The sequence below is a fragment of the Psychrobacter sp. ANT_H59 genome (assembly GCF_008369225.1).
GTDB lineage: Bacteria > Pseudomonadota > Gammaproteobacteria > Pseudomonadales > Moraxellaceae > Psychrobacter > Psychrobacter cryohalolentis.
In genome coordinates this window covers 173,014-288,356 of record NZ_VOBE01000001.1, presented here as the reverse complement: position 1 = coordinate 288,356, position 115,343 = coordinate 173,014, and the positions used below count along the sequence as shown (strand labels likewise).

Below are 115,343 nucleotides of genomic sequence, written 5' to 3'. Positions count from 1 at the left end.
CAATCCAGCGAATGAAGGCAGTCTAGTCCTGATGGCAGTAGGTGCAGTACTACTTGGCTTTTCATCAGCGACACAAGACATCGTTATTGATGCCTATCGCATCGAATTGGCACCACCAAGCCTACAGGCGGTCTTGTCTGCCATGTATGTGACCGGTTACCGTATCGGGATGATTGTTGCTGGTGCTGGGGCATTATATTTAGCCGATTACTTTGGTTCTACCGAGAGCTTTTATAGCTATGAGGCGTGGCGCAATACCTACTGGATTATGGCAGCGGTAATGGGTATTGGGGTTATTACCACCTTGGTGATTCATGAGCCGATTAGACAACAAGTGGTTGTTGAACGTAAAACGTCAGAATATACCCGTCTAGTATTAGTATTCGCTATATCAGTCATAGGTTTTGTACTGGTATTTGCTAATGCGGGCTTGGTCTTACCTGAGACAGAAAGTGTGTTTGCAGGCTTCTTAATCGAAGTAGTGCGTATGGTATCGAGTTTGGCAGCGGCTTTGATTATCGGTTACGGCTTAGTAAAAGCCAATCTTGTGGAGCAAGAGTTTGCTAAGACCACATGGATTGAGCCTATTGCTGACTTTTTCCGCCGTTACGGTAAAAAGGCGTTATTGTTATTGGCGCTGATTGGTCTTTATCGTATCTCCGATATTGTTGCCGGGGTTATCTCTAACGTCTTCTATCAAGACATGGCATTCACTAAAGTCGATATTGCCAACGCCGTTAAATTGGTTGGTGTTGTCATGGCGATTGCTGGTGGTTTCTTAGGTGGTTTATTAGCACAAAAAATGCGTATCATGCGCGCAATGATGGTTGGAGCAGTCCTTGCCTGCGTGACAAACTTGTTATTTATTCTGCTGACATACCATCCTGGGAGCTTGCCGTATATGTATTTGGCAGTAATCCTTGATAACCTTGCAGCTGGTCTTGCTAGTGCTGTATTTATTGCCTTTTTATCTGCATTAACATCTATTCGATTTACTGCCGTCCAGTATTCAATATTTTCATCACTAATGACATTATTACCAAAAGTGGTGGGTGGTTATTCAGGGACTATCGTTGATAGCACCAGTTATCCCTTCTTCTTTATGTTTACTTTTCTAATTGGTATTCCTATTTTAGCGCTGATTTATTATGTTGATAAATATATCGTCATTGGTGACAATGATGATATTTACGGCGATGGCAGTGACGATAGTAATAGTGGCAGTAATAAAGGTGTTGAGTTAACCAAAGCCAATCCTAATTTAACCAATACCAATGAGCCACCGCGCGCATCAGAGTAGGTTAGAGGTTATAAAAATAAAGCAGATATAATTATTAAGAGTCATTTATGACAGCGCAAAAAGCAGCAGACGTAACAGTATGGCAAATCAAGCAGCAAGCGATACAAATGGCGGAAGAATTATCTGTTCCGCCATTTTGGATAACAGATTGGCTGTTATATATCATTGATAAACCTGCGCTATTTTTAATAACGGATGATAGCTATCAGCTAAGTGATGTTGAGGTTGAGCGATTTAATGTTGGTGTGACCAAAATGCAGCAAGGTACACCATTGGCTTATTTAACGGGTATACAGGCATTTTGGTCGCTTGATTTTGCCGTTAATGAACATACTTTAATTCCCAGACCCGATACTGAAGTTTTGGTTGAGCAAGTACTACATTGGATAAATACTGCCAATGAAGAGTTTGTACCTAATGCTGCTAGCAATAAGCGTCTGCTTGATCTGGGCACGGGTTCTGGTTGTATTGCCATCAGTCTTGCTCACGAGTTAAAGCTGGCTTGCAAATTGGAACCAGTAAGCTGGCAAGTCGTTGCCGTTGATTTCTCGCTAGAGGCGCTAAAAATTGCTCAGCATAATGCGGTTAGTAATGCTGTAGATATCGAGTTTGTCCATAGTAGCTGGTATGATGCACTCTCTACTCAGGACGAACATTTATTCGATGTGATTGTCTCAAATCCGCCCTATATTGATGAGGCGGATGAGCATTTAGCAGGTTTATTAGCAGAGCCAATTAGTGCTTTGAGCGCCCCTAATCATGGTTTGGCTGATATCGAACATATTGTCCATCATGCGCTGCAGTACCTAAAAGTAGGCGGGCTACTAGCGATTGAGCATGGCTTTGATCAAGGGCATGCTGCACGCCAGTTATTTGCGGACAATCACTTCGATAATATACAAACGATTAAAGATTTTGGTAGGAACGATAGAGTGACGCTTGGGCAGTTTAATAAAAATAAGCGGCAATATTGAGTACTGGTAATCCATATGAGTAATGTAGAAACAGAAATATTGTTAGATGATGAGCTGCTGCGTTATGCGCGTCAAATATTGCTTGATGGCTGGGATATTGATGCTCAGCTACGACTAAAATCATCAAGTGTCGTCATGATAGGCGCAGGTGGGCTAGGTTGCCCAGCTTCTGAAACCTTAGTACGTGCAGGACTTGGGCATATTCGCCTAATTGATGACGATGACATTGAAGCCAGTAATTTACAGCGTCAAACATTGTTTTTACCGGAGGATATTGGTAAACCTAAAGCTCTAACTGCTGCGCAAATGTTGATGCGTATCAATCCTTTAATCACAGCTCGCGGTACGATAGCGCGTTTGAGTGAAGACAATGCTTATGAGTTACTTGATATGGCGTCCGGTACGCCAGACCTATTGTTAGACTGTACAGATAATTTTGCTACCCGTGACATCATAAATCGTATTAGTGTGCGCTATCAGATTCCATTATTATCGGCATCTGCTATTGCGATGCAAGGGCAACTGGCACTATTTGAGCCACATCTAAATACCGGCTGCTATCACTGTGTGTTTGGTTCGGTAGTACTGGATGCCGAGGCGGATGAACGTACGTGTGCCAATTCAGGGGTGCTTGCCAGCACTACAGCTGTCATGGGTAACTTGCAAGCCAATGCTGCTTTGCAATATTTGGGATTAACCAAAAATCCACTGACAAACAAGCTGCTCATATGGGATGGTAGTCAGATGCAGCAACGGCTGATGGGGTATCGAAAAGAGTCAGAATGTCCTGTCTGTAATAGCCTTTCCTAATTTCAATTAATGATTTTTTACCAATTATAATCGCCGATTCTCAAATATCCTTCTTATGACCATAGTTGTCTTTTATGAAAATTCATCGTCCGCATTTATTAAAACATACCTTTAATGTCGTTAACCGTGTTCGTCAAACAGCAAGTGTCGCTGGCTTGTCAGCGCTTAGAGTGGCGAAGGGCGAAAAGCCTGATGCCATGCTGTTAAAAGAAACTTTTGAGCAACTGGGTACGACTTATATCAAAATAGGGCAGTTTATTGCTAGTACGCCGTCATTATTTCCGCGCGAATATGTGCAAGCCTTTCAAAGCTGTTTGGATCAAACCGCACCATTGTCTTATGCTTATATCGAGCAAGTATTAACAGAAGAGCTAGCTGTTAATGGACTCACACTTGAAGAGACGTTTGCCTACATTGACTCAAAACCACTGGCTTCTGCTTCTATCGCCCAAGTCCACGCAGCGCGTTTGCATAATGGTGATGAAGTTGTCTTAAAGGTGCAAAAACCTGGCGTCGAAACCATTATGCAGACGGATTTGGGTGTATTACATGGCGTGACAAAGCTGGTTGAATTGTTGATGCCTTCAATGAGATTTGCCAGCATTGCGCCGATTATTGATGAGATTCGTTTGCGTATGCTTGCGGAGACAGACTTTATCGCTGAGGCACAAAATATTCGTGACTTTCAGCAGTTTTTGGCAGTATCAGGCAATACACGCGTGGTGGCACCAAAAGTCTATGAGGCGTACACTACCAAGCGTGTGTTGACCATGAGCCGCTTATACGGTGTCTCTATGGTAGATGAAACTTTGATGCGTCAATATTGTACTGATCCTGCCCAAGTGATGGCAGATACGCTCAATACTTGGTTTGCAAGCCTGATGCTGTGTAATAGTTTCCATGCGGATTTGCATGCGGGTAATTTAATGCTATTAACTGATGGACGTATCGGATTTTTAGATTTTGGTATTGTCGGTAAATTGAAGGCTGAAAGCTGGCGCGCTTGCATGGGAATGATGCAAGCCATGCAGGATAATGATTATTATGCGATGGCACGCCATATGATAGATATGGAGATGACACATGGTGGTAGTCAGGTTGATGTGGTGGCATTGGGTGATGATTTGCAGCGTATGATGAAGACCATTATGGCAGAGGACAAAGCCTTTACCAGTGGTGTGCCTTTTAATACGAAAGAGCAGGCGGATGAGCTGAATACAATGATGCTGGAGATAGTTGAGGTCGGTAAGCGTCATGGTATTCATTTTCCGCGTGATTTTGCTTTATTGACCAAGCAGATGCTCTATTTTGACCGCTTTATGCGTACGCTTGCACCTGATATGGATATGTTTAGTGATCAGCGCGTGCAGATGTTGGGACAAGCAGAGAAAAATGAGCAAGAAAATCGTCCAACAATCAATGTTTCGTAGGATTAAATACTATATTTAATGCTGTTCTAATACTCGTTCATAATTGTTGTTTACTACTTTAACACAAAGGATTGTGTGCTTTTTGCCACAAAATGGCCCTGTCATGATGACTGCTCTCAAAAGCCGTGCTGTTATTACTATCACCAATGAAACAGCTGTTGCGTTGATTGGTATGTACTGTATGGCAGTGGTGATGGGGTTTGGACGCTTTTTATTTACAGCCACTTTACCTGATATTATGCTGCAATTGTCGCTATCCACGACCATTGCGGGTTGGCTCGCTTCAATCAACTATATTGGCTACTTTATTGGCGCGCTTATCGCGATGTTTGTACCGCAGCGTTTAACATGGCACATGCTAATATTATGGACAATAGTTAGTGTCATTACTACCATGCTGTTGGTTGTGCCAAATATGTCATTAAATCTATGGTATGGCATTCGGCTGATATCAGGTATCGCAAGTGGTGTGGCGATGATTTTAAGCTCATCTTTGGTCATTCAAAGCTTCAGTCTTGAGCGCCGTTCAGTGCTATCGGCAGTACACTATGCAGGTATCGGCGTCGGTATCAGTGCCTCCGCAATACTGACGTGGTGGTTACTGACGCTTGGCTACCATTTCGACGTGATTTGGCTGATCGCTGGAATGATTAGCTTACCTGTTTTATGGTTGCTTTATGGCATACGTCCGTCTGCTATGATTACTTTATCTGGTTCAACATCATCAAATCCAACATCAGTAAGCTCAGAAACACCCCAGAGTAATCATTATTCCTCGCTATATCAAACCTATATTAATTTTAAGCGTTCTTTATACGAGGCGCTAGCAGGTCATAGCAAGCCCCTTGCGTTATTGTTGACCAGTTATGTGCTGGCAGGCTTTGGTTATATTACATCGGCGACTTTTTTGCCGGTAATGGCAGCTCAGCGCTTGACCACTCAAAATTCTGCTGGACTGTCTATTTGGTTGGTGGTAGGTATCTTTGCCATGCTCTCAAACCCGATTTGGGGTGCTCTTGCCAAGCGTATTGGTGAAGTCAAAACCTTAATGGGCTTGACGTTATTGCAAGCGTTTGGCATGTATTTGCCAATAGGGTTTGATGGCGCTATTGGTTTATATGCTAATGCCATGATTTTAGGATTAACCTTTGTGGGTATGGTTTCTATGACCTTGACGATTATTAAAAACATAAATCCCATCTATTCAAATCTGCTGATAGGACTGGCGACATTAGCCTATGCAATAGGGCAGTTCATCGGACCATTGGTAACGGTAGCGCTGGCGGGAGAGAATGATAACTTTAATGCAGGGTTGTTGGTAGCGGCTATAGGACTGCTGATAGGACTGGTTTTGGTATTCTTTTTCTGGCGTCAAACGAACCGACTGCAAAAAATAATCATTTAAGCGAATCACTTTAATATGATTAAACCATACTGCGGCTGAATACTTCTCGCAGCTCAAAGCTGGTATGGACTTGTGCCACGCCTTCGATACGATTTAACCGATGCAATAAAAATTCCTCATAGTGAGCCATATCGCGTACGCGTACTTTAATCAGGTAGTCCTCAGAGCGACCAGTGACGATACTACAGCTGATGACTTCATCGAAGCTTTTAACCTTGCGCTCAAACTGCTCAAAACGGTCAGCTGTGTGACGATCCATACTGATAGCAATGAAAACTGCCAAGGGATAGCCAAGTTTTTGGGCATCGGTTTGAGTATGATAACCGGTGATAACGCCACTGTCTTCTAAGCGCTTAATACGGCGCGCACAAGGGGTTGCCGAGAGATTAACGCGCTCGGCAAGCTCAGTAATGCTCATACGTGCATCGGTCTGTAATAAGCGCAATAAGCGTTTATCTGTGTCATCAATATCTGCAATTAAAAGCTGATTAGAATGAGTATATTGCATAATAAGTATTTTTATTAGTGGATTATGCCAATTATAGAGATTTATTTATCGTATTTCACTAATATAAGGTAAATATACTTATTATAAAGCCGATATTCACCTTATAAACTTTGTTATTATAATGGCGTAAGTTAGTATTATCTCGTATGATAAAGCAGGATCTTGGCATTGATTGCCTCACTAAAAATACCAACCTAATGCCATCTAAGGATTGATTATGTCTGACCAAGCAACACGCCCTGTAGCGCCTGCCGCTGCAAAGAGCACACCAAAAAAAGCCGCTTTCGATTTCCGTAAATATCGCCCTTTTGCATTTGCGCCACTGTTGCCAGATCGTACATGGCCGAGCAAAACGCTAGAGAAATCACCGATATGGGCAAGTGTGGATCTGCGTGATGGCAATCAGGCATTGATTGATCCGATGACTATTGAACAAAAAATGCGTTTTTTTGAAACCTTGATAGATGTGGGTTTTAAAGAGATTGAAATAGGTTTTCCCTCAGCGGCACAAGTCGAGTTTGATTTTGCTCGTAAATTGATTGAAGAAAATCATGTGCCTGATGACGTGACTTTGCAGGTATTGGTGCAGGCACGTGAGCATTTGATTGCTCGAACTTTTGAATCCTTAAAAGGCGCAAAGCGTGCCATCGTTCATGTTTATAACTCAACTTGCCGTATTCAGCGCGAAAAAGTATATGCTAAAGATAAAGCTGAAATCAAAGAGATAGCTGTCACTGGTGCTAAATTATTGGTTGAATATGCTGCTAAATATCCAGAAACAGAATGGGTATTCCAGTATTCACCTGAGAGCTTTAGCCAAACTGAGACTGAATATGCAGTTGAAGTCTGTGATGCCGTTTGTGATATTTGGCAGCCCGAGAATGGTCAAGAGGTAATCTTAAACTTACCTGCGACGGTTGAGGCGTCAATGCCCAATGTATTCGCTGATCAAGTCGAGTATTTTTGTCGTAATCTTGCCAAGCGTGAGCATGTAACTATTAGCTTGCATACGCATAATGACCGAGGCTGTGCGGTGGCGGCGGCTGAGCTTGGTGTGCTTGCTGGCGCAGATCGTATCGAAGGCACCTTGCTTGGTAATGGCGAGCGTACTGGCAATATGGATATCATGGTCATGGCGATGAATCTGTTTAGCCAAGGTATCGATCCTGAGCTTGATTTTAGTAACATGAGTGAGATTGTACAAGTCGTTAGCGAATGCAATAACTTGCCTCTGCATCCACGTCATCCTTATGTGGGTGAGCTTGTATTTACTGCCTTTAGCGGCTCGCACCAAGACGCGATCAAGAAGTGCCTCGACTATAATGAGAAGCATGTGGAGAAGACAGAAAACGTCTGGGATGTGGCATATTTACCAATTGATCCTGCACATATTGGTCGCAGCTATCAGGATGTGGTTCGTATCAATAGCCAATCTGGTAAAGGCGGTGTGGCTTATATCTTGCAGCGCAACTATGGCTTTAATTTACCACGTTGGATGCAAATTGACTTTAGTGGTGTGGTACAAAAACAAGCTGAAACCACGGCTCGTGAATTACAGAATGATGAAATCTTACAGACCTTTGAAGACACTTATTTACAGCAAGGCAGTTTTGAGCTGTTAGATTATACGGTCAATAATAAAGGCGGCGAAGTCTACTTTAACGGTCAAGTTCAGATGAATGGCGATACCATCACTATAGATGGTGATGGTAATGGGCCGTTATCTTCGTTTATCGATGGATTGGCGCAGCATACAGGCAAATCAATCCATGTCATTAATTACGCTGAGCATGCAATCAATCCGCAGCATAATAGCGGTGATGGTATCAATGATGATAACAATAGAGACAATAAGACCAATGCCAATGCTGCTGCTTATATACAGCTAAATGTAGATGGTGAAGTTTATTCAGGTATCGGCACTTGTAGCAGCACGGTATCAGCCATGCTAAAGGGCGCATTGTCAGCCTTTGCTCAAGCAGTTAGTATCGCTGCTGTTTAATAACTAAGTACTTAAGAATTTAAATATTTAGGTATATAAGTTTACATTTCTATAAGTATAACGTCATGGCTCATTGCGATAAGCAAATCAGAGCCATGGCGTTATTTTTTATGTTTGAACCTATGTCTGAACCTCAGTAATTAGAGATCTTATTGAAGTGCTTACCACTGAGAGGTTAAAGCCTAATAGCATAATGTTACTTGTGTTTTCAGTGACTAAGACTTACGCTAATGTACATAGCATTCATTATTATAATAGTATAAATAACAAGGTTAATTATGGAACCTCTCTCATTTGCTTCATTTTCATTAGCCGCTATTTTGGCATCATTGCCAGTAAATGGCGAAGCAGTTAGTAAGCCGACCATTACCACACATATTAGTCCTGCAATTGCTGGACAGTGGGAGATTGATCTAAACAGTAGTATCATGATGACCAAAGAAGCTGAGGCGCGGCAAGCAGCGTTAAAAGATAAGAGTCAGATTAAAAGTAACGAACCTAAAGTTGACGCCGGTGCAGGACTATTGACACAAAACGAAAAACGCCTCATTAATATTCAAGCAGATACCAGCAAAAAACTCATTGCATCAGCAAAGAAATCTGCTCAGTGCCGTGAGCTTTACAACTTTGCTGCTGATAATGAAATGTGGTCAGTCAGTGGCAAAGAGTGGACTTATGGACGTTATTTGATTACGCACCGTGAGGAGGGGCTACCTATCATTGCTATTAAAACCGTTTATGATAACAATGAAGTAGATTGCTCCGGCAGCCAGATAGATCAGAGCAATGAGGCGTTGATTGCATTTTTAAATCATGATGGTAATCAAATGCAATGGTGTGCTGATCCTGATGGCAAAGAGTGCTTTATGAACTTTAATAGAATTCTGCCATAGTAATGGTTTTTCGGTGACTTTGCTTTAGCTTTAATTACAATCATCATTAAAAAACCGCTATCCATGCAGATAGCGGTTTTTTTATTGAGAACAAATCTTTACGATAACAATATGTGATATCAATATTTAATTAGTTCACAAGTTGGCTTTTTCTTTATTAGCAGTTAACAATTCTCTTTCAAGATAATGAATATTCTGTGCTTCATGAACAAAATTATCATCTGATAAGATTACATCACGATGCATCGGGATATTTGTTTTGATACCTTCGATAACCAACTCATCAAGTGCCTGTAGCGTTTTAGAAATCGCTTGCTGACGGGTTTGACCATGACAAATAAGCTTACCAATCAAAGAATCATAGTAACTTGGAATCTCATAACCAGGATATAGATGTGAGTCAAAGCGGATACCAGCCCCACTAGGTGAATACAGCTGAGTAACCGTACCAGGTGATGGCATAAAGGTCACTGGATCTTCAGCATTGATGCGACATTCAATCGCATGACCTTGAATTTCAATCTCACTTTGGCGATACGATAAACCGTAGCCAGCTGCGATTTTTAACTGTTCAACGACCACATCAATGCCTGTAATCATCTCAGTAATAGTATGCTCAACTTGTACGCGAGTGTTCATCTCAATAAAGAAATATTCATTATTTTCAAATAAAAACTCAAAAGTACCAGCACCGCGGTATTTGACCAGCTTACATGCTTTTACGCAAGCATCTAAGATAGGCTGACGTACATCATCAGGAATATCAGGGGCAGGGGCTTCTTCTAAAACTTTTTGATGACGACGCTGCAATGAGCAATCTCTGTCATATAAATGGATGGCATTACCATTACCATCGCCAAGTACTTGTATCTCTACATGTCGCGGGTTTTGGAGATAACGTTCCATATAAACCGTATCATCACCAAACCATAGCTCAGCTTCTTGCTTAGCCGCTTGCACTTGACCGATAATTTCTTCAAAGCGCTCAACCACACGCATACCACGACCACCGCCACCCGCTGCCGCTTTAATCAACAAGGGAAAACCAATATTGCGCGCTTGCTCTTCAGCATTGTGTAGCGTCACAGCACCTACTGAACCAGGTACTGTCGGCACACCCGCTTTTTTCATGGCATTGATCGCGGAAACCTTGTTTCCCATCAGACGAATATGATCTGCAGTAGGGCCTACAAAGGTTAATCCAGCTTCTTCAATACGTTCAGCAAATTCAGCATTTTCAGCCAAAAAACCATAACCGGGGTGAATGGCATCAGCGCCAGTAATCTCAGCAGCAGTCAAGATAGTATTGATATTTAGATAGCTTTGATTGGCATTGGGCTTGCCGATACAAATGGCTTCATCAACAAAGCGTAAGTGCATTAAATTGGCATCAGCCGTAGAGTAAACACCAACGGTTTGAATACCAAGGGCTTTACAAGCGCGAACGATACGTAGAGCAATCTCACCTCTATTGGCGATGAGCAGTTTTTTTATCATGGGGTCATCCTTATTGAAGCGGCGTTTTTTAATGGAGTCACTATATTCAGCAATATCAAAACTTATTATTAAGCATAATGATTATCTAACTTTAAAATCTTTAAGCTTAGATATGATTAAGCTAAAATAGCCTAAGCATAAGTTGATATTGCCTGATAAATAGCACGCTCTCCATCAGAACGAGGTAAAGGTTGGCAAATCTGGTTACGCTTTATAGCGTACGATAGGCTGACCAAACTGTACCACTTCAGAATTAGTGACCAAGATCTCATCAATAACACCACTTTGAGTCGCCTCAAGAGGATTCATAATTTTCATCGCTTCAATGATGCCGAGCGTATCACCAGCTTGCACTTTTTGTCCAACCTTTATAAATGGTGGATCATTAGGGCTAGGGGCTGAGTAATACACGCCAACCATAGGTGATGTCTCAACACTACCTGCTTTCATCGCAGGCTGCGATTCAGGAGTATGAGGTGTAGCAGCACCAGCAGTAGGTGCGGCCATCATCGTTGGCGCCGGCGCATCATAGTGACGAGTCAAACTGATATGCTCGTCATCTGAGCTGATTTCCAAATTAACCAGTTCGCTTTCTTCCATGAGTGCAATGAGGGTGCGTATTTTTTCAATATCCATAATTGTATTTTTGCCTTGTAACAAATTCGAGAAAAATAGTGTAACTAAATATTGTGTAGATAATTGCTAATGATACCTATATTCACGGCAATGAGCAATCGATGTACAGTTGTTAACTGAGTTTTTTTACATATTATGACGTAAGCGCTCGTTTGAGTAAGAAATGCTAAAGAATTTATCATAGTCTATGTGACTTGCGAGCGCCAGTGATGATTATTACAGATAACATTTAGATAAACTTGTGTAAACCTAGTCTTATTATTATCCCCACATTGCCAGCAATCTCTTCTGTTGGTAGCGCAAACGTATGGTAAGTAAAATAGACGATAAAAATAACCCTGTAATTAAAGCCATCCAAAAACCTTGCGCCCCAATATCAGTGAAGCGTACTAGATAAATACCAAGCGGCAGTGCCACTATCCAGTAGCAAAATAGGGTAACCCACATCGGGATTGTAGTATCTTGCATGCCCCGTAATATGCCCGCGACATTGACTTGCCAGCCATCAAATAGCTGATAAGCAAGCGCAAAGATGAGCAAATGCATGGCTTGAGCTCGTACTACAGGATTGTCAGTGAATGCCGCTGCCAATTGTGGTCTAAATAGCCAAACACCAATCATACAAGCAAATGCAATAAGTACCGTCCATATAAGACCGGTTGCTTGTACTTGACGCAGTGCCATTAGGTTTTTTTCACCAAAGCGGTTGGATACCATAATGGTCAGTGCCATCGCGACCGAAATGGGGATCATAAACAACTGCGAGGTCACTGATAGGGCGACTTGGTGCGACGCGGTTGCCAGCTCACCCAATGGACTAATCACCAGTGCGCCTAAGCTAAATAGACTGGCTTCAAAAAAGATAGAGACGCCAATCGGAATACCAAGCTTGAGAAGTTTTTTTATCTGTGCCCGATTTGGGCTGGCAAAGGCATAAAAAAAGCGCGTACTGGCAAATTGCTGACGCTTAGTAAAGCTGGTATAAGCGGCTAATAATAAGACGTTAATCCACAAAACGATAGCAGTTGCTACCCCGCAACCAGCGCCACCCATCTCAGGCATGCCAAACAAGCCATGGATAAAAATATAGTTAAGCGGGATATCTGCAAGCAGCCCTATGATACTAATAACTGTCACTGGCTCAGGTCGACCAAGCGCTTCACAGTAACTACGCAGCACCGCATAAACGGCAATTGCAGGGAAGCCAAATGATACGCCATGCAAATACTGAGTTGCTATCGGTTGTATATTTTCAGGAACACCCATGAGGGCAAGTACATTGGGTGCTAGGTTGACAATGATAAAACCAAGGATACCAATGACACCAGCCGTCCATAATGACTGCTGCGTGATATGTGGTACTTTATCGAGTTGGTTTTGACCAATGGCTTCACCGATCAGAGGCGTAGTCGCAATCAAAATACCTGTTGCTAATAAAAATAATGGTAGCCAAATACCTGAGCCGACAGCGACAGCAGCCAAATCAAGTGCCGAAACTTGACCTGCCATAATGGCATCGACAACACCAAGCGCTGCTTGACAAAATTGGGTGATTAAGATGGGCAGCGCGAGTATACCTAAGCGTAAACTGTAACTTTTAAAATCTACAAAAGACAACGGGAAAACCATAATGAGCAACTTTTATTCTTTACAATAATTATTTTTAATAAACAAATTTTACTAATGAACAAACACAGCCATCAATAAATCAATAGCGAGACAGTAAAATAGGAGGTGTGCGACGATAATACTCCGATAAATAATATGAGCAAGTCCATTTTTAATAAGACTAGGCATGCAGAGTTAAAAAAGAATCACTGATGCTAAAATAAAAATAACCCGTCAATTCAAGTGATGAAGTGACAGGTCATAAGTTAATAGAATGGTAAAGAAGTCAGGCTATAATGTAAATATTTTAGAACAGTTTGATGAAGGTCGTATTTATAGGTGTATTAAGCCCCTAATAGAAGAGTTAAACATCAATTTTGGTGCTTGTAAGCCAGAATTATTCATTCAATAGAGTCGGTATCTTCTGACAGTAAATTAAGATTTCCTGCAATATCCATGATTGCATACCAGTGTTTAGGCTCCAGTGGTATGATGGTCAATTGCTCACAGCCTTTTCTCAGTAATAATGAGTCCTCGAGCGCGGGCAGAAACTTTAGCTCTGACAGTGGTAATATTTTGTTAAAAGCTTGATTGAAAGTCACATCCACCATATACCATCGCGGATTCTCTGCGGTGGCTTTCGGGTCGTAATGCCGGTGTTCAGGATGAAATTGAGTAATATCAGGATAGCCAGCTTGACTAATAGTCACGATACCAGCAACGCCTGAGGGTTTAGCACTAGAGTGGTAAAAAAACGCCTTGTCACCTACTTGCATATCATCACGCATAAAATTGCGGGCTCGGTAGTTACGCACGCCATCCCACATCTCTGTTCCTGCACCTTCTAAGTCTTTTATACTAAAACAGCTTGGATTAGATTTTATAAGCCAATATGCCATGGTTTTTATCCTTTTTATATAGTCGGTTATTTATAATTATTTTATATAATAATGGTGATTCTTAGTTATTTTGCCTATAACTAAGAATTTTTAACATGAGCCTTTGTCATTGGTTTTGTTATCGATAGAATTTTCTTGAAGTTAGGCTTTTTTTTACTGTGCTTAGCCGTTATCCTAGCGGTATTTTCTGCTATTGATGGCAGTTACCTATTTATAGATAAGTCCGCTTATGTCAAATATCAAACCTAATCAACTGTCTCAGCAAGCAAAGCCTTTTCATGATGGTCATTCGAATGCAGTAGAAGTGACAGACATTCCATTGGCGTTATACATCCATATCCCGTGGTGTGTCAAAAAATGCCCATACTGTGATTTTAATTCACATGAGCTACCAGTTGATAGTCAGCTGTCTATGTATGATGAATATGTCGATGCATTATTGCAAGATGCTGCTATGCAGCAGATATTGACCCAAGGACGTGAGATTAGCTCCATATTTATCGGCGGTGGTACGCCGTCGTTGTTGCCCATTGCTCAATACCAGCGCTTGTTTGATGGTTTACGGAAATATTATCAATTTTCTAGCGACATCGAAATCACCATGGAGGCAAATCCAGGCACCCTTGAGCATGCGCCATTTGCTGAGTATTTAGGGGTGGGTATTAATCGCCTATCGATAGGTGTGCAGAGCTTTTCTGCTGAACAATTAACCACGCTTGGACGCATTCATAATCCTACTCAAGCGCTATCTGCAATTAAAGCAGCTCGAAAAGCTGGATTTGAGCGCGTAAACGTGGATTTGATGCATGGACTGCCAGAGCAAACCATGAGCGAGGCATTAGACGATATTCAAATGGCACACGATGCTGGTGCGACCCATATCTCATGGTATCAGCTGACCATTGAGCCAAATACCGTATTCTATCGCAGTCAGCCAATTTTACCCAATGAGGATCGCTTGGCAGATATAGAAGAATCTGGTCAGACATTATTACAGAATTTAGGCTATTGCAATTATGAGGTATCTGCATGGTCTGGGGCAGCGGATAAGCCTTGTCAACATAACGTCAATTACTGGCAGTTTGGTGACTATTTGGCAATCGGGGCGGGTGCTCATGGAAAAGTCACTATTGGACAAGATATCGGCAATGAGATGGCGACTGATTTCTGGACTATTGATAATGAAACCAACCAAGCAGGTATCTATCGCTTTAGTAAATCCCGTATGCCAAAAAGTTATATAGAATATGAAGAAGCTCATGGCCAAGATGGGGCATCAATATCAGCGCCAAAAATGGTTGGCTGGCAAGCGATTGATGAAGAGGAGTTGGTTAGTGAGTTTATGCTTAACGCCTTACGTTTGCATGGTGGCGTAGCATGGTCGTTATTTGAAGCACGTACGGGGCTAAGTTATGACAGCATTGCAATACAAGTTGCTACATTAATCGAGCAAGGTCTATTGATAGATCATCCGGAACAGTTGCAACCGACAGAACTTGGTAAAAGGTATCTCAATCAAATATTAAGAGCATTTTTATAGCGAAGTATGCTTGTTAAATATTCAGAACTTAAGCTTCATAAAAAAGGGCTTATCACATAGATGATAAGCCCTTTAAACAACCTAAATATTTAAAGCTTAGATTTTGTTTTGTACTTCTTGTGCAGTACCGCTTACAGCACTACCAGCGCTTGATACGTCTTGGCCTAGACCTTTAAAAGTGTTACAACCAGTTAATACAAACATAGCAGCCAAAGATGCGATAACTAATTTTTTCATGGTATATTCCTCAAAAAAGACAGATACAGATAAGTAGTGTAGTAACAGTGAAACCTGATGTTGATCCTAAGTTACACTGCAAGATGATAACAGACGATGACAATATTTTTATATTATCCCCTTGTCCGTTACAGCCATCATAATCAAAGTTAAAATACGTGCCCAGTATCAAAATGTAATTATTGGCAGTAAACTGTAACTTTTAATTACCTTTGCCATATAAGTCAGAAAAATAACCCTAATGCTAATGACGGAGAGAGTATGACCATTCATATCGTGCTGGTAGCGCCAAAAATGCCCAGTAACACGGGCAATATCATTCGTCTGTGTGCCAATAGTGGGGCGCAGCTGCATTTAGTCAAACCATTAGGGTTTGAGCTGGATGATAAAAAATTGCGCCGTGCAGGATTAGATTATCATGAGTATGCCCATCTGCAAGTACACGACAATTGGTCAATAGCAAAGCAAGCATTGCAGGATGCTGACTGTCATACCATTACGGCATTGACCACCAAGTTAAGTAAGCCTTTTTATGATTATGATTTTGGTGGACAAGAGACTGCAGAGTCGGGCAGTGATTTTTCTGGAAATAATGTGGCCATGGTTTTTGGCTCAGAAACAGCGGGACTGGCAGATGATATACGTGAAGATATTGGCGCTGATAACTGGCTACGATTGCCGATGCTAGCAGATTCACGCAGTTTGAATCTGTCGAACAGCGTGGCAATATGTTTATATGAGGTATGGCGACAACAAGGATTTGGCGGTGATGAAGGTCGTAGTATCGGCTATGAGACACTCATCGTCTACGACCCAAAGTAGTACTTTTATTATAAATGCTCATAAAAAAGGCAGATAAATAAAGAATTTATCTGTCTTTTTTATGAGCATTTATAAGCAATTCGGCGGTTTGGGTAGCCCAGCGAGGCGATTGACATGGCGGGCGACCAGACCTGTGTTAAATAGCTGCTGTAGCTTTTGATTGCTGATGTCATTATCGGGCAAAGTCTGTTGCAGCCATTTGATCAACGGGCGGGTAGCGGGGGCGTGATTAAATTTTATAAAAAACGCTCGTACTTGCTGCAATATGGCCAAGTGCTCAGCATTTAAATGTACGTCCAAGGTATCGGCTAGCTGCTGTGCAATAATTGGCGTCCAGACAGTGTGGTCGCATAAATGTCCATCTTGGTCTAATGCCACATCGTCTAATGCTAAATCGATTGAGCTCAGAGAGGATGTAGACGAGTTAGTAGACATACTCATAAGGCAATCGTCACGACTTTATCAAAGCGGCTGTCTTGGGTCATCGCTACCCATTCTGCATCGCTTAAAATATCAGTGAGCTTTGCCGCTAGATTAAGCTTCGCTGCGGTATTTTCATGCAACTGTGCCACATCGTCGGCAAGCGCGTAAATACCAGCAATGGTTTCTATTTCCATATTCTCGATATCGCCCAAATATGCATTGAACCAATCTATAAATGCGACGGTTGTACCCAACAAAAGGATGCTATCGCCCGCCTGCCATGACAACGCCATTTGTTCCGTAGTGCGTCTGAGCGTATCCATACTGCTATGTAATTGATATAAAGTTGCCATACTCGTGTCCGATTGCTTGCTATAGGTTTGAAACAATAAAATTTTACATCAGCTTTGCTATTTATAGCTTTAAGATTAAAAAGTGAGAATTTGCTCAAATACTTGTAAATTTACTTCTTCTGGAATCAAGACTAACTGCGTTGCCAAGTCCGTCGGTAGCATGCCAGCTATCCAGCCACTAAAAACATCGTCAGGTAGCCACGCTGGCGGCATATCATAAAGCTCAAGCGCTTGAATCATACCTTGCAAGCGTGAGTTTGGCTGCATTAAAAATCCAAAGACGGGCGCATCCAAATACAGCTGCACTTCGTGCCCAAAGGTTGCCAACGTCAAGGCCAGCGCACAGCCTTCATAGCTTGCCATTTCAGTGGGCGTATGCAGCCGAATGAGTAATTTCATGAGGTTTTCCTAATCTTATTTGTCGCTATCTATTGGTATCAAACTGAATTTTTATTTCCATCATCTTTATTAGAATTGTAGTAAGCGACAGTCGCCTTGCATCATCATAGCAAGCTCACTCAGACCTACCAGCTTAAAACCTGTCGCTAGATTTTCTGTCTCTAACTGATGGCGGCTGCTGTTGTCCGTATCACTAATACCGCGACTGAGTGCCGTACTGACGCATACTGGCAGCACAAGATTATATTGTTCTGCCAGTACCTGCCACTCTTGGGTAATATTTGATTGATCAGCGGATTGCCACCTTAAACGATTGGCAGTATGTGCTGCATCTGCATAAAAGAAGATGTTTAATACAGAGTTTTCATGATCCGCGCTATTAGGCGCATTATCGGCTAAAGAGGCGTTTTGTAGATAAGCGCGCGCATAGCGTAATGCCAGATAGGCAAGTGGATGGCTTGGGTCAGCGGTAATCAAAAGTAGAGGTGTTGAGAGTGTCATAATGGCGGTATCACATAGTATTAATAAGCATTGAATAAATGAGTATTGAAAAAGAACTGAGACCTTGTGTGGCTGTATATTGTATCATCATTCAGCGCTTTTTCATTTTTTGCAAGTATAGTCAATTCTAAATAAAACAGATACGTTATTTTCCAACGCAGTACTGGTATAAATTTTTCTGGCGTGCTGTGCCTACGCCGACAGAGGCTGCGTAAAATTCATCCCAGTCCTACTGTAGCGCTTTAATACTGAATTCGCTATATGCTTGCTCTTGGCAGCGCATTACTTTATTTATGTTACTATAAAAGCATAGTGTTTAACTGATCCATAGCAGTTGTGACCGTTCCGTAAGAAAAAACAATAAACTTATTCGCCCAGTTCACGTAGGCTTATGGCTCTATGCTGCAATGAGGTATCATCATTATGCTATCTACCACTCCAAATGGTAACGGCTATCAGCCCACATCAGAACAGCTACAAGTATTGCAAACTGCCAGTGAGTTTGCTTATCAAATTTGGCAAAGTCGCACGGGCGCCTGCCAGACGTTTTTACGCAGTTATCCTTTAGACACGACCTTAACGCGCCAACAGATTGATGACCTGATACAAGATTATACCTTGGACGAAAATTATCAGCTTGGCCATGAAAACAAAGTGATGAGTGGTTTACGCAATTTGCGTATGCTACTGATGATGCGTTGGGTATGGCAAGACGCATTGGCAGTGATTGAGCTTGAGCAATTGACCGACGAGCTGTCCGAATTCGCTGATGGTTGTATTTTATTTGCGAAAAACTATACCTATCAGCAGTTGGTGACTCAATATGGTCAGCCTACCTTTATTAATGAGAAAGGCAATGTACAAGTCGATGATATGGCTATTATGGCAATGGGCAAGCTTGGCGCTCATGAGCTGAATTTATCAAGTGACATTGATCTGATTTTTATCCATCAAGCGCGCGGTGAAACTGATGGGGATAAAGCTAAAGGCACGCGTAGTATAGATAATAAGCGTTTTATGACTCGGCTCGGTCAAGGTATTATTAAGTTGCTCGACAATAATACCGCTGATGGTTTTGTGTTTCGAGTAGATATGCGCCTGCGCCCATGGGGTGATGGTAGTGATTTGGCGATTCATCTGTCAGCATTACAGAAGTATTTTTCTCAGCATGGGCGGGCATGGGAGCGGTTTGCTTGGCTAAAAGCCCGCGTGGTTGGGCACATAGAGCGACCGTTCTATGATGACATTCAAGCACTTATTAAGCCGTTTGTCTTTCGATATTACGTCGATTATAGTGCTTTTTCGGCATTACGAGAGATGAAGTCTCTGATTCAGAATCAAGTCGCCCAGCGTGAGGATTTGGACAATATCAAACTCGGTGCTGGTGGTATTCGAGATATCGAGTTTATCGTTCAAGCTTTCCAGTTGATTTATGGCGGACGGCATCCGCAGCTACAGGTCAAATCTTGTTTGAAGGCAATGCAGGCGCTGTATGAGCTTAAGTATTTAGAAGAAACCACTTATCAGGAACTGCAAAGTGCTTATCGGTTTTTACGCCGGCTTGAGCACGGTATTCAAGCAATCAATGACCAGCAAACCCAGCGTCTTCCTCATGATGTGCATTGGCAGCACAATCTTGCGCTCACGCTTGGGTTTGAAGACTGGGCTGCATTATTAAATACGCTTAATTATCATCGATATCATGTCAATGTGCCGTTTGAGCGTATGGTTACTGAAAGGCAAGTACCGGATCACGATGATGAGCTAGAACCTGCTAACTTGGATGAGCAAGTGGCTCGTTTAAATGACGTGTTGACGGAAGAGAATCATAGCCAATTGCAAAATTTTTGGCAGTCAAAAATGGTGGCCAATTTAAGCGATGAGGCTCGTGAACGCTTGGACGGAGCGTATCCAGTAATTGTGCATGCGCTACTTGCTCATCAAGATCAGCAGCAATTGGCGAATACTGCATTGCCGCGCTTGATTGCCTTGCTGGAAGCGATTTGTCGTCGTTCTATCTACTTGGTTATGATTGCAGAGAACCCAAACGCCACGGTTGAGTTGATTCCGATGCTGTCTGCTAGCCCTTGGATTGCCAAAGAGCTGGCACAGTATCCAGTGTTATTAGATACATTTTTACAGCAACGCTATCGGCATTTGCCAGACAAACTTGAGCTGCGTGATATCTTGCGTCAGCAGTTATTGAGAGTAGAGCCTAATGACGAAGAAAAGCTGCTTAGCGTATTACGATTATTTAAAAAGAATCAAGTATTAGCGGTTGCCGCCAGTGATGTGTTGGCTGAACGTCCAATCATGAAGGTGTCGGATTCTCTAACTTATATTGCTGAAGTGGTATTAGAAGCGGCGCTTGAACGTGCTTTTGCTGAAATTGTGAAACGTTATGGTTATCCTATTGGCCAAGATGGCGATCCGGTCACCGAAGCAGATTGCGGCTTTGCTATTATCGGCTATGGCAAGCTTGGCGGTCTTGAGTTGTCTTATTCATCAGATTTAGATTTGGTGTTTTTGCATAAAATAAAAGAGCAGGGTATGACCACGGGTGAAAATTCGGTCAGTGGCATGAAGTTTGCGGCACGCTTGGCGCAAAAGCTCATGACCTATCTTAATACCCAAACCCGTGATGGCCGTGCTTATGAGGTAGATATGCGCCTGCGTCCCTCCGGCAATGCTGGCATGATGGTGGTGTCTTGTCATGCGTTTGAAACCTATCAGCTTGAGAAAGCTTGGTCATGGGAGCATCAAGCGCTGGTACGGGCGCGTGCAATCTGCGGTGATAAACGCGTCACAGCCCGTTTTTGTGATATTCGCCGTACTGTCTTAGCATTACCGCGCACAATTGAGGAAGTACGTATCGAAGTGACAAGTATGCGTATCAAAATGCAAAAGCATCTGGGTACGAGCCAATGGCAACAGCAAGCGGGTAAGTTTCATCTTAAACAAGATGCAGGCGGTGTCATTGATATCGAGTTTTTGGCACAATTTGCCGTACTGGCCTATTCGCATGAACATCCAACCTTGACCAAATGGAGCGATAACGTCCGTATCTTTGAGGAGATGGCGACACTAGGTATTTGGGAGCGTGAGATCTGTCAAGATTTGACGGAGGCTTATTTGCGCATAAGGGCTGCAACGCATCAATTGGCACTATCCGAGCAGTCATTACTGGTCGATGAGTCGCTTTGGACTGAAACCCGTGCACTCGTACAGGCGCAGTGGCAGCATTTGATGGGTGTGGAATCGACAGAATAGCGGTATTAAAACGGCTGTGCTGAATGAAAGGACAGTGTTAAGACAGTCTTGGCACTGATATTTAACGCCATATAAATAAAGGCACTGCAGTAATGAACTAAAATATTTCATTTGCTTGGCGTGCTGGTGATATAATCATTTGCGCATTAAATTTGCACATGATAGTGGTGCATTAAAACAGACACTCAGTGTCACTATAAAATTTTAATTAAAACATTTACTTAACACTCAACAAAAAAAGTTAGACGTTAGCGCTAGCATAAGGATTATTAGATGAATATGGCAACAAAGGAAGGCAAGCTTTGGATGAATGGCACGATGATTGAACAGCCAGACGCCAAAATTCATGTGCTTACGCACAGCATGCATTATGGTATCGCAGTCTTTGAAGGTGTCCGTGCTTATCAAACTGCTGATAACCGTACCGCGATTTTCCGCTTAAAAGAACATACTGAGCGTCTGCTAGGTTCGGCAAAGATTTTCCAAATGGACGTGCCTTTTGATGCAGCAACACTTGAGCAAGCACACAAAGATGTGGTCAAGCAGAATAACTTAGCAGAAGCTTATATTCGCCCGCTAATTTGGTTCGGTGCCGAAAAACTGGGTCTATCATCACGTGATAATAGCGTTAATGCCATGGTAGCCGCTTGGCATTGGGGCGCGTACCTTGGTGAAGAAGGTATCAAAAACGGTATTCGTGTAAAAACGTCATCATATACTCATCATTTGCCAAACGTGACCATGTGTAAAGCAAAAGCCTCAAGCAACTACCCAGTATCTATCATGGCGAACCAAGAAGTGACCCGTAATGGCTATGACGAAGCCATCTTGATGGATCCACAAGGCTATGTCTGCCAAGGCGCTGGTGAGAACTTATTTTTAGTTAAAGATGGTGTGCTACATACTCCTGATTTAGCAGGCGGGGCACTTGACGGTATCACGCGTCGAACTATTGTCCAATTCGCTGAAGATTTGGGCATTAAAGTTGTTGAGCGCCGTATCACTCGTGATGAGTTTTACTTAGCGGATGAAATATTTATGACTGGTACCGCTGCTGAAGTGACGCCTATTCGTGAATACGATGATCGTACTATTGGCAATGGTGGTCGCGGACCCTTGACTGAGAAGCTGCAAACCTTATACTTTGATGTGGTTCATGGTCGCAATGAGCAGTATATGGATTGGTTAAGCTTTATTGACTGATTGTGTTACTTTATTTTTTTAAAAAAGCTGGACGTCACTGTCCAGCTTTTTTATGATTAAATGATTCTTTTTAAATAGAGCTATTAAATAACTATATTCATAAATAGTCTACAATAACTGCTTTTTGAAGTATTTTTCTAATCTGGTTTGAACGTACATTATATCGAGGTAGCTGTGAAAATCCTTCATGTTCTGCTTACTAGGATGCCTATACCGCCTTTAAAATATGGAGGCACTGAACGTGTTGTTTGGGCATTATATAAAGGGCAAAAAGAGTTGGGGCATGACGTTAAGTTTATGACCAAGCATCAGAACCAACATCCTGATTCAATTTTATACAATCCTGCTCAGGGAATTGAAGATCAAGTAGAAGGCTGGGCCGATGTTATTCATTTCCATTTCTTATTTCAAGGGACATTAAAAACCCCTTTTGTTTGTACAACGCATAACCAACAGATTACCCCTGCTATATTTCCTAAAAATACTATATTTTTGGGGAAATTACATGCCGAACGTAGTGGGGGAGAAGCGTATGTTTATAATGGCTTATACTGGGAGGATTATGAGCAACCTAATATAAAGCAGCCAGAAAACTATGTACATTTTTTAGCGAATGCAAAATATAAAGACAAAAATTTAAAAGACAGTGTGGATATTGCAAGACAAGCAAATAAAAAATTGCATGTTATTGGTAGTAAACGTTACTGCTTAAAATGGCGTAAAGACGGAAAATATCAACCTTATATTTATCCGGGTAATGATCTTAAGTTTTATGGCATGATTGGCGGTGACAAGAAGAATCAGGTTATTCGCAACTCGCAAGCGTTGATTTTTCCTGTACTAACAAATGAAGCTTTTGGCTTAGCTATGATTGAAAGCCTATATTTAGGCTGCCCTGTTATTGGTAGTCGATGTGGTTCTCTGCCAGAGCTCATCAATCAAGATGTCGGTGTTAGTACCGATAGTAAAAGTGTGATGATAGACACTCTAAGAAATATTGGACAATTTAGTCGTCAGCGCTGTCATGATTATGCACGAGACACATTCAATCACCTTGTGATGAGTAAGAACTACTTATATTTTTATGAAAAAGTCTTAAATGGTCATACTTTACATGAGACAGCACCTGAGGTGACTCAAAATCTCCCATATAATTTTGTCTTAAAAGATTAAAAGGTTAAATGATGAAAATATTACATGTACTTTTGACTCAGTTAAGTATTCCACCCAAAGATTATGGTGGTACTGAACGAGTGTTATGGGGATTGTATCAAGGACAAAAATCACTAGGGCATGAAGTCAGGTTTTTAACCAAGCACAAAAGCTCACATAAAGATGCGGTCTATTTTGATGAGCAACTGCCTTTAGAAAAGCAAATAGAAGGGTGGGCAGATATCATTCACTTTCATTTTCGCTATGATAATGATATCGATACTCCATTTGTGTGTACTGAACACAGTAACAGCGAGATTGAACAAGAATACCCTGTCAATACGATCTATTTATCAAAGAAGCATGCGGAAAACTATAATGCCAATTGCTATGTGCACAATGGTTTGTATTGGAATGATTATGGCGAGCCAGACTTTAATCCTAAAAACTATGTCCATTTTTTAGCAAAAGCTTCTTGGCGAATTAAGAACCTGCAAGGAACTGTGAAAATAGCGCAGCAAGCGGATATTCCGCTACATGTATTAGGCGGCGATCGTTTTAACATCCGTCGGAACCCTTATTTTTATACGTCCTCAAAACTGACCTTCCATGGAATGGTCGGTGGTGAGCAAAAAAATCAGTTACTCCGTCACTCCAAAGGATTGCTCTTTCCCGTGTTATGGCATGAGCCTTTTGGATTGGCAGTCATTGAAAGCCTATATCTGGGTTGTCCTGTGCTGGCAACACCTTTTGGGTCTCTACCAGATATCATCACGCAAGAGGATGTTGGCGTTTTATCTGACAGTTATGCCGAGCTTGTTGAGGCGACTAAAAATATTGATAGATTTGATAGACGTGCTTGTCATCATCATGCGCAGACGTATTTTAGTCATGTTGCCATGGCAAAAGGCTATATGGAATGCTATGAAAAAGTGCTTGCAGGCGAAGTACTTAATGCAACTAAACCAAGAGCCAAAGCAAATATTAAAGAAAGATTGAAAATGAGAGACTGATTTAGTGAATTAGTCGAAAGGGACGATAGTATAAAACATACGTTTACCGATACTACGTTTAATCTTTTTGAAATAATGTTTTAGGTCTCGTGGATCTTTCGATCTGATTTTTCTATGCTCTATGCTCTATGCTCTATGCTCTATGCTCTATGCTCTATGCGTCCAGCTTCCAAATCGCTTGCTAAAGTAGGATTATCTGCTTCTAAAAAGTTGATTGTATGCTTAAAGCAGGAGAGATTTGGTAGACTGATATTCGAGGTAAGAATTTATCAAAAATCATTTCGTCTATTGGCACGTAGTCGTTTTCATTGAGAGATCTGATCTGATGAAGTAGTGTTTTTGCGCCTTTATTTGAAATAATATAAGCCGCTGCTCCGGTATGCCAGTTTTCTAACTTTAAAAAACATCTCTCCCCATAATTAATTTCTTTTTCACTACAATGTGTTTTCTCTAATGCTGTTTCTAATTTGATAATATCCATGTCAATTAAGTTATCTAATATCCATTGATCATCAGTGAGAAAATTATTAGCATTTTCTCCTAAGTATATATCGTCCTCAAATATTGACATATATTCGAGATTGTCGTCTATTATTTTTTTGCCATAAGCAAACATGGATCAAAAAACAAGCTTTTTCTATAGGTGATAAACGCTCACTTTCTGCCAAGCGTAAACCCAATGCTTTAGACACTTCCGTCAATTGAGAGGCTGTTATCGCATCATAGAATTCAGAAGGGATGTTTTGCTTTGTAAATTCTTGAATGATGTGCTGACGACGATCAGTCGCGGTTGTTAGGCTGATTATATGGTTCTGCATTCAATCTTTTCCTTGGTTAAGCTGCCAAAGCATTATATATTTATCCATTGTGTAGCCTAATGAGGCAAAAGCCAAAATATAGCCATAAGCCCCGCCTAATATGTCAGCACGCATGATGTATTCACGAAAGAAAGAAAACCAAGAACGTAATAACATGCCTAAAAGCGTTACCTTTTTACCTTTATGATGTTTTTCTCTTGCCCAATCATGACTGTAGCGCACATTTTTCATCAAAAAATGGTGTAAATTATCATTGGTAATATGCAATAGATAACCTTGCAATACCTCACTTGGAACGCCTTTTTGATCTAACGATTCATGAACGTCTAAATTAGAGTATTTAAATAAGCTATTGGCATATAATCGTGCCAGTTTATCTGTATACCATATTCGTTTCTGTACTTCGACGCCGCAAAACTGATTGACTCGAGCCACACTAAATACTCTATCAGTCTGTAGCGGCTCATCTAACAACCTAGCAATAGAGTGTCTTAAATTATTCTCTAGACGTTCGTCTGCATCTAGTACTAAGACATAATCACAAGTAGCATAAGATTGTGCCAACTGTCGCTGTCTTCCGAAGCCTTGCCACTGCTCATTGACGTACCATTTAGCACCATACTGTAGGGCAATGTCTTTAGTATCATCTGTGCTACCAGAATCCAAAATAATGATTTCATCTACAATATCTTGTACCGTTTTTAAACATGCTTGTAAATGCTTGCCTTCATTTTTTACAATCATTACTAAAGACAAGCTGCTTTGTTTTTTCGATACGTCTACTGGCTGTAAGTTTTCAGCTATTTCCAACGATTTTATAAATGCTTGCTCTGTTTTATTGTATGTTAGGTCATATAAAATAGCGTATTTATTAAAGGTATACTGCATAAATAGCAGCGAATATATGAGTCCGTATTTGCCTTTTAAGAAGCGTCCATCTATTAGGTACTGCTTAATAAATGCCCAAATTGGATTGAAAATAACTTTATAAAAGCTAATTTTTCTACCTTTTTTATGGCGATCCTCAGCCCACGCCTTAGCATAATCTAAACGTTTTTGTAGCCAAAATAGTGGCGTTTCGGCTGTATGATGGCGCATAAACCCATCTAATGTCTTGGTAATAGCATTATGTAGGACGACAGATTCATGGACTAGATTTTCATTATAATAAAAGTGACAGGGATATAAACGCCAGTGTGCTTTTATTGCCCAATAGCTAGGGTCAATTTCGTGCCCAAAAATACAATCAATACGCTTAATACCATAGACTGTATTATCAGGTTTTTGTGTGATGATCTTTAGTATACTTTCTTTAAGCTGAGGAGTAACTTCTTCATCAGCATCTAATGCAAAAATCCAATCACCGGTCGCATATGACTGTGCCAATTGACGTTGTTTGCCAAATCCCTGCCAATCTGTATTGACATACCATGTTCCGCCATATTGCTCTACGAGCTGACGGCTATTATCGGTGCTGCCTGAGTCTAATACGATGATTTCATCAGCCAATCCTTGCAGAGAAGGTAAAGTAATAGCAAGGTTTTTGGCTTCATTTTTAACTATCATTACTACTGATAAGCGGTATGACCTAATATTTTTTACATGATTCACACCATATGCTCCTGTAGATAGTGATTTAGATTTGCATCAAAATAAGGGCTAATACCCTAAAAAATAGTAGCCTACAGTTTAATTAGACAATAACAAATGTATTAGCGAATGAATAAAAAAATGTTTTAATAGATGCTTGTTCGTAATATAAAAATAGAGGAGACTAGCATACAAATGCAGAGCGCTGCAATATTAAACAATTATTTTACGGCTATTTATTATACCAAGATAGGCATCACAAGTATGAAAGACGGGTTACTATGATAACTAGCAATAAACCAACTATTTTACTAATATTAAAAGCGTTAGAAGGGCGCGGTGCAGAACGTATGGTCACGACATTGGCGCGTGCCTATATAGATATGGATTATGATGTCCATGTGCTTTGCCTAGAAGATACGACAGATATGTGCTTAGATGCTCACGTGCATTACCACATCGTCCCTTATAATCAGCCGCTTTTTAATATAGAAACTGAGCAAGCCACCGCTTATAAACAGGTTGCAGCGCGCATTGATGAATATGTACTAAAAAATATCGGAACACCTAAATTAATCTTGGCCAATATTTACAAGGTTAATTGGATTATGGCATATAGTAAGCTACCAAATATAGTGAACGTATTGCACACCGCAGTGTCCAAACAGTTTCAAGAAAAGCTAGCAACTATACCTGCTCAAACCATAAGTCATTTAAAAGTGGTTTATGGTGCTCATCCGTGCAGTTGTGTCAGTGAAGGCGCATGCCAAGATTTATTGGCATTAATAGGTAACTTAAATAGAACCACGACAATTTATAACCCATGCGATGTCAGTCAAATTCAGCAATTGGCCAGTGAACATTTTCATATTGAAGAGTTTGGCTTGACTGATAAAGGTTATATTATTCATGTCGCTTCGTTTGACGCTATGAAAGGTCATCGTGATTTACTGCAGGCCTATGCCAAAACAGAGCGCAGACTACCATTGGTTTTGGTAGGTAAAGGTCGACTTGAAGATGAAATAAAACAATTAGCGATTGAGTTAAAAATTGAGGATAAAGTATATTTTTTAGGCTTTCATGCCAATCCTTATCCGTTGATTGCGGGAGCCGCACTGCTCGTCATGACCTCTAAGTATGAGGGCTTTGGTTATGTTATCGTCGAAGCGCAAGCCTTAAATATACCTGTTATCAGTACGGATTGCCCCTTTGGTCCAAGAGAGCTGTTACCACAGAAAAACTTAGTTGCTATTGATGATATCGAAGGGTTGGCAGCGCTAATAAGTCAGGCATTAGATAATGCGAATCAATTTATAACGCCGTTAAATCAGCAGCTATTACCAAAACATATTGCACAGCAGTATTTAGATTTTTCGCTATCAATAGTAAATGATATTAACTAAAGTCGAAAAGTGATTTAGAGATAGGAGAGTGATTGGTAACACGCGTGCCATATTGTTGATAGGTTTTGGCTAATAAATTAAATGACGGTACAATAGTATTGCTGATGACATTATTTAGCGTCGTGGGCGCACTACGCTCTCTATCTTCATAAAAACGCGGCTCGTTACTATTAAGTAGATCAACACCATATAAATGCAGTGCGTTTGCACCACGGGAGAAAGCCAGCTGCGTTGCTACATAAGCCACTGTTCCAGCTTCTACAAAGCCGTAGGTGATGTCTAAGGACAACCCGATAGGTGATGGCTGATGATAGCTATCGATAACAAATTTAGCATGCTTAGCAAATGCTGATAGTGGCGTTTTTCTATTGAGCGCTTGGTATCGTGACTCCTTACCTAACAGCAAAAGACTAAATTCTGAATCATTTCCTTTAACACCCCACGGTCTGTCAACAAGATAGATAATACGCATCTTATGATGATATTTTTTTATGATTTCAGGGTGGGCGCTGACCAATGCTTCTAATACTGCCAAGGTGGCATATAAGGGCTGACCGGTGTAGTATTTATTTAATATATCGGGCTGATGGAGGATAAAACGTGCATCACTAATGACATAACCGACGACTTTGGTAAAGCTATACTGAGCGGTGAGACTAATACTACCATTAATAAAAATCGTGGCTGTATCTAGTAAAGGTATAAAATCTACCTCAGCAATAGAAGGACCTGAAGCAATGATATTGACAGCTTGTCGGTCAAGGTTTTGTTGATTTTCTTTTGCGTTAAATGCGTGAATAGGGAACGGCTGATTACCAACCTCAAACTCAATCATAGGAGGTAATCCCAATTTCAGCTCCAGATATTTTAAAGTAATGATGGTTTGATGATTAAATTATATCCAATATTCTTTGAGCCAAGGGCTCGGCTTCACATGACGATACCATTTACCGCCACCCCCTGCTATCGCGTCTGGCGGATTAATCTCACCATGGAAAATAACGATTTTAGCATCATTTGGCAGAGTAGGTGCCCGTACTAGATTAAAAGGAATAGGTGCAATACACTGATATTTAAAACTCACGCACCAGTCTTTGTTCCAATACTCTAAATGATGATGCTCACGTAAATAATTGGACAGATACGCTTGCTCATGGCGAACTTGCTGACGAATGCTGTCGAAGTTGCGCTCAAAATTTGCGAGCAAATCAGGATAAGTATTCATACCGATATTGAAGCGGTATACCGAGCTATTGCCAATCATACGCCACGGTTTTTTCCAGTCACGAATGATGACGACGCTGTCTTCATGCTCAGCTTTATAAGTGAAAAAGCCGTCGATATTATCAACGATAACGATATCAATATCTAAAAATAATGCAACGCCTTTTAAATCGTAAAGCTCGGGCTTAAAAGTCGTGAGCTTTTTCCAGCCACGCTCAGGTCCTGCAGGTAGATTGAGCTCAGGGATAGGGTGGCAGATAACAGCAGGATCGATACCAGTACTGTCATCGGTTAAGCAAACCATCTGAAAATCTAAAGTTAGGTTACGATGCACCATGTTATAAAGACGGTTGACATATTCAGCACCATATTTATCACCCCATTTCATACAAATAATATAACGCTGATCAGAGTTTTTACTGTCTGTTGGCGTTTGATTGGTTGGTAAATTTTGATTCATGTCAGTTGCCATAGTGCACTCATATTTATATAAATAAGGGGCTAACTTTTAAAAAATTGATAAAAAACACTAAAATTGAGAGTCTATCAGTAGCGTACGGATTTCACTGTATCGATTTTATTTATTATCGACACTAGGATGATGTGCGCGAATAAATGCGGCTAGATTGGCTTCATCAGTGTTATAAGGGTTGTCTATCATAGGGATATGCTTAAAGCGTCGATAACCCCACATATAATGACTGTAATTGTCTTCAATCATACGTTGCATTGCTAGATTGAGTGCATAAGCTGCCGTTTCAGTATTGCGATCATATAATGCTGGGTCATCGAGTTTATAGCAATAAATATCAAAGCCATGCCCGTCGTCGCGGCGAATACATGCCAATCCGACCAGTGCGCATTTGGTTTTACTAGCAAGTTTGGAGGCGAGGGTACTGGTCAACGTTTCAATGCCAAAAAAAGGCACGATGATACCGCCTGATGGGTCAGGAACGTGGTCAGGTAAGACAATACTAAAACCACCTTGTTTGAGTGTTTTAAATACTGCTTTTACACCGCTACCATCCGTCGGTACTAATGTCGCATTGAGGCGGGCACGACCTTGCAATATAAAATTGTTGGTAATGTCACCTTTTACGGGCTTATACATGATGGTTGGCGAGCCAAATTGATTGAGCCAAGCATTCATCATCTCCCACGTACCCAAATGCGGTACGATCGCGAGCATGCCGTTAGGACTAGCAAGTCCATCAAGTAAGATGTCTTTATTATGAACGTCACGAATTTGAGCAATACTCCAATCAGGTGGCATCGCCCAGCTTTTGATTGACTCAATGCTGGTTAAACATTGATGATAGATAATCTCTTTGGTTAAGGCTTGTTTTTGCAGGTGAGATAACATAGGGGCAATCAGTGCCATGTTGATTTTAACCGTGCGCATGATACTAGCGCTTGGCATCCTTAAGATTATCCACGCAACAAAACGTGCCAGCATCTGCAAGACAGACAGTGGCACGATTTTGAAAATATGATACGGATTCATGACCATTCACACAGTAATGAATCACGTAACAGGCACTGTAAAAAATAGCTTCGCATGATCAGACTATTTATTCAGCAGACTTACTGGTGTCAGCTTGTACTTTTTCACGGACACGGATACCAAGCTCACGTAGCTGCTTGGTATTTACCTCAGCCGGTGCTTGGGTCAATGGACATTCAGCAGTTTTGGTTTTTGGGAAGGCAATCACGTCACGGATAGAGCTTGCGCCTACCATAAGCATGATTAAGCGATCCAAACCAAATGCCAAGCCACCATGTGGCGGCGCGCCAAATTTTAACGCATCAAGCAAGAAGCCAAATTTGTCTTCTGCTTCCTGATCATCAATACCCAATGCTTCAAATACGGCTGTTTGCATCTCAAGCGTGTTGATACGTAAACTACCACCACCCACTTCAGTACCGTTTAATACCATATCATAAGCGATAGAAAGGGCAGATTCAGGATTGGTTTTTAATTCTTCAACCGAACCTTTTGGCTTAGTAAATGGATGATGCATTGAGGTCCAGCGACCATCTTCAGTTTCTTCAAACATCGGGAAGTCAGTTACCCAAAGTGGGGCCCACTCACAAGTGGTCATTTCTAAATCTAAACCAATCTTTTGACGTAGGGCGCCGATGGCATCATTGACTACACTGGCTTTATCCGCACCAAAGAAGATAATATCGTTGCTTTCTGCACCAGTACGCTCAATCAGGCTTACCAATACATCATCAGTCATATTCTTAATGATAGGAGACTGTAGACCAGATTCTTTATCCACGCCGTTATTGATGTTGCTGGCATCGTTGACTTTAATATAAGCCAGACCACGTGCACCATAGATACCAACGAACTTGGTATAAGCATCGATTTGTTTACGGCTTAATGAAGCACCGCCTGGTATACGTAGGGCAGCAACACGACCTTTAGGATCGTTAGCAGGACCGGCAAACACTTTAAAATCAACGTCTTTCATTAAGTCTGCAACGTCAATCAATTTAAGCGGAATACGTAGGTCAGGCTTGTCTGAGGCATAATCACGCATGGCTTCAGCATAAGTCATACGTGGGAACTGTTCAAATTCAACGTCCATCATCGTCTTAAAGACATGCTTAATCAGACCTTCGTTGATATTCATGATTTCTTCTTCATTTAAGAAAGAAGTCTCAATATCGACTTGGGTAAATTCAGGCTGACGATCCGCACGTAAATCTTCATCACGGAAGCACTTAGCGATTTGATAATAGCGGTCAAAACCTGCGACCATCAATAACTGTTTAAACAGCTGTGGCGACTGCGGTAAGGCAAAGAAGTTACCCGGACGCGTACGTGAAGGCACAAGATAATCACGAGCACCTTCTGGCGTTGCACGAGTCAAGATAGGGGTTTCTACGTCTAAAAAGCCATGATCATCCAAATAACGACGAATCGCTGAGGTGGCTTTCGCACGGAATACCATACGATCTTGCATTTGTGGACGGCGCATATCAAGATAGCGATATTTGAGACGCAAATCTTCTGATACCGTACTTTTCTCATCATTCAATGGGAATGGCGGGGTTTCAGATTTTGCCAGCACTTCAATTTCTTTGGCCAACAGCTCGATATGACCACTGGTCATATTTGCGTTTTCAGTGCCCGCGTAGCGTTGACGGACACGACCTGTAATTTTTATTACATATTCAGGACGTACCGCATCAGCAATAGCGAACGCTTCTGGGGTATCAGGATCGACAACGACCTGCAAGATACCAGCGCGGTCACGCATGTCTAAGAAAATCACGCCACCGTGATCGCGACGACGATGTACCCAGCCTACGACACTAATGGTTTGCTCAATTAAGCTTTCGGTTACGGCTCCGCAATATTCGTCTCGGTATTCGCTATGCGTCATAATATAATTATCCAGTTGTCAGCCCAATTCGAAATACAATAATGCAGCCATCGTTACGCTTCTTTTAGATAATAACTAGTTTAGTTAAAAGAAGCGCAAACAACGCGATTAAGACAAATAGTCATCACGTTGGCTACAGAAAATTTGGTGTAAACGTATATTATGCCTAATCTGCCTTTGTTATACAACCGAATCAGCCCAATCAAAGCTCAGTAAAGATGGCTATAAGCCGTATTTATGCCGTAACAATTGCATTAGGTTAAATATTGTTCCTCTGCTTGAAAAGATAAGCGCGCGTGCGCATATCAGCCTAACTTATAAAATTACACTAAGACCGTCTTAATCATTTAAGGAATCGCACTCATGCTTTTTAATCCCTCTAAAAACCCTGTTGAGCTAAGAGTTATCCATCTGAATAAAAACCAAGAGCAACGCCGTGAAGACCTGATGGAGGCGACTCAAGGTAAAGCTGCCCTCAAACAATTCAAAAAAACACTGGCTAAAAAAGCAAAACAAGCCCTAAAAGCGAAAACCAAAAATAAGAAAAAAAATAGTGATAGCAAGCAACAAGTTTTTGTACTCGACTTTGATGGCGATATCAAAGCCACTGCTGTTAAACACCTGCGTGAAGAGATTAGCACACTTATCAGCACGGCGAATAAAGGCGATGAAGTGGTGGTGCGTCTAGAGTCTGGTGGGGGCGTAGTACACGGTTATGGTTTAGCCGCCGCACAATTGGCTCGTCTGAAAGATGCCGGTTTGAAACTCACCGTCTGCGTTGATAAGGTTGCAGCTAGTGGTGGCTATATGATGGCCTGCGTAGCGGACAATATTGTGGCGGCGCCATTTGCCATTATTGGCTCTATCGGTGTGGTATCACAACTGCCCAATTTTCATAAATGGCTCAAAAACCATGATGTCGATTATGAGATGTTTACGGCTGGTGATTACAAACGTACCGTGACTGTATTTGGTGAAAATGACGACGAAGATCGTGCCAAATATCAAGAAGAGCTAGAGCAAACCCATGAGTTATTTAAGCACTTTGTCAATCGTTATCGCGGTATGCTTGATGTAGATAAAGTTGCAACAGGCGAGCATTGGTATGGTGAAGATGCGCTGCATTTGAACTTGGTAGATAAATTACAGACATCAGACAGTTATCTATTAGAGCGTATGGAAAACAACGAAGTGTACGCGCTGCATTCACGTCAAAAGCCAACACTGGCAGAAAAGCTAGGGCTATCACAAGCTGCAGAAGCGACCATCAGCATGGCGGTTGATAAGCTGCCAGAGGCACTAGCACGATTTGACCTTAATAGTCGTTTAAATATCTTAAAGTAGTTTTAAGTATTAAGAGGCTAGTGCATAGCTGATCTTTAAAGTTCTAACCTTAATTTGTGCATTGTTTGTATTTTGTAAAAGGCGTGTCCTAACGGGTCGCGCCTTTTTGCTGTTTAAAAATAATTGCTGTGTTATAAATGGTAAATACGATACAGAGTTTACGTACGTACACTATGAAGTTTTTTATAAAAATGTGATTGAGATAATTAATAAGGATAGGGAAATCATTATGTCTAGCAATGCCTTAATGTTTACAGCAACAGAACATGGTCAAGCCATGCATGCCCAAGTACAAGCATTTATCGAAACCCTTATTGAGCCCATTGAAGCGCAATTTTGGGCAGACTGTCATCAGCAAAATCCTGATGGTAATTGGAAAAATTGGCAGTGGCCAGAAAAGTATGAGAGCTTACGTAAGCAAGCACGTGAAGCTGGCCTGTGGAATTTATTTTTGCCGGATGACATCCTAGGTGCTGGCCTTTCGGTTACCGATTATGCACCGATTGCAGAGTTGACAGGTCGCAGTTTATTAGCGCCTTACGTGTTTAACTGCAATGCCCCTGATAGTGGCAATATGGAGCTGTTGTGGCGTTATGGTACACAAGAGCAGCAAGATAAGTGGCTGACGCCAATCTTGGAAGGTAAAACGCGTTCGGTATTTTGTATGACTGAGCCTGAGGTGGCATCCAGTGATGCGACCAACATGCAGGCGACTGCGGTTGTCGATGGCGATGAGATTATTATCAATGGTAGTAAATGGTGGTCGTCCGGTCTTGGCGACCCAGCAGTTGATATTTTGATTGTGATGGCATACACCCCTGATGAAACTAAAGACCGTCATCATCAGCATTCGATGGTATTGGTTCCAGCAAAAACTGCAGGCTTCAATATCGAGCGCATGCTAAAAGTATTTGGCGATTATGATGCGCCGCATGGTCATGGTGAAGTCAGCTTTAATGATGTACGTGTACCCGTTAGCCACTTTATCGGTGGCCCAGGTATGGGCTTTGAGATTGCGCAAGGTCGCCTAGGACCAGGTCGCATTCATCATTGCATGCGTTGTATTGGGGCCGCTGAAAAGTCGCTAGAGCTGGCCGTAAAACGCGGTATGGAGCGTACGGCTTTTGGTAAGCCATTACTACAACTAGGTGGTAACTTTGAGCGTATTGCTGAAGCACGTATTAAGATTGACCAAGCCCGTTTGCTGACTCTATACGCCGCGCAGAAAATGGACGGCCAAGGTACCAAAGCAGCACTCACAGAAATCTCTGCCATTAAAGTCGTTGCACCAACCGTGCTACAAGAAGTGGTTGATATGGCGATTCAAATCTATGGTGGTATGGGCGTTTGCCAAGATACGATGCTGCCGAGTTTCTTTGCTCAAGCACGAGCGCTGCGCTTAGCCGATGGTCCTGATGAAGTGCATAAAACCATGATTGCTAAGTTAGAATTAAAGCGTCAAGGTTTTAGCCGTTCGTCGAAACCTGCTAAATCTTAAGGTAACTTAGATTTGTATCTATAACTAATACAAAACAAGCTCAATGGCGACCATAACTATAAATCATTTGATAGTGGATTCTTCACCCCTAAATAATCAATAAAAATAACTGACCACACGATAAGGAACATCTTATGGCAACTGCTAATCAGAGCAATACTACGGATAAAGAAGTAGCTAATAAAATATTAGATAAAGGTGGCGAGGTTCGTGAGGGCGAAGAGCTTGACGCCAAAGCGGTTAGTAACTGGCTACGCGCCCAAGGAATCGATGTAGCAGGCGAGCCAATGGTTACTCAATTCTCGGGTGGTGCATCAAACTGGACTTACCGTTTGCAATATGAAGGCGAAGGTAACGCTGAAAGTAAAAGCCAAGATTTAATATTACGCCGTCCGCCAAAAGGCACTAAAGCCAAATCAGCACATGATATGGTGCGCGAATACACTGTCCAAAAATCCTTAAAGGATGCTTATCCTTACGTACCTAAAATGGTCGCGCTATGTACGGATGAGTCCGTCATCGGTGCCGATTTCTATGTCATGGAGCGTATGGAAGGTATCATTCCTCGTGCTAATTTGCCAAAAGGGATTGATTTAAACGAAGAGCAAACGCGTGCATTATGTACCAATGTTATCGATGCTTTAGTTGAGCTGCACCAAGTAGATTATAAAGCGCATCCTGATTTAGTGAATCTTGGGCGTGGCGAAGGTTATTGCGAGCGCCAAGTAACAGGTTGGGATAAGCGTTATGTCAAAGCCAAAACACCTAATGTCCCAAGTTTTGCATTGGTACGTCAATGGCTTGGTAAGCATACGCCTGCTGATAGTAAGACTTGCTTGATTCACAATGATTGGCGTTTTGACAACGTCATTTTAGATGCCGCAGATCCAACTAAGGTTATCGGTGTACTTGATTGGGAAATGGCGACCTTGGGTGATCCTTTGATGGATTTGGGTAGCGCCTTGGCTTACTGGATTGAAGAAGATGACAACATCATTATGCAGCAGTCACGCCGTCAGCCCACGCATTTAAAAGGCATGATGACCCGTGATGAAGTGGTGGATTACTATCTTAAACAATCAGGTTTAGAGATAGATAATTGGACGTTTTATGAGGTGTTTGGTTTATTCCGTCTAGCGGGTATCGTGCAGCAAATTTACTATCGCTATTATAATAAACAAACAACCAATCCGGCGTTTAAGAATTTTTGGCTTATCGTTCATGTATTGCATGCAAAATCTCTGAAGTCGATAGCACAGTATGAAGGTGAGGCGTTATTTAACACTCATGTGCAGCCGCATTTGCAAGATATGGGCGTCGATGCTGCCACCATTGAGCAATTACCAGCGCCTGTACAAAAAGTTATTAAAGGTATTTTACCGAAAGGCTATTTTGCTAAGTCGCCGCAATCAACAGCTGAGTAATTTTTTAGCAAGTAAAATGTTTGAAATCAGCATATTGAAACTATGATAAAAGGCAGTATTTTATGACAACCATTCTTCTGGCACGTCATGGCCAGGCATCCTTTGGACAAGAAAATTACGATCAGCTGTCAGAGCTAGGTGGTATCCAAGCGCAAATGCTCGGCCAGCATTATGCAACGACCCAGCGCCGAATCGATGCTATTTTTACGGGGAGTTTGGTCAGGCAACAAGATTCTGCACATCATTTTTGGCAGCGTTATCAGTCATTTGCTGATACCGATAGCTCTAACAAGCCTGCAATCGATATGAGTGCGCCGGATAGCTATGTACTGCCACAATTTGATGAATTTAATCATAAAGATGTTTTTGTTAAATCAGATCCAGCATTCAGCACTCGAGCATCAATTGCAGCTGAGATTGCTAAAGCGGATGTACCGATGACACGTTTGGCTGAGTTATTCGATAACGCGATGCGGCGCTGGCATGGCAGTGATTATGATCAAGATTATATAGAAAGCTGGTCGCAGTTTAATGAGCGAGCTAAGCAAGCGCTTGAGCAAATACGTATACAGATGACAACGCTAAATTTAAATCGTGATAGTACGGTATTGGTATTTACTTCAGGCGGCATTATTGCGGCTATTACCGCGCAGTTATTACAACAAGGCAGTCAGACTGCGTATCAAATCAATAAAAGCTTGGTTAATACGGGCGTGACATCTATTACTTTAAAAGAGCAGAATTCACGTTTACTATCATTAAATGAGTATAGTCATTTATTCGCTGATGGTAAGCGTTTTGTGACATGGCGATAATTCATGATTGGTTGCTAAAACCTTGTTATAGAAAGTCTGTAGTGGCTGGCTACTAGCGCAGATAACACCAAAGCCACATAGACAGTTGGAAGTGTTTACGTTATCTTGAAGTTATCATTGATACATAAGAGAATGTCCATGCAAAATAAATTACTGAGCCTAGTGGCAAAAAAAGCCACCAAAAGTAAAAATCAATTATTTGGCGCGGTTCAACCAGCACGTTATTTAAAAGGTTTAAATAAACAGCAGATTGGTCGTGGCAAAACGGTTTTAATCACGGGTGCCAGCTCAGGGTTGGGCGAGGGCATGGCGAGATTGTTTGCTAAGCTTGGATACAACCTTGCTATTTGTGCGCGTCGTACGGATCGTTTAGAGAGTCTACAAATAGAGCTGATGGCACAATATCCTGATATTCGTATCGAGTATCGAGTGCTAGACGTTAGTGATTATGATGCGATTTTTGAAGTGTTTGATGCCTTCACGGCTGACTTTGGTCATATTGATCGTGTCGTGGTCAATGCAGGCATTGGCGAGAGCCGCCGTATTGGTAAAGGACGCTTTGATACCAACCGCCGTACGGTTGAGGTTAACTTTATTTCGGCGCTCGCACAGTGTGAAGCAGCGATGAGTATCTTTCGCGCACAAAATAGCGGCCATTTGGTCGTGATATCTAGTATGTCAGCGATGCGTGGATTACCTAAGCACTTGACTGCCTATGGTGCGAGTAAGGCAGGCTTGGCACATTTGGCAGAGGGCATCCGTGCTGATATGCTATTGACCAAACTGCCGATCAAAGTCTCTACTATTTATCCAGGCTATATCCGTACTGAAATCAATGAAAATGCCAAGCCATTACCGTTTGAAGTAGATGCAGATACGGGCACCAAATCCATCGTTGCAGCGATTGAAGCTGAGGTTGATGAAGCTTGTGTACCCAGTCTACCATGGTCTATCGTCGGTCAAGCAATGAAGCACTTGCCATTGCAGGTGGTCAATAAAGTCAGTTAGTACAAGCGACATTAATAATATCAAGACCAATAAAAGAATCCCTCTATATGCTGATATAGAGGGATTCTTTTATTGGTCTTGATGTGTACAGATTTTAGAAGTTATAACATTTGAGGGTTATCTGCCATGTGTTTTTCACGCAGTTTTTGACGCAATATTTTACCCACATTACTCTTTGGCAACTCACTCACAAATTCAATATGACGCGGGCATTTGTAGCCAGTCAAATTGTCCAAGGCAAATTCTTTAATATCACTTTTGGTAACATTGTTATCAGCAGGAACGATATAAATTTTGACCGCTTCGCCTTGATGCTCATCAGAAATGCCAATCACTGCGCAATCAATAATACCTTTGCAATCTAGCATAACTGACTCAATCTCATTCGGAAAGACGTTAAATCCTGATACCAAAATCATGTCTTTTTTGCGATCAAGTAAAGTGATATAGCCTTTTTCGTCCATACTAATGATATCACCAGTACGGAAATAACCCTCTTTAGTAAAGTCGTTGGTGTTGTCTTTATTAAAATAGCCTGAGGTGATATTTGGTCCCTTAATGCACATTTCACCAGACTGATTAAAACCTACGGTCTCGCCATTATCATCGACCACAATTACATCGACACTAGGTACAGGAATGCCAATAGTGCCATTGAACTTGCGATCAGTAATGACGTTAGCAGTACCTGCTGCAACCCCTTCAGTCATACCCCAACCCTCAACCATCGGGCAACCAGTGACTTCTAACCAGCGCGCTGCCGTCTGCTCAGTCGCTGCCATACCGCCTGCTTGTGAGATACGTAATGCGCTAAAATCTAGATTTTTAAAGGTTGGTTGATCAAGTAGCCCTTTAAACAAGGTATTGACGGCAGGAAAAATATGGAAGGGCTGTTTTGATAAGGTTTTGACAAATCCAGGCATGTCTCGTGGATTAGGTATTAATATAAAAGTATAACCCGAACGCATACCTAGCAAGCTCAGCATAAAGGCAAATATATGATATAGCGGCAATGCCATGACCATATTGATATATACCTCATTGATTTCAGAAGTAACAGGGCGATACCATGCTTCTGATTGCATGGCAGCAGCGACAACGTTACGCTGGGTTAAAATAGCGCCTTTAGATAGGCCTGTTGTACCGCCGGTATATTGTAAAATAGCTTTTTGTTGCAGTGAGGTTTTTGGTGTTTGAAAAGGCAGGTTTTTGCCTTTTTTAAGCACATCAGGGAATTTGGTAACATTATACTTAGGGTCATTCAGGTTGTACTTAGGCACTAAGCGTTTGACCTGACGAATAACAGTATTGACCAAAATACCCTTTAGCCCCATCATATCGCCCATTTTCGATAGGACAATACGTTTGATGTTCGTCTCTTCAATGACTTGCTCAAGTGCTTGAGCAAAGTTATCGACGACAAAAATAACCTGAGCGCCTGAATCATTGAGTTGATGACGTAGCTCACGACCAGTATATAGTGGGTTGATAGGGGTGCAAACATAGCCGGCGCGCAATATACCGATCATGGTTGGCAAGTATTGCGGCACGTTTGGCATCATGACTGCCACTACGCTACCTTTGGGGATATCTTGTGCTTGCAACCAAGCAGCGACAGCAAGAGACGCTTTGTCCACGTCTCCATAAGTATGAGAAACGCCCATACAGATGGTCATAGGATGCATACGGAAGCGGTCAAAACACTCTTCATACAACTCGATGAGACTTTCATACTGATCAGGATTAATAGTCTTGGGTACGTTTGCTGGATATTGAGCAAGCCAAGGTTTATCTGTTGTCATACTAAGCGTCCTTAAATTTGCGATCAGTTAAGGCTCTATACAAAAGTAGTCACATCCATGTCAACAATACGAGTCATCGCCAGTTAGGCAGTGGATTGTCGAGTGCTATCCCATTTATTCACAAACTGCTAAAATACGGCGGCCTTTATACAAGGTGATTGAACTAAAAATTCATTTAACCACACAGAAAACTCATCTGAATGGATTAAATGGCTGGTTTGTAATTATTTTTGAAAAATGTACTGCTGTTTAAGGTCAATTAATTGACCTCAGTTAAATATATTACTGACTCAATGTTATAAACAATAGCGTAACATATTTTGGCAATACATTAACATAAGTGTAATTGAGTAAGTTATTGCTATAAAAGAACTTGAGAGTTTGTCGTTATACTTGATATATTGAAAAATATATGTTGCAACTAAGAATAGTGAAGCGATTGCAGAGATAAGATAGTATATTAAAAATGCTAATAAAGTTTAAAATTGATCGATGGTATGGTTAATAAAAAAGCGCCTTGCATCTAATGCAAGGCGCTCTTGACAATTAAAAGACCGCTTTAATTATAGTTGAGGATTGTCTATCAGATGCTTCTCGCGAAGTTTTTGACGTAATACTTTACCGACGTTACTTTTTGGTAGCTCAGTAACAAACTCGATATGACGTGGACATTTATAACCAGTCATATTGTCTAAAGCGAACTCTTTAATAGAGTTTTTGGTGACATTATTATCAGCAGGGACAACATAGATTTTGACCGCTTCACCTTGATTCTCATCAGGGATACCGATGACAGCACAATCGATAATGCCGTCACAATCAAGCATGACCGACTCGATCTCATTTGGAAATACATTAAATCCTGACACCAAAATCATGTCTTTTTTACGGTCTAATAGTCTAAAGTAGCCTTTCTCGTCCATGCTGACGATATCGCCAGTGCGGAAGTAGCCATCTTTGGTAAAGTCATCACTACTGTCTCTATTTAGGTAACCTGAGGTAACGTTAGGTCCTTTGACACACATCTCGCCTGCTTGATTGGCACCGACAGGGTTGCCCTCGTCATCGATAATAATGACATCAACACTAGGGACAGGGACGCCAATCGTACCATTAAACTTGCGATCAGTGATGACGTTGGCAGTACCAACAGCAACCCCTTCCGTCATTCCCCAACCCTCAATCATAGCGCAGCCTGTCGTCTCAAGCCAGCGTCTTGCTGTTTGCTCAGTCGCTGCCATACCGCCTGCTTGTGAGATGCGTAGTGAGCTAAAATCTAGGTTTTTAAAGTTCGGATTGTCGAGTAAGCCTTTAAATAAGGTATTGACCGCAGGGAAAATATGGAAGGGCTGTTTTGATAACGTCTTAATAAAGCCTGGTATATCACGCGGGTTAGGAACCAATATAAAAGTGTAACCTGCACGCATACCCAGTGAGCTCAGCATAAAGGCAAAAATATGATACAGCGGCAGTGCCATCACCATATTGATATATACCTCATTAATCTCTGAGGTAATAGGGCGAGTCCAAGCTTCTGACTGCATCGCGCCTGCGACAATATTACGCTGAGATAAAATAGCGCCTTTAGACAGCCCTGTTGTGCCACCTGTATATTGCAAAAAGGCGGTTTGACTCAAAGACAGTTTTGGCTTTTGGAACGGCAGGTTTTTGCCTTTCTTGAGCACATCAGGGAACTTAGTGACGTCGTATTTTGGGTCATTCAGATTATACTTGGGTACCAAGCGTTTGACCTGACGGATAATGGTGTTGACCAAAATACCTTTTAGACCCATCATATCGCCCATTTTTGATAGGACAATGTGTTTGATATGGGTTTCTTCAATAACCTGCTCAAGTGCTTGAGCAAAGTTATCGACGACAAAAATAACCTGAGCGCCAGAGTCATTCAATTGATGGCGTAGCTCGCGGCCAGTATACAGAGGATTTACGGGTGTACAGATATAACCAGCCCGCAAAATACCAATCATCGTTGGCAAGTATTGCGGCACGTTTGGCATCATAAGCGCGACTACGCTACCTTGAGGCAGACCTTTTGCCTGTAACCATGCAGCAACCGCGATAGAAGCTTTATCGACATCGTCGTAGGTATGAGTAACGCCCATACAGATGGTCATAGGATGCATGCGAAAGCGATCGAAGCACTCTTCATATAGCTCCATGATACTGCTATATTTGTCTGGATCAATCGTCTTTGGCACACCAATAGGGTAATTTGCAAGCCAAGGTTTATTTAGCGTCATAGTCAGCGTCCTTGAAATATGAGAGAGGTTAAATGTTGCTAGCTAAGCAGTCAGATCCTTGTCAATAAAAAAACAGCGCTGACATAAAAGCGATCGCTGAATTTGATAATATCCTTATCTATTGACAGACTGCTGGTGTTATTGGATTATTTGGCATCATTAAATGGTAAAAAATAAGTGTTTGATTAAAAAACTATTTGAGTAATCTTAAAAAATTAGTCGGATTAATTTTTTCTACCAACCATCTACCACATAAAAATAATATATCAAATATATAATGATACATTTAAGCAATACGTTAGCATGAATCTAGGCTAAGGCACTATGATGATAAGAGTACTGCTCAGTACAGGAAATATCCTTATAAATGAATATATAGCAAGGTCTATAGCCAGCTCAATGTAAAAATGATACAGCGAGACTGGAATGAATGTTTTGCAGTCTCTGTCGGCATAGGCATAGCATGCTTCACAGGGGCTACGAAAACTCTATAGCAGTAGAGCTGTATCGGTTTTAAATCAAATCGATTCTATATATCATACAAAAAGAGAAGATGACTAATTGTTGTCGTAGGAAAAACTGATTTTTCTAAAGATATTTAAGAAATCAATTATTATAGAAGCTACTTATTATATTCTGAAATTGCTTGCTCAATAGCAACACGTAATTTTTTTGGCACACGAATAGGGCGCATTGGCGCGGTATTGGTACTGGTTTTATTTGACGCATCATTCTCTATAGCATCCGGTGTGATTTGATTTTGTACACAGGCAACAACGATTTTAGTGCTGCTTAGCAAAACCGCTTTTACATTGTCAGCAGTGTTCTCTTGAGAGTGCTGACGATAAATGCTTTGATAAAATACAATGCTGGCAGGTTTTATCTCAACGTTATCAATGCGTACATTAATGACCTCATCTAATAAAATCGCGCGCTTATATTGCAAGTCCGCTTGAGTGACGACGAAATGCTGAATCTGACCGTCATTGGTCTCCAAGAAATAACCATTTAATCCCAATTGAGTAAACCAATCGCGGCGGCAGTTTTCAAAGAACACTAAGTGATTGGCATGATAGACTATACCGCCAGCATCAGTATGATTGATATAGACATTATAGTTAGTCGCAAATAACGGCGTGATTATGTGAGGTTTTGATACGGCAGTTAGGTTCTTATCAGTTGTTTTTGTCATAATAATGCTCAATATATTTTTAATAATAAGGTGTTATAAGTTGTTTAAATGCCGCTGCTTGATAAGCATCATTTAATAAAAAGTAGGAAAGTCAATAAGAATGGCTTGATAGCATGTTTTGATAAAATGACACGGCAAATAGCCAAGTAATTAGACCAAACAAACACTCTAACTCAAGATATAAAAGGGTGCAACAGCTAGCGCTGTCTATGTCTGTTATCATAACCGTATTTGTTTTATTTTAGATTTATTTATAAGTGCATTTTAAAACTGCATTTACTTATCAAAGCAGTTATTTATATAGGATAGGATAATTTATGACCCGTTTTGTTTGTTTTAATATCAATGGTATCCGAGCTCGTCAACATCAGCTGGAGGCGGTGCGAGATATTATCGATCCTGATGTCATGGGTCTGCAAGAAACCAAGGTGCATGATGAGCAGTTTCCCCTTGAAAATGTAGAAGGCTTGGGCTATCACGTCGAGTATTTTGGACAGAAAGCGCATTACGGTGTGGCATTATTATCGAAAGTTGCACCTATTTTTGTGCAAAAAGGTTTCCCTAGCGAAGATGAAGAGGCGCAAAAACGTTTTATTCATGCGCGTTATGAGTTTGATGGGCGTGAGATTGATGTGCTCAATGGTTATTTTCCACAGGGTGAGAGTCAAGATCATCCGACCAAATTTCCGATGAAACGCGCTTATTATGCTGATTTAATGGCCTATATTGATACGCTAAAAGCAGAAGGGCGCTCGCTAGTGATTATGGGGGATATGAATATTGCCCCAGAAGACATCGATATTGGAATCGGTGAAGTAAATGCTAAGCGTTGGTTGAAAAATAGAAAAACATCCTTCCTACCTGAGGAGCGTGAGTGGTATAGCAATCTTATGTCACGTGAGTTGACTGATACCTACCGTTTGCATTATCCAGAAAGCACCGAATTATACAGCTGGTTTGATTATCGCAGTCGCGGTTTTGATGATGATCCTAAGCGTGGATTGCGTATTGATCATATTTTATGTACGCCTGATCTTGTTGAATGTTGTGTTGATGCGGGTATCAGCTATGAGCTGCGCGCTATGGAAAAACCCTCTGACCATGCGCCTATTTGGACAGCATTTGATTTAAACAAAGTATGATGTTTTTACCATTACGATTAAGGCTTTACAATCAATAAAAATATACCAATATCAATAATTAAGGAGTGAGTGATGGCAGTTGGTAATGTTGCAGTACCTGAGACGATTTATCCTATTGAAGGCATTAAATTAAGCGCTACCGCAGCAGGCGTACGTTATAAAGATCGTGATGATTTGGTAATTATTGAGATCGCAGCTGATGCTGCCACTGCAGTGGTAACGACCAAAAATACATTTTGCGCTGCGCCTGTGCGCGTATTACGTGAACACTTTGCTGCAGCTTCTCCGCGCTATTTGGTGACCAATACTGGTAATGCTAATGCTGGAACCGGTGCTGATGGCAAACGCCGCGCCACAGATATCTGTGCGGCATTGGCTGCTAAAGCTGGCGTGGCTAGTGATACTGTATTGCCATTTTCGACGGGTGTTATTGGGGAGTCATTAAATAGTGAGGCAATTATCGCAGGACTAGACAACGCATTAGCCAATCTAGCGCCTGATAATTGGCTTGCTGCTGCAAATGGTATCCGTACAACGGATACGATTCCAAAGCTCGCGAGTAAAAAAATCGATGTTGATGGTAGTAGTTATCATATTACGGGGATGTCAAAAGGCTCAGGCATGATACGTCCCAATATGGCAACCATGCTTGGCTATGTTGCAACCGATGCCAATATTGCTGCTGACTTATTACAAGAGATGTTAAGTGCTATCAATGAGCAGTCTTTTAACCGTATTACGGTTGATGGTGATACCTCGACCAATGATTGTTGTGTACTGATAGCGACAGGTGCTGCGAGCTCAGATATCATTGATAGCCCTGAGCACCCACATTATCAGCCAATGTTTGATGCGTTAGCTGAAGTCTTTATACGTTTGGCACAACTGATCGTACGTGATGGTGAAGGCGCTACTAAATTTATGACGGTAAAAGTCACAGGTGGCAAAACCACACAAGAATGCTGCGATGTGGCATATGCCGTTGCGCATTCACCCTTGGTTAAAACGGCATTTTTTGCCAGTGATGCCAACTGGGGTCGTATATTAGCAGCCGTCGGTTATGCTGGGATTGAAGACCTTGATACCGAACAAGTCGATGTCTACTTAGACGAAGTTAGGATTTGTCAAAATGGTGGTGTCGCGTCAAACTATACGGAAGAGGCGGGTAAGACGGTCATGAGTCGCCCTGAAATTACCATTCATATCGATCTTGCACGCGGTGATGCCCATGACACCGTTTACACCTGCGATTTATCTTACGACTATGTCAAAATAAATGCGGACTATCGTAGCTAAAAAACCTTAATACTTACTTATAAAAAACGCTCAGAATCATCATGATTCTGAGCGTTTTTTATTTAGTGTTTTAAACTGATATTACTGAAAGTAGGATGTATTTATCGGCAATATCGAAAATATTTATTTACTATTGATTAACAACCGTTGCAAAATCTGACGTTAAGTTACAAAGCAGTTGTAGAGGCGCAGTTACTTTGCGCCCTATACTAGTCGAGTTAATAATAAATGATTAAGTGATATCGAAAAACCGTTTATTCTAAAATGAATAAATCGAGTCCAAACAAATAAAACTATGAATACATTGAGGATTTTATAATGAAAAAGTTAGCATTAGCAGCAGTGATGGCAACGTTTGTTTTATCAGGTTGTTCAACCATGGCAACTGACGATACGCGTACCATGGTCGTTGAAGGTGAACCGGCAGTGGTAAAAGTCATTAATATTCCAAGTTTTAAAATAGAGATAGCCCCACTGAAAGCAGTTTGTGAGCTACAAGCTTCTAATGGTGCCATGATTGAGTCAGAGTGCTTGCAGTATCGCCAAACGTATCAGAAAAACTACACCCCTTTAAATGGTAATATTCAAGGCTTTACGTATGAGCCAAATTATCGTTATGTTTTGGACGTTCGCCAAGAAGCGATGATGGATGAAGTAACGAATGCGGTCAAGCCAGTTTGGATACTGAACCAAGTAGTGTCAAAAAAAGCGGAATAATTGCTTATTAAGTATCTTTTGCAATAAATAGCACTACCGATAATTCAATAGTAGTTAGCTCAAAAAAAGACCTCTAATCATTAGAGGTCTTTTTTATAATAGGATTTATATGTTCTATTGAGTTATAAGCTGCCCAATCATTAGCATTGGCTGTATTTCACACTGACGCCATGAGTGGCAGTCGGTATACGGTTGTCAGCATATACCGCCAATCCACCGCGAGAAGTTTCTTTGTATTTATCTAACATGTCAGCGCCAGTAACTTTCATAGTTTCAATGACTTTGTCTAAAGAGACAAAATGTTGACCATTACCACGACAGGCAAGTCGTGCAGCATTGACTGCTTTGACTGCACCCATCGCATTGCGCTCGATACAAGGGACTTGGACTAAGCCACCAACAGGATCACAGGTCAGACCCAAGTTATGCTCGATACCAATCTCAGCAGCATTAAGACATTTAGCAGGATCTCCGCCTAGGATTTCTGCCAATGCAGACGCCGCCATTGCACAAGCTGAACCGACTTCACCTTGACAGCCCACTTCAGCACCCGATATTGAAGCGTTTTGTTTGATTAAGCTGCCAATTGCTGTGGCATTTAACAAAAATTTGCGCGCGCCATCAAGGCTATAGTTTGATAAAAAATCGCGATAATAATGCATCACTGCAGGAATGATACCTGCGGCGCCGTTGGTAGGAGCAGTGACCACATTGCCGCCATTGGCGTTTTCTTCATTGACTGCCAATGCATATAAATCAATCCAATCCATCGCAACCAGTTTGTCATTTTGCGCAATCGGCTGGTCTTTTTCAGCACATAGTTGCACATATAGTGCTTGAGCGCGGCGTCTTACATCTAATCCACCCGGTAAAATACCGCTGTTTTGGCAGCCACGGGTCACACAATCTTGCATTGACTCCCAAATAGAATCTAAATACGCAAATACTTCTGCCTGCTCACGGTAATGGCATTCGTTTGCTAATACCAGCTCGCTCACGCTCAAGTGATGTTTACGGCATTGTTCTAATAGCTCTGCGGCGCTATCAAAAGGATAAGGAATAACATCGATAGTCGGTGTGGCATTATCTTCATCAGGATTAGTCGCATCTTCTTCATTGATAACAAATCCACCTCCTACGGAATAATAAGTCTGCTGATAATGGCTGCCATTCGCCAAAGACACACGAATAGTCATAGCATTCGGATGATAAGGTAGAACCGTCTCATCATACCAGTGAATATCACGCTCTGTATCAAAAGCAATAACGTGCTCGCCTGCGATATTGAGTTGATTATCTGAAAAGATCGGTGCCAGATATTCACTGTTCAAACGCGTATCGATGGTGCTAGGTGCATGACCAAGTAAGCCCAGTAATATGGCAGTATCTGTAGCATGTCCTTTACCAGTTGCCGCAAGCGAGCCATATAACTCAATCTCTAAAGACTGGATGTCGCTCAGATTGGTTTGCTTTAGGAGTGACTGTACAAACAAGTTAGCCGCTATCATAGGACCAACTGTATGAGAGCTTGATGGGCCAACGCCGATTTTGAATAAATCAAAGACACTAATCATAATAAGTTACCAAAAAATAAAAGGAATTCAGAAAAACCGCATAACAAAGACTGCTGCGCCCATATAAAATTATAATGGGCAACAATAGATAATAAGTATCGATCATCGATAAATTAAGTGCATTGTCTATGAAAATGTTTAAACGTGTTCGTTCGAGTGACGGGTGAATAATAGCTGTTGTTTATTATTAAATTCCGTTATGATGCTCGGCATCAACGCTTATGTAACATCCTGTAAGTTAGCTGTCGCTATAGAATACACGGTATGAGCAGCCAAAGCGTTGAATTTAGTAAAGCATATCTTAGTCAATACAGCTAGCAAAATGTGGTAATACTCTAAAATAATACCTATTATTATGATATTTCCAAACAGCTGATTGGAGATAGAAAAATAGTGTAGAAAAACATAGAAATAAAAAGTATGTTCTTGCGAGATATTAAGATTAAGCAAGACAGACAGTGTGTTAAAAATATCAAAAATAGCTCTGTATTCATACAAGAATCCGTAGTTAGTAAGAGCCAGATTTCATTATTTTTCCATTAACTTTTTATTGTATAGATAGCTATCTCATATAATAGCCACTATTTATAACAGCACTTATAGTAAATAGAGTTATTTGTTATCTCTTTATTTATTCGAGCTATTATTATCCTGTATCGTTAGTGAGTCATTACCAGTCTGTTATTATTAGCTTAAGCCTATAGGACAATCGCGCATGATAACCCCTCCAGAAAACTCGTCTCAATCAACACAGCATAGTCAGAAAGAACCATCAACGCCAAATGCACTAGAAACAGCAGGTATTGATGTTGCAACTGGCTCGGCGACAATGAACTTACCGCACAATCCAGACTTTGATAATGGTCGCTGGTTTCCAACATGGCGTCCATATGGCGGTGATTTGGATCGTGATCCGGTTGGCATTAACGAGTATTTACCGCCCTCAAAAAGCATGCTACTGGGTATACAACATACCTTTGCGATGTTTGGGGCGACAGTGCTTGCGCCATTATTAATGGGCTTTGACCCTAACTTAGCTATTTTGATGTCTGGGATTTGTACGGTGATGTTTTTTGTGATTACCGGTGGACGTATGCCAAGTTATTTGGGATCGAGTTTTGCTTTTATTGGTCCCGTGATTGCCGTGACGGCATATGCTGGCGTAGGGTTTAATGCCAATCTGAATGTTGCATTGGGCGGCATTATGGCCTGTGGTATTATTTATGCATTGATAGGTCTGCTGGTCATGAAGACGGGTACAGGCTGGATTGAGCGCTTGATGCCACCGATTGTTACCGGTGCGATTGTAATGATTATTGGTCTTAATTTAGCGCCCGTAACCATTCAAGGGGTGTCTGCCAACCAATTTGATGCATGGATGGCCACGTTAACGGTATTGCTTATTAGTGGGGTAGCGGTATTTACCCGCGGCATGCTACGTCGTTTGCTGTTATTAGTTGGCTTGATATTGTCTTATATTGCTTATTTTGTGATGACCAATGTATTGGGCTATGGCGTGCCGATTGATTTTAGTAGTGTGTTGACAGCTTCATGGTTTGGGCTGCCAAATATTCATGCGCCGCGTTTTGAGATGAGCGCCATTATATTAATTGCCCCTGTCGCCTTTATTTTAGTTGCTGAAAATTTGGGACATTTTAAAGCGGTAGAAGGCATGACTAAAGCGCGAGTAACGCCTTATATGGGGCGCGCCTTCTTTGCTGATGGCTTAGCGACGACTTTTTCGGCAGGTTTTGGTGGTACAGGTGTGACGACTTATGCAGAAAATATCGGCGTGATGGCGGTCACCAAAGTATATAGTACGACTATTTTTGTCGTAGCAGGTTTGGTTGCTATCATGCTGGGCTTGTCACCGAAATTTGGTGCGATTATTCAAACCATTCCGCCCGCATTATTAGGCGGTGCTTCTATTGTAGTTTTTGGTTTGATTGCTATCGCTGGTGCGAAAATTTGGATAGACAATCATATCGACTTTAGTAAAAACAGCAATCTTATCATCGCAGCAGTCACTGTTATAATGGGAACCGGTAACTTTAGCTTGCATCTAGGCGGCTTTGATTTGGGTGGCATCGGTACGGCTACCTTAACAGCAATTGTGCTTAACGCTCTATTTAATCGCCAAAAAGACTAACTTTTTAACTATCTTAAGCTTCAAATAACTCACTATATTGATAAGCAAAAGCCACAATAATCATTGTGGCTTTTATCTATTATGGCGCTTGTTTATAATCGTTTTTATTCTATACGAGCTTTACTTATAATCACGCTTATAAAACCGTGCAAAAAACCGATAACGGCGTAGGGCGCGTGGTTTAGGCTTTAGCGAACCCAAATAAATGGCAAACATCGTGAGTAACGCACCGCTCCATTGTAGGGTATTGATGGGCTTATCAAGCCAAGTATAATCAATTACCAATGCCGCAACCGGCTCGGTCAATAATAGTAATCCAGTTAATGCTAAAGACAGCTTGGGAATAGAGTAGGCGATAAGCCCCCATGCTAGGCACTGCATGACCGTACCATAAATCAATATCCAGCCAATATCAGACCAGCTATTAGGCAGTATATCACCCATATCAAAGACAAACATTGGCACAATCATTGCCAGCCCGCCCCCAATACTAATCAGCTGCATAAGCATGAATATCGGCGTCGGCTCAGTATCATGGGCCTTACGTATAAAGGTCATTGATGCTGCGAGCATAGCCCCTGACACGATACCAGTAATAAATCCCCAAGTAGCAGCCTTATTTTGGGCAAATTCTGGGCTACCGATCATTGCCACACCCAACATTGCCAAGACCAAGCTGACAAGCTGTAATATAGATTGGCGCTCGTTAAAGTATAGAAAGCCAATGGCTGCCAAAAAGAAAATCTGTAAGCTGTTTAGTAAGGTTGAAATGCCGGGACCCACCGCATAGATACTCTCGTGCCACAGTGCCAAATCCAAACCTAAAAATGCACCCGATAATAAGCCATAAAAAACAGCACGTTTTGAGCGCGGTAGCCGTTGCCCTGTTATTTTTGCTAATACCGCAAACACCACGCCTGAAATAGCCAAGCGCCAAAAAGCCATTGCCCAGCCACCGATGTCAACATGAGCGACGATTAAACTGCCCAAGCCAAAGATCACACAGCCAATAAGCAAGCCAGTAGCAGCGGAGCGTGAAGAGGCAATAGCCATATATTATCCTTATATCATGACAACTTTTATTTCAATTATTGCGTACTATAGTCAATTCCAAATAAAACAGATACGTTATGTTTCAACGCAGTACTGGTATAAATTTTTCTGGCGTGCTGTGCCTACGCCGACAGAGGCTGCGTAAAATTCATCCCAGTCCTACTGTATCGCTTTAATACTGAATTCACTATAAAGACATCATCTTTACCACAAGCCGTATTGTCGATGTTTTGAGCTAAAATTGAAATGGTTTGATATTATTTATTTTTATTTTATAGTGGTATTTTATGACTTTAGAGAATATGAACTTTCTAAGGTTTCATCTAAAGTATAAAGACAAGCTACTGCCAATTAATATCCTTACAGGAATATCATTGGCGTTCTTACTGCGATTTGTTACCCTCATTTCTACTTTTATATTGTAATATCATCAGCTTAAAAAACTAATACCCTTAAAATATCTCATTTAAATTGCCTTAACCGCCATCATTACTTTAGCTTAGGTTTGCTTATGCTCCAACGTACCTTATCAAAACGATCACTGTCATTAACGACATCTGAAGATCAGTCATCCCTAATAAAGCGCTGTGCTCTGACAATTGGTATGTTAACAACCGCGTTATTTGTCATACCGAGCGCGCAAGCTGCCAGCTGTAAGATCCCTAAGAGTTATTATAAGAACGTCTCTTGTACGGCGAGTAGTGGTTATTTCTTAGCGGTGAAAGACTTTGGCGCACCGGTAGCTCTTATCGATAAGCAAGGTAAAAGCCTTGTTGATTTAACACGCTATCAAAAAGTGGATGTAGATAAAATATCAGCAGGTCTATTGCCTGTCATGCGTAATAGTCATGTCGGTTATCTGAATATGCAAGGTCGTGAAGTGATTCCTGTAATGTACGATGTGCTAAATGACGGTCAAGGTTGGGCGCGTCCGGTATCTGAAGGGCGTATCGTGGTCAAGCAGGGCGGTCACTATGGCGTCATCGATACGGCAAATAGGACTGTTGTTCCGTTTTCAGCAGCGATTAGTGATATTGATGATTACCGAGGCGGTATGGCTCGTGTACGTAAAAATAAAGCGATAAGCTGGCTTGATAAAGAGGGCAATATTAAGAACGCCAATACTCAAAGTACTAATACTCAAAATGCCGGTGTCAAAAAAGATAATAGTAAAAGTAATGACGGTAAGAGTGCCAAAAACAGCCGTGTAAATGACCGACCCGCTGCCAGTAAATCAGAAGTTAAACCTAGTGCTCGCGCAAATAGCACACAGAAAAATTCAGCCTCCATACCAATTAATCGCTTTACCACGCTGCAGCCGCGTCAACAAGACGGTAGATGGGGATTTGTTGATGACAATAATGTCACTATGATTACGTATTCTTTCGACGAAGTACGTCCATTCTCGGAAGGGCTAGCGGGCGTGCGCATTGATGCAGAGTGGGGCTTTATCAATCTTGGCGGCGAGCTTGTGATTCCTTTTAACTTTAAGGATTTTGACGGCTCTAATAACTTTAATGATTCCAATAATAAGAGCCTCAGTCTTGATAGCCGCTATAAGGACAAACCTTCTTTTGTGTTTGTAGCGGATAAGGCTTGGATTGGCAGGCTAGAGAACGGCACTAAGATGTGTATTGACAAAGAAGGCGTGGCTGTCGCCTGTGATTAAATCCTAACAGCATATTTTATTTTGACCAAAAAAAGAGCCTATAGCGATTCATGATTGCTATAGGCTCTTTTTTTGTAGCCGGAAAAATTCACAAGCTAAATCATTAAAACTATTTTTCTAATAAGTGATTGCTAATTAAATCAACCATATATGGCTGGTAGTACTCAGGAATGTCATGCGCCATGCCTTCAATCAAATGAAATTTGGCATTAGGGATGGTTTTGGCAACCACGCGACCTTGTGAGGCAGGAATTAAGCCATCAGCGCTGCCATGTAATACGATAGTAGGTGCTTTGACTTGTTTGCTAAATCGACTGATAGAACCTGATGCCAAGATAGCATTGAGCTGCTGCACCGTACCGAGCGGATGAAAGTTACGCTGATACCGTATCTTGGCAATATCACGTACCATGCGCACATTTACATGCCCTGGTGTGCCAACAGTCTTCATAAACCAAACGCTATGGCGCACGATATCACGCTCAGAGTGACTCTCAGGGCGATTAATCAGCGTATATAGCTGTCTAGGCTTTGGTGGTTTTAAAAAGGCACGGTTGGTGGTGGTAAACATCAATGCCATCCGCTGTACTAGGCTTGGATAACGTGCCGCTACGATTTGGGCAATCATGCCACCCATAGAAGCACCCAGCAAATGTGTTTTGCCAAGCTGCAAAGCCTTGATTAAGCGCGCCGTATCTTCTGCCATGTCGGTTAAATTGTAGGCAACCTGTGCACCTTTATTAGACAGTCCTGTTTGCAGGCGCATCATCATTTTAAGCTGACTAATACGCGGTAGACCATCGATTTGTACTTTAGAGGACAAACCGATATCACGATTGTCAAAACGAATCACAAAAAAACCGGCATCAATAAGGCGCTTAATAAAATGATTTGGCCAAAATATCATTTGCGAGCCAAGTCCCATAATCATAAGCAGTGGCGGATGATTAGGATTACCACCAGCCTCAACACACAGCTCGATGCCGTCGCCGATATCTATCATGGCTTGATAAAGATGCTCACTGAGGTCTGATGCGCCCCACAGGTGCTCACCAAATCTTTGCCATTCAGGCGTCGGGTAACTCGAGCTGCTATCCAATGAATCAGGCAATTTAGCAGCATTATCAATGTTGTTTTTTTCTGTCATGAACGGTCCTATCTAAAAGGTCATTGGCTTAAAGTTCTAGCATCTCAAAATCAAGCTTGCCAACGCCGCATTCTGGGCATGTCCAATCATCAGGGATATCATGCCATTTGGTGCCCGGTGCGATACCTTCTTCAGGGCAGCCCAGTGCTTCATCATATATCCAGCCGCAGACAATACATTCATAACGTTTCATAAAGAGTCCTATCGATTATTACCAGTGTTACTATACGTTTTTAAGGTGATATTGATGGCACATCAAGAATGATTACCGTCAATATCTAGACTGTAAAAACGCAGCTAGTTTAGCATATAACCGTTGTTTTCATAGTTAAGTTTACACTTGTATATTGAGATTGATAAACGTTTATCAAGTCACTATGCCTGATTTTATTGACTTAATAAGTGGTGTTTTCCCCATTGCCGCGCAATATTAAAGGCAATTATGCTATAATAACCGCCGTTAATTTTCTGATGCATAGATTATTTGCTATTGTTACATCATTATCTAAGTTATAGACGTTAAGGGTTATTATGAGCGCAAACACCGCTGTTACAGCAGTTGATACCGCAATCGAGTCATCGAATACGCTCAATACCGATCATCCATTTTGGAACATCATTCGCACAGTACCAGACTTCCCTAAAGTCGGCATTGATTTTTATGATATTACACCGTTACTACGCAGTCACATTAATGAAGTCATTGATGCACTGCTGGCTGTCCTACCTGAAGGCATAATGGATGAGGTGGATTGTTTGGGTGCTGTTGAAGCCCGTGGATTCGTGTTTGCAAGTTTGCTGGCAGGACGTCTGGGTAAAGGTATGATTTTGCTACGTAAATCCGGTAAGTTACCACCGCCTGTTGCCAATAAAGCCTATGCGTTAGAGTACGGTAAAGATACTCTTGAGATGCAAAATAATCTGCCACCAGAGCGCGTGCTATTGGTTGATGATATCTTGGCAACGGGCGGCACACTGACCACTGCTTATGAGCTATGTCAATCAGCCGATCATACGGTCGTTGGTGCATTAGTCTTATTAGATTTGGTGGATTTACATGGCGATTTTCCAGTTCCTGTTTATACGGTATTGAAGGCGTAAATGACAGGCAGTTTTACTTATAGTCGGTAAAAATAAAAAGTAATATCGATACATTATGTGCTGCTGGTATTAATTTTTCTTGCTTGCTGTGCCTACGCAGACAGAGGCTGCAAAAAATTCATATCAGCAGTATCGTAGCGTTTTTAGGGTATCTTAACTATAAATAAAATGCGATAAAAGCCAGTTTTCTATGGCTTTGAGATGATATAACTAAAGCATCATTAAAAAAGCGCGCTGAACGTATTCAGCGCGCTTTTTTAATGATGCTTTTTTAGATTGCTTTTGCCTATTTTATTTGTGCTATTTGGCTTGCTCGTAATTTTTACAAGCTTGCTCGACTAGTATACGACTGACAGTTTTTGGGGCAGTAATTTTAAAATCTTTGGTAGTCAGGAGAGGTTTTTCTGATTGCCAAGACTTTATTACTTTGTCGTCAGCGGTATAATAAACGTATGCCCGTCTGTAATAGCTGGCGTCCTTACAAGAGATAAGCCATTGCTGGTCGCTATGATGAATGCCGCTTTCTTTACTATCACTCGTTGTACTTTTTAATGCAGGGTAGGTTCTACGAATGGAGACGGTAATATTTTCGACCCGCTTTTCATCAAGGATATTGATGTCAGAGCGTTCGATAGAATCCAAATCTAAGCTAAAAATGGAACCGGTCTGACTTTCTGTTACTTTTGACCAGTTTACTGCATGAGCACCAATCGCAAGCGTACTGCCTGCTAATATCACTGCTAGCCGTTTCATAATTAAGCCTTGCTTGTAGTCATTTTAGGTCGCTCATAATAGCCAACTTACTATGAGCAGGCAAATTTCTTTTATTACCTGCTGCGTATACCTATGTAATATTTCTACTGTTTTATAGTGCTTTAGTAAGTAACTCTCATGCCAGATAGGCTTGGTTATACGCCCATATTAATCATATATACAGCTTAGCTGCGCATACTCGCTAGCATATGGGTAAGCTCATCACGCGCACCGATAAAGCCGTCAATGCCTTTTGGTAAAAGATCTTGCGTAATGGTATCTTGTTGATAGGCGCTACTGAATTCTTCAGCGCTTAAGCTCACTCGCGTCATATCTGTCATGTCCATCGACATACTTTCTGATAATTGACGTGTAACCTCGATATCCATTGCTGCTAGCTCATCAATGAGGTCAGGTGCAATGGTCAATAAATCACAGCCTGCCAACGCTAATATTTGCTCAGTTGAGCGGAAACTTGCGCCCATTACCTGCGTTTTATAGCCATGCTGCTTGTAGTATTGATAAATGAGCTTAACCGATTGTACGCCCATGTCATCAGAGACAGGTATGTTTTGACGGTTTTGCTGGCGTTTTTGCCAATCCAAAATACGTCCAACAAAAGGGGATATCAAGGTCACACCAGCATCGGCACAAGCGATGGCTTGATGTTGCCCAAAGAGCAAGGTGAGATTGCAATGTATACCTTGAGTTTCAAGGTAGCGTGCCGCCTCAATACCCTGCCAAGTCGCTGCCATCTTGATCAACACACGCTCTGAGTCGATACCCGCTTTTTGATAGGCTTCCATGAATGCCAATGCCTTATCAATGGTCGCTTGTGTGTCATAGGACAAGCGGGCATCGACCTCAGTTGAGACACGTCCTTCAATTAAAGATAAAATATTACAGCCGATTTGAATGGTTAGCTCATCAATTACCGCATCAATATCATCTCGATGGCGGCTCATGGTTTCTGATAATACCGCTTCATTATCAGGATGGATCAGTGCTTTGGTAATTAGACTTGGATTGGTGGTCGCATCGATAGGTTTTAGACGCTCAATGGCGGCAAGATCGCCTGTATCGGCGACAATGGTAGTCATAGTGCGAAGCTGTTGTAATGCGCTCATCAGATATCCTTGGTATTATTCATTAATGGTGTTATTTTCTTATGGATGGTTGTGGTCTATTATGGATAAAATCCTGTGTCCGTTTAAACTGTAACATAGATTTAGGTACATGTTACCTGATAGTTTTAGAAGGCTAAGCCCATATATCGCTTAACTATGCTAAGATTTATAGCGATTTGCCACTTTACGTTCATTTACGAATGGGCACTGTCCGTAGTTTTTGTTATAGTAGAGCCGGTCAGTGGTTGAGCTTTACGAATACTACGAACTTTACTAAGAACATAGCGCTGCTTCAAAAAACCAATAATGATAAATTGGTGATATAAGAGCAACAAATAGCAAAAATATTTATGTCCTTTAAAAAATCTTCATGTCTTTTAACGAAGTATTTATGGTCATCATTGACAAGTAGTTATACCTAACAGTCATAAAATCTAAAAAAGGATGGGCGGTAATGAGTGAGCAGTCACCAGAACAAAACAATGATAATCTAAACCAAACCACCGCAAGCATTAGTACTACCGCAACGGATAAAGAGTTTTTGAATACATTACGCGGCAGTATCGATGCGGTAGACTGCGAAATTCAGACGCTGATTAACAATCGTGCCAAATTGGCTCAGCAAGTGGCGAGCGTCAAAAAGAACCACATTGCCAATGATTCTGCTGCTGAAAATGCCAACCCTATCTTTTATCGTCCAGAGCGTGAGGCGCAAGTGCTAAAAGCTGTCATGGAGCGTAATGAAGGACCTATTGCCGATGAAAAAATGGCACGCTTGTTTCGAGAGATTATGTCGGTATGCCTTGATTTAGAAGCGCCGCAGCGCATTGCGTTTTTGGGTCCACTGGGCACTTTTACTCATGCGGCTGCATTAAAGCACTTTGGTAAAGCGGCGGATACTGTACCGCTGAATACCATTACTGATGTGTTTCGTGAAGTCGAAGCGGGCACCGCAATGTATGGCGTCGTGCCCGTTGAAAACTCATCTGAAGGCGTAGTCAACCATACGCTAGATGGCTTTTTATCTTCTACATTAAAAATAATCGGTGAAGTCGAGCTGCCGATTCATCAAAACTTTTTGGTCGCTGAACATACCAAACTTGATGGGTTAAGCCGTATTTACTCGCACCAGCAATCATTGGCGCAGTGTCGTCATTGGCTTGATGTGAATTATCCCAATGTCGAGCGTGTTGCGGTATCGAGTAATGGTGAAGCGGCACGTCGCTTGAAGAACGAGTGGCACTCGGCAGCGATTGCGGGTGACGTGGCAGCAGCAGAATATGATTTGCATAAGCTTTATTCAAATATCGAAGACAATCCAAGCAATACGACCCGTTTCTTGATTATTGGTCATGAAGCAATTGCACCATCAGGTCAAGATAAAACCTCAATTATGGTTTCAGCGCATGACAAAGCGGGCGCTCTGATCGAAATATTAAAGCCTTTGTCTTATCATGGCGTGTCTATGACCAGCATTGAAACGCGGCCTGAGCGTCCTAATAAATGGGCTTACGTCTTCTTTATTGATATGAATGGGCACATTGAAGACCCAAATGTGAGCGCTGCTATCGCTGATATTCGTCCATTGGTCAAAGACTTACGTGTCTTAGGCTCTTATCCAAAAGCAGTACTATAAATTTACTGGTTTCTATGGGTTATTGTTTTATTAGTATTAGCCGCAAGCGTTTATAAATTGCCTTGTCATAAATAGCGGTCACCAGTGACATTAATGGGCTTAGCCAATGATAGGTGCGTTATCACATCTAAGGATTAATCATGCAGTCTGCGCAATCGACAGAGTCAAATTTATTACCGCTCGTACCTGCTTACGAGAGTGTTTTGGCGTTGACACCGTATCAAACCGGCAAGCCTATTGAAGAGCTAACGCGAGAGTATGGCGTCTCAGATGTGGTAAAAATTGCCAGTAATGAGAATCCGATAGGCTGCTCACCGCACGTTACGCTAGCGATTACTGAACAGCTAGGTCAGCTGTCACGTTATCCTGATGGCAATGGTTATTATCTAAAGCAAGCATTGGCTGATTTTAATGATGTCAATGTTGATCAAATTACTTTGGGTAATGGCTCTGATGATTTGCTCGATATCTTGGCGCGTAGTTTTGTAGGTGCAGATGATGCAATCGTTTATAGCCAGTATGCCTTTGTGGTCTATTCAATGCTCGCTAAAATGCAGGGTGCTATGGATGTTGAAGTGCCTGCTCAGCGCTTTGGTCATGACCTAAAAGCCATGAGCCAAGCGGTTCAGGATAACTCTAATACCAAAATCGTCTTTATTGCCAATCCGAACAATCCAACCGGTACACAGCTTGAACATGCTGAGCTAAGAGAGTTTGTCGCTAGTGTGCCAAGCTCAGTACTGGTGGTGTTAGATGAAGCTTATATTGAATATAGCCCTGAGAGCAATAATCGGGCGCTGTTAGATGAATTTGATAATGTGGTTATTGTTCGCACCTTTTCTAAAGCCTATGGGCTGGCAGGTCTGCGTGTTGGCTATGCGTTAAGCTCGGTAGCTGTGGCAGATTTACTCAATCGCATTCGTCAGCCATTTAATGTGAGCCGCATTGGACTGGCGGCAGCGGCAGCGGCACTTGCGGATCAAGACTTTATTGAAAAAACTCGTCTGATGAATAACGAGCAGATGCGCTGGTTGGAAAAGCAGTTTGATGCACTGGGACTGGGCTTTATAAAGTCACATGCCAACTTTATTATGGTCGAAATCGAAGTTGAAATGGAAGATACAAACGCTGCTGTTATTTATCAGGCATTGCTTGAGCAAGGCGTTATTGTGCGACAGCTAGAGGTTTATGGTTTGCATAATTGGCTGCGTATTAGTGTAGGGGTCGCAGAAGATAATATGCGTCTGATTGATACTTTGCGCTCTATTTTGACCGATGATTAAGTCAATAACTAATAAGTAATTTAATAAGCAACCTAATAATTAAAACAATATGCAAAAAATAAATCACGCCGTAAATATTCAAGCAGCAACTAAACTGACTCCATCCTCTACGCAGCCGCTATTCCAGCAAGTGTGTGTGATAGGTTTGGGTTTGATTGGTGCAAGTCTTGCGCAAGCGATTAAAGACAATGGTTTAGCTGAGCGTATCGTTGCAGTCGATAGACACGAGCCAAGTCTAGAGGAAGCTATTCAACATGGCTTACTAGACGCTGGTAGCTCATTACTTAATGACGTGATATCTAATAGTGACTTGATAGTGATTGCGGTACCAGTACAAGCGGCACAAGCGGTATTTATAGATATCAAAAATGCAATGGATAGTGGTCTACTTGCTATTGATTGTATTATTACCGATGTATGCAGTACCAAAGTTAATATTATTGATGCTGCCAAGACTGTGTTCGAGACATTGCCTGTCGGGCTTGTGCCTGCACATCCAATTGCTGGTGCCGAAAATTCAGGGTATCATGCTCGCCGCGCTACATTGTTTGTCAATCATAGCGTTATTGTCTGTGAACTCCCAACGACTAGCCATATAGCAATTGCCAAGCTAAGCCAGTTATGGGAAGCAGTGGGTGCAAGCGTCATGCCGATGGATGCCGCTCATCATGATTCTATATTGGCACATACCAGTCATTTACCGCATTTGCTCGCCTTTAATTTGGTCGAACAGCTGGCAAGCCATGATGATAATTTAGATATTTTCCGCTATGCCGCAGGTGGTTTTCGTGATTTTACCCGCATTGCTGCCAGCGACCCTAAAATGTGGCATGATATATTTTTTGCCAACCAAAACGCGATTGTAAGCGCCCTTGATGAGTATAGCGTTTATTTAAATGATATTCGTCAGCTTATCATTGATAAAGATTCAACCGCCCTGATGGGACTTTTGGGCCGCGCGCAAGCCGCACGGCGACATTTTGGCCATATGTTAGCCAGCACCCCTTATACGGATACTTCTGCCATGTCAGCTTCTTATAATATCACCCCAAGCAACACCGTCTCTGGTACTATTGCCATTCCTGGGGATAAGTCTATCTCTCACCGTAGTATTATGCTCGGTAGCCTTGCTACTGGTGTAACTAACGTGACTGGATTTTTGGAAGGGGAAGATGCGCTTGCCACTTTGCAAGCGTTTCGCGATATGGGCGTGACCATTGAAGGTCCTGATAATGGCAATTTAACCATTCATGGCGTTGGTATGAATGGCTTAAAGCCAAGCAAAACACCTTTATATATGGGCAATTCTGGCACCAGTATGCGTCTGCTTTCAGGCATCTTAGCAGCGCAAGCATTTGATAGCGTATTGACGGGTGACACTAGCCTAAATAAGCGTCCAATGGAGCGTGTGGCAGCACCATTACGTGAGATGGGTGCAGTGATTCAAAGCACTGGTCAAAAAGGTACAGCGCCACTGAGTATTACTGGTCGAGATAGTGTTGGCAAACCTCTACAAGGGGTTGAATACGATATGCCAGTTGCTTCTGCACAGATTAAATCTTGCTTATTGCTGGCTGGACTTTGGGCGGAAGGCACCACGACCATTACTCAACCTGAAGTTAGCCGCGATCATACCGAGCGTATGCTTTCAGCTTTTGGTTATCCAGTAACGGTCGATGGCAATCGTATCAGTGTTGAAGGCGGCGGCACGCTCACAGGCGGTAATATCGCAGTACCTGCTGATATCTCGTCGGCAGCATTTTTTATGGTGGCTGCCGCCATCAGCCAAGGGAGCGAGTTGACTTTGAAGCAAGTCGGTATCAATCCTACGCGTACCGGCATTATTGATATTCTTAAGCTGATGCAAGCGGATATCAGCTTAAGTAATGAGACTCATGTTGGCGGTGAGCCAGTAGCGGATATTACTATTCGAAGCTCAAACTTGGTCGGTATTGAAATACCAGAGTATCTAGTACCACTTGCCATTGACGAATTTCCTGTATTATTTATCGCAGCCAGCTGTGCCCAAGGCCGTACCGTTTTGACCGGTGCAAAAGAGCTGCGTGTCAAAGAATCAGATCGCATTGCAGTAATGGCAGAAGGCTTGCAGACATTAGGCGTTGACTGTACCGTTACTGAAGATGGTCTTATCATTGAAGGTAAAGGGGTGGTCGGTCAGAGTAATGATGTGAATAATAGCCAAGCGGTTTTTGGTGGTGGACATATTGTCTCGCATCATGACCACCGTATTGCTATGAGTTTTGCGGTTGCCAGCTTACGCGCCTCTAAGCAGATTACCATTGAAGGCGTTGAAACCGTTAATACCAGCTTCCCAGGATTTGCAGAACTTGCCAACCAAATTGGCATGTCTATTGACGTTGTGAGTGCTTAACGCAGTAACTTTAATTTGAGCCAATGATAATAGCTTAGCAATAAAATAAGCTATTAATTTTATTATTTTAATTATGGTTTTCGGCAGCAATGAGTTGATACGATTTCTAGTATTAACTCATTGCTTTTTACCTTTTATTCTATCTGTAGTGACCCTGTACTCTTAACACCAAATTACCATCAATGATAATAATTGGGTGAGGGTGCGCTTTGCTCTAAAAAGTTGTCCTATCTTATGACTACCCAAAATGTCATCAAAAAACCTGCTGCTTCCATTAAAACGACCAGACGTGGTATTGTCACCGCGCTGATAGCTTTTTCTATCTGGGGTGCTTTTCCTTTATACTTTAAGCAATTATCGGACTATAATGCCACTGAAATCATTGGTCACCGTATTGTTTGGACCTTTGCTTGTCTTTTAGTTGTGTTAGTAGTGACCAAGCGTTGGCAGTGGATTGACACGCTAAAGAAAAACCCGAGGTGGATAGCCTATACCTTTGTGTCAGGTATTATCATCGCGATCAACTGGCTCACTTATGTATGGGCGGTTAACAACAACCAGATTTTAGAGGCCAGTTTGGGGTACTTTATTGGACCACTGGTTGGCGTAGGATTGTCGATGCTACTGTTCAAAGAGCGCCTGCGTACTTTACAATGGGTGGCAATTGGTTTTGCGCTATTATCAGTCGTTATTCAAGTTGTCATGCTGGGTAGTCTGCCGTGGGTATCGTTAATATTGGCGTTTAGCTTTAGTACTTACGGTACCATTCAGCGCCAAACCCCTCTGACAGCAGTCGATGCAATGTTTGTCGAGACAGCAATGCTACTGCCTATTTTTATCGCATGGTTCTGGCAGTCTGATGTGGCGAGTAGTAATATCAGCTTTTGGTTTACGCCTTCTATTTGGCTGCTTATGTTGGCAGGACCTATCACTTTGATACCGCTATTGATGTTTAACAAATCCACCAAGCTGGTCGCTTATAGTATCCTCAGTTTTATGAATTATCTGACGCCGACCTTTATTTTCTTCTTGGCTGTATTCTATTACAATGAGCCTTTTAATTTACATCGTTTGGCAGTCTTTGGTTTAATTTGGCTGGGTCTGCTATTATTCAGTATCGATTTATGGCGTCATCGCCCAAGTAAGCAGCTAAAAGCAGCACGCCTACGTGAAGAAGCATTATCTTCTAAATAAATCATCAAACTAAAATAGATAGCAAAAATATCATTAACAAGGATGCTTGTATGTTTCATACCCAGTCTGATGTCGTGTTTGTAAAAGGCTTAAAAGTAGAGGCGGTGATTGGCGTTTATGAATGGGAGCGCGCCATTACACAGCCGTTATTGATTGATATCGCGCTTGAAACCGATATCAGTCGTGCTGCGGTGTCAGATGATGTAAACGATGCGCTAAATTACAAAGAAGTCTGTGATGATGTCAGTGCGTGGTGCCAAGCTATTAAGGCTCAGTTACTTGAACATCTGGCTGGGCAAATCGCTGATAAACTGCTTGAAAAGTATAGCTGCGATAAAATTTCCTTAAGTATTGCTAAGCCTGCCGCTATTCAACAAGCAGATGCAGTTGGTGTCCAAATCACCCGCTATGCCAAAGCCGCATCTAGCGTATCTACCAATCAAGTTAATCCTAGCTTGTCTGATGATGCATAAAGCCTTGGCTGATTTATTTGAATCACTGATAAGCTGCGATCCTGAAACGCTGCAAGCACAGCCTGTAAAAGCTGTGCTACTGGCCTTAGGTAGCAACCATGATGCGCAGATACACTTACCGCGTGTCCGAGAGCGATTGACAAGTATTGGTGCTATAACATTGTCAACAGCCTTTCAAAATCCTGACTTCACTGCCACTATAGAATTACCAAAACCTGACTATACCAATCAATGTGTCCATATTTTGTTAATGTCACCGATGACATTACAACAGTTGCAGCAAATTTTCAAACAGTTTGAATGTGACTGTAATCGGCAGCGTTTAACGGAAACACAGGCACCAATAAAAAAAGTCACGATGGATATTGATATATTGCTTGTTAAATTGGATAAAGATAATAGCCTAAGCAAAAAAAATGATTCTGAATGGATAATAATGGCAAATCGCTATCCATTTAAAGCGCATGAGAGGGCAGGGATAAAAGAATTGGTAGCGGGGATAGATAGTTGACAGTTGTAAAACGAAAGCTCTAAGCTGAGCTTAATATTAAACCCAGCCCAAGAATAAAAAGTTATTGCGATTCAGCACCTATCTCATTCATGTCACTTTTGCCAATCACGTCCAAATCTTCTAAGCACAATTTGTCATATTCTTTTTTGCAAAAGTTAGGATCGATTTTGCACATGGCAGTTTGTAATTGATCTAAGCGATTTTCTGATTGTTGAATGTGTTCAAGCATTTTAGCAAAGGCTTCAGCAACAGGGTCTTGTGACATGGGATCAATGCCATAAGCTTGAAAAGTGGTTTCGCGTGCTGTGTGATTCGTTGGTTTTTTATCTGCAGGGTTCTCGGTAGAAGCAGCTTGTACCGCTTTTTCTTGTTGATTTGCATCATTGACCTTGGTCGTAATAGGATTGCCTTTTTCGTCATGATGCTCTGATATCATACGAGCAGCATTACCGACCATGGTTGCGCCTGCTGGCACTGCTTTAACCACGACAGCATTTGAGCCAATTTTAGCGCCTTTACCAACAGTGAATGGTCCTAATACTTTAGCACCGGCACCGACGATGACGCCATCTTCCAAAGTAGGGTGGCGTTTGCCGTTATTCCAAGAAACGCCGCCAAGCGTGACGCCATGATAAAGGGTCACATCATTACCAATCTCTGCTGTCTCGCCAATGACGATACCCATGCCATGGTCAATAAAAAACCGACGACCGATCTTAGCAGCAGGATGAATCTCGATACCAGTAATGATACGCGAGCCATAAGAAATCACTCGAGCAGCAAGCTTTTGCTCATTTTGCCAAAGACAATGCGCGCCGCGATGTAGAATAAGCGCGTGGATGCCAGGGTAAGTTAAGATTACCTCTAGACTATTACGCGCAGCAGGGTCGCGATTGAATACCGCATCAATATCTTCTTTTAGGTCTCTTTTGATGCGGACGAGCGATTTGAATAAAGCAGTTGGCAATGACATAAATCGTCCTATCGTATTTTTGGTTACAATCTCTTTAGTTATAGCAGTTTTATAGCAAAAAATATAGCAATGTACTTTAAATAAAAAATCGTCTGTAGATAAAACGCCAATAATTAGCGATTCATCTCCAGACGATTACTCTTATCCTTTAGCTATCACTGACAACATATTTGAGCAATTCAACAATCTGCTCAGGCGTTTGCGCCCATGCCATTGCCGCGGCATCCACTTCTTTTAACGGATGAATAATATCCTCAGCATGCAATGTGATATACGGTTTGCCCAACGCGGCGCAATAACCGGCATCGAATGCGGCGTTCCACTGCTTATATTTATCACCAAAACGAATAATAGCAATGTCACACTTTTGGATCATATTTTTGGTGCGAATCGCATTAACTTTGGATGATTTATGGTCGCGCCAGAATCCATTGTCATCTTTACCGAGTACATCACCTGCCGCATCGCTGGCTTCATGCTCAGTCACTGCTGATATAAATTTAATAACAAGACCCTGTTCCTTCGCGCCTTGCATAATTTTCTGTCGCCAGTCAGTGTGTATTTCTCCGGATAAGTAAACAGTCCAATTCATCGTAAATCCCTTTTTATTGTTAAATGATATAACTACCTGTACTACTAATAATGCCCATAGTGGCAAGAAAATTAACTTATTAAATGTTAGTCTTTTAAAAGTTTTGCCAGCAGAGCACTGAGTAATTGATACTCTTTTTGGTCGAGTTGAATACGTGAACCGAGTCTAGATAAGCGTGATGGCAGTGACTTTAAGTTTTCACTATCTGCCAGTTTGCGTTGAACCATCAATGCGGTGGTACGCTCAGTAAGCAGTTGCAATTGCTGTTGAGTAATCGCTGGCTCATCCCATTGCTGGCGCACATAGGTATTAAGCATCCCTTGTTCAGTCGTCTCTAGATTGTCAGTTACCTGTGCTATATCATTAACTTCGTTGTCAGCTTGGATATGAGTTTGTGCATAAGCATAAATAAAGCTCGCGATCACTTGCACGGCTGAAGCAACATTGAGCACTGGATAAGCAGGGTTGGCATCAATTTGAATATGATAGTCAGCATAAGCCAATTCTTCATTGGTCAAGCCACGATCTTCACGCCCAAACAGAATGGCAATATTGGGCGCTGTATTACTATCGTGCCCGTCAATCGTGCTTTGCTTATCAATAAAGTCCAACATGATTTTGGCAGCTTGTGTCGGCGTGACCACAGGACGCGGCAAATGACGGCTACGGCTGCTGGCCGCAAATACTAACTGGCAATCAGCGATAGCAGACTCAAGCGTTGGTGCGATAATTGCTGATGATAGCAAATCACTGCCACCAGCAGCATGAGAGACGCTAGTGTCATCAATCGGTAATTTTGGATCAACCACCGTCAATCTCGATAATCCCATGGTGTGCATGGCGCGTGCTGCTGAACCAATATTGGCAGGCAATGTCGTATTGACCATCACTACTTGAACACAAGACAAATAATTGCTGACGTTTGGTACTGCTGTTGCTAAAGATGAGGGTGCATTGTTACTCATTACTGTCCTAGTCGCTGGTTGATGTCTTGCTCAGTACGTTGTAATGCAACGGCGATGTCCTCGATAAGAGGGGCTTGTTCGCTGATAAGACGCTCACGGCAAAGCTCTTGCAATTGACTGCCAAGACGCGTCATTTGGGTTGCGCCCAAATTGACACTGGCTCCTTTTAGTGCATGAGCAAGCTCAAAGCCATTGGCATTATCTTCTTCTTGCTGAGCTTGTCTTAGTTTTGTGATACGGCGACGACAATCAGTAAAATAGACTTGTATCAAATCGACAAAGTCTTCTTCTAATAAGTCGCGCATATCTTCAAACTGCTCAGTATTGATAATCTCATCATCAGTTATGGCGGTCATATCTTTGTTCGTAATAGTAGCCATAGTCATGTTCCAATAGGATTAAAGTTAGCGCAGAAAGAATTATTATAATAAATATTTTCCTACTAATGAATATGCTAACGATAATACATTCGTTAGCTGTAGTGAAAATGTAAGTTATCTTCGCTAATCATGCTTTTTAGCTGCTGTAGATTATCATCGTTCGGATAAATGCGCCAATGCTCAGACAGTCCTACATTGGCAATGCCATATTCTTCATAAATACTGAGTCCAAGGGGTAGGCAATTATCTCTAATAGAGACGTCGGTGTTGCTCAAAGCGTTGTTGGCGTAGCTTTGGCTACTTAGGCTTGGGTCAGTGTCGTTTGAATAAGCATCTTGTGCCATATTGTTCTCTAATGCCAATAAATCATTACCATTTTCATCATATAGACTGCCACCCATTGAGGCATTATAACCGCCAAAACTATTGTTATTAGTATTGTCGCTTTGCTCGTCTTGCTCATCGTTATGAGATATTTTTGGTGCTGGAATCATGCTGACTTGTGCCGATTTCAGTAAAGGCTGCATGCGTGTCAGCAGCTCGATATCACTACCATGAATTTTAATACTGATTTTTTTGAGCCATCTTAGGCGAGCATCGACCATACTCATGGCATTATCAAGACGAGCAAATAAACGCCCATCACGCTCACGGATGCTGCCTTTAATTATGACGACTTCATCTATTTTTAACTGTTCTTTGACACGGTTAAAGCGCTCAGCATAACAGCTGACTTCCAGTCTTGAGGTTCCGTCGTCTAAGGTAACAACGTTACGAGTGCCAAAGTTGGCGATATCAATGATAAGACCGGCAAAATAGCAGCTGCCGTTATAGCCCGTATCAGTCAATTTATCGAGACGAGCACCTGAGGTATAGCGTTTGAGCTCGTCTCGATATTCATCGATAGGATGTCCGGTCAAATAAAGCCCTAGAGTATTTTTCTCTGCTTTTAGGCGGTGTTTATCACCCCAAATCAGCTCTGGCGTCATAACGAGTGGCGGGGCAGCGACGATACCATCCATTTCACCAAACAAATCCATCATACCGATTTCACGGTTTTGACGGTCTTGCTCAGCCGCCTGTACCGCACTTGGCAGCTGACTCATTAATGCGCCGCGAATCTCGTAGGCTTCATCGGCTGGCAAGTCTGGACGTAAAGTCGCCGCAAAGTCATCAAAACAGCCAGCACTGACCAAGGCTTCAAGCGTGCGTTTATTGACCTTTTTGATATCAACGCGACGGCAAAAATCATATAGATCTTTAAAAGGTCCTTCACGTCTTCGTGCAGTGACAATAGACTCGACCGCGCCTTCACCGACCCCTTTAATCGCACCCAAGCCATAAATGATATTGGTCGGAGTATCAGCGACGAAATGCCATTCACTGCGATTCACCGATGGATTAACGACGGTTAACTCAAAGTTTTCACGGCAATCGTTGATAAAGAACACGACGTTATCGGTGTTGTTCATATCTGAGGTCAATACCGCCGCCATAAATTCGGCAGGGTAGTACTGTTTTAGATACGCGGTCTGATAAGCAAGCACGCCATATGCCGCAGAATGCGAGCGGTTGAAACCATAACCGGCGAACTTTTCCATCAAGTCAAACACGCCGCCTGATGTGACTTCATCAATACCTTGTGCGGTGGCACCAGTAATGAAAATATCGCGCTGTTTGGCCATCTCTTCAGGTTTTTTCTTACCCATAGCACGGCGTAGCATATCCGCTCCGCCCAAGCTATAGCCTGCCATCACCTGTGAGATTTGCATGACCTGTTCTTGATAGACAATAACGCCATTGGTGTTTTCTAAAATTGGCTCAAGGTTGGGATGGTCATAAATGACTTCCTCACGACCATGCTTACGGTCGATATACATCTCTACCATGCCTGCATCGAGCGGACCCGGACGATAGAGCGCACACATGGCGATCACATCTTCGATGTTGGTCGGTTGTAATTTCGCCAGATACTTTTTCATACCCATACTTTCTAACTGAAAGACAGCAGTGGTCTTGGCATCTTGCAAGAGCTTGTAGGCTTTAGCATCATCTAACGGCAGGTCTTCTAACACCAAGGCATCTTTGCCTTCTTTTGCACGGCGCAGGTTGATATTTCTGACAGCAGCATCAATCACGGTCAAGTTACGCAGACCCAAAAAGTCAAACTTTACCAGCCCAACGGCTTCAACGTCATCTTTATCAAATTGGCTGACGCGGTGACCTTCATCATCACAATAAATGGCGCTAAAATCTGTGATTCTGTGCGGTGCAATCAATACGCCGCCGGCATGTTTACCCACGTTCCGGCAAATACCTTCAAGCTTGATAGCCATCTCCCATACTTCGATGGCATCTTCATAATCCATATTATCAGGGTTGGAGATTAAGTCTTTCAGCTGCGGCTCTTGCTCAAGCGCTTGACTGAGTGTGATCCCCGGTGTTTTGGGAATAAGTTTAGACATTTTACTGGCAAGAAAGTAGGATTTACTTTGCGCACGCGCCACATCTCGTACCACCGCCTTTGCCGCCATGGTACCAAAAGTGATAATCTGCGAAACCGCTTCACGACCATAGGTTTGCGCCACATAATCAATAACGCGGTCGCGACCTTCGATACAAAAGTCAATATCGAAATCGGGCATGGACACACGCTCAGGGTTTAAAAAGCGCTCAAATAATAAGTCGTAATGAATAGGGTCAAGGTCGGTAATATTGAGCGCATAAGCCACGAGCGAGCCTGCACCAGAACCACGACCAGGACCGACTGGTACGCCATTGGCTTTTGCCCAACGGATAAAGTCCATCACGATCAGGAAGTAACCGGGGAATCCCATTGATAAGATAACCTTGAGCTCATACTCTAAGCGGTCATCGTATCTTTGGCGTATATCACTCCAATTATCACTGCGCGCGTCAACTGGAAAGAGCTTGTCTAAACGATTGTCAAGCCCACGCTGCGATTCTAAGCGAAAGAAAGATTCAGTGGTCTCGCCCTCAGGTACTGGAAACTCTGGTAGTACGTTAATACCTAGCGTTAAGCTCACATTACAGCGCGTTGCTAAGCGCAAGGTATTATCAATCACCTGCGGAATATCAGCAAATAGCTGCTGCATCTGCGTTTGGGTTTTCAGATACTGCGCATCAGAATAAGTTTGCGGACGATTTTGGTCGGCAAGGACATAAGAGCCAGCAATACAAACCCGCGCTTCATGAGCATCAAAATCATCTTGTTCTAAAAACCGCACGTCATTATGGGCAATAATAGGAATGTTATGTTTGGCACCCGAGTGAATCGCTGCTTTAATAAAGGCATCTTCGCCAGTACGATTGGTGCGTTTAATCGCAAAATATAAGCGATCAGCAAACTGCGCTTGCCATTCTGTCAGTAGCTCATCGGCTTTTTCTGGCATTGAGCCAACCAATGCTTGTCCAACGTCTGACTTTTCAGTGAATAAGACAATGACACCTGCCGCATGCGCTAAAATATGGCTGCGTTTAATAACAGGAGTACCGTGATTAACAGGATCAGCACGTCCTTCGGTAAAGCCAAGCGATACGATACGAGTGATGTTTTGGTAGCCCTCGTTGTTCATCGCCAATAAAGTTAAGCGCGTGTCTTCATTTTCCATGATGACTTCACTACCGATAATTGGCTTGATACCTGCACCTAAGCAGGCACGATAGAATTTCACCGTTGCATACAGGTTGGATAGATCTGTCAAGGCAAGGGCGCTTTGATTGTCTGCCGCCGCCGCTTTAACCAACGGCTTAATACGCACGATAGAATCGGTAATGGAATATTCGCTGTGGATGCCAAGGTGTACAAATGCCATAGAAGACTCTTACGGATGCAAACAAAAGGAGAGGGTGCGAATGAGCGTCAGAGATAAAGCAAGTGAAAACAGGTGGTAATTTATTTAAAAAATATATTATATCAATGGTTTGACTGATATTTTCAATAAACTATCATGTTAATAGCCACACTTTATACGCTGTATCTCAGCCGCTAATCATAGCATTATTTGCTCATAACAGCCACTCGACGTCGCGCAAAAATATAGATAACCATCCATAACATAGTAATTGTATGGTTGATAGCTGACTGTGTTAGAGAAAACCACTAGTTATCAATTTCCTATATTGATTATATGGTATTCACTTGTAATAGCATTAAAAATGCCCTCTACCATATATTAGGTAGAGGGCAAGAAGGTACGAAGAGTAAGTGCTACTTGGTGCTTTTATTGAAATATTGAAATAGTGTTATTTTAGTATCCAACCACCGCAGCATCGACAATACGTGGATCCGAAGAGCCGTATACGCCATTTGGGGTAACCATAATAGACTGTGTTGATCCCATAGCTGACTGCTGACTGACCTTATGTCCCATAGACTCTAATTTTTTAATGGTATCGATATTTAGTGCTTTTTCGATACGAATCTCATCCGGTAGCCATTGGTCATGAATACGCGGCGCATGCGTCGCTTCAGCGATATTCATATCATGGTCGATAACGTTTGAGATCACCTGCGTAACCGTAGTAATAATGCGGCTACCACCCGGACTGCCTGTGACGATATAAGGTTTGCTGTCTTTAAATACGATTGTTGGACTCATAGAAGATAACGGGCGTTTATTGGCTTCAACCGCATTGGCGTCGCCGCCGATTAAGCCATAACCATTTGGTACGCCAGGTTTGGCAGAAAAATCATCCATCTCGTTATTGAGCAGTATCCCCGTACCTTCAGCAACAAGCCCCGTCCCATAAGAAAAGTTCAGCGTATACGTATTGGCTACTGCATTGCCGTCTTTATCGACAATAGAAAAATGCGTGGTTTGATCACTCTCGTACGGTAGAGGGTTATTCGCTTTAATGGTTGCTGCTGGCGTGGCTTTATTTGGATTGATTAAAGCGCGCAGCTTATCAGCATAAGGCTGGGCAGTTAAACCACTGGCAGGTACGTCGATAAAATCCGAATCACCCAAATACTCAGAACGATCGGCATAAGCAAGCTGCATAGCCTCAGCCATTAAATGAATGGTTTGCGCGCTGTTTTGACCATAGTCTTTTAACGGATAATCTTCTAAAATATTTAAAATCTGTACAATATGAATACCGCCAGAAGACGGTGGTGGCATTGAGACAATCTCATAACCACGATAATCGCCTTTGACCGGCTCGCGAGCAATGGCTTGATAATTGGCTAAGTCCTGCAAGCTCATCTTACCGCCCGCTTCATTGACCGCTTTAACTAGTTTACGAGCCGTTTCGCCTTTATAAAAACCATCAGCGCCTTTAGCCGCAATTAGTTTTAGCGAATGAGCAAGCTCCGGTTGTTTTAAGCGCTCACCCGGCTGATAAGCGCTACCATCAGCTTTAAAAAATATCTTTTTTGTACTTGGCCATTTTTGCAGACGGTCACTTAATGCTTCTAATGATTCTGATAATCCAGCAGTGACCTCTATTCCGTTTTCAGCCAGTGCAATCGCTGGTGCCAGCACTTGCCCGCGGCTCATGGTGCCATGATCCTCTAACGCTTTGAGTAAGCCTGCGACCGTACCTGGTACGCCAACGGCTAAGCCATGGTAACGAGATAAATCGCTGACGGCATTGCCATCCTTATCAAGATACATGTCACGCGAGGCGCTACTGGGCGCTTTTTCACGATAATCGAGTGCGACTGTTTTACCCTGTTTGACGTCATATACCATCATAAATCCGCCACCGCCGATATTACCGGCTCGCGGTAATGTCACCGCTAACGCAAAGCCAACAGCTACAGCAGCATCAACGGCATTGCCACCATCTTTCAAAATCTTTAAGCCGATATCAGAAGCCAGTGCTTCTTGGGTGGCAACCATGCCGTTTTTTGCCCAAACAGGATGGTGAATAGCGTCCACAGAATAGATGGCTTGATCGGTTTTGGTTTGGGTGGTCTTAGGCGCAAGCGTGTTGGTTTTCGCTCGTGTCACGCGCTGCGTCTCAGACAATACCGTGGGATTTTCCATCATAACCGTTAGATTAATCGCACTGGTATTAATCGAGGTTGGATTGATGGTTTTTGAGGCGACAGCAGTATTTGTGTCTACCGCATGGGCAGATACAGAAAATAATAGCGTGCTGCCAATAATTAACGCTGCAGATTTTAAAGTCTTATAAGTGGGCGCTTGTGTCTGATGAGAATAAGAATATGGAGCTGACATCGCAAAGTCCTTTTTACGAGGATGAAAGAAATTGGGCTAAAAATACAGGATTAATCAATAAGATTAACTGATAAGGTTAAATAGTAACGAATATTGCTAGTAGTAGAAAGGACTTTGATATCTTTCGTTTTCAGATAAGAAAATGGTTATGAGGTAATTGAATTTAGGAAATGTAAAATACAGAGGAAAAGAAGCGCATCGGTAAGCCGATACGCTTCTTTAAATGTTCTTACTTTACCTAACTAATGCTTTTTAATTCCATGGCTTATATCTTACTGCGCTTGGTTATGCATCTTACGCTGTTTTGAACCATGATGACCTTTGGTTGTTCTTTCTGATTTTAACTGTGCCATTTTTGCACGCTGCTCAGCTGTGAGTACTTGCGAAATGGCATGTTGGGTTTGAACGCGTTCAATAAAGCGCTGCTTGCTTTTAGCTGCTTGCTGGTCTGCAAGACGATTGATGGCAGCGTTATCCAAGGTATTAGCGTTTGTCAATGCCTGCATCTGCTGCTGCATTTGCATACGTTCTGCTTGATGTTTTGCACGGTCATTTTTGCGATCGCCCTGTTTTTCTTGCATGATGGCTTTGATTTGTGCCTGCTGCGCCGCTGTTAGATTTAGCTGTGCCATTGGATCTCTCATGCTGTCTTTCATGCCTTTATGCTGCATTTTGCTCGTGGTTGGCGTCGCCTCAGTAGAGGCATTGACACTGCTGCATGCAGTCACGGTCAACACACTGGACATTGCTAATACTGAACCCATCAATAATTTTTTCATTTGCATCATTTGCATAAGAGTTACCTTAATTTTTGTAAAAGTGAGGGTATATCTGATAATTCTAGTCTTGATCGAGCGTCCCGGATAGTCACTATGGATCACTACTATAAATCACTAATATTAATCATTGCTCGACATTGTAAATTAGCATCAACTTGTTTTTGATAACCGCTATCATACGACAGCCAGAGGTTACGAACATTTATGAAACATTAAGAAAGGTAACGTTTATAGCGCATAGGTAGCGCTTGCTTGATAATATGAGCCATAAAATGATTGAGAGGTACAATAATAAGGTGATAACGATGTCAAATATTTTATTGGGTGACGATGACGAAGAGTTGACTCAATTACTGCAAGAGTATCTGCATAATCACGGTGTTCGTTGTGACTGCGTGCATGATGGCGAAGCGGTCATAGAGCGCCTAAAAACGACGATGCAAGATAATTCGCCTTATGATTTGTTGGTGCTCGATATCATGATGCCAAAAATAGACGGGCTCAGTGTGTTACGTCAGCTGCCTGCTATTAGTGATATCCCTGTCATTATGCTTACCGCAAAAGGGGAAGAGATAGACCGTATCATCGGGCTTGAGCTTGGCGCTGATGACTATATTACCAAGCCTTGTAATCCGCGTGAGCTGCTGGCACGCATCAATGCGGTGATTAAGCGCACCAGTATTGCGGTCAGTTTTACCGAGCAATTACCGCTGCCGAGTAGTCGCTTATATCTTGACCAACAGCAAAGGCTTTGCCAGATAGATGGCATTGAGCTGCAATTAACAGGTACAGAGTTTGATTTATTGCTGGCTTTATTACGACAAAAAGGCGAGGTAGTCAGTAAATCGTGGCTATCACAGCATGTCTTGCAGCGAGAACTACAGCCTTTTGACCGTAGCCTTGATGTCCATGTCTCGCGCCTGCGTAAAAAACTTCAACCTTTCCATGATGAGCCAATCAAGGCAATTCGTGGTAAAGGCTATCAGTTGGTACTCTAATGACAGAAGCTGTCCAAAATCCTACAGCGATAAACAAACCGAAGCTGAGCATACCTGTGTCGCTATTTTGGCGACTGTTTTTGAGTTTGCTAGCGATGATTCTGATCACTTCTATCTTATCTATAGCAGTAGAGCGCTGGCTTAATGAGCGAGAGCTTGCTAATCGTATGGATTCTCAAATTGATAAGCTGCTTATTCAGCGTGAGCGGCTGGTCATATCCTTGAAGGCGGGTGATTTATCTACTGTAAAGCAGATTTATAATGAAGATCGAAGACTCATGAGCCAAATCAGGATATACGATGAGCAGGGCGCTATTATATTTCCAAGATATCGGTTTCGAGAAAATCGAGTCAAGCGGCGTCAAGCACGTGACGTGGCAAATATAAAGGCAATAGACTTGCAGATAGAAGGTGAGCAATCATCTGTACCACCGAATATGCACAATTCTGTGCGTAGCAGTACTGACAATAAAACATCTGATTACAGTGAATTTAGTGATAAAGAGCGTGTCGATAAGAACCCTTATAGGGCGTATTCCTTTGATAAGGATGGCGTCAAAAGCGCGCGCCCGAATGATAAGCCTTTTAGCCTCGATGATATTTTAAAACCAATACCGTCTCATAAAGCCATTGCTGACATTGATAGCCGACCTGAGTTGGCTGAGGTTACAGTGGTTATGCCAAATAATGACAGCGTTATCGTACAGCTGCGTCCGCACCTATTATTTAAGGATGTGTTAGAGCTACAGCGGGGCAATTTTATGCTGCGGCTTTTGTTGATTATACTCTTTAGCGTGTTGGTGTGCTTTTGGCTCAGTCGTACGTTGACTCGGCGTATTGGGCGTGTGCAGGATACCGTACACCGGATGATAGACGGCAACTATGAAGTCAATCCGCAGTTATCAAGTCTGGGTTCTGACGAATTAGGGTTATTAGCAAAAGATGTCGCTTTACTATCAACGCGGCTCGCTGACAGTGAGCTGGCACGCAAGCAGATGTTAAGTGATATCTCGCATGAGCTGCGCTCGCCGCTGGCCCGTCTCGATGTAGCGACTGAGCTGACACGAGATTTTGCGCCCAACGCCGGTCGTTATCTTGACCGTATCGATAAAGAGTCAACGCGGATGAATGAGCTGATTGAGCAAATTATCCGTATTCAATCGTTGCAAATGCAGCAATATACCATCGACACTCTAGAAAATGAGGCAGTAGACATCTGTGAAATTATCAATGAGATCGGTCAAGATGTCTGTTTTGAGTTTCAGCATAAAAATATATATTGGCAATGGCATGCGAATCCGTCTTTATTGCCAGATTCTTGCACAGTAATGGGCAATCAAGAACAGCTGCATAGTGCCCTTGAAAACATCATCCGTAATGCCTTTATGCATACTGCTTTTGATTCGGCAGTGATGGCTGAGATACAAGCAGTGAAGATGAATAATAAAACAGCAGCTATTGAAATAAGTATCACTGATGAGGGCGGCGGTGTTGCAGAAAAGGATCTAGAGCGTATTTTTCAGCCTTTTGTTAGGCTTGATACGGCGCGCCATCGCGAAACGGGCGGTTATGGACTGGGGTTGGCAATCGTCCATGCCGTAGTGATGGCACATAGAGGTCAGATCACTGTCCATAATCGCCAAGATGGCATATTAGGGCTTGTGATAAAAGTAATACTACCTATTAAATAGAAATAACCTCAAATGAGAACGTATTTCATCAACATATATTCACTAATAAGAATATAACGGATGAACGGTAGTAAATTACCGATGGGTGGTATTGAGACTCTCTGTATATTCGTTAATAATAATATACAGAGAGTTATAATGATTTACAAAATAAGACGCTTTATGTCTCAAATAATCATCTAAGTAATTTTTTAACCCTAACTTCTAATCCTATTGCCTCATAACTGTTTTCTTTTGTTACATCAACTCTCTACAAAATGGATTTTAACTTCGATTTTTTAAATCAGACAAATCTATAAGGGAGTATACATCATGAACCGCATCTATAAGGTAATATGGAATGAAGCCTTAAACTGTTTCACTGCAGTTGGTGAATACGCAAAGGCACGTGGCAAATCTTCCAAATCTAGCGTGAGTGCAAACGCTACCATCAATACGACAGACAATCTTTCATCTACCAGTGCTTTCAAACTCACGGCTATCGGGTTGGGTCTAATGGCGGCTGGTTTTTGTATACAAGCGAGTGCTAATCAAGGACTTGGAAATCATACAGACGGTGACTATAGTCATGAGCATGGAGGGCTTGGTCTTCACTTTCATTCAGGCACTAATAATGGACATGGTCCTGGAAGTATTCCAGGTATACCACTACAGTTTGGTTTGAAAGCTGCAGATGGCGGAGAGGTTAGAAAAAATCTGGGTGATGTAGTGGAGGTTGTTGGTTTTGATACTAATATTACCACCATAGCCGACGGTAAAATTAAAATTAAACTTGCTAAGCAATTAACTGATTTAGAGAGCGTCACCTTTATTGGTGGTACTACGCCGTCCACAACTGTTAGCTTAAGTGACACTGGTCTTAATAATGGTGGTAATCAAATCACGAACGTTTTTAGTGGTGGCGAAGTTGAAACCAATGCTGCAAATATTGGTGATGTTAATAGGGTGGTTTCAGCCAATAGAATAAAGTATTTCAGTGTTAAATCAACAGGTGGCACGAATGAAGATAACCTAGGTGCTCAAGGTGTAGACGCAATTGCAATTGGTAAGAATGCTTCTGCAGTTGGACAGACTACGGTCACCATCGGTACAGGTTCTGGAACTGGTTCAACTGTTGGTACTCGAGAAGGCGTATCTGTAGGTAATGCATCAGGTCAGAATGTACTATCGTCGGGTAACGTAGGTATAGGTAGAGGTGCAGGCTCAAATATAACATCTATAACTACATCTGCTATAAATCCCTTTCCTGTTATTACAGGACAAAACGTTGCAATAGGCGCTGATGCTGGTAGAGACATAGCAGGTAATTACAACTCGGCATTGGGTGAGCGATCAGGTCGTGTTGTTGATGGTAATGCAAATACGGCTATCGGGTCGTTTTCAGGCAATAATGTGCGAGGCAGCGCTAACATTGCTATGGGTCCGAATACAGGCGTTATTGTCACTGGCGACTATAACACAGCGATTGGTAATTTTTCTGGTGCAAATGTCAGAGGTGACCGTAATGTAGCATTGGGCACTGAAGCTGGTAAAAATGTCATTGGAATAAGAAACGTTGCGATCGGTAATGAAGCTGGTGCTGACGTTAATGCCAACTATGCAATAGCGATAGGAAATTCTGCTGGCAAAGCAAGCGCGGGTAATTCTAGTATATCAGTAGGTAACAACTCTTTAGCTCAAGGCAGTAGTAGCATGGCGCTTGGACGTGGGTCTGTCTCTGCTGGAATTAATGCTATTGGTATTGGTGTTCAATCTATCGCCTCAGCAACAGGTACTATTGCTGTCGGTGATAGAGCTGAGGCCAGTGGTGAAAATGCTATTGCGATTGGGAAAAATTCGCTAGCTACAGGGTCACAAGCTATTGGTGTAGGATCACGTGCAGGGAATGGTGGTGCAGCATACGGTGATAACGCTGATGCAGGAGGCACCATAATGTCTGCTACTCCTACTGTTATCAAAGGAACTGCTATCGGTAATGGCTCTATAGTTAACGTTGATAATGGTGTAGCTTTAGGATCGAAATCAGTAGCTAACCGTACTGCTACTGGCTCAGGTACAGTGTTTGTCCCAACATCAGCAAGTGGATTAGCTATTGAATCTACTAGAAGTACTGCACTTGGTGCTGTCTCTGTAGGCAATAATATCGACGGCAACCGTCAGATAGTTAATGTCGCAGCTGGTAGAGATGATAGTGATGCGGTCAATGTATCTCAGCTAAGAGCGTTAGATACTATCGTTGCTGGCATTGATTTCCCTATCCGCTCTAGCAATGCAAAACCATACACCACGTCAGTAACAGGTACTGATGCTCTTGCGGTTGGCTCTAATGCTATAGCAAATGGTGACCGCTCAACTGCTGTTGGAGAGAATGCTAAGGCTATTGGTATTCAGGCTAGTGCCTTTGGTGCAGGTGCAGAAGCAACAGCCCGTAGCAGTTTGGCATCAGGTTTTGAAGCTAAAGCTAAAAGTGGCGAATCAGTTGCTCTAGGTGTCAGGAGTAGTGCGGAAGGTTTAGGTGCCACAGCTGTTGGTCCTACTGCAAACGCTAGAGGCGAAGATAGTGTAGCGCTAGGTCGTCGCTCTAAAGCAGACGGTGCTGGTGCCATGGCTTTAGGTGGTTTCTCTGAAGCCGTAGGTGAAAATGCATCAGCTGTTGGCTTTAATGCTGAAGCTACTAATAAAAATGCAACAGCGATTGGCGTAAATGCAAAAGCCTTAGGTGAGCGTTCAGTGGCTATAGGTGAAGGTGCGCAAGCTACTACTCTTACAGGTACTGCTATCGGTTCACGTACGCGCGCTACTGGAATACAAAGCACCGCAGTTGGTGTTGGTTCTAAAGCAACTAAACAATGGTCAACGGCTATGGGCTTTGTTTCAGAAGCAAATGGCCTCAGTTCTGTTGCTCTAGGTGATCGAAGTATAGTGGGTGGTAAAGAGTCAATAGCGATAGGTAAAGGAAATACAGTGAACGGTGCTAACTCAATCGCTGTGGGTGTCCGCAATAAGGTCAGTGGTACACGATCTGGAGCCTTTGGTAGTCAGCTTCCACCAGATGACATTGACAGTGTTTCTGGCAACAGTAGCTATTCAGTTGGTAATGATAATACTGTTGAAAATGATAATTCGTTTGTTCTCGGTAATAATGTTTCGACAACGCAAAACAACAGTGTTGTGTTAGGTAACTTATCTACTGATCGTGCTGCTACGACTGAGACTGGGGTTATTATTAATACAAGATATTACACTTATGCAGGTCAAGGTTCTGCTGCCAAAGGTGTGGTGAGCGTTGGTTTCGTTAACGGGGAACGTCAGATTATTAATGTCGCTGCAGGTGCTATCAACGAGAACAGCACTGATGCTATCAATGGTAGCCAGTTGTATGCAACCAATCAGTCCATTGAAGAAGTCAACGACACGGCCAACAAAGGATGGTTCATACGGACCGACTCTGGTGATGGTGCAAAGAGCAATGTTAAACCAGACGATGTAGTCACTATCAACGGTGACAATAAGAATATTAGCGTTACCAATGTAGGTAATGACCTTATTGTTGCATTGAGTGATGACATTAATGTTGGTACTTCAGGTATCGATGGCAAAGACGGCTTTATCGGCGTTAATGGTAAAGATGGTGTATCCGGTGTTGCTATCAATGGTTCGAACGGCACAATCGGTCTAACGGGTCCTACTGGTGTATCAGGTACCATTGGTGTCATTAACGGCGTACCAGGTGTTAATGGTGGTGATGGTATCACACGTATCGTTATCGACGATATCCAAGTTGCCACGATGGAAGACGGCCTGAAGTTTGCGGGTAACACTGGCACTACCATTAATAAGAAGTTGAACGAAACGTTGAGCATCGAAGGTAAGCTGGCGAATGCTGCTGATGCATCGGGTGCAAACCTACGTGTTGACAGCCTCAATGGCAAACTGAACGTCGTGATGGCTAAGAACCTAACGGATCTTGACACAGTTACTGTGGGTTCTGACCCAAGTAATCAAACCTTTATTAACAGAGGTACGATTAGTAGCAAAGCCCTTAATGTTAATGCTGGTCGTTTTGTTGTCGAGGACGATAAAGTCAGTGTGGCTCTGGGCACCAACGTCAGCATGGGTGGTAATCAGGTTCACAATGTTGTAGCAGGTGCTGCTGGTACTGATGCAGTGAATGTTGATCAGCTTAATGGTCAAAACACTACTATTGTAACTAAAGGTCTAAACTTCGCTGGTAATGATAATATCAACATCCATAAGGATCTTGGTACGCAACTTAAAATCGTAGGCAGTTTAAATCCTCTTAAAACAGCATCTGCAAAAAATATCCGAACGGTAGAAAACAACGGTCAGTTAGAGATTCAGATGGCTGATGCTTTAGATGTAACATCCGTTACTACTGGTAATACTGTGATGGATAATGGCGGTGTTAGTTTCATTAATAGTGGAGTAAAATTAAACAGTACAGGTTTCACTATCACTAATATTGTTCCAGCTAAAACTGTCAGCTTAACAAGCACTGGTCTTAACAACGGCGGTAATGTTATTACCAATGTTGCACGAGGTGAAGCAACTACTGACGCTGTGAATGTTGGACAATTAAACGAAGTCAAACAAAGTGCAGCTGATGCCAACAAAGGCTGGAATATTAGTGCCCAAGGCGCAAATATTAGCACAGTGAAACCAAGCGATACAGTCGACTTAAACAACTCAGATAACAATATTACAGTCTCTAAAACAGCAGAGAGTAATAATGTTACCTTTAATTTAAGTAAAGACATCGCAGTAGATAGTGTGCAAACGGGTGATGCCACGATGAATAGCAGTGGTCTAACTATCGTAGGCGGTCCTAAACTTACTAAAACCAGTGTTGATGCTGGTGGTAACAAGATTACCAACGTCGCTAATGGTTTCATTGAGGTAGCGAGTAAGGATGCCGTCAATGGTGGACAGTTATTTGAAGTTTTATCTAGCATCAATACACAGACAGCTGTGATAGCTGAGATGGGCGCTGGACTCAACTTCGATGCAGATAGTGGTCCTGTTATCAACAAAAAAGCAGGTTCTGCTCCACTTACGTTTAAAGGTGGCAATAATATCACCACGACATCAGCAGGCAGTAGCATTAAGTTTGACTTAAACGGCAACATCAATGTTGACAGCGTGACGACTGGTGATACAACCGTCAGCACAAACGGAGTCGTTATTGCAGGTGGTCCTAGTATCACTAAAGCCGGTATATATGCAGGTAATGGTGAAACTGCTCCTAGTATGACAGCAGCCGGTATTAATGCTGCTGGCACTAAGATAACCAATGTTGCGGACGGCATGCAACCTAGAGACGCTGTGAACTTCGGTCAATTGGATGCAGTCAATAGAAACCTAGGCAACAGCATCAATGAGCTGGGTTATAGAATTGGCGAGGTTGAGGACGACGCCAACGCTGGTATCTCAGCAGCCATGGCGATGTCTTCATTGCCTCAAGCTTACATCATCGGTAAGTCTATGATAGGTGGTGGTATCGCAACGTATAACGGTGAGAGTGCCGTTGCTATCGGCTTTTCGAAACTGTCCGCCGATGGACGTTGGGTCATGAAGCTAAATGGTACTGCAGATACTCAAGGCAACGTAGGTGCAGCCATAGGTGCAGGTTTCCATTTTGACTAAACACCTATTTGACTGAACATCTAAGCGAAATGACAATCATAATTATTAGTTAGATACAAGAAGCAAGGCATCAGATGCCTTGCTTTTTTAATGAATATTTATCAACATATAAAAACTGACAGAACAGATTAAAAATATAATCACGCTCGTTAACTATTAGCGCACCAAAATAACCGGTGACAGCGTACTGGCGATAATCTCTGTTGTAGTACTGCCAAGAAACAGATGCTGTAATTTTGAGCTGCCATAAGCACCCACCACAATAATATCGATTGCATGCTCCATTTGAAAAGCTAACAATCCATTGACCGCGTCAAGCTTTTGGAGCTGATGAGTCTCTACTGAAAATCCTGCTGCTGCCATCTGCGCGCTGGCATCGGCAAGGCTTTGTTTGGCGGTTTCATTATCGTTACCGACCATCACAATATGACCTTGCATGCCTTTTAATAATTTGCTCTCTGACAGCATAGCTATGGCTTTAATCGCTGTTTTACTAGCGTCAAAGGCTACCATGTATGACTGAGGTTCTTTGAATTTCTCTGAGCAAATGAGCACCGGTATGCTTGACGCTCGTGCAACTGTCTCGATTTGGCTGCCGATGTTAATGCGACTATGTTTATGGTCTTCACCGCGGCGTCCCATAACGATGGCACGATTATGCGCTTTAAAATGCTCAATAGCAGGCAATAGCTTGCCACGGCGCTGATAAACATAGACATCTACGTCATCAAACTGATTTTTGATATGGCTTTTGGCATCTTGCACCAAGGCGTTACTATAGCTATTGACTACCTTGGCTCTTTGCTCGTCCAGCTGAGACAATTCATCTAGCAAGAATTGACGGCTATTGATGCCAATCGCCCCAGACAAGTCTCTTCTAATAGACGCTGCCACATCGCTGACATGCAACAGTCCTATCGAAATATTGAGTCGCCTTGCATACCATGCTGCATAGTCACAAACAGACTCTGTCACTGCTGAGCCGTCAATACAGGCCAAAACGTGCTGTTGAGTTGTCATCATTCATCCTTAAATGCTTATTTTTTCGCTACCAACTTTATGTCAATCAGCTAATAATGAACTGCTTTCATATCAAATTTAGCACCAGTTTTTATCAGTATAACCTTTAGTTAAAAAATTTTGCCAGTTTCTAAAATATAACATGCGTAGAGTCCTTTTAAAAATATGACACTGATAATCTTACTATAATTTTTTTGGGTCTATAGACAAAAAACCAGAAATATTATCGTTAATGTTTTTCTATTAATCAAAAATACCCCATTCTATATTTCAAAGTATAGTTTTTAAATGCGTTGATACCTATCTAAGAAAAATAAATAATAAGGATTTTTAACCATCATACCTTACGGTAAGCATATCTCTTTGAGATAAAGAAAAATAGATCTGACTGCAATTTAAAGAGAAAAAGAACGTTATATAAACGATATTAAAAAACGAACTAATGTTAGTTTATATGAGACAGATAAAATATCTACAGGTAAATTTAAGTCATTCAACTTGTTTTTTGCGGGAAAGTTGCTAATATGCAGCAATGCATTTTATTGTTGGTTTCGTATCAAACGCTTCATCGCGAAGTGGTTTGATTTTAATATGGAAGTTACTAGGAAAAAAGGTATGACATCATTAAATCATGAAGGTCGCGTGCTTCACGACGGTCTAAGCAAAAAAATCATGTCTGCTGATCAAGCAGCAGCGTTCATCAAAAACGACATGAATGTCGGTATGAGTGGCTTTACCGGTGCCGGTTACCCAAAAGCGATACCCGCTGCGCTTGCCAAACATATGGAAGCGGCTCATGCTCGCGGTGAAGACTTTCAAATTGGTTTATTGACAGGTGCCTCTACCGCAACCGAATGTGATGGCGTATTGGCAGAAGCGAACGGCATCAAGTGGCGCACGCCATATCAATCAGAGCCTGCTTTACGTAAACAAATCAACGCAGGTGAAGCGCATTATTTCGATATGCATTTATCGCATGTAGCGCAGCAGAGCACCATCGGTTTCTATGGCAAGATGCATATAGCGGTCGTTGAAGTGTCGGGTATTTTGCCAGATGGTCGTTTGATTCCATCGACTTCTATCGGTAACAACAATGCCTGGTTAGAAAATGCAGACAAAATCATCTTAGAAGTGAACGCGCAGCAAAGCTTGATGTTAGAAGGTATGCACGATGTCTATAATGATATCGGTATGCCGCCAAACCGCAAGCCGATTCCACTTGTGACCCCAGGCGGACGCATTGGTGTGCCGTATCTACATTGTGACTTGGATAAAGTGGTTGGCGTTGTCTTAACGAATTCACCAGATCGCAACAGCAAGTTTGCTGATCCTGATGAATGTTCAAACAAAATAGCCAGTCATATCATTGATTTCTTCCATGATGAAGTCAAAAAAGGTCGCATGCCAGAAAATTTATTACCGATCCAGTCTGGTGTAGGTAACGTAGCCAATGCCGTATTGGCAGGACTACAAAACAGCCCGTTTGAGAATTTAACTGGTTACACTGAAGTATTGCAAGATGGTATGTTAGACCTAATTATGTCTGGCAAAATGACCATGGCATCTGCCACTGCACTGTCATTAAGCCCAGATGCGCTAGAGCGTTTTAATGCCAATATCGAAGAGCTGCGTGCGCGTATTGTATTGCGTCCACAAGAAATCACCAACCATCCTGAAGTCGCGCGTCGCTTAGGTGTATTGGCCATTAATGCCATGATTGAATGTGACCTGTATGGTAACGTCAACTCAACCCACGTCATGGGCACCAATATGATGAATGGCTTGGGCGGCTCAGGTGACTTTGCTCGTAACGCTTATACGTCATTCTTTGTATCGCCATCAGTGGCAAAAGATGGCGCTATCTCTTGTATCACGCCGATGGTCTCGCATCACGACCATACTGAGCATGATGTGATGGTCATTGTCACCGAACAAGGATTGGCAGATTTGCGTGGTCTATCGCCGCGTCAACGTGCAAAAGCAATTATCGATAACTGTGCCCATCCTGATTATCGCCCAATGCTACAAGATTATTTTGATCGTGCTTCAGATACGGCTGGTATGCAAACGCCGCATATCTTAGACGAAGCATTATCATGGCATCAGCGTTATGTTGAAACGGGTGATATGCGTATTAAAAAAGCTACTTATAAAATTGCCGTTTAATATAATAGATATTATAACAGCATAAATAAATTCCAAAAAAACGCCCCTTATTTAATTTAAGGGGCGCTTTTTTGTGCAACGTTAAGTGATTTAGTGACGAATTATTTAACGGCTAGTAAATACAATCGCTTTCGTACCGTTGTTTGTCGGTTGGCTAATCGTCACTTTACTATCTAAGATATCGCCGCGCGCATTGATTTTATAGCATTCTGATGAGACACCATTGGGATCATTTGCGACGAGTAGATTGGCTGAGGTGTCGACACAAAACCATGCAGTGTTATTGGTGTCTCTAGTCAATGACCAGCCTTGTCTGTAGCTACCTATCTTTCTGCGCATACTTCTATCGGCGTATACGTCCTCTGCAATCAATTGACTAGAGGAGCCAACGGTTGCCAGCTTAGGAAGCGTCGTGCTCTGGGTCGCTAGTGAGTATTTGCCTGAGCTATCAGTATAACCATGGAAAACTAATGGATTTAACGTAAAGTAATTGATGGCAACAGATTGATCAGTGATTTGATTATTTACTTTATTAATAGTATTTACTTCGGCAGCTTGTACTTGTTTATTATTGAATACCATACTGCCTTTTGGGGTAATTGTAATATCAGCGGAGGCAGTTTGATTGCCGACGGTCGCTACCAAGCTTTGACTGCGAGCTTTGGTGTAAATGTTGAGCATCGCTGCTTCAACAGGATATTGAGTGACGATAGTATTTTGGTTGTTATTGCCAATGGTGCCACCGTTTATCCCGCCAGCACATGCGCTCAAGCTCAGTGCCACTGCGGCGCATAATCCTAATTTTTTCATCATTTATTCCTTATTTTGTTTATATGAGCATATCTATGTCTACTATAATCGAATTTTTGTGCGATGGCATCTGCTATCTACCTTTGTCTTTGCTATCATTACATCACTATAACAACCAATGATTTGTTAGACATCTATTGCACAACAAGGTGATAAAAATAGTGGTGTATTTTTACGATAAATACTTATTCACAGTTCAATGATAAGCATCTTTTTGCACCTCATTATGGTGAGTCTGTTATCATTTCGCTCTGCAAAAGTATCAGCGTTAGGAAGTCAATATGATCGTCAAGCAAAACCCAAGCGCCATCAAACTATTCTTTACCTTGCGTGGCTCAATTCTTCCCAAAGTATATCCTCAAATTTTGCTGATTGGTCTTATCAGTGCGCTTATTACCAATATTCAGCACGGCTTTCCAAGCTCTTTTTCTTCTTATAGCGTGGCGCCTTTCACCTTGCTTGGGATTGCCTTATCGTTGTTTTTGGGCTTTCGTAATAATGCCAGCTATCAGCGTTGGTGGGAAGCAAGGGGGCTATGGGGACAATTGGTTTATGATGCGCGCAGCCTGTGCCGTCAAGCGCTCTCTTATATCGACGAAGACAATCCAATAGGGCGAGATACCCAGCGCCGTCTGATTTATCTGAGCATTGCTTTTACTCATGCGGTGCGTCATCGACTGCGAAACACCTCGCCTTGGGAGGATATCGAGCGCTTTGTTGATCCGAAATATCATAGCAAAATGCGGCAGGCAAAAAATCTGCCTGATTATCTGATGCGCTTGATGGGTAAGGAGCTTGGACACTGTCGGAAGCAGCATTTGCTATCAGAGCAGATGGTACAAAATATGGATGAGCGTCTGAACTCTATGACGGTGGTACTGGCAGCGTGTGAACGTATTCATAATACGCCATTGCCATTTGCTTATACTTTGCTTGTACATCGAACCACTTATCTTTATTGCTTTATGCTGCCGTTTGGTTTGGTATCTTCTTTGGGCTGGGTGACACCCTTAATCTGCAGCGTGATTGCCTATACCTTTTTTGGACTTGATGCGCTAAGTGAAGAGTTAGAATTACCATTTGGCTTGGCGGACAATCAGCTACCATTAACGGCTTTATCGCGCACGATTGAAATCAACTTGTTAGAGGCCTTGGGTGAAATTGATTTGCCAGCTGATATCAGCCCTATAAAGGGCTACTTACCATAAATAATGGGTAAGATAATAAAAGACCGCTCGATTGAAGCGGTCTTTCTATGTTTGTATGTCACTTTGATTGCTTATTAGCCTTAAATACCTTTTAAAAAGCTCAGTAAGATCCCTTTTTACGTACTAGGTCCTTGTGTATCGCTTTTATGAGCGCCGCTCAATAATCACTGCTTATAGCTGGCTAGGAATTTTTACAGGGATAGGGTAGTTATACATCCAAGTATGTGAGGTGTTTTCATTGCCTAATGAACCCTCAAAGCTCCAGCCCCATGTAAATAGATTGCCATTTTTAAAAGGTATGCCATTGTTTTGATTGCGTGGTTTTTCATGTGCAATCAGATGCATTGTACCCATCGCCATATTATCGATGTTTTTTAAGCTGGCAAGCTTGTTTGTTGGTTCATTTAAGTTTTCATAACTTGTTTTGCCTTTGCCGTCTGTTTCACCAAACATGCCCCAAGCATAAAGGATGCCATCTGATGCTCGAGTGTTACTATTATTTGCTGCAACATTGTCCAACAGCACATAGCTGGCATTGCCATTGGCGTAGACACGGCGAACCTCTTGATCTGCAAACCAAGGCAATTTGGTTGGCGCAGTTATGGTGCTTGCCCATGCTTTTGCGGTATTTTTAAAGCCAATTCCGTTGTAGCCTATTTGGCTGCTAGCATTTAGCCCCCAACCATAGACAGAGTCTTTGTTGGTCAGTGCTAAAACATGATCTTTACCAGCCGCAAGCTGAGTGACTATTTCTTTTTCTACCCTTTGAGCAGTACTATCAGCCGAATCATGTGCAATGACATTGATACGTACCGGTTTATTATTAATATTGATGCAATTGTTGGCTTTATCACATGCGTGACCGCGCCCAAGATTGGCGCTCGCGTCGCTGCCCCAACCCCATACCTGACCTTTATCATCTAAGGCATATGAGCTACTGCTACTGGCTACGACTTGTATGATATGACCGACGGCATCAGCTGCCGAAAAGTCCACTTTGACTGGTATGTTGCTGTCTATAGCGGTGTTATTACCGAGCTGCCCTTGAGCATTAGCGCCAAATGCCCAAATGCTGCCGTCTTTGGTCAACACCAAATTATGATTATAACCAGTCGCTAACATGACCGCATTATCAATACCGGCAATCGCGCTGATATCAAGACGGCAATCAGCGGATTTAACACAAGAATGACGATTTGACTGACCACGTCCTAATTGTCCATAAGCATCATTACCCCAGCTATAAACTTGACCTTTATCGTCGATAGCAAGTGAGTGGTTTTGATTAAATTTAATAGATATTAGGTTTTTTGGGGCATTATTCATGAGTGTCGGTAACTCTGGATGTCCCATAGTATCAGTGAATGTCGAGATATATGCGGTGCCTGTTTGCCCATAGTTATTACGACCCCAACCATAGAGCTGCCCATCATGAAGGGCTGCGGTATGTGAGCCACCAGCTGCCACCGTATCACCCAGATACATATTTTTGGTTGAGCGCATGATATTACCTGCATTGTCAGTGGCGGCTAAGGCAATGCTGTTTTCGCCTAAATCTAACAAGATGCGATCGTTAAAATAACCATTTTTGTCAATAGTTAGTGATTGAGGTACTCTACCGTTCAATGTATAAGTCACAGACTTTATGCCACCGCTATCTTGCACTTGACCTGAGACAAATAGGGCCGCAACTGCGCTATAACCACTCGAAAAGTTGCTATCCGTTGTCAAAAGTGGCGGTGTCCCATCAATGATTTCTGTACTGACATCAGAATCATCGCCGCAAGCAGTCAACATAAAAGTAGCGGTAATCAAAGCGACTGCTTGGGTCAGAGTGGATAAACGCATAAATGTCTCAATCAGTGATCAATAAAAATAAAAGGGGTAGCGGTGCCAATCCTAAGATAGGGGCACTTAGTAAAGTCACTGTAATAATTTAAGCGAATAATATTACAAACGATAACTATTATCAATATGTAAATTAGGATGGCAGTATATTAGATATGTTATGTTACGGATCAGAGCAGCAAATATGATAATGGCGGCGTACAGATGAGGTGCTGCCTATAGGGATTTGCCATCAGTATTTTTATAGGGCTGTAGCGAGGAGAGCTTTAATAAGACTTTATGATATGGTGGTGAAGATAGCGACTAGGCGCCTATCTGGAAGTATGGTAAAAGCGCGGATCATGCCACTGCGTTATATGTATGTTTCCATGATACTGAGTTAATAATAAAATCGCATACTCACTTAAAGTGTTAATAATTATGCGATCTCTATAATTAATGACATGATCTAGCTAATGTAAAGATTGCTCTCAATACTATTTTTCATATGCAGTAAACGAGGGGCAACATCTTCCTCTAGTTTTGTACGGCTCAAAACGAAATTTGGCGCGCCACAATTAAAAGTCAGTAAGCCCTCAGTAGGGTGCATTAAAGCAGTGGCAACCGCATTGACATCTTTTTGCCATTCGCTAATTGAAAAGCAATAGCCATAATCTTCATAATCTTTAAAAGCTTTATCCAGTCCCCTTCTAATCTTTATCCAATCCTCTTTGTACTTAGTTCGAATGGCATTAAGGATAAATTCTTGCTCAGCCTGCGGCATACTTGCTAGACAGGCTCTGCCCATCGAACTTAAGTGAATAGGCAAGTATGAGCCGACATTACGGCGCATAGTCGTAGTACCATCACCTTGCACCACATTCAAATATACCATCGTTAGTCGATCGCGAGTGGCCATGGCAACCGCACTATTTGCATACTCTGCTAATTCTTCCATGTACGGCGTTACTAGATTGTTGATAGAGATGTTCGCCATCATCGTATAGCCGAACCCTAAGACACCGGCAGACAATTGATATTTACTACTATTTATTGATTGCTTTAAATAGCCGAGCTTAACTAAAGTATAAGTAAGACGCGTAATCGTGCCTTTAGGCAGCCCGGTTAGTTGACTTAAGTCTTGATTACCAAGATAAGGACGCTGCGGGGTAAAACAACGAAGTAGCTCTAGCCCTCGCGCCAAAGCGGTGACGAACTGCCGATCATTCTTATCGCGCATCTCTGCAATCGGCTCTAGCAGTTCGATATGTGTTGTGTTAGCCGAGCCTTCAGTAATAAGGTTTTTAGTTGTCATATATTATTTTTATTCTCAATTAAGTTAATACAAATGTAATGGTCAACATACTGCTTATCGTATTTTATTATCAGAATAAATTACTTTGAGCTAATAATAGTATGCACCTTTAACCATACTATCTTAAAGGTGCATTTAAAATACTTGGCACAGCTATTATAAGCTATTTCGCTATGCGGTACATATATTGAATAATATTATGCTTTTTGTGGGTCATACTGTTGTTCTTTAATAAACAACGTCGGAATAAGACCACATAAGAAGTACGCACCTGCCATCAGTAATAAACCTGCGCCGATAGAATTTTGCATCGCCATATAACCAATAGCGACGGGCGCAATAACTGAGCCTAGTCGTCCGATATTGAAAGCACCACCGATAGCAGTACCTCGAATAGCAGTCGGAAAGCTTTCGGTCAAATAGGTGGCGTTAATTGCATAAGGAATACCATATAAGAAGCCAAAGGTTATCATTAACCAACCGATGTTTTCTGGCGTATGCATGTAGACCAATACCGGTATAAATAGTGCCGTACCCATCGTACCGAAAGCAAATACTATCTTGCGACCTATCTTATCAGCCACGATACCTGCGACTAATTTGGCAAACATCATAGTCAGATAAGTACCTGCCATATAGATAGCCATCTCTTTAAACTTGATACCTAATTCAGTTTCTAGATAAGATGGTAACCAGTTGCTTACGCCAAAATAACCAAATAATAAAAGCCCTGAACTCATAGACCATAAAATAAACATGATGCGATGCTTTGGATTCTCAAATATGGCTTTATAAGGGTTTTCAGGTTTTTGAAGTGAGTTCTTTGCGCCACTAAGTTTAAGGGCACGTGACTCTTTCCAAGACTGGGGCTCAGACACTAGAAAATACATCAATACTGCCAGAATAATAGGTATAAAGGTTAAGAGGTATAGAGTGCGCCAACCATAGCTAGGAATAATCCAAGCAGACAGGCTCGTAATAACGAGAGATCCTAAAGTAAACCCTGTCATCAACATCGCAAGCACCGTCGTTCGATGTTTAGTAGGGACCATCTCAGACATCAACGTATTGGTCGCAATGTATAAGCTACCAAGACCCAAACATGCGGTGAATCGTAATGCTACAAAATGTTCGTAGCTCTGCGCAAACCCACTAAAACCTGATAATACAGAGAAGAGTGCGGTCGCAATCACGATAACCCGTACCCGTCCAAAACGATCACAGGCCCAGCCGCCAAAGAACCCACCGATTGCCATGCCAAATAATGACCAACTGCCCAAAGCACCTGCTTGTACATTGGTCAATCCAAATTCTTGTTTTAAACTTGAAAGCGTAAAGGCAAGAATACCGATATCAGCCCCATCACATAACAAGACTAAAAAACAAAATACAAAGGCCAGTTTCCAAGGTTGCTTCTGGGTAGAATTTAAGCTTGGATTCGAAGTTATAGCCGCACTTTTCACAATACATATCCTTATCGTTGTGAGAATAAAAAACTATTTTAATAGTGTCTTTATGACGGTATTCACGTCCTAGCAAATACCGGTATCGCCTAGCTCATCAAACAAACTACTATTCACTGACTTCTTTAATCATATTACGGGCGATGATAATCTGCTGAATCTGAGTCGTACCTTCATATAAACGATACAAGCGCACATCGCGATAAAAACGCTCAATGCCATAATCGGCAATGTAACCCGCACCGCCATGAATTTGTACGGCTCTATCAGCAACGCGACCACACATTTCAGTGGCAAACATCTTGGCACAGGAGGACTCAGTGACGACATCTTTACCTTCATCACGCAGGCGTGAGGCGTCTAATACCATAGATTTAGCCGCATAGATTTCTGCTTTTGAATCAGCGAGCATCGCTTGAATAAGCTGAAAATTGGCAATTGGCTGCCCAAACTGCTTACGTTCAACGGCATAATGTAATGCATCATCCAACATGCGAGTCGCGGCTCCGGTACTCGCTGCAGCAATATGTAGGCGCCCTTTATCGAGTACTTTCATCGCGGTTTTGAAACCTACACCTTCGACACCACCAATCAAAGCATCAGCAGGCACGACACAATTATCAAAGATGACGTCACAGGTATGAGCACCTTTTTGCCCCATTTTTTTGTCAATTTTGCCCAAAGTAATACCAGGGGTATCACTCTCAACGATAAAGGCTGAAATACCACCCGATCTTTTATTTTGTGGATCAGTACGTGCCATCACGGTAAACACGCCGGCTTCAGGAGCGTTGGTAATATAGCGCTTAGTACCGTTGATAATGTAGGTATCACCGTCCTTGATAGCAGTGGTCTTTAATGAAGCGGCATCTGAGCCAGAATCCGGCTCGGTCAAACAAAATGAGCCGATGATTTCACCACTGGCGAGCCTTGGTAGATATTTCTGTTTTTGCGCTTCAGTACCATCGATGACTAGACCAGATGAGCCAATACCGTTATTTGTCCCTATCAATGAGCGAAAAGCAGGAGAGGTGCGCCCTAGTTCAAATGCCAGCGTGACCTCTTCTTCCATCGTAACGCCAAGCCCACCATACTCTTCGGGAATAGTCAGTCCAAAAAGCCCTAACTCGCGCATTTGATTGATGATATCGTCTGGAAGACGGTCATTTTCTGCTACCCAGTGTTCCATCGGTATTAATTGGTTATTAACAAACTGGCGGATAGTGTCGGTGATTTGGTCAAGAACGTCCTTATCTCTGATCATGTGATTCTTCCTTGTTTAATTGATATTCAAATTGATAGCGGCTTCATAATTGCCTTGAACAAACAGCATAATTGATAGTTTATGAAATTACAATAGTTTTGGTTTAAATAACCGCAATGCGGTATTTATTAAAAAATTAAAGTTTAAATGGTTGGTTTATTTCTCAATTTAACTGAGATTTACCCTTCACAAAGGAAAATAAACAGTATATATTGGTCTTAAATATCGCTATGCGGTATTAATTATCATAATTACTAGTGTTTTTGAAGGTTGATGTACTTTACCTAAGGACACTGTTTAAGGGACAGCATCATGGAAGAGCCAATCATTATTTGTAAACAACAAGAAAATGGCGTTAGTGTGATAAGACTCAATCGTCCCAAGGTTCGCAATGCTTTAAACACTGAGCTACGCGAAAAAATGGCAGAGATTTTTATCAAACTAAACGATGACCCAAAGACTAAAGCTATCGTGCTGACGGGTGGTGATAAGGTGTTTGCGGCTGGTGCTGACATCAATGATTTTCTAACTGCGAAAACAGTCGATGTGTATTTGCGTCATAGCGAACGCTACTGGGATGCCATCACCAATTGTCGCAAGCCGATCATTGCAGCGGTCAATGGCTATGCGCTTGGCGGCGGTTGTGAGCTTGCTATGCATGCCGACATCATCGTCGCTGGCAAGTCTGCTAAGTTTGGCCAACCAGAAATCAAAATAGGGCTGATGCCAGGGGCAGGGGGTACGCAGCGGCTATTTCGCGTAATTGGCAAACATAAAGCCATGAAGCTGATATTAACGGGCGACATGATAAGCGCTGATGAAGCAGATCAAATGGGGCTAGTCTCTGAAGTAGTCGAAGATGAAGCGACTATCAAACGTGCTATCGAAATTGCAGAGCAACTAGCGGGTTACTCGCCTATTGCCTTAACCCAAATCAAAGAAGTTGCCAATCTCGGGGTGGACATGCCATTACAAGCCGCGTTGGCTTTAGAGCGTAAAGCCTTTCAGATTTTGTTTGATACCGAAGATCAAAAAGAAGGGGCAAAAGCCTTCTTAGAGAAGCGTCGTGCTGAATACAAAGGACAGTAGCTTGTTGAATCATAGAGAGACATAACTAAGCAACCCTGAAAACGAGACTATTTAACAATAGCGCATAAAGTAACAAGACCATATAAAGGATTATTATGACTGTTAAATCATTGGCCATTATCGGCACCGGTATTATGGGTATGGGTATTGCGCAAATCGCCGCCCAAGTAGGCATTCAAGTGCTGTTATTTGATGCCAAGGCAGGCGCTGCTGAGCATGGACGCCAATCCCTTCAAGCTACCCTCGAAAAACTAGCCGCCAAAGGTAAATTCACCGATGAGCAGCTGCAATCTACTTTATCGAATCTGATCGTGATTGAAGATATAGCCAAAATTGCCGAGGTAGATGTCGTTATTGAAGCAATTATTGAAAATTTAGAAATAAAACAACAGCTTTTTAAACAGTTAGAAAGCATTGTTCCTGCCGAGACGATTTTGGCAACCAATACCTCCTCGCTAGCGGTGACCGCGATTGCTTCTAATTGCGAGCACCCAGAGCGCGTGGCAGGATTTCACTTTTTTAATCCAGTACCTTTAATGAAAATCGTTGAAGTGATTCCGGGTATCTCTACCAAACCTTCAGTGGTTGAGACGCTGACGTCTTTAGCCAAACGCATGGGACATTTAGGGGTGGTGGCAAAAGATACCCCAGGATTTATCGTCAATCATGGCGGTAGAGCTTACGGTACAGAAGCGTTGAAAATATTAGGCGAGGGAGTTGCAAGTTTCGAGGACATCGACCGTATTTTACGTGACGGCGCTGGCTTTCGGATGGGACCATTTGAGCTCCTTGATCTCACCGGTATCGATGTATCACATCCAGTGATGGAGTCGATTTATAATCAATATTATTCTGAGCCTCGCTATCGCCCACATCCGTTAACTCGTCAAATGCTAATAGGGAAAAAGCTTGGTCGCAAAGTCGGTGAAGGCTTTTATCACTACACAGAAAATAAAAAACAAGATGGTCAAAAAGTTTCAGCAGATACGTCTAAACAATCATTGTTTGAATCATTAGTTCTTAAAACAGGGTCTGATACTTCAAACCTCTCCGTTTGGATTGGCGCAGATTTAGCAGAAGATAGACAACAGCTGATTGATCATTTGAACACTAATGGTATTACTATCGACGATAATGATGAGCCAAATTCTGGCAGTTTGATATTACTGGCAATTTATGGCGAAGATACCACCAATGCGGCTATCCGCTATCAAGTCAATCCTAACCAAGCGGTCGCTATTGATATGCTGACTGACTTATCTAAGCATCGTACCTTGATGCCAAGTATCGTCACCCAAGATAACTTTATTGCACAAGCTTATGCTTTATTTGGTAGAAAAACAGATAACCGTTTAGTTGAGGACAAAGCCATTACACAGGTTGCTGTTGATGCCACACTGATCACTGAAAGCACTGGGTTTGTGGCGCAGCGAGTCATGGCTATGGTGATTAATTTAGGCTGTGATATTGCGATGCAAGGTATTGCGTCTCCTGAAGATATCGACAATGCCGTCAAGCTTGGACTAGGGTATCCCTATGGTCCTATTTCATGGGGAGACGAGCTTGGGGCTCAGAGAATCTTACTTATCTTAGAGCGTATTTATGGGTTAACAGGTGATCCGCGTTATCGCCCAAGCCCGTGGTTACAACGCCGCGCCACGCTAGGTATTTCACTATTTACTCAGCAAACTAATTATTAATATTAATAGCAACAACCTAGCAATCTTGCTAAACCATATATCTTAATAAGACAAACTCTCAAAACACAACAAGGAAAAGTTATGTTAGATGCCTATATTTATGACGGATTAAGAAGCCCTTTTGGTCGCCATGGAGGCGCATTAGCCACCGTTCGTCCTGATGACATGATTGCGACAGTAATGAAAGCTTTGGTCGAAAAGCATCAATTGCCTAATGATATCTTTGATGAAGTACTGATCGGTAATACCAATCAAGCTGGTGAGGACTCACGTAATATCGCCCGCAATGCTGCGTTATTGGCAGGATTAGATGTCAAAACACCCGGTCAAACCGTGAATCGCTTATGCGCTTCAGGACTATCTACTGTCATTGATGCCGCTCGTAGTATTACTTGTCATGAGGGGGATATATTTTTAGCAGGGGGCGTTGAGTCCATGACCCGTGCACCTTTTGTCTTTGCTAAGACTGAGCAGCCTTTTAGTCGTGAGTTTAAAGTATTTGATACGACTATTGGCAGCCGGTTCCCCAATCCCATTATCGAAAAACAGTTTGGCAGCGATAGCATGCCGCAAACGGGTGATAATGTCGCCCTCAAATACGGTATCACTCGTGAAGAAGCAGACAAATTTGCAGCGGCCTCGCAAGCGAAGTACCAAGCGGCAAAACAAGCTGGGTTCTTCAATGATGAAATAACACCGATTATGGTATCGCAAGGTAAAAAATTACCCGAAAAAGCGATAGTGGAAGATGAGCATCCTCGTGCCAGCTCTACTGTTGAAGCGTTACAAAAACTTAAACCTTTAAACAACGAAGGTGTCGTCACAGCAGGCAATGCTTCAGGTATCAATGATGGCGCAGCGGCTTTAATTATTGGCTCAAAGCAGGCGGAGGAAAAGTTGGGCTTTAAGCCTATTGCCAAGATTCTTTCATCCGGTGCTATGGGTGTTGAGCCGAGTATTATGGGCGTAGGACCTGTTGAGGCCATTAAACTGGCGTTGAAACGTGCTGACTTGACACTTGATGATATGTCCATCATTGAGATTAATGAAGCGTTTGCCTCGCAAGTACTTGGCTGCTTAAAAGGTTTAGAAATTGACTTTGATGACAAACGCGTCAACCCTAACGGCGGAGCAATTGCTGTTGGGCATCCGCTGGGTGCATCAGGCGCAAGACTGGCATTAAGTACCGCTCGCGAGCTTCAGCGTACGGGCGAAAAATACGCGGTGGTCAGTTTATGCATTGGCATTGGGCAAGGGCTTGCCATGGTGATTGAACGAGTTTAATTTTTCCGAATTAACATCGCCATACTATTTTATTATCAAGGATGACCATAATGACTACGATACTTAACCAACATGAGGATTACCAGCAAGCTCAAGAAGCCTATGGTTTTCCTTTGATTATCAAACAGCTACTAAACCGTGCAAAAATCGCCTCTAAAGATCAAACCATTAGTTATGCGGATAAGGTTACTTATACGTACGCTGAATTTTTTAAGCGTGTTAATCGCTTGGCAAACGTACTTAAAAACATGGGTTTGCAAGCAGGTGATGTGGTTGCTGTTATGGATTGGGACAGTCATCGTTACCTTGAAGCTTACTTTGCTGTGCCTATGTCTGGAATGATTTTGCAAACGGTCAATGTACGCTTGGCTGAAGATAAAGTGCTGTATACCATCAACCATTCCAAACCAAAAGCCTTGTTACTTAATGCTGAGTTTGAGCCAATGGCTAAAAACTACCGTCATGAAGCCCCTTCTATTGAGAAAATTATTTGGCTGGATGACGCTCAGTATAGTGAAAACGATACAAAAACTGAGCAAGCCAATATGCCAGATTATGTTGAAGGTGAATATGAGGCAATGCTAGCCGCGGTCAGTAATGAGTTTGATTTTCCAGATTTTGATGAAAATACCATCGCCACCACATTTTATACCAGCGGCACGACGGGTGACCCAAAAGGGGTTTTCTTTACCCATCGACAGATCGTATTGCAGACGCTATCGAGTACGCTGGCCTCTGCACTCAGCGCCGAAGGTCAAGGTGCTCGCTACAATGATGTTTATATGCCGATGACGCCATTGTTCCATGTGCACGCATGGTGTTGGCCGTATGGGGCAACCATGATAGGGCTAAAACAAGTATATCCAGGGCGATATGTATCCGAAGTATTGGTTGACTTGATTGAACACCATAAGGTAACACTCTCACATGGTGTCCCAACCATTTTACAAATGTTACTTAAAGAAATGGCAACGCGAGGACGCAAGTTTAATGGTCTTAAATTGTCAGTAGGTGGCTCCAAATTAAACGAAGCTCTAGCTGAAGCCGCTATTGAAAGTGGCATAGAGTTTATCTCGGGGTTTGGAATGTCAGAGTCCTGTCCTGTACTTGCCCGAATGGCATTCGGCGATCAGACAAGTACTATGACAACGACAGAGCAGATCAACTATCGTTGTCTTTCTGGCTCACCAATTATGCTGGTATCGATGGAGCTTTGGGATGCGAACGGCAAATCTTTACCGATGGATGGTGAGTCGACCGGCGAACTCGTCGTTCGAGCGCCTTGGCTGACCCAAAGTTATTTTAAGAATCCAGATGCTGGCGATGAGTTATGGCGCGGTGGCTGGATGCATACCCAAGATATTGCCTGCATTACCGCTGATGGTACTCTCAAAATTACTGATAGGCTCAAAGATGTCATCAAGTCAGGTGGCGAATGGGTATCCTCGCTTGAAGTCGAAAATATTTTATCATTCCATCCTTGCGTTGCTGAAGTGGCCGTCATTGGAGTAGCGGATGAAAAATGGGGCGAACGTCCTCTAGCGTTAGTGGTTCTGAAACCTGAGCATACCGATATTAAAGCCGAGGATATTTTAGCATTGGGTCATCAAGCGGTTGAAAAAGGCTATTTACCAAAGTATGGCGTCCCCAGTGAAATAAAATTCTTAGTAGAAATGCCGAAGACCAGTGTGGGTAAGCTCGATAAGAAAAAGATGCGGATAATGTACGCAGAAAAATTAATCTAATCCAAACATATTTATTAGTGACTGCAAAAAAAACAGTTAATGCAGCTTACTGATAATTTGAATAGGTATGTTCATTGGCGCGACTAAACGAGATAACTATGAAAGCTTTAGCAAAATTACCAGAAATACAAGAGACGCTTAATAAAGATAATGACCATCCTATGCATGGTTTTGCGGTTATTTACTCTCAACAAGTAGAGTGGGGCGATATGGATTCTTTTGGACATGTCAATAATGTGGTCTATTACACTTATGCCCAAAATGCTCGTATTCACTATAACAGCCAATTAAATCTATTTAATGAGAAGACTTTTTCAGTCATGGCAGCATCATCCTGCCAATATTTCAAACCAGTAATCTATCCCGATACCTTATGGATCGGGGTTCGAATTAAGAAAATTGGCAATGCCAGCTTGATTCATGAATATACCTATTATAGTACCGCTATGAATACTATCGTTGCTAGCGGTGAGTCAGTACTGGTATATCTTGATAAAGCCACTGGACAAAAGAAAAATATTGATGACACAAAAAAAGCCGGTATTAGTGATTTTGAAAGGGTTCAATAAAGTAGGAGACATGTGTTTTTGTACAAGGAGATAATACTGGTATTTATGAAGTAACAAAATACAGTAGCGATAGGCATTTAAAGGAATTTTCAAACAATACAAGGAATGTATAGATCATGCTTTATATCAAAAAGTTGTCTTTTGGTTTGGCGGTTCTTGGGGTATGTGCACAAGCACAAGCCATAGATCTTGTCACAATTGCAGATACTACTCTAAGTATCGGTGGTTATGTTAAAGCCGAGGGTATATTTTATTCTCCAGATGAAGGCGAGTCAGAGTTCAAAGGCAATGCACGGCAATCTCGGATTAATCTGAAAACCACTAAGAAGGTAGAGGATAAAAAATTAACGGGTTTTATTGAAGGGGATTTTTATGGCAATGCCGCAAATGGCGGTTCAGACTTGCGACTTCGCCATGCTTATGTTCAGGTCAACGATTTGACCGTAGGTAAGACATGGAATGGGCAGTTCTTGGCGGTCTACCCGCTTTTGACTGAACAGCTCGACTTTAGGGGTACGGGATTAGGAACCATCTCGGGTGGGGGCGCTGATATCCGTCCAGATCTAACGGTGCATTATACTCATAAAGGGTTTCGTGTTACCGCTCAACAACCTGTTTATGAGGACGCTAACCTGCCTGATATGGTGGTCAGCTATAAAAATAACATATCTGATCTTAGCTATAACTTAGCGGTCACTGCGCGTGAGGCTAAAAATGGAAACGATTCAGATGTCGGTGTCGGCGTTTCTTTGGCCGGTAAACTCAAACTGGGTAACGACTCATTACATGCGAGCGTATTCAACGGTGAAGGGATGGGCGTCTATTCCACAGTATGTGTCGGAAAAATGCTTGGGACAACTGGAGCTATAGATTGTGATGCTGAAAACGGCGAGCTTGTGTCGCAAACAGGCTTTACGGTAGGGTATAGGCATAAATTTACAGAGAAGCTTCTGAGTAATATGCGTTATGGCGAGATTAATGTAGATGATGCGGCTGATACTTCCGTCAATGTAAAAAGTATAAACCTTGTTTATAATTATTTACCAGATCTCGATTTTGGTATTGAATGGCGAGATCGAAGCGATAAGACATTATCGAAAGTAAAGAAAGGTCAGCAAGTCGAAATCATGGCCAAATATAGCTTCTAAGCTAAATAATTTCTAAGCCGAATAGCTGAATAGTATGTCGTTTAAAGTTATATGCCATCGTCTAAATCATGATTATATAGTTAGTACTTATATAACAGGTTGCAGAAAAGGCGCATAAAGCTTGTCACTTATGGCAGTAAAGAGCAAAAGGATAAAAGGTTGTTAGCGTGACTGCAAGCAGGTGCAATGGGATTTTTATATACGGCTATGCCAAATCTAAGCTTTAGCGTTCTTCGGCATAGCTCATTTTTGCGTTGACTGCTACACTATCTGACACTCCAACATATTCTTTAAAGCACTACCATAAAAACTGATTAAGGACAGGTTATGCATATCACGGCAAATTTTGACGCGGGCAATATTGAGGTTATTAGTTTAGAAGACAAAAAAGATATCCAATTGGCTATTCGTCCGGACGTCGGTGGCGAGTTTTTTCAATGGTTTAACTTTCGTATAACCGGTCAGATTGGCGAGCAATATGTGCTCAATATCCTAAATGCAGGGGAAGCCGCGTTTTCTGGAGGGTGGGAGAGTTATCAAGCAGTTGCTTCCTATGATCGTGAGTATTGGTTCCGCCTGCCCACCTCTTATAAAGACGGCAAGCTGACCATAAACGTAGACATGGAATGTGAAACCATTCAAATTGCTTTTTTTGCCCCTTACAGCTATGAGCGTCATCAAGATTTATTAGCCGCTGTACAAATGCACCCATTTGTGACGTTAGAGCATTTAGGTGAAACGCTTGATAAGCGCGACTTAACCTTAGTTAAAATTAGTGATGGCGATAGCAGTAGTGACGAGAGTAAGCGCAACATTTGGATCACGGCGCGTCAGCATCCTGGTGAGACTATGGCTGAATGGTTGGTCGAAGGTCTCATTTATAGCTTATTAGACGGTGATAATGCGACTGGCAAATTATTATTAGACAAAGCAAACTTTTATATTGTGCCGAATATGAACCCCGATGGCAGCGTACGTGGTCACCTACGTACCAATGCCGTCGGAACGAACCTAAACCGCGCCTGGTCAAATCCGAGTTTAGAAAAAAGCCCTGAAGTGTTTCATGTTATTAAGAAAATGGAAGCGACTGGCGTTGATCTATTTTATGATGTACATGGTGACGAAGAGATACCTTTTGTGTTCCTTGCTGGCTCTCAAGGGACGCCTAATTATAATGACCGACTCGCGCGACTACGTAATAGATTTTCAGAAGTGTTAAAGCTGGCCAGTGCTGACTTTCAGACTGAAGAAGGCTATGATGTTGATGCACCGGGTACAGCGAATATGACGCTCGCAACTCACTGGGTGGCCGAACGTTTTGACTGCCTAGCCAATACTTTGGAGATGCCGTTCATAGATAACAATAATGTACCTGATGCAGATACGGGTTGGTCACCAGAGCGTTCTATTAAATTAGGAGAAGCGTCGCTAGTTGCCATGTTAGCGGTAGTTGATGATTTACGTTAGTTAACAGCTTCTCTAATCCTAATTTTATAACACCACATAAGAAAAACCATCATAAAAAGGTTGCGATCGCTATATTACAAATAGCGATCGCAACCTTTTTCTTATTTATTGATGCTGAGTCACAAATGGCGTTCGTTTATAAACTTGATATTACTGTATTAATAAAGCAATCATCATCTAAGATATTACAAGCCAGCCCCAAAACAAACTTCCAATGGCATTATCACAATGCAACTCATAAATATCTAAGTTTATTATTTTAAAGACCTTCTGAAAAATAGGCTGGCAAGCGCGCAGGCAAGCGTCAATGATAACAACATCGAGACTAAAGTATGGCTAAAAAAATGGTCGCCAAATGCCATTTTATATAGCCCCATCGTCCATCCTAAAACTGTGACGAGTATAAAAATTTTATAGCGATATTTTTGTACTGTCGGTAAAAATGCCAATCCATATAAAGAAAATCCTGCACTGGCATGCGCCGCTGGAAAGCACTTCGCAGGCGTTTTAGCGAGTATGTTTTGCCAAAGATTGAGATATGATAAATCACCATTGAAAAGAAATAAACTATTTGGACAGCTAACATGGGTAAAGCTCTTAAGGGTTGCGATAACCGTAGGTACTATGATGATAGTGATTAATAAATAACCTACCTCTCGGCTAGACAATGCTGCGATTGGTCTAATAAAAAACACTTTAGCATTCACAGTATTAGTGTATCGACGTTGCCAATAGTGCCAAATTAATACCATTATTAAATAGACGCCAAATAATATTAATAATAATTTTGGAAAATCATAAAAGATAAATCTATAAGGCTGCGCACCTTTTTCAAGAAGCCAATGTCCATTCGTATAAAAAAGATTACTAATACGAATATCAAATTGGCTGTGCTCAAACGTCAATGTCGCAATAATCGTTAAGCACAGCAGCTTGAGCCACGTCCAATCAGTTGTGTTTTTTACTAGCGTCATTGAGTCTCCTTTTAAATTATATTAAGTCGAAAATTTTTGAATCTTACTTAATATAAAAGGTTCCAGAACGCCATTACCCATAAGACAAACAAAAGCAATAACGCCAAAAATTGCGCCGCAGAACCTACATCTTTAGCTATTTTAGCGAGTGGATGTTGGTTCGTTGAGGTATGATCAACACTGGCTTCAATACCGGTATTAAACAGCTCAACGATAAGGGATAAAAAAGAGGTGATTGTCAGCATCATTTTTATGCTGATATCAAAAGGGATAAGTATGATTGCTATTAATAAGACGCTATTAAGCCAGAATACTTGTCTAAAAGCCGCCTCATATTTATAAGCGGCTTTAAAACCATCTAAAGAATAACCGGCGGCTTTAACAATACGAGAAAGACCTTTGTTACCTTTGGCAAGACTGGCATAACTATTAGGTGCAAGCAGTTGAGTAGCCGTCGTTTGGTTTTTTGATTCGGAGTTGATTGTATTCATATTGAATTCTTAATACGCATTAATATTGAGTTACGCTAGATGTTTTGAGTAATTAAAAAAATAATCAAACAAAAAATTAGCATACTGTTCTTATGAAAACAGTATAAAACAGGGGATATTAAGAAAACGTTAAGACAATATTGATTGGTTGATTCATGAAATACAGTGAAGACTTATATACGGCATTTATTATAATAAATGCTAAATGTACTACCACCTGTAGCATTGTCTTGGTGCATAAGCTCCCAGTCCATATGAGTCATGATACGTTGCACAATGCTAAGACCCAAACCGCTACCTTCTACCTGATCGCTGGTATTTATGTCATTCAGACGCTCAAATCTCTCATAGAGTAAAGGCATCATAATTTCGGGAATACCAAGACCAGTATCAGTCACCGTAATTTTTTCAGCATCGATAGTGACAATGACTTCACCATCATCTGTGTATTGAAACGCATTTTTTATTAAATTACCCAATGCCATTTTTAGCAGCTCAGGGCGGACATTTGCTATGTAATCTTGCTCAGCGACTACTTTACAAGTTACCGGTTTATGGCGGAGCAAATATGTTAAGCGTGTCACTTCATTAAGGGCGATGGTGTTGATAGAGGTTTGCGGTGTGTCCAGCTGTTCAGGCGCGCGCGATAATAGTAATAAAGCGCTGATGATTTCAGAGGTTTCTTTGGCGGTCGTACTAATACGGTTGGCGAATTCGCTTAGGCGACTGTGCTCTTCAAGTTGTGAGGCTAATACCTCTGATGCACCCATGATAATGGTCAACGGTGTGCGCAATTCATGACTGACATCGCCAGTAAATAGCTGCTCGCGTTTTAGATATTGCTCTAGTTTATGATTTTTTTCATCGATAGCGCGTGCTAATACCCCAACTTCTGAGGGTAGATGGGTTAAGTCGGTGAGGTTTTGATGATCGGTTTCTACGGCTTGCTTTAAATCTAGTAAAGGCTTAATGATTTGCTTAGAGGATAAGTAAGAGAATAGCGCTGCAATGAGCAAACTCAAAACAACCGCAATTTTTAGTGCATCTGCAAATATATCCTCTAACTCTTCGAAGATGGCTAAAACAGGATAGTTTTCCATCACCATCTCGGACCCTTCTAAGTAGGTCAAAATATATTTTTGCTCATTTTGTTGATGGGCAAAAAAATGAAGATTCGTTTCAGTGTTGCCCCTTTGATTGTTCACGGTTACCTGCATCTCTTGAACAGTTCCGTTTGCTATCGCTTTTAAATTTTCAGGCGCACTGTCATAACGATAAATTTTGATACCAGGATTTGCTGTATAAGCCGCCTGTTCACCTTCTTTTTCTTGACTAAGTTGCAGCTGTTGTAAAAGACGTCCTTTCACTAAGTCCTGTTCGATTCGCATCTCAGCGTACATAAAAATACTGACGAACGTTGTGCAAAGCAGTAAGGCAAATAACAAATAGGAGATTCGAAACTTATTAGCGATGGATTCTATAGTGAACATGGCAGGTGCTTATTTAGAGTCAGGTAATATATAGGGAGGTACAGGCGTAACTACTTATAGTAAACTTCAATCTTTAAATTGTATTATGAATTTTCAAACTTTATCTGGGTCAATAATTTGGTAACCAACACCAGCCATTGTTACTATCATGACTTTATCAAACGGTTTATCAACTTGCGCACGTACACTATGCAAATGGGTGCGAAGCGCATCACTACTTGGCACATCTTGTCCCCATACTTTTTCCTCAAGCTCAGTTTTACTGACTACCCGAGGCGAGGCAATCATCAGAGTGTGTAAGATTTTGAATCCCGTTGGGGTTAGTTTTAATGGTTTGTCTTCTCGTTTGATACTGTGTTCCTCAGTATTTAGAGACAGCTTGCCAACTTCTATATTGTGCTGAAAATGTTCATCTTGATGGCGGCGTATTAATGCTTTGATGCGAGCTTCTAATTCAACCAATGAGAAAGGTTTGACCAAATAATCATCCGCACCACTATCAAACCCTGCAACCTTATCTAAAACAGTATCACGCGCGGTCAGCATCAATACGGGCGTCTTATCATGCAGCTCTTCTCTAAGCGTTTTGCACAGCTTAGTACCATCCATACCGGGAAGCATCACGTCGAGCAATATAACATCGTAGCGATTGCTTGATGCCAGTGCTAAGCCACTCAGACCATTATGGGCATTGTCCAACTCGAAACCTTTTGGCTCAAAAAAAGCATAGATATTGGCTACGATATCAGGATTGTCTTCAATAATAAGTATCTTATACATAATGGCTACTATCTACAAAAAGCGTGAATTGAATAAAAAAGTTTAATGGGTAGTCTTAAAAAAGGTGGGTTCTGACGCTACTTCTTGAGTAGTGATACCAAAAAAATGCAATAAGGTTGGCGTAATAAAATCATGTGACACTGGCTGATTGGTCATATTAGACAGACTCTTAGGATTAATGCCATTGTTTTTAGGTGACCAAATAATGACTGGCACCTGTTTTTGCGCATTCGGCGCAATACCGTACGGCAGACCATGTAAATATACATTGTTTTCACCCAGACTTTCCCCATGGTCACTAATATATACCATCACCACATCATAGTCTTGCTCATAGGGTTTTAGCGTATCTATAACGGCATTTAAAAAGTAATCGGTATAGCGAATCGCATTGTCATAACCATTTATAACGGATTGAGCATCACACTTAGATAACTCGTTGGTCATACAGACTGGCTTGTATTCTTCAAATTCCTTGGGATAACGTTGGTAATAAGCAGGACCGTGATTGCCCATTTGATGTAATAAAATCAGTGTATCTTGTGGCTTCGCAGTAGTCTTGACCCCTGTGTCCGACTTAACTAAAGTATCAAAACCGTCCAACATGCCAATATCACGACATTCAATATCACAATTAGGATTTAGCTTAGGCGTTTTATAGTCCTCAACGGTGACTCGATCTGCCACGCCTTTAGAGCTAGAGTTATTGTCCCGCCAGATAACATTAACGCCTTGTTTGTTGAGGGTATCAAGCACGTTTTCATTATATTCAGCAGTGTCAACGTCGTAATCGCTTCGGTTTGCATAACTGAACATGCAAGGTACTGAATAAGCAGTTGACGTACCACAAGAGGTCGCATGGTTGTAGCTATAGGTATCCGGCTGGCTGGCAAGTAACGGCATCGTATCGCGTTTATAGCCATTCAAACCAATATGGTCAGCGCGAACCGTTTCACCGACTACGAAAACCATCAGTTTAGGTTTCGTTGTGCTACTGACGGCTGCGGTACGCTTTGCATCTGGCGCATGCAGTATCAAGGTATCGGGGCGGCGTAGCTCATCGACGTAATCGGTACCGAGTTTGATAACAGAATAAACAGGGGTAATAGGATTGGTATAACTACGCACTATTTTATGCTGGCGGAAAAAGCTGGCGTATTGATCTCCAAATGGTAATAGGCAAACCGCTATTATCGCAATAGACGTTATCAAGGTGATTGCCTTTTGCACGATTGAGCGAACTATAGACAAACGCTTTATACGAATCTTACTAATTAAGAAAGCAGGTAGCACACCCAATAGTAGCAGTCGAACAATAAAGCTTGGTGCTATCAAACCCATCGCTTCTGCTTGGTCTGTCTGCAAGCTGTTAACCAACATGCCAGTGTCAAATATCGTTCCATAAGCATCGGTGAAGTAACCACATACTGCCGCAATCAGCACCATAGCAATAAGCACTACTTTTGCCGTCGGTCGATAACATAATAGCTGAAACAATAACCACATCAGCCCAAACAGTAAGCCAGTCAGAGAAACGATAAAACCAATGTTATCAGCAAACGGATAGATCGTTAATACTTGTTTAAAGAAGCCAATATTTGCAGTAGCAACGAGATAGAGCGTAACCACTATAATCAGATAAGTAAGATTGACTTCACGATGATAAAATTTATTTTTATCGAAGGTTGCATTATTATTTTTAGCAAGACTTATATTATGGGTTTCTGCAATGGCTAGATCGGTAATTAAGTGTTTTGACATACACAGACTTCTTAATAGAGTGAGATAAATTTTATTCTCTAAGGTAGCAATTACCCTGTTAAGAAGATGTTAAGAAGCCTAGATTAAATGCATAATAGCTAATGAAGATACAGATTGTATCTGATACTCTAAAAACTCATGAAATACTCACAAAAACGGCTGTAAAAGAGACTTCTCATTCATGATTACGCTCATCCAAAAAAATCAGCAGTTGTTCCTTTTAGGAGTCTTTATTCTATTAGTGGTGGTTGTTTTATGGGTTTTACAGTATGTGATAATTCGCTATGGTCAGAAGGTACTGAATCAGGTGCCGACATATTGGACGGTGCTCGAACAATATTTTGGAAAAAGCAAACAACTCACTCGCTTAAAAAATAACTATCCAAAACTGTATCATGCTTCGTTGCAAAGGCTCACTGTACAGCACTTTTATGGATTGCCTCTGACGGTTTTATTTTTAGTCATGGGTTATATCTTAGCTTTGTTTTTTGGTTTGGTTGAAGATGTGGTTACGTCAGATGCTATTGTGGCAACGGATTTTTTCGTGTCACAGCAGATGAGTATGCTGAGTGAGTCGCCTGTAGTGAAGCTTTTTATTTTTATTACTAGCTTTGCCTCTACTGCAACGACCTGTTTAATTGTATTGCTAGTCTGTATCCTATGCTGGGTGATTCGCCAACCCTATATATTGGTAGGGTTCTTAATAGCCACTTTAGGAAGTACGATATTTACTTTCCTTAGTAAACTATTATTTCATCGCACGCGACCAGTAGATATTTTATTGTTTGAGCAGACAGATTCTTTTCCCAGTGGACATGCGACGGTTACGGTTGCGTTATATGGATTCTTGGCTTACATGGCTATTCGTTTTAGTCGCAACTTTGCCACGCAAGTTCGGATAGCTGTGATTACTGTCTTTTTCTCACTGTTGGTAGGATTAAGCAGGATTTTGCTGAATGAGCATTATTTGAGCGATGTACTGGGAGGTTATTTGGTAGGCGCATTATGGCTAACAGTAGCGATTAGTGTGACAGAGTGGCTAAGGACGCGTGACAAAATTGATTGGCAGATAAGTTGGTCAGTTACTCAGGTTCGTCTGGTCTGGCTCAATATTGTATGTGTACTGATCGGCACCTCGATATATGCTGAATTTTATCAGTTGCCATTGTTAATCTAAGTAAATTCAAGGTATTAACGCCAAAAAAATAGTATCGTTCATATTTAACATTAATAATGATGGCTAGTTTTTAGTCATAGGCTTGTCCCAGTACAGTGGTGAACCATAATACCCGTTCATAAAATTAATAAAGCGTCTTACCTTCTGTGGTAGCAGTTTAATGTGGGCATAAACTACATATAAACCCAAAGCCTCAGTGCAATTTTTAGCAACACTGCGACCAGTTTGTCACTCATAAGCGCCTCACTAATAATGAAAGCCGGCTGTAATATCAGTCCTGCTCTTGCAATAGATACATTCATTACTGTAAGCACAATAAGCTACTTCAGCACTCCATAAAAATTACTATATAATCTGACGCTTATAGGCAAATATTTGCTATCGTTGATGGACAATTATTCAACTGCTATTTCTAATAGGCTGCCTAATAAATCATCATGATACTAAATCCATTTACCCGTCTCAGCGGCTCTATCAGTGCTTGGATAACTATCTTTGTGATTATATTACACGGTCTTACTGTATGGGCTGTGATATCTATGGATAGCCCTGAAATTTTGGAGGCTAAAGTGGCTAAGCCTCAGGCAATCCAATTAGAGCTAGTGACATTGCCAAAATCATCCGCAGCGGCTACTGCAGAACGTCGTGCCGAAAATATCCTTACAAAATCTAACTCTGTTCATCAACGACTGCCGCAATCAGAGAAAAAATCTGCTGAACTATCAGATACTAAACAGGTAGAAGCTAAGTCAGTAAATGCTGTGTCAAAGCCAACCTTTAGTAAACCGCTAAATTCTATCAAACCTTTAAGTTCTGATCCAATAAAAAATCAGTCAAATCCAGAAAAGACTAAGATAACAAAAGAAACTCAACTGCCAGTCTTGGTACAGAAAAATACGACCAAAGAATCGGAAGAAATTGCCAAAAAAATGACGGAAGAAGAACAGGATCTTGTAGCCTTGGTTCAAGCGATGACAGAACAGGTCAGCCCTGAATCAACAGATATGTCAACGCAAGGGCTGGTCATAAAAGAGACGAGAAAAACAGTTAGGATTAAGGCTGAAGAAGAAATAGATATAGCGTCGTTAATCCGATCGGTGACAGCACAATTCAATCGTGATCAAGCACGTCAGTGGCAAGAAGGTAGAAAACGCGCAGGGCAAGAGCTGCTGCAAGCGCAGGCTGGCAAGAGTAATGAGAAACGAAAACAGCTTAATCTCAATGATGAGGCAGTTGACTTTTTGGAGGAGCAAGCCAGCTGGCTTGATCAGAAGAAACCTGAAACAGACCTACCGTCGGCGATTTGGCGTGAAGTGACTAGTCAATCAGGCGATATCTTCACTGTATTATTGGAGCTTCATGTCGATAAAAGCGGCTACATTACGGATGTGCAATTGCTCGAATCATCGGGTAATAAGATTGTTGATATTGCAGCGATGACTCAAGTCAGAGCAGGACAACTTAAACCGTTCCAACAAAATGAGCGACCTGTTAATGGCATTGTACCGATGTCATTAATATATGAGCGACCTTAATCTAAGTAATAGCTCGTTTTCCTTTTTTGATTAAACCGACTATATGAAGAATGTGTTCATAAAAAATGTATTGTCAGCCTCACTAGCTACTTAACTGCTTTTAGGAGCCTATATGGATTTTACAGATTATTGGCAATATACAGATATCATTACTAAGAGTTTGTTTTTCGCATTATTTGCTTTGTCGATTGTGTCTTGGGTGACAGGGATTTTACGATTGTACTATAGCCATCAGTTGGCTAAAACCGTCGTCGTTGACTTATCTCAGCAAATACACAATCAGATACCGCCCACTTTGCAAGCTAGCCCAGAAGAGCGCAGGCTTCTCACCGAACAGATGTTATTACAGCAGATTGGTCGATATCGTTATCAAAGCGAGCAAGGGTTACCACTGCTCGGTACGACTGCTGCTATTGCCCCCTTTATTGGGCTATTTGGGACAGTGTGGGGCATATTCCATGCGCTACGTAGTATTGGTGATAGTGGGCAGGCAGGACTTGCCCAAGTAGCGGGCCCAGTAGGTGAAGCGCTTATTATGACTGGTCTAGGTCTTGCGGTCGCGATTCCTGCGGTGATTTTCTATAACGTCATTACGCGTATGAATCGCCGAATCTTGTATAGAGCCAATGACATTGCGCATGGTCTATTAGGCGAGTCAATGCGGCCGAGTATGCTAGCAAATAGCAAAGCAACTCTCGTTGAAGCAACTGGTGCCAAAGTATAGACAGTGGCTATTCATTCGATAAACTGACGAATAAAGAAAAATAAGGAGGCAGGTATGGCATTCCATCTAGGTGATGAAGAGACCCAAGGTATGAGCGAGATGAATCTCATTCCGCTCATTGATATTATGCTGGTACTGATGATTATCTTTTTGGTCACAGCCACGGTGATGAATCCAACCGTACCACTGGATCTGCCTGATACCAATGCCACAGTAAGCGGCTTGCCTGATGAGATATTGCAAATAAGCATTGATAAAGACAATGGTCTATTTTTGGATGAGGAAGCGCTGACGTTAGCGCAATTGCAATTGCGGCTTGAAGAAGCGTCAAAAGACGGTGCTAATCCGAATATTCATCTGCGGGCAGATCAAGACACCCGTTATGATATGGTGGCGCAAGTGCTGGCTGCTGCCAGTACTGCGGGTTTGACTAAGGTTGCTTTTGTCACTGAATAAATAGCCATTTATAGAATACAAAATTTCCTCTTGAAATTAAGAAGGGGCTAAGATTATTAATCTTAGCCCCTTCTTTAATGTCTTAAACCGTGTTTATGATAAAAGCAAACATAGTGGAATCACTGTAAAACTAGTCGAAATTATTCAATAACGTATCGATGTTATGTTGAACAACCTATATGTATTTTAACGTTTTAATCACGTTATTCGTTCAAAAAACCACCACAATGCAATGGCGATACTAACAAAAGAGCCAGCATAAAATATAACCGATTTATAAAAACGCGTATGACGTAATAACAGCGCGATCGGAAATACTATGGCAATGAATACTAGTTGTCCTAGCTCAATCCCTATATTGAAGCTTAATAATGCTAATACGCGCTCACTTGTTGCTAGTGGCAAATCTACGAGCACGTTGGCAAAGCCAAACCCGTGAATCAGACCAAAAACAAAGGCCAGATAGACGGCTCGCACTCGTAACATTGGTACCAGATTGTTTAACGCAGCGAATGCGATGGACAGAGCAATTAAAGATTCGATAAAGCGGGCAGGTATACTAACGATACCAAGAGCAGCTAGGCTCAAGGTAATTGAGTGCGCAAGCGTAAAGGACGTTGCAATCCAAAATACCTCAAGTAATGCAGCTCGCGGCTTGGCAACGGCAACCAATTGTTTTTGCTTACGCACGTAAACTGCTGGTATTAAAAGGACAAACAAAAACAATAGATGATCCCAGCCGATCAGCAAGTGGTGTATCCCACTTTTCAAAAAGTTTGTCGCCGTAGAGAGCCAGCCAGAGTCTGTCCCGGCACCTAATGAAGTTTGTCCAACAGTCAATACTTGAACCGGTAATTCGCTACCAGCTTGCGTCAGTATCAAGCGGTGGTTAGCATCGATACCTGCCAGAACTTGATAGTTAAGCTCTGAGATAGGAGCAGCGCAGCCCAACTCAAATTCGGTATGTAAGTAATTAAAGCCACCACGCGTATTAATCGCTAGTGGCGCAAAGTTTGTGGTTTGACAGGATTGATCGCCCGCTGCTAATGTTACCTGAGCAGCAATAAGCTGTTCTATAAGCGTCGTCTGTGATTTGACCTCTGCCCAACTTACTTGACTGTCTTGGTTTGAGTCTATATCTATCAGCAAAGCTAAGTCTCGAAGCGATAGCTCGTACTTAGCCTTATAAGCAGTATCTGCTGTACTCGACGAGCTCAGGGGCTCTAAGTTTAAGTAAGCCGTACTAGATTCATGTGCTTGTAGTGCCGTAGACGTCAGCACCAATAAGAATAAAGTCAGATAACGATAAGTGTGACTCCAAATGAGCCTGATAAATGCGCTCATGAAGTTGTCTCCTTGCTTACGTACTTACTTACTTGCTTGCTTGAACTGTTGATTTTACCTAAGCGTAGGTCGCGCTCAAGTGCCGGGTATTCAAATTGTGTGTCTGTCATAAACTGGCGCAATAGCTCAATGTCTTTTTTGCTACCGGCTTTGATGGCTGCTGTCGCATAGATCACGATGTCAGCCGTTTCGCGCTGTTGTTGCCAGTTTTCGCGAGCCAATTGCAGCGCTGGGTTAATTTGGTTAGCAAGTAGGGCATAAGTAGCCTGTTCACGCATGTGGGCATTTTCCTCACGTATCTTCCATACATCGATGCGTTCTTTCATAAGTCCTAAGTTTTGCTGAGCGTTAGGATCCCCCAGTTGAATTTGAGCCGTGATGAGCTTTAGCAATAGCGCGTCTTTGTCAGTATGATC

At 42.0% G+C, this 115,343-nt stretch carries 93 protein-coding genes (2 of these 93 only partly in view); 47 read left to right on the top strand and 46 right to left on the bottom strand.

Annotated elements, in window-relative coordinates:
- From FQ083_RS01130 to FQ083_RS01110, 5 genes are all read left to right on the top strand, one after another.
- Window positions 1-1,300 carry the 3' portion of an AmpG family muropeptide MFS transporter gene (locus tag FQ083_RS01130; RefSeq protein WP_149408411.1) on the top strand. Its footprint begins 362 nt before the window's first position, so the window shows 1,300 of its 1,662 coding nt (coding positions 363-1,662); its start codon lies beyond the left edge, outside the window; the stop codon is at window positions 1,298-1,300.
- Between the two features lie 47 nt (window positions 1,301-1,347).
- Window positions 1,348-2,274: a peptide chain release factor N(5)-glutamine methyltransferase gene (gene prmC / locus FQ083_RS01125; RefSeq protein WP_149408409.1), complete on the top strand. Its 927-nt coding sequence runs from the start codon at window positions 1,348-1,350 to the stop codon at window positions 2,272-2,274.
- A gap of 15 nt (window positions 2,275-2,289) precedes the next feature.
- Window positions 2,290-3,084 (top strand): HesA/MoeB/ThiF family protein, encoded by a 795-nt coding sequence (locus tag FQ083_RS01120; RefSeq protein ID WP_149408408.1) that lies wholly within the window; start codon window positions 2,290-2,292, stop codon window positions 3,082-3,084.
- A 74-nt stretch (window positions 3,085-3,158) separates the two neighbouring features.
- Complete coding sequence (locus FQ083_RS01115) at window positions 3,159-4,514, top strand: ABC1 kinase family protein (protein WP_149408407.1); 1,356 nt, start codon at window positions 3,159-3,161, stop codon at window positions 4,512-4,514.
- 103 nt (window positions 4,515-4,617) lie between these two features.
- Window positions 4,618-5,919 (top strand): YbfB/YjiJ family MFS transporter, encoded by a 1,302-nt coding sequence (locus FQ083_RS01110; RefSeq protein ID WP_149408405.1) that lies wholly within the window; start codon window positions 4,618-4,620, stop codon window positions 5,917-5,919.
- Between the two features lie 19 nt (window positions 5,920-5,938).
- Here the strand turns inward: FQ083_RS01110 and FQ083_RS01105 are convergent, their stop codons facing one another.
- Window positions 5,939-6,427: an Lrp/AsnC family transcriptional regulator gene (locus tag FQ083_RS01105; protein ID WP_149408403.1), complete on the bottom strand. Its 489-nt coding sequence runs from the start codon at window positions 6,425-6,427 to the stop codon at window positions 5,939-5,941.
- A 217-nt stretch (window positions 6,428-6,644) separates the two neighbouring features.
- Here FQ083_RS01105 and leuA point away from each other — a divergent pair, with 217 nt between their 5' ends.
- Both leuA and FQ083_RS01095 read left to right on the top strand, forming a co-directional pair.
- Window positions 6,645-8,429 carry a 2-isopropylmalate synthase gene (gene leuA / locus FQ083_RS01100; RefSeq protein WP_149408402.1) on the top strand — a complete coding sequence of 595 codons (1,785 nt, stop codon included), beginning with the start codon at window positions 6,645-6,647 and terminating at the stop codon, window positions 8,427-8,429.
- A gap of 278 nt (window positions 8,430-8,707) precedes the next feature.
- Window positions 8,708-9,322 (top strand): hypothetical protein, encoded by a 615-nt coding sequence (locus FQ083_RS01095; protein WP_149408400.1) that lies wholly within the window; start codon window positions 8,708-8,710, stop codon window positions 9,320-9,322.
- Between the two features lie 135 nt (window positions 9,323-9,457).
- Here FQ083_RS01095 and accC read toward each other — a convergent pair whose 3' ends face one another.
- The 4 genes from accC to FQ083_RS01075 form a co-directional block, all read right to left on the bottom strand.
- On the bottom strand, window positions 9,458-10,819 hold the full coding sequence (gene accC / locus FQ083_RS01090) for an acetyl-CoA carboxylase biotin carboxylase subunit (protein WP_020443367.1): 1,362 nt from the start codon (window positions 10,817-10,819) through the stop codon (window positions 9,458-9,460).
- A 204-nt stretch (window positions 10,820-11,023) separates the two neighbouring features.
- Complete coding sequence (accB, locus tag FQ083_RS01085) at window positions 11,024-11,455, bottom strand: acetyl-CoA carboxylase biotin carboxyl carrier protein (RefSeq protein WP_020443368.1); 432 nt, start codon at window positions 11,453-11,455, stop codon at window positions 11,024-11,026.
- Between the two features lie 261 nt (window positions 11,456-11,716).
- On the bottom strand, window positions 11,717-13,084 hold the full coding sequence (locus tag FQ083_RS01080) for an MATE family efflux transporter (RefSeq protein ID WP_011513501.1): 1,368 nt from the start codon (window positions 13,082-13,084) through the stop codon (window positions 11,717-11,719).
- A 380-nt stretch (window positions 13,085-13,464) separates the two neighbouring features.
- Window positions 13,465-13,962: an EVE domain-containing protein gene (locus FQ083_RS01075; RefSeq protein ID WP_149408398.1), complete on the bottom strand. Its 498-nt coding sequence runs from the start codon at window positions 13,960-13,962 to the stop codon at window positions 13,465-13,467.
- Between the two features lie 229 nt (window positions 13,963-14,191).
- On the opposite strand from FQ083_RS01075, the gene hemW reads away from it, so the two are divergent.
- Complete coding sequence (gene hemW, locus FQ083_RS01070) at window positions 14,192-15,502, top strand: radical SAM family heme chaperone HemW (RefSeq protein ID WP_149408397.1); 1,311 nt, start codon at window positions 14,192-14,194, stop codon at window positions 15,500-15,502.
- A 96-nt stretch (window positions 15,503-15,598) separates the two neighbouring features.
- On the opposite strand, the gene FQ083_RS01065 is transcribed toward hemW, so the two are convergent.
- A complete protein-coding gene (locus tag FQ083_RS01065; RefSeq protein WP_011280495.1) occupies window positions 15,599-15,739 on the bottom strand; it encodes an entericidin A/B family lipoprotein in 141 nt (46 codons plus the stop codon).
- A gap of 261 nt (window positions 15,740-16,000) precedes the next feature.
- Between FQ083_RS01065 and FQ083_RS01060 the strand changes: the two genes are divergently transcribed.
- Window positions 16,001-16,561 (top strand): tRNA (cytidine(34)-2'-O)-methyltransferase, encoded by a 561-nt coding sequence (locus tag FQ083_RS01060; protein WP_011513504.1) that lies wholly within the window; start codon window positions 16,001-16,003, stop codon window positions 16,559-16,561.
- 69 nt (window positions 16,562-16,630) lie between these two features.
- On the opposite strand, the gene FQ083_RS01055 is transcribed toward FQ083_RS01060, so the two are convergent.
- The 4 genes from FQ083_RS01055 to tusD all read right to left on the bottom strand — a co-directional run bounded on the left by FQ083_RS01055 (window position 16,631) and on the right by tusD (window position 18,237).
- On the bottom strand, window positions 16,631-16,996 hold the full coding sequence (locus tag FQ083_RS01055; RefSeq protein ID WP_410477351.1) for a TusE/DsrC/DsvC family sulfur relay protein: 366 nt from the start codon (window positions 16,994-16,996) through the stop codon (window positions 16,631-16,633).
- A 2-nt stretch (window positions 16,997-16,998) separates the two neighbouring features.
- Complete coding sequence (locus FQ083_RS01050; RefSeq protein ID WP_149408394.1) at window positions 16,999-17,337, bottom strand: hypothetical protein; 339 nt, start codon at window positions 17,335-17,337, stop codon at window positions 16,999-17,001.
- A 75-nt stretch (window positions 17,338-17,412) separates the two neighbouring features.
- Window positions 17,413-17,736: a hypothetical protein gene (locus tag FQ083_RS01045; protein ID WP_011513507.1), complete on the bottom strand. Its 324-nt coding sequence runs from the start codon at window positions 17,734-17,736 to the stop codon at window positions 17,413-17,415.
- A gap of 69 nt (window positions 17,737-17,805) precedes the next feature.
- Window positions 17,806-18,237 (bottom strand): sulfurtransferase complex subunit TusD, encoded by a 432-nt coding sequence (gene tusD, locus FQ083_RS01040; protein WP_149408393.1) that lies wholly within the window; start codon window positions 18,235-18,237, stop codon window positions 17,806-17,808.
- Window positions 18,238-18,660: 423 nt separating this feature from the next.
- Between tusD and glnE the strand changes: the two genes are divergently transcribed.
- The 4 genes from glnE to FQ083_RS01020 all read left to right on the top strand — a co-directional run bounded on the left by glnE (window position 18,661) and on the right by FQ083_RS01020 (window position 24,875).
- Complete coding sequence (glnE, locus tag FQ083_RS01035) at window positions 18,661-21,507, top strand: bifunctional [glutamate--ammonia ligase]-adenylyl-L-tyrosine phosphorylase/[glutamate--ammonia-ligase] adenylyltransferase (RefSeq protein WP_149408392.1); 2,847 nt, start codon at window positions 18,661-18,663, stop codon at window positions 21,505-21,507.
- 273 nt (window positions 21,508-21,780) lie between these two features.
- Window positions 21,781-22,710, top strand: a complete 930-nt coding sequence (locus FQ083_RS01030; RefSeq protein WP_011513510.1) for a branched-chain amino acid transaminase — start codon at window positions 21,781-21,783, stop codon at window positions 22,708-22,710.
- A 174-nt stretch (window positions 22,711-22,884) separates the two neighbouring features.
- Window positions 22,885-23,883 carry a glycosyltransferase family 4 protein gene (locus FQ083_RS01025; RefSeq protein WP_188004045.1) on the top strand — a complete coding sequence of 333 codons (999 nt, stop codon included), beginning with the start codon at window positions 22,885-22,887 and terminating at the stop codon, window positions 23,881-23,883.
- A gap of 11 nt (window positions 23,884-23,894) precedes the next feature.
- Window positions 23,895-24,875, top strand: coding sequence for a glycosyltransferase family 4 protein (locus FQ083_RS01020; protein WP_020443378.1), 981 nt, complete (start codon window positions 23,895-23,897; stop codon window positions 24,873-24,875).
- A 202-nt stretch (window positions 24,876-25,077) separates the two neighbouring features.
- On the opposite strand, the gene FQ083_RS01015 is transcribed toward FQ083_RS01020, so the two are convergent.
- The 3 genes from FQ083_RS01015 to FQ083_RS01005 are packed head-to-tail and all read right to left on the bottom strand — an operon-like array spanning window position 25,078 to window position 27,259.
- A complete protein-coding gene (locus FQ083_RS01015; protein ID WP_188004044.1) occupies window positions 25,078-25,446 on the bottom strand; it encodes a glycosyltransferase family 25 protein in 369 nt (122 codons plus the stop codon).
- Window positions 25,433-25,693, bottom strand: a complete 261-nt coding sequence (locus tag FQ083_RS01010) for a glycosyltransferase family 25 protein (RefSeq protein WP_149408390.1) — start codon at window positions 25,691-25,693, stop codon at window positions 25,433-25,435. Before FQ083_RS01010 ends, FQ083_RS01015 begins: the two co-directional genes overlap by 14 nt.
- Window positions 25,694-27,259 carry a glycosyltransferase family 2 protein gene (locus FQ083_RS01005; RefSeq protein ID WP_149408389.1) on the bottom strand — a complete coding sequence of 522 codons (1,566 nt, stop codon included), beginning with the start codon at window positions 27,257-27,259 and terminating at the stop codon, window positions 25,694-25,696. It abuts the gene before it with no gap.
- 305 nt (window positions 27,260-27,564) lie between these two features.
- Between FQ083_RS01005 and FQ083_RS01000 the strand changes: the two genes are divergently transcribed.
- The gene (locus tag FQ083_RS01000) at window positions 27,565-28,686 is read left to right on the top strand and encodes a glycosyltransferase (protein WP_149408388.1); all 1,122 of its coding nucleotides are present in this window, start codon (window positions 27,565-27,567) and stop codon (window positions 28,684-28,686) included.
- Here the strand turns inward: FQ083_RS01000 and FQ083_RS00995 are convergent.
- From FQ083_RS00995 to aspS, 4 genes are all read right to left on the bottom strand, one after another.
- Window positions 28,679-29,521 carry a hypothetical protein gene (locus tag FQ083_RS00995; RefSeq protein WP_149408387.1) on the bottom strand — a complete coding sequence of 281 codons (843 nt, stop codon included), beginning with the start codon at window positions 29,519-29,521 and terminating at the stop codon, window positions 28,679-28,681. The genes FQ083_RS01000 and FQ083_RS00995 overlap by 8 nt on opposite strands.
- A 60-nt stretch (window positions 29,522-29,581) precedes the next feature.
- Entirely contained in the window at window positions 29,582-30,382 is an 801-nt protein-coding gene (locus FQ083_RS00990) for a glycosyltransferase (RefSeq protein WP_149408386.1), read from the bottom strand.
- Between the two features lie 105 nt (window positions 30,383-30,487).
- On the bottom strand, window positions 30,488-31,414 hold the full coding sequence (locus FQ083_RS00985; RefSeq protein ID WP_149408385.1) for a lysophospholipid acyltransferase family protein: 927 nt from the start codon (window positions 31,412-31,414) through the stop codon (window positions 30,488-30,490).
- 67 nt (window positions 31,415-31,481) lie between these two features.
- Window positions 31,482-33,308: an aspartate--tRNA ligase gene (aspS, locus tag FQ083_RS00980; RefSeq protein ID WP_133104246.1), complete on the bottom strand. Its 1,827-nt coding sequence runs from the start codon at window positions 33,306-33,308 to the stop codon at window positions 31,482-31,484.
- A gap of 363 nt (window positions 33,309-33,671) precedes the next feature.
- On the opposite strand from aspS, the gene sohB reads away from it, so the two are divergent.
- From sohB to FQ083_RS00955, 5 genes are all read left to right on the top strand, one after another.
- Window positions 33,672-34,652: a protease SohB gene (gene sohB, locus FQ083_RS00975; RefSeq protein WP_149408384.1), complete on the top strand. Its 981-nt coding sequence runs from the start codon at window positions 33,672-33,674 to the stop codon at window positions 34,650-34,652.
- Window positions 34,653-34,899: 247 nt separating this feature from the next.
- The gene (locus tag FQ083_RS00970; protein ID WP_262880828.1) at window positions 34,900-36,150 is read left to right on the top strand and encodes an acyl-CoA dehydrogenase family protein; all 1,251 of its coding nucleotides are present in this window, start codon (window positions 34,900-34,902) and stop codon (window positions 36,148-36,150) included.
- Between the two features lie 134 nt (window positions 36,151-36,284).
- Window positions 36,285-37,574, top strand: a complete 1,290-nt coding sequence (locus FQ083_RS00965; RefSeq protein ID WP_149408382.1) for a phosphotransferase family protein — start codon at window positions 36,285-36,287, stop codon at window positions 37,572-37,574.
- 62 nt (window positions 37,575-37,636) lie between these two features.
- Window positions 37,637-38,389 carry a histidine phosphatase family protein gene (locus FQ083_RS00960; RefSeq protein ID WP_149408381.1) on the top strand — a complete coding sequence of 251 codons (753 nt, stop codon included), beginning with the start codon at window positions 37,637-37,639 and terminating at the stop codon, window positions 38,387-38,389.
- A 138-nt stretch (window positions 38,390-38,527) separates the two neighbouring features.
- Window positions 38,528-39,397 (top strand): SDR family oxidoreductase, encoded by an 870-nt coding sequence (locus FQ083_RS00955; protein WP_020443390.1) that lies wholly within the window; start codon window positions 38,528-38,530, stop codon window positions 39,395-39,397.
- A 101-nt stretch (window positions 39,398-39,498) separates the two neighbouring features.
- On the opposite strand, the gene FQ083_RS00950 is transcribed toward FQ083_RS00955, so the two are convergent.
- The 3 genes from FQ083_RS00950 to FQ083_RS00940 all read right to left on the bottom strand — a co-directional run bounded on the left by FQ083_RS00950 (window position 39,499) and on the right by FQ083_RS00940 (window position 44,652).
- On the bottom strand, window positions 39,499-41,199 hold the full coding sequence (locus tag FQ083_RS00950) for a long-chain-fatty-acid--CoA ligase (RefSeq protein WP_020443391.1): 1,701 nt from the start codon (window positions 41,197-41,199) through the stop codon (window positions 39,499-39,501).
- A gap of 563 nt (window positions 41,200-41,762) precedes the next feature.
- Complete coding sequence (locus FQ083_RS00945; protein WP_149408380.1) at window positions 41,763-43,460, bottom strand: AMP-binding protein; 1,698 nt, start codon at window positions 43,458-43,460, stop codon at window positions 41,763-41,765.
- Between the two features lie 622 nt (window positions 43,461-44,082).
- Window positions 44,083-44,652, bottom strand: a complete 570-nt coding sequence (locus FQ083_RS00940; RefSeq protein WP_149408379.1) for a thioesterase family protein — start codon at window positions 44,650-44,652, stop codon at window positions 44,083-44,085.
- A 317-nt stretch (window positions 44,653-44,969) separates the two neighbouring features.
- Between FQ083_RS00940 and xthA the strand changes: the two genes are divergently transcribed.
- The 3 genes from xthA (at window position 44,970) to FQ083_RS00925 (ending at window position 47,807) form a co-directional block, all read left to right on the top strand.
- Window positions 44,970-45,794: an exodeoxyribonuclease III gene (gene xthA / locus FQ083_RS00935; protein WP_149408378.1), complete on the top strand. Its 825-nt coding sequence runs from the start codon at window positions 44,970-44,972 to the stop codon at window positions 45,792-45,794.
- A gap of 72 nt (window positions 45,795-45,866) precedes the next feature.
- Window positions 45,867-47,090, top strand: coding sequence for a bifunctional glutamate N-acetyltransferase/amino-acid acetyltransferase ArgJ (gene argJ / locus FQ083_RS00930; RefSeq protein WP_149408377.1), 1,224 nt, complete (start codon window positions 45,867-45,869; stop codon window positions 47,088-47,090).
- Between the two features lie 318 nt (window positions 47,091-47,408).
- Entirely contained in the window at window positions 47,409-47,807 is a 399-nt protein-coding gene (locus FQ083_RS00925; RefSeq protein ID WP_020443396.1) for a DUF4377 domain-containing protein, read from the top strand.
- A 140-nt stretch (window positions 47,808-47,947) separates the two neighbouring features.
- On the opposite strand, the gene FQ083_RS00920 is transcribed toward FQ083_RS00925, so the two are convergent.
- Window positions 47,948-49,381, bottom strand: a complete 1,434-nt coding sequence (locus FQ083_RS00920; protein ID WP_149408376.1) for an L-serine ammonia-lyase — start codon at window positions 49,379-49,381, stop codon at window positions 47,948-47,950.
- A gap of 715 nt (window positions 49,382-50,096) precedes the next feature.
- Between FQ083_RS00920 and FQ083_RS00915 the strand changes: the two genes are divergently transcribed.
- Window positions 50,097-51,530, top strand: a complete 1,434-nt coding sequence (locus FQ083_RS00915; RefSeq protein WP_149408375.1) for a solute carrier family 23 protein — start codon at window positions 50,097-50,099, stop codon at window positions 51,528-51,530.
- A 120-nt stretch (window positions 51,531-51,650) separates the two neighbouring features.
- Here FQ083_RS00915 and FQ083_RS00910 read toward each other — a convergent pair whose 3' ends face one another.
- Entirely contained in the window at window positions 51,651-52,583 is a 933-nt protein-coding gene (locus FQ083_RS00910) for a DMT family transporter (protein WP_149408374.1), read from the bottom strand.
- 511 nt (window positions 52,584-53,094) lie between these two features.
- Here FQ083_RS00910 and FQ083_RS00905 point away from each other — a divergent pair.
- A complete protein-coding gene (locus tag FQ083_RS00905; RefSeq protein WP_149408373.1) occupies window positions 53,095-54,252 on the top strand; it encodes a WG repeat-containing protein in 1,158 nt (385 codons plus the stop codon).
- Window positions 54,253-54,361: 109 nt separating this feature from the next.
- Here FQ083_RS00905 and FQ083_RS00900 read toward each other — a convergent pair whose 3' ends face one another.
- Together FQ083_RS00900 and FQ083_RS00895 are read right to left on the bottom strand one after the other, a co-directional pair.
- Complete coding sequence (locus FQ083_RS00900) at window positions 54,362-55,399, bottom strand: alpha/beta fold hydrolase (RefSeq protein ID WP_149408372.1); 1,038 nt, start codon at window positions 55,397-55,399, stop codon at window positions 54,362-54,364.
- A 28-nt stretch (window positions 55,400-55,427) separates the two neighbouring features.
- Window positions 55,428-55,592, bottom strand: coding sequence for a rubredoxin (locus FQ083_RS00895; protein ID WP_149408371.1), 165 nt, complete (start codon window positions 55,590-55,592; stop codon window positions 55,428-55,430).
- Between the two features lie 338 nt (window positions 55,593-55,930).
- On the opposite strand from FQ083_RS00895, the gene FQ083_RS00890 reads away from it, so the two are divergent.
- Window positions 55,931-56,500 (top strand): adenine phosphoribosyltransferase, encoded by a 570-nt coding sequence (locus FQ083_RS00890; RefSeq protein ID WP_149408370.1) that lies wholly within the window; start codon window positions 55,931-55,933, stop codon window positions 56,498-56,500.
- A 300-nt stretch (window positions 56,501-56,800) separates the two neighbouring features.
- Here the strand turns inward: FQ083_RS00890 and FQ083_RS00885 are convergent, their stop codons facing one another.
- Together FQ083_RS00885 and FQ083_RS00880 are read right to left on the bottom strand one after the other, a co-directional pair.
- On the bottom strand, window positions 56,801-57,253 hold the full coding sequence (locus FQ083_RS00885) for a hypothetical protein (protein ID WP_149408369.1): 453 nt from the start codon (window positions 57,251-57,253) through the stop codon (window positions 56,801-56,803).
- 185 nt (window positions 57,254-57,438) lie between these two features.
- Window positions 57,439-58,380, bottom strand: a complete 942-nt coding sequence (locus FQ083_RS00880) for a transaldolase (protein WP_149408368.1) — start codon at window positions 58,378-58,380, stop codon at window positions 57,439-57,441.
- Window positions 58,381-58,834: 454 nt separating this feature from the next.
- Between FQ083_RS00880 and pheA the strand changes: the two genes are divergently transcribed.
- The 6 genes from pheA (at window position 58,835) to FQ083_RS00850 (ending at window position 65,869) form a co-directional block, all read left to right on the top strand.
- The gene (gene pheA / locus FQ083_RS00875) at window positions 58,835-60,016 is read left to right on the top strand and encodes a prephenate dehydratase (RefSeq protein ID WP_011513537.1); all 1,182 of its coding nucleotides are present in this window, start codon (window positions 58,835-58,837) and stop codon (window positions 60,014-60,016) included.
- Window positions 60,017-60,156: 140 nt separating this feature from the next.
- Window positions 60,157-61,299: a histidinol-phosphate transaminase gene (gene hisC, locus FQ083_RS00870; RefSeq protein WP_149408367.1), complete on the top strand. Its 1,143-nt coding sequence runs from the start codon at window positions 60,157-60,159 to the stop codon at window positions 61,297-61,299.
- A 49-nt stretch (window positions 61,300-61,348) separates the two neighbouring features.
- The gene (locus FQ083_RS00865) at window positions 61,349-63,691 is read left to right on the top strand and encodes a bifunctional prephenate dehydrogenase/3-phosphoshikimate 1-carboxyvinyltransferase (RefSeq protein ID WP_149408366.1); all 2,343 of its coding nucleotides are present in this window, start codon (window positions 61,349-61,351) and stop codon (window positions 63,689-63,691) included.
- A 234-nt stretch (window positions 63,692-63,925) separates the two neighbouring features.
- Window positions 63,926-64,885 (top strand): EamA family transporter RarD, encoded by a 960-nt coding sequence (gene rarD, locus FQ083_RS00860; protein ID WP_149408365.1) that lies wholly within the window; start codon window positions 63,926-63,928, stop codon window positions 64,883-64,885.
- A 50-nt stretch (window positions 64,886-64,935) separates the two neighbouring features.
- A complete protein-coding gene (folB, locus tag FQ083_RS00855) occupies window positions 64,936-65,358 on the top strand; it encodes a dihydroneopterin aldolase (RefSeq protein ID WP_149408364.1) in 423 nt (140 codons plus the stop codon).
- The gene (locus FQ083_RS00850) at window positions 65,348-65,869 is read left to right on the top strand and encodes a 2-amino-4-hydroxy-6-hydroxymethyldihydropteridine diphosphokinase (RefSeq protein ID WP_133104264.1); all 522 of its coding nucleotides are present in this window, start codon (window positions 65,348-65,350) and stop codon (window positions 65,867-65,869) included. The genes folB and FQ083_RS00850 overlap by 11 nt, the downstream gene beginning before the upstream one ends.
- Window positions 65,870-65,930: 61 nt before the next feature.
- Here FQ083_RS00850 and cysE read toward each other — a convergent pair whose 3' ends face one another.
- The 7 genes from cysE to FQ083_RS00815 form a co-directional block, all read right to left on the bottom strand.
- Window positions 65,931-66,803, bottom strand: a complete 873-nt coding sequence (gene cysE, locus FQ083_RS00845; RefSeq protein ID WP_410477350.1) for a serine O-acetyltransferase — start codon at window positions 66,801-66,803, stop codon at window positions 65,931-65,933.
- A gap of 187 nt (window positions 66,804-66,990) precedes the next feature.
- Complete coding sequence (locus FQ083_RS00840; protein ID WP_149408363.1) at window positions 66,991-67,434, bottom strand: YtoQ family protein; 444 nt, start codon at window positions 67,432-67,434, stop codon at window positions 66,991-66,993.
- Between the two features lie 86 nt (window positions 67,435-67,520).
- On the bottom strand, window positions 67,521-68,399 hold the full coding sequence (locus tag FQ083_RS00835; RefSeq protein WP_133104267.1) for an RNA methyltransferase: 879 nt from the start codon (window positions 68,397-68,399) through the stop codon (window positions 67,521-67,523).
- A complete protein-coding gene (locus FQ083_RS00830; protein ID WP_133104268.1) occupies window positions 68,399-68,779 on the bottom strand; it encodes an Hpt domain-containing protein in 381 nt (126 codons plus the stop codon). Before FQ083_RS00830 ends, FQ083_RS00835 begins: the two co-directional genes overlap by 1 nt.
- 92 nt (window positions 68,780-68,871) lie before the next feature.
- The gene (gene dnaE / locus FQ083_RS00825) at window positions 68,872-72,615 is read right to left on the bottom strand and encodes a DNA polymerase III subunit alpha (RefSeq protein WP_149408362.1); all 3,744 of its coding nucleotides are present in this window, start codon (window positions 72,613-72,615) and stop codon (window positions 68,872-68,874) included.
- A gap of 435 nt (window positions 72,616-73,050) precedes the next feature.
- Window positions 73,051-74,988, bottom strand: coding sequence for a gamma-glutamyltransferase (gene ggt, locus FQ083_RS00820; RefSeq protein WP_149408361.1), 1,938 nt, complete (start codon window positions 74,986-74,988; stop codon window positions 73,051-73,053).
- A 272-nt stretch (window positions 74,989-75,260) separates the two neighbouring features.
- Entirely contained in the window at window positions 75,261-75,782 is a 522-nt protein-coding gene (locus FQ083_RS00815; protein WP_149408360.1) for a Spy/CpxP family protein refolding chaperone, read from the bottom strand.
- 290 nt (window positions 75,783-76,072) lie between these two features.
- On the opposite strand from FQ083_RS00815, the gene FQ083_RS00810 reads away from it, so the two are divergent.
- The 3 genes from FQ083_RS00810 to FQ083_RS00800 all read left to right on the top strand — a co-directional run bounded on the left by FQ083_RS00810 (window position 76,073) and on the right by FQ083_RS00800 (window position 84,120).
- Window positions 76,073-76,765 carry a response regulator transcription factor gene (locus tag FQ083_RS00810; RefSeq protein ID WP_149408359.1) on the top strand — a complete coding sequence of 231 codons (693 nt, stop codon included), beginning with the start codon at window positions 76,073-76,075 and terminating at the stop codon, window positions 76,763-76,765.
- Window positions 76,765-78,456 carry a sensor histidine kinase gene (locus FQ083_RS00805; protein ID WP_149408358.1) on the top strand — a complete coding sequence of 564 codons (1,692 nt, stop codon included), beginning with the start codon at window positions 76,765-76,767 and terminating at the stop codon, window positions 78,454-78,456. The genes FQ083_RS00810 and FQ083_RS00805 overlap by 1 nt, the downstream gene beginning before the upstream one ends.
- A 312-nt stretch (window positions 78,457-78,768) precedes the next feature.
- The gene (locus tag FQ083_RS00800; protein ID WP_149408357.1) at window positions 78,769-84,120 is read left to right on the top strand and encodes a YadA-like family protein; all 5,352 of its coding nucleotides are present in this window, start codon (window positions 78,769-78,771) and stop codon (window positions 84,118-84,120) included.
- 156 nt (window positions 84,121-84,276) lie between these two features.
- On the opposite strand, the gene FQ083_RS00795 is transcribed toward FQ083_RS00800, so the two are convergent.
- The gene (locus FQ083_RS00795; RefSeq protein WP_149408356.1) at window positions 84,277-85,140 is read right to left on the bottom strand and encodes a universal stress protein; all 864 of its coding nucleotides are present in this window, start codon (window positions 85,138-85,140) and stop codon (window positions 84,277-84,279) included.
- 615 nt (window positions 85,141-85,755) lie between these two features.
- Between FQ083_RS00795 and FQ083_RS00790 the strand changes: the two genes are divergently transcribed.
- Entirely contained in the window at window positions 85,756-87,306 is a 1,551-nt protein-coding gene (locus FQ083_RS00790; protein WP_149408355.1) for an acetyl-CoA hydrolase/transferase family protein, read from the top strand.
- 105 nt (window positions 87,307-87,411) lie between these two features.
- Here the strand turns inward: FQ083_RS00790 and FQ083_RS00785 are convergent, their stop codons facing one another.
- Window positions 87,412-88,116, bottom strand: a complete 705-nt coding sequence (locus tag FQ083_RS00785) for a hypothetical protein (RefSeq protein ID WP_020443426.1) — start codon at window positions 88,114-88,116, stop codon at window positions 87,412-87,414.
- 281 nt (window positions 88,117-88,397) lie between these two features.
- Here FQ083_RS00785 and FQ083_RS00780 point away from each other — a divergent pair, with 281 nt between their 5' ends.
- Window positions 88,398-89,324, top strand: coding sequence for a bestrophin family protein (locus FQ083_RS00780; protein ID WP_149408354.1), 927 nt, complete (start codon window positions 88,398-88,400; stop codon window positions 89,322-89,324).
- Window positions 89,325-89,495: 171 nt separating this feature from the next.
- Here FQ083_RS00780 and FQ083_RS00775 read toward each other — a convergent pair whose 3' ends face one another.
- The 4 genes from FQ083_RS00775 to FQ083_RS00760 form a co-directional block, all read right to left on the bottom strand.
- Window positions 89,496-91,172: a chromosome condensation regulator RCC1 gene (locus FQ083_RS00775; protein WP_149408353.1), complete on the bottom strand. Its 1,677-nt coding sequence runs from the start codon at window positions 91,170-91,172 to the stop codon at window positions 89,496-89,498.
- A 448-nt stretch (window positions 91,173-91,620) separates the two neighbouring features.
- Window positions 91,621-92,466 (bottom strand): IclR family transcriptional regulator, encoded by an 846-nt coding sequence (locus tag FQ083_RS00770; protein WP_149408352.1) that lies wholly within the window; start codon window positions 92,464-92,466, stop codon window positions 91,621-91,623.
- A 197-nt stretch (window positions 92,467-92,663) separates the two neighbouring features.
- On the bottom strand, window positions 92,664-93,929 hold the full coding sequence (locus FQ083_RS00765) for an MFS transporter (RefSeq protein ID WP_020443429.1): 1,266 nt from the start codon (window positions 93,927-93,929) through the stop codon (window positions 92,664-92,666).
- 109 nt (window positions 93,930-94,038) lie between these two features.
- A complete protein-coding gene (locus FQ083_RS00760) occupies window positions 94,039-95,193 on the bottom strand; it encodes an acyl-CoA dehydrogenase family protein (protein WP_149408351.1) in 1,155 nt (384 codons plus the stop codon).
- 312 nt (window positions 95,194-95,505) lie between these two features.
- On the opposite strand from FQ083_RS00760, the gene FQ083_RS00755 reads away from it, so the two are divergent.
- The 7 genes from FQ083_RS00755 to FQ083_RS00725 all read left to right on the top strand — a co-directional run bounded on the left by FQ083_RS00755 (window position 95,506) and on the right by FQ083_RS00725 (window position 104,195).
- The gene (locus FQ083_RS00755; protein ID WP_149408350.1) at window positions 95,506-96,282 is read left to right on the top strand and encodes an enoyl-CoA hydratase; all 777 of its coding nucleotides are present in this window, start codon (window positions 95,506-95,508) and stop codon (window positions 96,280-96,282) included.
- A gap of 89 nt (window positions 96,283-96,371) precedes the next feature.
- Window positions 96,372-97,982 (top strand): 3-hydroxyacyl-CoA dehydrogenase, encoded by a 1,611-nt coding sequence (locus FQ083_RS00750; protein ID WP_149408349.1) that lies wholly within the window; start codon window positions 96,372-96,374, stop codon window positions 97,980-97,982.
- Between the two features lie 81 nt (window positions 97,983-98,063).
- Complete coding sequence (locus tag FQ083_RS00745; protein ID WP_149408348.1) at window positions 98,064-99,266, top strand: 3-oxoadipyl-CoA thiolase; 1,203 nt, start codon at window positions 98,064-98,066, stop codon at window positions 99,264-99,266.
- A 50-nt stretch (window positions 99,267-99,316) separates the two neighbouring features.
- Entirely contained in the window at window positions 99,317-101,011 is a 1,695-nt protein-coding gene (locus tag FQ083_RS00740; protein WP_149408347.1) for a fatty acid--CoA ligase, read from the top strand.
- Between the two features lie 98 nt (window positions 101,012-101,109).
- A complete protein-coding gene (locus FQ083_RS00735; protein ID WP_149408346.1) occupies window positions 101,110-101,580 on the top strand; it encodes an acyl-CoA thioesterase in 471 nt (156 codons plus the stop codon).
- Window positions 101,581-101,696: 116 nt separating this feature from the next.
- On the top strand, window positions 101,697-102,728 hold the full coding sequence (locus FQ083_RS00730; protein WP_149408345.1) for a porin: 1,032 nt from the start codon (window positions 101,697-101,699) through the stop codon (window positions 102,726-102,728).
- A 327-nt stretch (window positions 102,729-103,055) separates the two neighbouring features.
- Window positions 103,056-104,195 carry a carboxypeptidase family protein gene (locus FQ083_RS00725; RefSeq protein ID WP_149408344.1) on the top strand — a complete coding sequence of 380 codons (1,140 nt, stop codon included), beginning with the start codon at window positions 103,056-103,058 and terminating at the stop codon, window positions 104,193-104,195.
- Window positions 104,196-104,449: 254 nt separating this feature from the next.
- Here FQ083_RS00725 and FQ083_RS00720 read toward each other — a convergent pair whose 3' ends face one another.
- The 5 genes from FQ083_RS00720 to FQ083_RS00700 all read right to left on the bottom strand — a co-directional run bounded on the left by FQ083_RS00720 (window position 104,450) and on the right by FQ083_RS00700 (window position 109,691).
- Window positions 104,450-105,169 (bottom strand): PAP2 family lipid A phosphatase, encoded by a 720-nt coding sequence (locus FQ083_RS00720; protein ID WP_149408343.1) that lies wholly within the window; start codon window positions 105,167-105,169, stop codon window positions 104,450-104,452.
- Between the two features lie 47 nt (window positions 105,170-105,216).
- Window positions 105,217-105,660, bottom strand: a complete 444-nt coding sequence (locus FQ083_RS00715) for a diacylglycerol kinase (RefSeq protein ID WP_149408342.1) — start codon at window positions 105,658-105,660, stop codon at window positions 105,217-105,219.
- A gap of 173 nt (window positions 105,661-105,833) precedes the next feature.
- Complete coding sequence (locus tag FQ083_RS00710) at window positions 105,834-107,150, bottom strand: sensor histidine kinase (RefSeq protein ID WP_149408341.1); 1,317 nt, start codon at window positions 107,148-107,150, stop codon at window positions 105,834-105,836.
- A 93-nt stretch (window positions 107,151-107,243) separates the two neighbouring features.
- Window positions 107,244-107,930: a response regulator transcription factor gene (locus FQ083_RS00705; RefSeq protein ID WP_133104297.1), complete on the bottom strand. Its 687-nt coding sequence runs from the start codon at window positions 107,928-107,930 to the stop codon at window positions 107,244-107,246.
- A 42-nt stretch (window positions 107,931-107,972) separates the two neighbouring features.
- Window positions 107,973-109,691: a phosphoethanolamine transferase gene (locus FQ083_RS00700; protein WP_149408340.1), complete on the bottom strand. Its 1,719-nt coding sequence runs from the start codon at window positions 109,689-109,691 to the stop codon at window positions 107,973-107,975.
- Between the two features lie 181 nt (window positions 109,692-109,872).
- On the opposite strand from FQ083_RS00700, the gene FQ083_RS00695 reads away from it, so the two are divergent.
- From FQ083_RS00695 to FQ083_RS00680, 4 genes are all read left to right on the top strand, one after another.
- On the top strand, window positions 109,873-110,868 hold the full coding sequence (locus FQ083_RS00695) for a phosphatase PAP2 family protein (RefSeq protein ID WP_149408339.1): 996 nt from the start codon (window positions 109,873-109,875) through the stop codon (window positions 110,866-110,868).
- Window positions 110,869-111,437: 569 nt separating this feature from the next.
- On the top strand, window positions 111,438-112,403 hold the full coding sequence (locus tag FQ083_RS00690; protein WP_262880809.1) for an energy transducer TonB: 966 nt from the start codon (window positions 111,438-111,440) through the stop codon (window positions 112,401-112,403).
- 112 nt (window positions 112,404-112,515) lie between these two features.
- Window positions 112,516-113,127 carry a MotA/TolQ/ExbB proton channel family protein gene (locus FQ083_RS00685; protein ID WP_149408337.1) on the top strand — a complete coding sequence of 204 codons (612 nt, stop codon included), beginning with the start codon at window positions 112,516-112,518 and terminating at the stop codon, window positions 113,125-113,127.
- Window positions 113,128-113,181: 54 nt separating this feature from the next.
- Window positions 113,182-113,583, top strand: coding sequence for an ExbD/TolR family protein (locus FQ083_RS00680; protein WP_149408336.1), 402 nt, complete (start codon window positions 113,182-113,184; stop codon window positions 113,581-113,583).
- 198 nt (window positions 113,584-113,781) lie between these two features.
- Here FQ083_RS00680 and FQ083_RS00675 read toward each other — a convergent pair whose 3' ends face one another.
- Both FQ083_RS00675 and FQ083_RS00670 read right to left on the bottom strand, forming a co-directional pair.
- Window positions 113,782-114,927 carry a HupE/UreJ family protein gene (locus FQ083_RS00675; protein WP_149408335.1) on the bottom strand — a complete coding sequence of 382 codons (1,146 nt, stop codon included), beginning with the start codon at window positions 114,925-114,927 and terminating at the stop codon, window positions 113,782-113,784.
- Window positions 114,924-115,343 carry the end of a tetratricopeptide repeat protein gene (locus FQ083_RS00670; protein WP_149408334.1) on the bottom strand. It continues 771 nt past the right edge of the window, so 420 of the gene's 1,191 nt are visible here — the last part of the coding sequence; the start codon falls outside the window, past its right edge — the gene reads right to left on this strand; it ends in the stop codon at window positions 114,924-114,926. The genes FQ083_RS00675 and FQ083_RS00670 overlap by 4 nt, the downstream gene beginning before the upstream one ends.

What these genes read in the sequence shown, in the direction of transcription:
- prmC (WP_149408409.1), top strand. Translation starts at nt 1,348, where the DNA reads ATGACAGCGCAAAAAGCAGCAGACGTAACAGTATGGCAAATCAAGCAG.
- FQ083_RS01120 (WP_149408408.1), top strand. Translation starts at nt 2,290, where the DNA reads ATGAGTAATGTAGAAACAGAAATATTGTTAGATGATGAGCTGCTGCGT.
- FQ083_RS01115 (WP_149408407.1), top strand. Translation starts at nt 3,159, where the DNA reads ATGAAAATTCATCGTCCGCATTTATTAAAACATACCTTTAATGTCGTT.
- FQ083_RS01110 (WP_149408405.1), top strand. Translation starts at nt 4,618, where the DNA reads ATGATGACTGCTCTCAAAAGCCGTGCTGTTATTACTATCACCAATGAA.
- FQ083_RS01105 (WP_149408403.1), bottom strand. Translation starts at nt 6,427, where the DNA reads ATGCAATATACTCATTCTAATCAGCTTTTAATTGCAGATATTGATGAC.
- leuA (WP_149408402.1), top strand. Translation starts at nt 6,645, where the DNA reads ATGTCTGACCAAGCAACACGCCCTGTAGCGCCTGCCGCTGCAAAGAGC.
- FQ083_RS01095 (WP_149408400.1), top strand. Translation starts at nt 8,708, where the DNA reads ATGGAACCTCTCTCATTTGCTTCATTTTCATTAGCCGCTATTTTGGCA.
- accC (WP_020443367.1), bottom strand. Translation starts at nt 10,819, where the DNA reads ATGATAAAAAAACTGCTCATCGCCAATAGAGGTGAGATTGCTCTACGT.
- accB (WP_020443368.1), bottom strand. Translation starts at nt 11,455, where the DNA reads ATGGATATTGAAAAAATACGCACCCTCATTGCACTCATGGAAGAAAGC.
- FQ083_RS01080 (WP_011513501.1), bottom strand. Translation starts at nt 13,084, where the DNA reads ATGGTTTTCCCGTTGTCTTTTGTAGATTTTAAAAGTTACAGTTTACGC.
- FQ083_RS01075 (WP_149408398.1), bottom strand. Translation starts at nt 13,962, where the DNA reads ATGGCATATTGGCTTATAAAATCTAATCCAAGCTGTTTTAGTATAAAA.
- hemW (WP_149408397.1), top strand. Translation starts at nt 14,192, where the DNA reads ATGTCAAATATCAAACCTAATCAACTGTCTCAGCAAGCAAAGCCTTTT.
- FQ083_RS01065 (WP_011280495.1), bottom strand. Translation starts at nt 15,739, where the DNA reads ATGAAAAAATTAGTTATCGCATCTTTGGCTGCTATGTTTGTATTAACT.
- FQ083_RS01060 (WP_011513504.1), top strand. Translation starts at nt 16,001, where the DNA reads ATGACCATTCATATCGTGCTGGTAGCGCCAAAAATGCCCAGTAACACG.
- FQ083_RS01055 (WP_410477351.1), bottom strand. Translation starts at nt 16,996, where the DNA reads ATGTCTACTAACTCGTCTACATCCTCTCTGAGCTCAATCGATTTAGCA.
- FQ083_RS01050 (WP_149408394.1), bottom strand. Translation starts at nt 17,337, where the DNA reads ATGGCAACTTTATATCAATTACATAGCAGTATGGATACGCTCAGACGC.
- FQ083_RS01045 (WP_011513507.1), bottom strand. Translation starts at nt 17,736, where the DNA reads ATGAAATTACTCATTCGGCTGCATACGCCCACTGAAATGGCAAGCTAT.
- tusD (WP_149408393.1), bottom strand. Translation starts at nt 18,237, where the DNA reads ATGACACTCTCAACACCTCTACTTTTGATTACCGCTGACCCAAGCCAT.
- glnE (WP_149408392.1), top strand. Translation starts at nt 18,661, where the DNA reads ATGCTATCTACCACTCCAAATGGTAACGGCTATCAGCCCACATCAGAA.
- FQ083_RS01030 (WP_011513510.1), top strand. Translation starts at nt 21,781, where the DNA reads ATGAATATGGCAACAAAGGAAGGCAAGCTTTGGATGAATGGCACGATG.
- FQ083_RS01020 (WP_020443378.1), top strand. Translation starts at nt 23,895, where the DNA reads ATGAAAATATTACATGTACTTTTGACTCAGTTAAGTATTCCACCCAAA.
- FQ083_RS01015 (WP_188004044.1), bottom strand. Translation starts at nt 25,446, where the DNA reads ATGTCAATATTTGAGGACGATATATACTTAGGAGAAAATGCTAATAAT.
- FQ083_RS01010 (WP_149408390.1), bottom strand. Translation starts at nt 25,693, where the DNA reads ATGCAGAACCATATAATCAGCCTAACAACCGCGACTGATCGTCGTCAG.
- FQ083_RS01005 (WP_149408389.1), bottom strand. Translation starts at nt 27,259, where the DNA reads ATGATAGTTAAAAATGAAGCCAAAAACCTTGCTATTACTTTACCTTCT.
- FQ083_RS01000 (WP_149408388.1), top strand. Translation starts at nt 27,565, where the DNA reads ATGATAACTAGCAATAAACCAACTATTTTACTAATATTAAAAGCGTTA.
- FQ083_RS00995 (WP_149408387.1), bottom strand. Translation starts at nt 29,521, where the DNA reads ATGATTGAGTTTGAGGTTGGTAATCAGCCGTTCCCTATTCACGCATTT.
- FQ083_RS00990 (WP_149408386.1), bottom strand. Translation starts at nt 30,382, where the DNA reads ATGGCAACTGACATGAATCAAAATTTACCAACCAATCAAACGCCAACA.
- FQ083_RS00985 (WP_149408385.1), bottom strand. Translation starts at nt 31,414, where the DNA reads ATGAATCCGTATCATATTTTCAAAATCGTGCCACTGTCTGTCTTGCAG.
- aspS (WP_133104246.1), bottom strand. Translation starts at nt 33,308, where the DNA reads ATGACGCATAGCGAATACCGAGACGAATATTGCGGAGCCGTAACCGAA.
- sohB (WP_149408384.1), top strand. Translation starts at nt 33,672, where the DNA reads ATGCTTTTTAATCCCTCTAAAAACCCTGTTGAGCTAAGAGTTATCCAT.
- FQ083_RS00970 (WP_262880828.1), top strand. Translation starts at nt 34,900, where the DNA reads ATGTTTACAGCAACAGAACATGGTCAAGCCATGCATGCCCAAGTACAA.
- FQ083_RS00965 (WP_149408382.1), top strand. Translation starts at nt 36,285, where the DNA reads ATGGCAACTGCTAATCAGAGCAATACTACGGATAAAGAAGTAGCTAAT.
- FQ083_RS00960 (WP_149408381.1), top strand. Translation starts at nt 37,637, where the DNA reads ATGACAACCATTCTTCTGGCACGTCATGGCCAGGCATCCTTTGGACAA.
- FQ083_RS00955 (WP_020443390.1), top strand. Translation starts at nt 38,528, where the DNA reads ATGCAAAATAAATTACTGAGCCTAGTGGCAAAAAAAGCCACCAAAAGT.
- FQ083_RS00950 (WP_020443391.1), bottom strand. Translation starts at nt 41,199, where the DNA reads ATGACAACAGATAAACCTTGGCTTGCTCAATATCCAGCAAACGTACCC.
- FQ083_RS00945 (WP_149408380.1), bottom strand. Translation starts at nt 43,460, where the DNA reads ATGACGCTAAATAAACCTTGGCTTGCAAATTACCCTATTGGTGTGCCA.
- FQ083_RS00940 (WP_149408379.1), bottom strand. Translation starts at nt 44,652, where the DNA reads ATGACAAAAACAACTGATAAGAACCTAACTGCCGTATCAAAACCTCAC.
- xthA (WP_149408378.1), top strand. Translation starts at nt 44,970, where the DNA reads ATGACCCGTTTTGTTTGTTTTAATATCAATGGTATCCGAGCTCGTCAA.
- argJ (WP_149408377.1), top strand. Translation starts at nt 45,867, where the DNA reads ATGGCAGTTGGTAATGTTGCAGTACCTGAGACGATTTATCCTATTGAA.
- FQ083_RS00925 (WP_020443396.1), top strand. Translation starts at nt 47,409, where the DNA reads ATGAAAAAGTTAGCATTAGCAGCAGTGATGGCAACGTTTGTTTTATCA.
- FQ083_RS00920 (WP_149408376.1), bottom strand. Translation starts at nt 49,381, where the DNA reads ATGATTAGTGTCTTTGATTTATTCAAAATCGGCGTTGGCCCATCAAGC.
- FQ083_RS00915 (WP_149408375.1), top strand. Translation starts at nt 50,097, where the DNA reads ATGATAACCCCTCCAGAAAACTCGTCTCAATCAACACAGCATAGTCAG.
- FQ083_RS00910 (WP_149408374.1), bottom strand. Translation starts at nt 52,583, where the DNA reads ATGGCTATTGCCTCTTCACGCTCCGCTGCTACTGGCTTGCTTATTGGC.
- FQ083_RS00905 (WP_149408373.1), top strand. Translation starts at nt 53,095, where the DNA reads ATGCTCCAACGTACCTTATCAAAACGATCACTGTCATTAACGACATCT.
- FQ083_RS00900 (WP_149408372.1), bottom strand. Translation starts at nt 55,399, where the DNA reads ATGACAGAAAAAAACAACATTGATAATGCTGCTAAATTGCCTGATTCA.
- FQ083_RS00895 (WP_149408371.1), bottom strand. Translation starts at nt 55,592, where the DNA reads ATGAAACGTTATGAATGTATTGTCTGCGGCTGGATATATGATGAAGCA.
- FQ083_RS00890 (WP_149408370.1), top strand. Translation starts at nt 55,931, where the DNA reads ATGAGCGCAAACACCGCTGTTACAGCAGTTGATACCGCAATCGAGTCA.
- FQ083_RS00885 (WP_149408369.1), bottom strand. Translation starts at nt 57,253, where the DNA reads ATGAAACGGCTAGCAGTGATATTAGCAGGCAGTACGCTTGCGATTGGT.
- FQ083_RS00880 (WP_149408368.1), bottom strand. Translation starts at nt 58,380, where the DNA reads ATGAGCGCATTACAACAGCTTCGCACTATGACTACCATTGTCGCCGAT.
- pheA (WP_011513537.1), top strand. Translation starts at nt 58,835, where the DNA reads ATGAGTGAGCAGTCACCAGAACAAAACAATGATAATCTAAACCAAACC.
- hisC (WP_149408367.1), top strand. Translation starts at nt 60,157, where the DNA reads ATGCAGTCTGCGCAATCGACAGAGTCAAATTTATTACCGCTCGTACCT.
- FQ083_RS00865 (WP_149408366.1), top strand. Translation starts at nt 61,349, where the DNA reads ATGCAAAAAATAAATCACGCCGTAAATATTCAAGCAGCAACTAAACTG.
- rarD (WP_149408365.1), top strand. Translation starts at nt 63,926, where the DNA reads ATGACTACCCAAAATGTCATCAAAAAACCTGCTGCTTCCATTAAAACG.
- folB (WP_149408364.1), top strand. Translation starts at nt 64,936, where the DNA reads ATGTTTCATACCCAGTCTGATGTCGTGTTTGTAAAAGGCTTAAAAGTA.
- FQ083_RS00850 (WP_133104264.1), top strand. Translation starts at nt 65,348, where the DNA reads ATGATGCATAAAGCCTTGGCTGATTTATTTGAATCACTGATAAGCTGC.
- FQ083_RS00840 (WP_149408363.1), bottom strand. Translation starts at nt 67,434, where the DNA reads ATGAATTGGACTGTTTACTTATCCGGAGAAATACACACTGACTGGCGA.
- FQ083_RS00835 (WP_133104267.1), bottom strand. Translation starts at nt 68,399, where the DNA reads ATGAGTAACAATGCACCCTCATCTTTAGCAACAGCAGTACCAAACGTC.
- FQ083_RS00830 (WP_133104268.1), bottom strand. Translation starts at nt 68,779, where the DNA reads ATGGCTACTATTACGAACAAAGATATGACCGCCATAACTGATGATGAG.
- dnaE (WP_149408362.1), bottom strand. Translation starts at nt 72,615, where the DNA reads ATGGCATTTGTACACCTTGGCATCCACAGCGAATATTCCATTACCGAT.
- ggt (WP_149408361.1), bottom strand. Translation starts at nt 74,988, where the DNA reads ATGTCAGCTCCATATTCTTATTCTCATCAGACACAAGCGCCCACTTAT.
- FQ083_RS00815 (WP_149408360.1), bottom strand. Translation starts at nt 75,782, where the DNA reads ATGCAAATGATGCAAATGAAAAAATTATTGATGGGTTCAGTATTAGCA.
- FQ083_RS00810 (WP_149408359.1), top strand. Translation starts at nt 76,073, where the DNA reads ATGTCAAATATTTTATTGGGTGACGATGACGAAGAGTTGACTCAATTA.
- FQ083_RS00805 (WP_149408358.1), top strand. Translation starts at nt 76,765, where the DNA reads ATGACAGAAGCTGTCCAAAATCCTACAGCGATAAACAAACCGAAGCTG.
- FQ083_RS00800 (WP_149408357.1), top strand. Translation starts at nt 78,769, where the DNA reads ATGAACCGCATCTATAAGGTAATATGGAATGAAGCCTTAAACTGTTTC.
- FQ083_RS00795 (WP_149408356.1), bottom strand. Translation starts at nt 85,140, where the DNA reads ATGACAACTCAACAGCACGTTTTGGCCTGTATTGACGGCTCAGCAGTG.
- FQ083_RS00790 (WP_149408355.1), top strand. Translation starts at nt 85,756, where the DNA reads ATGACATCATTAAATCATGAAGGTCGCGTGCTTCACGACGGTCTAAGC.
- FQ083_RS00785 (WP_020443426.1), bottom strand. Translation starts at nt 88,116, where the DNA reads ATGAAAAAATTAGGATTATGCGCCGCAGTGGCACTGAGCTTGAGCGCA.
- FQ083_RS00780 (WP_149408354.1), top strand. Translation starts at nt 88,398, where the DNA reads ATGATCGTCAAGCAAAACCCAAGCGCCATCAAACTATTCTTTACCTTG.
- FQ083_RS00775 (WP_149408353.1), bottom strand. Translation starts at nt 91,172, where the DNA reads ATGCGTTTATCCACTCTGACCCAAGCAGTCGCTTTGATTACCGCTACT.
- FQ083_RS00770 (WP_149408352.1), bottom strand. Translation starts at nt 92,466, where the DNA reads ATGACAACTAAAAACCTTATTACTGAAGGCTCGGCTAACACAACACAT.
- FQ083_RS00760 (WP_149408351.1), bottom strand. Translation starts at nt 95,193, where the DNA reads ATGATCAGAGATAAGGACGTTCTTGACCAAATCACCGACACTATCCGC.
- FQ083_RS00755 (WP_149408350.1), top strand. Translation starts at nt 95,506, where the DNA reads ATGGAAGAGCCAATCATTATTTGTAAACAACAAGAAAATGGCGTTAGT.
- FQ083_RS00745 (WP_149408348.1), top strand. Translation starts at nt 98,064, where the DNA reads ATGTTAGATGCCTATATTTATGACGGATTAAGAAGCCCTTTTGGTCGC.
- FQ083_RS00740 (WP_149408347.1), top strand. Translation starts at nt 99,317, where the DNA reads ATGACTACGATACTTAACCAACATGAGGATTACCAGCAAGCTCAAGAA.
- FQ083_RS00735 (WP_149408346.1), top strand. Translation starts at nt 101,110, where the DNA reads ATGAAAGCTTTAGCAAAATTACCAGAAATACAAGAGACGCTTAATAAA.
- FQ083_RS00730 (WP_149408345.1), top strand. Translation starts at nt 101,697, where the DNA reads ATGCTTTATATCAAAAAGTTGTCTTTTGGTTTGGCGGTTCTTGGGGTA.
- FQ083_RS00725 (WP_149408344.1), top strand. Translation starts at nt 103,056, where the DNA reads ATGCATATCACGGCAAATTTTGACGCGGGCAATATTGAGGTTATTAGT.
- FQ083_RS00720 (WP_149408343.1), bottom strand. Translation starts at nt 105,169, where the DNA reads ATGACGCTAGTAAAAAACACAACTGATTGGACGTGGCTCAAGCTGCTG.
- FQ083_RS00715 (WP_149408342.1), bottom strand. Translation starts at nt 105,660, where the DNA reads ATGAATACAATCAACTCCGAATCAAAAAACCAAACGACGGCTACTCAA.
- FQ083_RS00710 (WP_149408341.1), bottom strand. Translation starts at nt 107,150, where the DNA reads ATGTTCACTATAGAATCCATCGCTAATAAGTTTCGAATCTCCTATTTG.
- FQ083_RS00705 (WP_133104297.1), bottom strand. Translation starts at nt 107,930, where the DNA reads ATGTATAAGATACTTATTATTGAAGACAATCCTGATATCGTAGCCAAT.
- FQ083_RS00700 (WP_149408340.1), bottom strand. Translation starts at nt 109,691, where the DNA reads ATGTCAAAACACTTAATTACCGATCTAGCCATTGCAGAAACCCATAAT.
- FQ083_RS00695 (WP_149408339.1), top strand. Translation starts at nt 109,873, where the DNA reads ATGATTACGCTCATCCAAAAAAATCAGCAGTTGTTCCTTTTAGGAGTC.
- FQ083_RS00685 (WP_149408337.1), top strand. Translation starts at nt 112,516, where the DNA reads ATGGATTTTACAGATTATTGGCAATATACAGATATCATTACTAAGAGT.
- FQ083_RS00680 (WP_149408336.1), top strand. Translation starts at nt 113,182, where the DNA reads ATGGCATTCCATCTAGGTGATGAAGAGACCCAAGGTATGAGCGAGATG.
- FQ083_RS00675 (WP_149408335.1), bottom strand. Translation starts at nt 114,927, where the DNA reads ATGAGCGCATTTATCAGGCTCATTTGGAGTCACACTTATCGTTATCTG.